General features: G+C 56.3%; 91 protein-coding genes and 1 riboswitch (1 of these 92 running past the window's edge). Of the genes, 34 read left to right on the top strand and 57 right to left on the bottom strand.

The genetic code is table 11. The annotated features are described in order from the left end of the window. Positions 1-2,835 carry the 5' portion of a DNA polymerase I gene (gene polA / locus C5Y96_RS00885; protein ID WP_233198687.1) on the bottom strand. It extends 21 nt beyond the left edge of the window, so 2,835 of the gene's 2,856 nt are visible here — the first part of the coding sequence; it begins with the start codon at positions 2,833-2,835; the stop codon falls past the left edge of the window. Between the two features lie 498 nt (positions 2,836-3,333). Between polA and C5Y96_RS00880 the strand changes: the two genes are divergently transcribed. Then, positions 3,334-4,734, top strand: a complete 1,401-nt coding sequence (locus C5Y96_RS00880) for a hypothetical protein (RefSeq protein ID WP_105349666.1) — start codon at positions 3,334-3,336, stop codon at positions 4,732-4,734. Positions 4,735-5,125: 391 nt separating this feature from the next. Here the strand turns inward: C5Y96_RS00880 and C5Y96_RS00875 are convergent, their stop codons facing one another. The 6 genes from C5Y96_RS00875 to clpX form a co-directional block, all read right to left on the bottom strand. Then, positions 5,126-5,602 (bottom strand): hypothetical protein, encoded by a 477-nt coding sequence (locus tag C5Y96_RS00875; protein WP_105349665.1) that lies wholly within the window; start codon positions 5,600-5,602, stop codon positions 5,126-5,128. Between the two features lie 12 nt (positions 5,603-5,614). Next, a complete protein-coding gene (locus C5Y96_RS00870; protein ID WP_158261023.1) occupies positions 5,615-7,231 on the bottom strand; it encodes a HEAT repeat domain-containing protein in 1,617 nt (538 codons plus the stop codon). A gap of 278 nt (positions 7,232-7,509) precedes the next feature. After that, complete coding sequence (locus C5Y96_RS00865) at positions 7,510-8,832, bottom strand: alkaline phosphatase family protein (protein WP_105349663.1); 1,323 nt, start codon at positions 8,830-8,832, stop codon at positions 7,510-7,512. A gap of 147 nt (positions 8,833-8,979) precedes the next feature. After that, a complete protein-coding gene (locus tag C5Y96_RS00860; protein WP_105349662.1) occupies positions 8,980-9,813 on the bottom strand; it encodes a sugar phosphate isomerase/epimerase family protein in 834 nt (277 codons plus the stop codon). A gap of 107 nt (positions 9,814-9,920) precedes the next feature. Next, positions 9,921-10,931 (bottom strand): UbiA family prenyltransferase, encoded by a 1,011-nt coding sequence (locus C5Y96_RS00855; RefSeq protein WP_105349661.1) that lies wholly within the window; start codon positions 10,929-10,931, stop codon positions 9,921-9,923. Positions 10,932-11,135: 204 nt separating this feature from the next. Further along, on the bottom strand, positions 11,136-12,425 hold the full coding sequence (gene clpX, locus C5Y96_RS00850) for an ATP-dependent Clp protease ATP-binding subunit ClpX (RefSeq protein WP_105349660.1): 1,290 nt from the start codon (positions 12,423-12,425) through the stop codon (positions 11,136-11,138). A gap of 891 nt (positions 12,426-13,316) precedes the next feature. On the opposite strand from clpX, the gene C5Y96_RS00840 reads away from it, so the two are divergent. The 7 genes from C5Y96_RS00840 to C5Y96_RS00810 all read left to right on the top strand — a co-directional run bounded on the left by C5Y96_RS00840 (position 13,317) and on the right by C5Y96_RS00810 (position 22,904). Then, a complete protein-coding gene (locus tag C5Y96_RS00840) occupies positions 13,317-13,961 on the top strand; it encodes a bifunctional 4-hydroxy-2-oxoglutarate aldolase/2-dehydro-3-deoxy-phosphogluconate aldolase (RefSeq protein WP_105349658.1) in 645 nt (214 codons plus the stop codon). Between the two features lie 119 nt (positions 13,962-14,080). Beyond that, the gene (locus C5Y96_RS00835) at positions 14,081-14,998 is read left to right on the top strand and encodes a DUF1559 domain-containing protein (RefSeq protein ID WP_158261022.1); all 918 of its coding nucleotides are present in this window, start codon (positions 14,081-14,083) and stop codon (positions 14,996-14,998) included. 152 nt (positions 14,999-15,150) lie between these two features. Beyond that, positions 15,151-16,905 (top strand): hypothetical protein, encoded by a 1,755-nt coding sequence (locus tag C5Y96_RS00830; RefSeq protein WP_105349656.1) that lies wholly within the window; start codon positions 15,151-15,153, stop codon positions 16,903-16,905. Positions 16,906-16,947: 42 nt separating this feature from the next. Beyond that, a complete protein-coding gene (gene holA / locus C5Y96_RS00825) occupies positions 16,948-18,048 on the top strand; it encodes a DNA polymerase III subunit delta (protein WP_105349655.1) in 1,101 nt (366 codons plus the stop codon). A gap of 169 nt (positions 18,049-18,217) precedes the next feature. Further along, entirely contained in the window at positions 18,218-20,062 is a 1,845-nt protein-coding gene (locus C5Y96_RS00820) for a hypothetical protein (RefSeq protein ID WP_105349654.1), read from the top strand. Between the two features lie 10 nt (positions 20,063-20,072). Further along, a complete protein-coding gene (solA, locus tag C5Y96_RS00815; RefSeq protein ID WP_105349653.1) occupies positions 20,073-21,200 on the top strand; it encodes an N-methyl-L-tryptophan oxidase in 1,128 nt (375 codons plus the stop codon). A gap of 114 nt (positions 21,201-21,314) precedes the next feature. Continuing rightward, the gene (locus C5Y96_RS00810) at positions 21,315-22,904 is read left to right on the top strand and encodes a Wzz/FepE/Etk N-terminal domain-containing protein (RefSeq protein WP_158261021.1); all 1,590 of its coding nucleotides are present in this window, start codon (positions 21,315-21,317) and stop codon (positions 22,902-22,904) included. A gap of 15 nt (positions 22,905-22,919) precedes the next feature. Here the strand turns inward: C5Y96_RS00810 and C5Y96_RS00805 are convergent, their stop codons facing one another. After that, a complete protein-coding gene (locus C5Y96_RS00805; protein WP_105349651.1) occupies positions 22,920-23,918 on the bottom strand; it encodes a ThuA domain-containing protein in 999 nt (332 codons plus the stop codon). A gap of 159 nt (positions 23,919-24,077) precedes the next feature. Here C5Y96_RS00805 and C5Y96_RS00800 point away from each other — a divergent pair, with 159 nt between their 5' ends. Further along, positions 24,078-26,525 (top strand): PVC-type heme-binding CxxCH protein, encoded by a 2,448-nt coding sequence (locus C5Y96_RS00800; protein ID WP_146115464.1) that lies wholly within the window; start codon positions 24,078-24,080, stop codon positions 26,523-26,525. 48 nt (positions 26,526-26,573) lie between these two features. On the opposite strand, the gene C5Y96_RS00795 is transcribed toward C5Y96_RS00800, so the two are convergent. The 3 genes from C5Y96_RS00795 to tpx all read right to left on the bottom strand — a co-directional run bounded on the left by C5Y96_RS00795 (position 26,574) and on the right by tpx (position 30,363). Then, positions 26,574-27,983: an undecaprenyl-phosphate glucose phosphotransferase gene (locus C5Y96_RS00795; RefSeq protein WP_105349649.1), complete on the bottom strand. Its 1,410-nt coding sequence runs from the start codon at positions 27,981-27,983 to the stop codon at positions 26,574-26,576. Positions 27,984-28,238: 255 nt separating this feature from the next. After that, positions 28,239-29,750 carry a hypothetical protein gene (locus C5Y96_RS00790; RefSeq protein WP_105349648.1) on the bottom strand — a complete coding sequence of 504 codons (1,512 nt, stop codon included), beginning with the start codon at positions 29,748-29,750 and terminating at the stop codon, positions 28,239-28,241. A gap of 91 nt (positions 29,751-29,841) precedes the next feature. Further along, on the bottom strand, positions 29,842-30,363 hold the full coding sequence (tpx, locus tag C5Y96_RS00785) for a thiol peroxidase (RefSeq protein WP_105349647.1): 522 nt from the start codon (positions 30,361-30,363) through the stop codon (positions 29,842-29,844). On the opposite strand from tpx, the gene C5Y96_RS27200 reads away from it, so the two are divergent. Continuing rightward, a complete protein-coding gene (locus tag C5Y96_RS27200) occupies positions 30,362-30,535 on the top strand; it encodes a hypothetical protein (protein ID WP_158261020.1) in 174 nt (57 codons plus the stop codon). The two genes, tpx and C5Y96_RS27200, sit on opposite strands and share 2 nt — an antisense overlap. Before the next feature lie 89 nt (positions 30,536-30,624). Here C5Y96_RS27200 and C5Y96_RS00780 read toward each other — a convergent pair whose 3' ends face one another. The 7 genes from C5Y96_RS00780 to C5Y96_RS00750 all read right to left on the bottom strand — a co-directional run bounded on the left by C5Y96_RS00780 (position 30,625) and on the right by C5Y96_RS00750 (position 37,829). Continuing rightward, complete coding sequence (locus C5Y96_RS00780) at positions 30,625-30,843, bottom strand: BON domain-containing protein (RefSeq protein WP_233198685.1); 219 nt, start codon at positions 30,841-30,843, stop codon at positions 30,625-30,627. A gap of 261 nt (positions 30,844-31,104) precedes the next feature. Continuing rightward, positions 31,105-31,308, bottom strand: a complete 204-nt coding sequence (locus C5Y96_RS00775; RefSeq protein ID WP_105349645.1) for a hypothetical protein — start codon at positions 31,306-31,308, stop codon at positions 31,105-31,107. Between the two features lie 16 nt (positions 31,309-31,324). Then, positions 31,325-31,540 (bottom strand): hypothetical protein, encoded by a 216-nt coding sequence (locus tag C5Y96_RS00770; protein ID WP_105349644.1) that lies wholly within the window; start codon positions 31,538-31,540, stop codon positions 31,325-31,327. 181 nt (positions 31,541-31,721) lie between these two features. Continuing rightward, the gene (gene alaS, locus C5Y96_RS00765; RefSeq protein ID WP_105349643.1) at positions 31,722-34,538 is read right to left on the bottom strand and encodes an alanine--tRNA ligase; all 2,817 of its coding nucleotides are present in this window, start codon (positions 34,536-34,538) and stop codon (positions 31,722-31,724) included. Between the two features lie 397 nt (positions 34,539-34,935). Beyond that, complete coding sequence (gene recA / locus C5Y96_RS00760; protein ID WP_105349675.1) at positions 34,936-36,042, bottom strand: recombinase RecA; 1,107 nt, start codon at positions 36,040-36,042, stop codon at positions 34,936-34,938. Positions 36,043-36,340: 298 nt separating this feature from the next. Next, a complete protein-coding gene (gene thpR / locus C5Y96_RS00755; RefSeq protein WP_105349642.1) occupies positions 36,341-36,913 on the bottom strand; it encodes an RNA 2',3'-cyclic phosphodiesterase in 573 nt (190 codons plus the stop codon). A gap of 13 nt (positions 36,914-36,926) precedes the next feature. Next, a complete protein-coding gene (locus C5Y96_RS00750; RefSeq protein ID WP_105349641.1) occupies positions 36,927-37,829 on the bottom strand; it encodes a PfkB family carbohydrate kinase in 903 nt (300 codons plus the stop codon). Between the two features lie 234 nt (positions 37,830-38,063). Between C5Y96_RS00750 and C5Y96_RS00745 the strand changes: the two genes are divergently transcribed. The 3 genes from C5Y96_RS00745 (at position 38,064) to C5Y96_RS00735 (ending at position 42,556) form a co-directional block, all read left to right on the top strand. Further along, on the top strand, positions 38,064-41,015 hold the full coding sequence (locus C5Y96_RS00745) for a hypothetical protein (protein WP_105349640.1): 2,952 nt from the start codon (positions 38,064-38,066) through the stop codon (positions 41,013-41,015). A 148-nt stretch (positions 41,016-41,163) separates the two neighbouring features. Then, entirely contained in the window at positions 41,164-42,042 is an 879-nt protein-coding gene (locus C5Y96_RS00740; RefSeq protein ID WP_105349639.1) for a DUF1559 domain-containing protein, read from the top strand. A 55-nt stretch (positions 42,043-42,097) separates the two neighbouring features. Further along, positions 42,098-42,556, top strand: a complete 459-nt coding sequence (locus tag C5Y96_RS00735; RefSeq protein WP_105349638.1) for a hypothetical protein — start codon at positions 42,098-42,100, stop codon at positions 42,554-42,556. A gap of 2 nt (positions 42,557-42,558) precedes the next feature. On the opposite strand, the gene C5Y96_RS00730 is transcribed toward C5Y96_RS00735, so the two are convergent. Next, positions 42,559-43,506 carry an isoaspartyl peptidase/L-asparaginase gene (locus C5Y96_RS00730; RefSeq protein ID WP_105349637.1) on the bottom strand — a complete coding sequence of 316 codons (948 nt, stop codon included), beginning with the start codon at positions 43,504-43,506 and terminating at the stop codon, positions 42,559-42,561. 298 nt (positions 43,507-43,804) lie between these two features. Here C5Y96_RS00730 and C5Y96_RS00725 point away from each other — a divergent pair, with 298 nt between their 5' ends. Then, positions 43,805-44,593 carry a hypothetical protein gene (locus C5Y96_RS00725; RefSeq protein ID WP_105349636.1) on the top strand — a complete coding sequence of 263 codons (789 nt, stop codon included), beginning with the start codon at positions 43,805-43,807 and terminating at the stop codon, positions 44,591-44,593. A gap of 3 nt (positions 44,594-44,596) precedes the next feature. Here C5Y96_RS00725 and C5Y96_RS00720 read toward each other — a convergent pair whose 3' ends face one another. The 4 genes from C5Y96_RS00720 to C5Y96_RS00705 all read right to left on the bottom strand — a co-directional run bounded on the left by C5Y96_RS00720 (position 44,597) and on the right by C5Y96_RS00705 (position 50,323). Further along, a complete protein-coding gene (locus C5Y96_RS00720; protein WP_105349635.1) occupies positions 44,597-45,820 on the bottom strand; it encodes a class I SAM-dependent rRNA methyltransferase in 1,224 nt (407 codons plus the stop codon). Positions 45,821-45,827: 7 nt separating this feature from the next. Continuing rightward, positions 45,828-47,420, bottom strand: a complete 1,593-nt coding sequence (gene gltX / locus C5Y96_RS00715) for a glutamate--tRNA ligase (protein WP_105349634.1) — start codon at positions 47,418-47,420, stop codon at positions 45,828-45,830. 133 nt (positions 47,421-47,553) lie between these two features. Next, positions 47,554-49,230 (bottom strand): hypothetical protein, encoded by a 1,677-nt coding sequence (locus tag C5Y96_RS00710; RefSeq protein WP_105349633.1) that lies wholly within the window; start codon positions 49,228-49,230, stop codon positions 47,554-47,556. A gap of 232 nt (positions 49,231-49,462) precedes the next feature. Then, on the bottom strand, positions 49,463-50,323 hold the full coding sequence (locus tag C5Y96_RS00705) for a fumarylacetoacetate hydrolase family protein (RefSeq protein ID WP_105349632.1): 861 nt from the start codon (positions 50,321-50,323) through the stop codon (positions 49,463-49,465). Between the two features lie 266 nt (positions 50,324-50,589). Between C5Y96_RS00705 and C5Y96_RS00700 the strand changes: the two genes are divergently transcribed. Beyond that, positions 50,590-52,833 carry a diguanylate cyclase domain-containing protein gene (locus C5Y96_RS00700; RefSeq protein WP_158261019.1) on the top strand — a complete coding sequence of 748 codons (2,244 nt, stop codon included), beginning with the start codon at positions 50,590-50,592 and terminating at the stop codon, positions 52,831-52,833. A 108-nt stretch (positions 52,834-52,941) separates the two neighbouring features. On the opposite strand, the gene C5Y96_RS00695 is transcribed toward C5Y96_RS00700, so the two are convergent. Continuing rightward, entirely contained in the window at positions 52,942-54,543 is a 1,602-nt protein-coding gene (locus C5Y96_RS00695) for a glycine--tRNA ligase (RefSeq protein ID WP_105349674.1), read from the bottom strand. Between the two features lie 187 nt (positions 54,544-54,730). On the opposite strand from C5Y96_RS00695, the gene C5Y96_RS00690 reads away from it, so the two are divergent. Further along, positions 54,731-55,564: a hypothetical protein gene (locus C5Y96_RS00690; protein WP_105349630.1), complete on the top strand. Its 834-nt coding sequence runs from the start codon at positions 54,731-54,733 to the stop codon at positions 55,562-55,564. After that, on the top strand, positions 55,561-56,358 hold the full coding sequence (locus tag C5Y96_RS00685; protein WP_105349629.1) for a hypothetical protein: 798 nt from the start codon (positions 55,561-55,563) through the stop codon (positions 56,356-56,358). Before C5Y96_RS00690 ends, C5Y96_RS00685 begins: the two co-directional genes overlap by 4 nt. Here the strand turns inward: C5Y96_RS00685 and C5Y96_RS00680 are convergent. From C5Y96_RS00680 to C5Y96_RS00665, 4 genes are all read right to left on the bottom strand, one after another. Continuing rightward, positions 56,355-57,746, bottom strand: coding sequence for an alkaline phosphatase PhoX (locus tag C5Y96_RS00680; RefSeq protein WP_105349628.1), 1,392 nt, complete (start codon positions 57,744-57,746; stop codon positions 56,355-56,357). The genes C5Y96_RS00685 and C5Y96_RS00680 overlap by 4 nt on opposite strands. A gap of 113 nt (positions 57,747-57,859) precedes the next feature. Continuing rightward, positions 57,860-58,183: a quaternary ammonium compound efflux SMR transporter SugE gene (sugE, locus tag C5Y96_RS00675; protein WP_105349627.1), complete on the bottom strand. Its 324-nt coding sequence runs from the start codon at positions 58,181-58,183 to the stop codon at positions 57,860-57,862. 38 nt (positions 58,184-58,221) lie between these two features. Beyond that, positions 58,222-58,289, bottom strand: a riboswitch (guanidine-III (ykkC-III) riboswitch). 101 nt (positions 58,290-58,390) lie between these two features. Next, positions 58,391-59,359, bottom strand: a complete 969-nt coding sequence (locus C5Y96_RS00670; RefSeq protein ID WP_105349626.1) for a UDP-glucuronic acid decarboxylase family protein — start codon at positions 59,357-59,359, stop codon at positions 58,391-58,393. A gap of 42 nt (positions 59,360-59,401) precedes the next feature. Then, positions 59,402-60,727, bottom strand: a complete 1,326-nt coding sequence (locus C5Y96_RS00665) for a UDP-glucose dehydrogenase family protein (RefSeq protein WP_105349625.1) — start codon at positions 60,725-60,727, stop codon at positions 59,402-59,404. Between the two features lie 239 nt (positions 60,728-60,966). On the opposite strand from C5Y96_RS00665, the gene C5Y96_RS00660 reads away from it, so the two are divergent. Then, positions 60,967-62,322, top strand: a complete 1,356-nt coding sequence (locus tag C5Y96_RS00660) for a sugar porter family MFS transporter (protein ID WP_105349624.1) — start codon at positions 60,967-60,969, stop codon at positions 62,320-62,322. Here C5Y96_RS00660 and C5Y96_RS00655 read toward each other — a convergent pair. After that, entirely contained in the window at positions 62,316-63,026 is a 711-nt protein-coding gene (locus tag C5Y96_RS00655; protein ID WP_105349623.1) for an MBL fold metallo-hydrolase, read from the bottom strand. The two genes, C5Y96_RS00660 and C5Y96_RS00655, sit on opposite strands and share 7 nt — an antisense overlap. Positions 63,027-63,169: 143 nt before the next feature. Between C5Y96_RS00655 and C5Y96_RS00650 the strand changes: the two genes are divergently transcribed. After that, a complete protein-coding gene (locus C5Y96_RS00650; RefSeq protein WP_105349622.1) occupies positions 63,170-64,135 on the top strand; it encodes an epimerase in 966 nt (321 codons plus the stop codon). A gap of 147 nt (positions 64,136-64,282) precedes the next feature. Further along, complete coding sequence (locus C5Y96_RS00645) at positions 64,283-65,776, top strand: sulfatase (RefSeq protein ID WP_199188600.1); 1,494 nt, start codon at positions 64,283-64,285, stop codon at positions 65,774-65,776. Positions 65,777-65,782: 6 nt separating this feature from the next. On the opposite strand, the gene C5Y96_RS00640 is transcribed toward C5Y96_RS00645, so the two are convergent. Both C5Y96_RS00640 and C5Y96_RS00635 read right to left on the bottom strand, forming a co-directional pair. Continuing rightward, positions 65,783-68,266 (bottom strand): LamG domain-containing protein, encoded by a 2,484-nt coding sequence (locus tag C5Y96_RS00640; RefSeq protein WP_158261018.1) that lies wholly within the window; start codon positions 68,264-68,266, stop codon positions 65,783-65,785. Between the two features lie 233 nt (positions 68,267-68,499). Next, the gene (locus C5Y96_RS00635; RefSeq protein ID WP_105349619.1) at positions 68,500-69,015 is read right to left on the bottom strand and encodes a DinB family protein; all 516 of its coding nucleotides are present in this window, start codon (positions 69,013-69,015) and stop codon (positions 68,500-68,502) included. A 500-nt stretch (positions 69,016-69,515) separates the two neighbouring features. Here C5Y96_RS00635 and C5Y96_RS00630 point away from each other — a divergent pair, with 500 nt between their 5' ends. Next, the gene (locus C5Y96_RS00630; RefSeq protein ID WP_105349673.1) at positions 69,516-71,069 is read left to right on the top strand and encodes a DEAD/DEAH box helicase; all 1,554 of its coding nucleotides are present in this window, start codon (positions 69,516-69,518) and stop codon (positions 71,067-71,069) included. 91 nt (positions 71,070-71,160) lie between these two features. Here the strand turns inward: C5Y96_RS00630 and C5Y96_RS00625 are convergent, their stop codons facing one another. Further along, a complete protein-coding gene (locus C5Y96_RS00625; protein WP_105349618.1) occupies positions 71,161-72,900 on the bottom strand; it encodes a hypothetical protein in 1,740 nt (579 codons plus the stop codon). Continuing rightward, a complete protein-coding gene (locus C5Y96_RS00620; RefSeq protein ID WP_146115463.1) occupies positions 72,897-73,637 on the bottom strand; it encodes an ATP-binding cassette domain-containing protein in 741 nt (246 codons plus the stop codon). Before C5Y96_RS00620 ends, C5Y96_RS00625 begins: the two co-directional genes overlap by 4 nt. A gap of 158 nt (positions 73,638-73,795) precedes the next feature. Here C5Y96_RS00620 and C5Y96_RS00615 point away from each other — a divergent pair, with 158 nt between their 5' ends. Continuing rightward, on the top strand, positions 73,796-74,842 hold the full coding sequence (locus C5Y96_RS00615) for a hypothetical protein (RefSeq protein ID WP_146115462.1): 1,047 nt from the start codon (positions 73,796-73,798) through the stop codon (positions 74,840-74,842). Here the strand turns inward: C5Y96_RS00615 and C5Y96_RS00610 are convergent. The 7 genes from C5Y96_RS00610 to C5Y96_RS00580 form a co-directional block, all read right to left on the bottom strand. Continuing rightward, complete coding sequence (locus tag C5Y96_RS00610) at positions 74,824-75,531, bottom strand: tetratricopeptide repeat protein (RefSeq protein ID WP_105349615.1); 708 nt, start codon at positions 75,529-75,531, stop codon at positions 74,824-74,826. The genes C5Y96_RS00615 and C5Y96_RS00610 overlap by 19 nt on opposite strands. A gap of 72 nt (positions 75,532-75,603) precedes the next feature. Further along, a complete protein-coding gene (locus C5Y96_RS00605; RefSeq protein ID WP_105349614.1) occupies positions 75,604-76,860 on the bottom strand; it encodes a DUF6348 family protein in 1,257 nt (418 codons plus the stop codon). Between the two features lie 34 nt (positions 76,861-76,894). Further along, on the bottom strand, positions 76,895-77,353 hold the full coding sequence (locus C5Y96_RS00600) for a dual specificity protein phosphatase family protein (RefSeq protein WP_105349613.1): 459 nt from the start codon (positions 77,351-77,353) through the stop codon (positions 76,895-76,897). Between the two features lie 117 nt (positions 77,354-77,470). Continuing rightward, a complete protein-coding gene (locus C5Y96_RS00595) occupies positions 77,471-78,334 on the bottom strand; it encodes a DUF2314 domain-containing protein (RefSeq protein ID WP_233198680.1) in 864 nt (287 codons plus the stop codon). A gap of 172 nt (positions 78,335-78,506) precedes the next feature. Further along, positions 78,507-80,213 (bottom strand): hypothetical protein, encoded by a 1,707-nt coding sequence (locus C5Y96_RS27560; RefSeq protein WP_199188599.1) that lies wholly within the window; start codon positions 80,211-80,213, stop codon positions 78,507-78,509. Positions 80,214-80,250: 37 nt separating this feature from the next. Then, a complete protein-coding gene (locus tag C5Y96_RS00585; protein ID WP_105349612.1) occupies positions 80,251-81,201 on the bottom strand; it encodes an SgcJ/EcaC family oxidoreductase in 951 nt (316 codons plus the stop codon). A 146-nt stretch (positions 81,202-81,347) separates the two neighbouring features. Next, a complete protein-coding gene (locus C5Y96_RS00580) occupies positions 81,348-81,629 on the bottom strand; it encodes a hypothetical protein (protein ID WP_105349611.1) in 282 nt (93 codons plus the stop codon). Between the two features lie 353 nt (positions 81,630-81,982). Here C5Y96_RS00580 and C5Y96_RS00575 point away from each other — a divergent pair, with 353 nt between their 5' ends. Beyond that, entirely contained in the window at positions 81,983-82,756 is a 774-nt protein-coding gene (locus C5Y96_RS00575; protein ID WP_105349610.1) for a methyltransferase domain-containing protein, read from the top strand. 77 nt (positions 82,757-82,833) lie between these two features. On the opposite strand, the gene C5Y96_RS00570 is transcribed toward C5Y96_RS00575, so the two are convergent. Next, the gene (locus C5Y96_RS00570; protein ID WP_105349609.1) at positions 82,834-84,261 is read right to left on the bottom strand and encodes a DUF1501 domain-containing protein; all 1,428 of its coding nucleotides are present in this window, start codon (positions 84,259-84,261) and stop codon (positions 82,834-82,836) included. A 15-nt stretch (positions 84,262-84,276) separates the two neighbouring features. Beyond that, positions 84,277-87,312 carry a PSD1 and planctomycete cytochrome C domain-containing protein gene (locus tag C5Y96_RS00565; RefSeq protein WP_105349608.1) on the bottom strand — a complete coding sequence of 1,012 codons (3,036 nt, stop codon included), beginning with the start codon at positions 87,310-87,312 and terminating at the stop codon, positions 84,277-84,279. 234 nt (positions 87,313-87,546) lie between these two features. Here C5Y96_RS00565 and C5Y96_RS00560 point away from each other — a divergent pair, with 234 nt between their 5' ends. The 4 genes from C5Y96_RS00560 (at position 87,547) to C5Y96_RS00545 (ending at position 90,999) form a co-directional block, all read left to right on the top strand. Then, on the top strand, positions 87,547-88,089 hold the full coding sequence (locus C5Y96_RS00560) for a hypothetical protein (RefSeq protein ID WP_105349607.1): 543 nt from the start codon (positions 87,547-87,549) through the stop codon (positions 88,087-88,089). Between the two features lie 192 nt (positions 88,090-88,281). Next, complete coding sequence (locus C5Y96_RS00555) at positions 88,282-89,058, top strand: hypothetical protein (RefSeq protein WP_146115461.1); 777 nt, start codon at positions 88,282-88,284, stop codon at positions 89,056-89,058. A 24-nt stretch (positions 89,059-89,082) separates the two neighbouring features. Beyond that, positions 89,083-90,309 (top strand): ABC transporter permease, encoded by a 1,227-nt coding sequence (locus C5Y96_RS00550; protein ID WP_105349605.1) that lies wholly within the window; start codon positions 89,083-89,085, stop codon positions 90,307-90,309. 3 nt (positions 90,310-90,312) lie between these two features. After that, entirely contained in the window at positions 90,313-90,999 is a 687-nt protein-coding gene (locus C5Y96_RS00545) for an ABC transporter ATP-binding protein (RefSeq protein ID WP_105349604.1), read from the top strand. Positions 91,000-91,160: 161 nt separating this feature from the next. Here C5Y96_RS00545 and C5Y96_RS00540 read toward each other — a convergent pair whose 3' ends face one another. Further along, complete coding sequence (locus C5Y96_RS00540) at positions 91,161-92,537, bottom strand: hypothetical protein (protein WP_105349603.1); 1,377 nt, start codon at positions 92,535-92,537, stop codon at positions 91,161-91,163. Positions 92,538-92,799: 262 nt separating this feature from the next. On the opposite strand from C5Y96_RS00540, the gene C5Y96_RS00535 reads away from it, so the two are divergent. Beyond that, the gene (locus C5Y96_RS00535) at positions 92,800-94,086 is read left to right on the top strand and encodes a hypothetical protein (protein WP_105349602.1); all 1,287 of its coding nucleotides are present in this window, start codon (positions 92,800-92,802) and stop codon (positions 94,084-94,086) included. Here C5Y96_RS00535 and C5Y96_RS00530 read toward each other — a convergent pair. From C5Y96_RS00530 to C5Y96_RS00515, 4 genes are all read right to left on the bottom strand, one after another. Continuing rightward, a complete protein-coding gene (locus tag C5Y96_RS00530; RefSeq protein ID WP_105349601.1) occupies positions 94,070-94,603 on the bottom strand; it encodes a DUF3916 domain-containing protein in 534 nt (177 codons plus the stop codon). The two genes, C5Y96_RS00535 and C5Y96_RS00530, sit on opposite strands and share 17 nt — an antisense overlap. Before the next feature lie 65 nt (positions 94,604-94,668). Next, positions 94,669-95,478 carry a glycerophosphodiester phosphodiesterase gene (locus C5Y96_RS00525; protein WP_105349600.1) on the bottom strand — a complete coding sequence of 270 codons (810 nt, stop codon included), beginning with the start codon at positions 95,476-95,478 and terminating at the stop codon, positions 94,669-94,671. Between the two features lie 145 nt (positions 95,479-95,623). Next, positions 95,624-97,162, bottom strand: a complete 1,539-nt coding sequence (locus C5Y96_RS00520; RefSeq protein WP_199188601.1) for an arylsulfatase — start codon at positions 97,160-97,162, stop codon at positions 95,624-95,626. A 217-nt stretch (positions 97,163-97,379) separates the two neighbouring features. After that, entirely contained in the window at positions 97,380-97,880 is a 501-nt protein-coding gene (locus C5Y96_RS00515) for an SMI1/KNR4 family protein (protein WP_105349598.1), read from the bottom strand. A gap of 257 nt (positions 97,881-98,137) precedes the next feature. Between C5Y96_RS00515 and C5Y96_RS00510 the strand changes: the two genes are divergently transcribed. Continuing rightward, positions 98,138-98,494 carry an ArsR/SmtB family transcription factor gene (locus C5Y96_RS00510; protein ID WP_105349597.1) on the top strand — a complete coding sequence of 119 codons (357 nt, stop codon included), beginning with the start codon at positions 98,138-98,140 and terminating at the stop codon, positions 98,492-98,494. Then, entirely contained in the window at positions 98,491-100,221 is a 1,731-nt protein-coding gene (locus tag C5Y96_RS00505; RefSeq protein ID WP_105349596.1) for a SulP family inorganic anion transporter, read from the top strand. The genes C5Y96_RS00510 and C5Y96_RS00505 overlap by 4 nt, the downstream gene beginning before the upstream one ends. Here the strand turns inward: C5Y96_RS00505 and C5Y96_RS00500 are convergent. The 3 genes from C5Y96_RS00500 to C5Y96_RS00485 all read right to left on the bottom strand — a co-directional run bounded on the left by C5Y96_RS00500 (position 100,197) and on the right by C5Y96_RS00485 (position 104,870). Then, positions 100,197-102,083 carry a heavy metal translocating P-type ATPase gene (locus C5Y96_RS00500; RefSeq protein WP_199188597.1) on the bottom strand — a complete coding sequence of 629 codons (1,887 nt, stop codon included), beginning with the start codon at positions 102,081-102,083 and terminating at the stop codon, positions 100,197-100,199. The genes C5Y96_RS00505 and C5Y96_RS00500 overlap by 25 nt on opposite strands. Positions 102,084-102,241: 158 nt before the next feature. Then, on the bottom strand, positions 102,242-103,021 hold the full coding sequence (locus C5Y96_RS00495) for a hypothetical protein (protein ID WP_146115460.1): 780 nt from the start codon (positions 103,019-103,021) through the stop codon (positions 102,242-102,244). A 532-nt stretch (positions 103,022-103,553) separates the two neighbouring features. Then, positions 103,554-104,870: a hypothetical protein gene (locus tag C5Y96_RS00485; protein WP_105349593.1), complete on the bottom strand. Its 1,317-nt coding sequence runs from the start codon at positions 104,868-104,870 to the stop codon at positions 103,554-103,556. Positions 104,871-105,406: 536 nt separating this feature from the next. Here C5Y96_RS00485 and C5Y96_RS00480 point away from each other — a divergent pair. Continuing rightward, positions 105,407-106,858 carry a Gfo/Idh/MocA family protein gene (locus tag C5Y96_RS00480; RefSeq protein ID WP_105349592.1) on the top strand — a complete coding sequence of 484 codons (1,452 nt, stop codon included), beginning with the start codon at positions 105,407-105,409 and terminating at the stop codon, positions 106,856-106,858. A 119-nt stretch (positions 106,859-106,977) separates the two neighbouring features. Here the strand turns inward: C5Y96_RS00480 and C5Y96_RS00475 are convergent, their stop codons facing one another. Then, a complete protein-coding gene (locus C5Y96_RS00475; protein ID WP_105349591.1) occupies positions 106,978-108,111 on the bottom strand; it encodes a glycosyltransferase in 1,134 nt (377 codons plus the stop codon). 30 nt (positions 108,112-108,141) lie between these two features. Then, on the bottom strand, positions 108,142-108,975 hold the full coding sequence (locus C5Y96_RS00470; protein WP_105349590.1) for a hypothetical protein: 834 nt from the start codon (positions 108,973-108,975) through the stop codon (positions 108,142-108,144). A 154-nt stretch (positions 108,976-109,129) separates the two neighbouring features. Here C5Y96_RS00470 and lpxA point away from each other — a divergent pair, with 154 nt between their 5' ends. The 3 genes from lpxA to lepB all read left to right on the top strand — a co-directional run bounded on the left by lpxA (position 109,130) and on the right by lepB (position 111,983). Beyond that, complete coding sequence (lpxA, locus tag C5Y96_RS00465) at positions 109,130-109,936, top strand: acyl-ACP--UDP-N-acetylglucosamine O-acyltransferase (protein WP_158261017.1); 807 nt, start codon at positions 109,130-109,132, stop codon at positions 109,934-109,936. Between the two features lie 142 nt (positions 109,937-110,078). Then, positions 110,079-111,146, top strand: coding sequence for a radical SAM/SPASM domain-containing protein (locus C5Y96_RS00460; protein WP_105349588.1), 1,068 nt, complete (start codon positions 110,079-110,081; stop codon positions 111,144-111,146). Between the two features lie 216 nt (positions 111,147-111,362). Beyond that, a complete protein-coding gene (gene lepB, locus C5Y96_RS00455) occupies positions 111,363-111,983 on the top strand; it encodes a signal peptidase I (RefSeq protein ID WP_105349587.1) in 621 nt (206 codons plus the stop codon). A gap of 49 nt (positions 111,984-112,032) precedes the next feature. On the opposite strand, the gene C5Y96_RS00450 is transcribed toward lepB, so the two are convergent. The 5 genes from C5Y96_RS00450 to C5Y96_RS27660 form a co-directional block, all read right to left on the bottom strand. Beyond that, complete coding sequence (locus tag C5Y96_RS00450) at positions 112,033-112,590, bottom strand: GrpB family protein (protein WP_105349586.1); 558 nt, start codon at positions 112,588-112,590, stop codon at positions 112,033-112,035. A gap of 213 nt (positions 112,591-112,803) precedes the next feature. Then, positions 112,804-113,685 carry an ion transporter gene (locus C5Y96_RS00445; protein ID WP_105349585.1) on the bottom strand — a complete coding sequence of 294 codons (882 nt, stop codon included), beginning with the start codon at positions 113,683-113,685 and terminating at the stop codon, positions 112,804-112,806. Positions 113,686-114,091: 406 nt separating this feature from the next. After that, positions 114,092-114,511 (bottom strand): hypothetical protein, encoded by a 420-nt coding sequence (locus C5Y96_RS00440; protein ID WP_146115459.1) that lies wholly within the window; start codon positions 114,509-114,511, stop codon positions 114,092-114,094. 226 nt (positions 114,512-114,737) lie between these two features. After that, positions 114,738-115,067, bottom strand: a complete 330-nt coding sequence (locus C5Y96_RS00435) for a hypothetical protein (RefSeq protein ID WP_105349583.1) — start codon at positions 115,065-115,067, stop codon at positions 114,738-114,740. After that, a partial coding sequence (locus C5Y96_RS27660; RefSeq protein ID WP_214609065.1) for a hypothetical protein occupies positions 115,028-115,343 on the bottom strand: 316 nt, incomplete at its 5' end. The genes C5Y96_RS27660 and C5Y96_RS00435, both read right to left, overlap by 40 nt.

The raw sequence follows: 115,343 nt of genomic DNA, 5'->3' as shown, positions 1-115,343 counted from the left end.
TTCGCACTCGGCCCAGTTGTGCCCCGACTCGACATCCACCACCAGCGGAACGTCCAACTCTATGGCCCCCGTCATTTCCGGCAGCATCAACTGCACCAAAGATGGCACTTCTTCCAGGGGTGCTTCAAAAACCAGTTCGTCGTGGATCTGCAGCAGCAGTTTCGACTGCAAATCGGCAGCGGCCAGCTTCTTGTGCACGCGAATCATGGCCAGCTTAATGATATCGGCGGCCGAACCTTGGATGACCGTATTCACGGCGGTTCGTTCCGGCATCAACAACTGCCGAGCCATTCGGTCACGCTTCTGCGGGCTGCGGACGCCGTCGATCTTGCGACGACGACCCAGAATCGTTTTCACATATCCATCCTTGTAGCACTGCTGCAAGGTGTTTTCCATGAAGTCGTCGACGCCGGGGTATTTGCGGAAGTAGGCATCGATGAAACCGAACGCTTCGTCCTTCTCGATATCCAGGCTCTTGGCCAGGCCGAACGCGCTTTGTCCGTAGACGATACCGAAGTTGATCGCCTTGGCGCTGCGGCGTTCGTTGGAGGTCACTTCATCCAGCGGAATGCCGTACACCTCGGAAGCGACCTTGGCGTGGATGTCTTGATTGTTCTGATACGCCTCGCGCAGGGCGGCATCCCTTGAGTAATGCGCCAGCACACGGAGTTCGATCTGCGAATAGTCGGCACAGACCAGCACCCAGCCATCGCAACTGGCCTGGAACGCCGAACGGATTTCCTTCCCTTCCTTGGTGCGGATAGGAATGTTCTGCAGGTTCGGTTCGTTCGAGCTCAAGCGACCTGTCGCCGCGACCACCTGGTTGAACGACGTGTGCACCAGATTCGTCTTCGGACAAATCATGTTCGGCAGCGCGTCGATGTAAGTGTTCTTCAGCTTGGCGTACTGCCGGAAGTCGATGATGCGCTGTGGCAGCGGGTCTTGCTTGGCCAATTGCTCGAGCACTTCAGCATCGGTCGAAGCACCGGTCTTCGTCTTCTTGATGACCGGCAGCTTGCGTTTCTCGAAGAGGATCTCGGCCAACTGCTTGGGAGAAGCAATATTGAATGGCTGCTCGGCGATCTCGTAGATCTCTTTCTCAAGCGCATAAAGACGCTGGCCATATTCGTCGCTCAAGTTCTTCAGCCGCTCGGTGTCGATGCGGATGCCGTTGAACTCCATCTCGACCAGCACATCGACCAGCGGAACTTCGACGTCGTCGAACAGATCGGTCAGCCCTTCTTCTTCCAGACGCTCGCCCAGAATTTCGTACAGCCGCAGCGGAATGTCGGCATCTTCGCAGGCATAGTACGAGACCTTTTCGAGCGGCACCTCGCTCATCAAAATCTGCTTCTTGCCGGTCCCGATCAACTCGGTGATCTTCACCGTTTCGTGCTGCAAATAGCGGCGGGACAGTTCGTCGAGGCCGTGCGAGCGGGCCCCGGCTTCCAGCAGGTAATGGGCGATCATCGTATCGAAGTCGACGCCAGCCAGTTCGACCCCCACGCCGCGGAAGACGATCTCGTCGTACTTCAGGTTCTGACCGAGCTTCTTGATGTTGGCATCTTCCAGCACCGGCCGCAGCAGTTCGATCACTTCAGCCAGCGGCAGGCTCGGATCTTCCTCAGGCGTTTGAATCGGAATATACCGCGCGGTGCCAGGTTTCCAGCACACCGAGATACCCACCAGGTCGGCCCAGCGAGGGCTGGTATGGGTGGTTTCAGTATCGATCGAGATGCGTTTCTGTTGGCGGAGAACTTCGACCAGTTCTTTCAGCTGCTCGATCGTGGTGATCGGCTGATAGTCGAGTGCCGATGCCTCGAGTGCGCTCGTTTCCGTTTGACCCGATTCGCTGGTGGCTAACGACTGAAGCTGTTTGGCCAGCGAGCGGAATCCCCATTCGTCGCACAGTTCTTCGCAGGCCTGACCATTGACCGGTGTTACAACGTACTTGTCCCATTCCCAGGTAAGCGGGACATCGTCGCGCAGACGGACCAGTTCTTTACTGATCATCGCCAACTCGCGGCCGTTGGTGATGTTCTCCTTGCGTTTCTTGCCTGAGATCTTATCGACGTTGTCGAGCACCGCTTCCAAGGTGCCGAACTCGTTGAGCAGATCTTTGGCGATCTTCGGACCAATGAGAGGAATGCCGGGGACATTGTCGACCGAGTCGCCGACCATCGCCTGGAAGTCGACGACTTGCTCGGGACGTACGCCCCAATCTTCCAGCAGGGACTCGGCCGTGTAGAAGGCATCCTTCCGCACGTTGAACAGACGTACGTTGTCGGTGATCAGCTGGCGGCAATCTTTGTCGGTGGTGACCAGCGTGGCGCGGCCCCCCTTCTCTTGGACGACCTTGGCGGCGGCGGCCAGGACGTCGTCGGCTTCGTAACCTTCGTAGGCCAGCACCGGAATGGTCATTGCTTCCAGCAGCCGTCGAATGCCGGCGATCTGCGAAGGAAGCTCGTCCGGCATTTCATCGCGATTGGCTTTGTACTGGTCGTACAGATCGTTGCGGAAGGTCGGCCCCGAGAGGTCGAACGCACAGATCAAATAGTCAGGCTTCTTCTTTTCCAGCAGAAAGACCATATCCCGCGCGAAGCCATAAATGGCTGCCACCGGTTGGCCAGCCGGACCGGTCATGGGTGGGATCGCGTGGAAGACCTGAAAGATCAACGAATGGGAGTCGACGATCCAGACCTCTTTCCCTTGCAGGTCGTTGGGATCGCCTGAGACCGGCGGGGCGGCCTGGGGCTGGGGATTTTTTTCCGAAATTTCCTGCGTGTCGCTCGTGTCGAAACTTAGCGACGTTTGCCGCGTGCGATTATTCATCATGCCAACTGCGTTAGGGGGAAGCCGTGAGCGGCTATGAACCGCGATCCTGCACGTAGATTATTGTGCAGCAACGAGTTACGAACAAGAAGCCACCCCCAAACACCCATTTTCTAAGGTTTTCGTAGATTCATCACCACCGCCTAAAGGAACGTTGCCTAAAAACAGCATGTTGCCGCAAGTCAACATTTCCATAAATCCTTTGTCATACAACGACTTACGACAATTCCATTTTATTGACTTCTGCCCAGGTCGCGTGTACACTTACGGTGCTGGCAAAGCTTTGACCAGCCAACCACTCATCCCAATCGCTAATCCATCCCTCGGTTCACATATCCTTAACACGAGACCCAGGCGGGGCTTTCGTCGTCGGTTGTTGTTGTGATTCCTACCAACGGCTGGATTGGCATTTGCCCTCGCTTTGACTAATTTAGGCAAACTAGGGAGACTGTAGTTCCGCAACCTGTCTCCTTTACTTGTCCCCTCAGGAGAGTTTCGCTCATGGCAGCCCGCGACAATCAAGGTCTTCAAATCGCCGTGATCCTTATGGTCATGATGGTGGTCGGTTTGGGTATCACGACCGGCGTGTTCTATAACGCAAATCTGAAAGCCCAGACGGACGCCAAGGATGCTAACACCCGCGCTCAGTCTGAGTCGTCCAAGTCGCGCGAATACCTGCTGGAACGCAACCGTCTGAAGGTCATGATCGGTCACACCGATGAAACGACCATGGAAGAGATTGAGACACAGTTTGCCAACGACGTGGCCTCGTTCGTCGCCGACGAAAACGGGACCCCGGCCGACGTTCAGGCGGTGAACTACCGCAAGATCCCGGTCGAACTGCGTAACAAGTACGCCACGCTCGAACAACAGCTCGCCACGCGAACCGCTGAAGTCAACACACTGACGGCCGAACGCGATTCGATTCGCGCCACGACGACCGCTGCGATTGATAAAGCGAAAGCTGAAAAGGACGCGGCCGAAGCCAAGCTCCAGAAGCTGACCGCCGACTACCAGGCCGAACGCCAGTCGCTGCAAGACGATCAGAAGAAGGTGCTCGCTTCCAAGCAAGGAATCGAAGGACAGGTCGCCCAGGTGACCGCGAAGTTCGCCGCGGATAAGAAGGTCATGGAAAAACAGATCAAAGACTTGGAAATCCTGGTCGCTGGTCTGAACAAAGTGAAGCAGGACCTGGAACCGCAGATCACCGACCGTCCCGATGGCAAGATCGTTTGGTCGAACCAGCGTGAACAAACCGTGTGGATCAACCTCGGTTCGCAAGATCTGCTCCGTCCGCAGATGACCTTCAGCGTTTTCCCGGTTGGTCAGGAAAACCTGGCCGGTGCCAAGTCGAAGGGTTCGATCGAAGTCACCAAGATTCACGACGGTCACCAGGCCGAAGCACGTATCACCAGCTTTGACGTTTCCAACCCGATCATGCCGGGCGACACCATCTTCACCGCAACCTGGACTCCAGGACATCCAGAGAAGTTCGCCATCGTCGGTTACATCGACATCGACGGCGACGACAAAGACGACACCGATGACCTGCGTCAGATCATCGAAACCTCCGGTGGCGTGGTTGCTGCTTATGTTGACGACACCGGTAGCATCAAGGGTGCTATTACTCCGGACATTCGCTACCTGATTCTCGGTAAGCGTCCGACGGATAAGACCTCCGAAGGTAGCCTGACTTCTTACTCGCAAATGAGCGAAGCTGCCCGCGGTAACGGTATCCAGGCCATCCGTGTCGACCAGTTCCTGGACTGGGCCGGCTACGTCGGAGCGGAAGAACTGGTCCGCCTGAACGCCGCCTCGAAGCTGGAAGAGTTGGAAGCTGCCGCCGAAAAAGAAAAGGCCGGTTTCCAGAAGCGACGCCCCGCCGGCAACAGCGCTTTCTAACGAGTTGCCTACTAAGATTGGGCCCAAGCCAACGAATAAAAGCCGAGATTGATCTCTCGGCTTTTTTCATGCGCGAATATAACGGCCCCCATGCCAGAGATCCGGGTACCACGCCCAAGTCTGCTTGGGCGTGTGACGAGGGGACAGGATTTAAGGGGGCATGTTATGCCTAGTCGTAGGGTGGCTACGGCTTCTTAGACGATAGCCACCTGGGAAGCGGGCTCCCATTCGCCAAGAAAGATGGCTATCCGCCGAAGACGTCGGTAGCCATCCTACGAAGGCTTCGGCCTGGGCACGATGTCCATCCATTCAACCGGATACCACGCCCAAGTCCGCTTGGGCGTGTGACGGGGGAACATGATATGGAGGGCGGCGGCGGACGAGAGATTGACTAGCCGATCGAGGCTTCCTGGTGGACGCTGTTGTCGGCGGCGATGGCTTGTTTCCAAAGATGGTAGCCGAAGAACTCTTCGCCGAGCTTGGCCAGTTGGCTGTGCAGGTCGTGAAACTTTTCCAGTTTCATGGCCGAAACGAGCAGGCTCGGATCGCAGAACATGCTGGCCGGATGCGTTAGTTGCAACTCGCGGCCAATCTTCTTGAGTAGCGATGCGTCTTTACTGCTGAGTTCGTGCTTCTTGCATAGCTCGCCGAACAACCGCTGAGGGTTGTCGACGTTCCAGGCGGCTTCACTTTCCTGCCAACGCGAGAGGGTCCAAACCAGCGAAGCGATCACCAGAACTACCAATGCCAGAATGATAAAGTGTGGAAGATTGAAGTGGGCATTCTCGGCGCGGAAGTGCTCGCCCATCGCAGAGAAGCCTGCCGGAGGCTGATCGGCCAGAATCACGAATTGCCACAGGAATGCCATCGTTCTTCGCTCCTAGGTCGCAACCTCTTCGCTGGCGATCGACGTATCGATCGACGGCACGGCCACTTTATTCCCATTGATGCGACGCAGACTGGCCTCGGCGTTCTCGCGAACGCGAACGTTGCGGTCGAGCATAGCTTGACGAAGTGCCGTCACCGATGCCGACGAAGGACATCGCCCCAGCAGCCGGGCCGCTTCGGCACGTAAGAAATGATCTTCGTGCTGCAAAGCTTTGATCAGGTCGGCTTCCATATCGAGGTGGTTATCCATCACCTCGATGATCTTCAGTGCCCGCAGACGCCGATAGCTGGCGTCGTCGACCATCTCGTTGGCCAACAGACGCTGCGTGTTCACGTCGATGCCGCGCACCAGGCGGCCGGTGTTCTTTTGAGCGTCAGGGCTCATCTTGTCGAACGCCGACAGGAAACGCGGGAAATTGAATTCGGCCAGCGAATTGCGAACAGTATCTTGCACGACCAGTTGCGGACTATCCAGGTGCTGCAGTAGCAGCTTGATCGCGCCGGGAATGCCGCGTGGTCGAAGTTGTCGCAAGGCTTCGGCCCGCACGCCGGCGTTCGGATCGCTGACGGCATCGAGGATCAGTTCGTTGGTCTGAGGATCGACGTAGCTGGCCAGTTCTTCCAAAGCAGCCAGGCGTCCACTGGAGTGCTGCGAACTGGCCATCAATAGCAGCAGTTCATACAGCCGGTCGGTGCCAATCGAAGTACACATGGCCATGTGCACGGCGGCGGCCTGCTGCAAGCCATTGAGCTTTTCGAGCACGTTACGGTGCTCTTCCGCCCAGGCCACCTTGGTCAGCTTGGACAGGTTGCGGCGGATGGTGTCGTTCATATTACCTTGCAGGCGTGCGGTCAGTTCCGACATGAACGCCGGATCGTGCCGCAGGCCGACAATGTTGAGCACCGGAACGCTCGGGTGCATATCGGTCAGCGAACTGAGCACCAGGTCGATGATTTCCGGACGCGAGCTATGCCGCAGGAAACGAATGATGGCCGTGTGCGCCGGGTGCTTGGTGTTGTTCCAGGCTTCGCGGAGCAGTTGATTTTCGCGAGTCACCAACACCAGGAACGATTCCAGGATGGCAACCGACTCGTGCTGCTGGTAGTGGCTGATGCAATCGCCGAGCGAATCGATCGCGCGGTTGCGAACGGCCTCGTGGCCGACCTTCTTATCGCCGGTGCGTAGATCCTTGCGGAGACTGGCCGCCAGGTGGACGAGCGTGTTTCCGGCAGAGTCTCGGTAGGAATGACCCGAATCGCGCACGATCAACGCGAGTGCGGGGATGAGTTCGTACTCGGGAACCTGGTTCAGAACTTCGAGCCCCAGGGCGAATTGTTCGTGGTCGCTCGATTGGATCAGCTCACGCACGGCGATCTCGAGCGAGATCCCGGACAACTCGATCCAAGTGCGTTGGACCGGGGTGAATTTTCGCCAACGCTGCACGAGTGCCCGCTGTGCGACGGCATGCCGCTGATGCAGAAGTGCCGAAAGAGCCCCTTCGCGGACCTCGGAATAGGGCGAGTCCAGCGCATTTACCAACACCGGAACAGCCGCATGGTTGTCCGTGTTGGCAAATAGCTGAAATGTCTTTTCGATTCCGGAGGGCACGCTACGATTCCCGCTGCATGTCTGACTGGTTCCGATCATCAACGATCGAAACTGGGGCGCTGAGAGCTTAGCTCTCTAGAGGAAATCTAGTTTTCCCCTCTGGTATGAGCCGTGAGAAACCGCATGAAATCGAATTCACCCCAAACGGCGGGCCATACAATCGCTACAGACGTCACCCCAGACAGCCTCTGTTGGGGGAGTCGACAGGGCAAAACGATAGCGACTCACCCCCAATAGGCGGCAATCTACGAATGAAACCGTAATGGCTGACTTGCGCGTTAGATATTGAACTGGCGGAGCACCAGATCGCACACGTCGGTATCGGCTATTGGCGTCTCGGGATAGACCCCTTTCTGGTTGGAAAGGAGGACGCCTCGCTGGGCTTCGGTCAGGGCCGGGGCACCGTGAGAGCCTTTGACGAGGGTCGCATCGAGCGGGATCGACTTGGTGGCCATGTCGACGTGCAGTTCAACCGGGTCGTAGCCAGGCTTGCGATGGATGTCGACCGTGCGAGCAAACTTGGGGGCGTTGGCGTCGTCCAGCCAGTAGTAGTAGGCCTGCCAACTGTTGGCGGTCGAAACGAGCACGACGTCGCCGCTTCGCTCGTGATTGAGGAAGTACTTCTCGCGATCTTCGCCGGCCAGAACCTCGGCAATGCCTTCCTGCCCCTGGAACAGTTTGACCACCTTGTCGATCGTGGCCTGATCGCGATCTTTGACGTAGATGTGCGACAGCTGGTGATCGGCAACGGCAAACGCATCGCTGCCGGGGAAGTCAATCGTTTCCCCTTCGTCGCCGGTGTTGATCTTCACCAGGCCAGCTTCACGCAGCACGCGGTTGGGATAGGTGACGTGATCGACCGGAACAATCGTGTATTCGCTGGCGACCAGGATCAGTACGTCGTCGCCGTAAGCTTCTTTCATCCCGGCGAACAGTTCCCCCAGGACGACATCGAGTTCGGCGACGGCTTTCATGGCCGGCTCGCTATCGGGACCGAGCTTTTGGGCCTGATAGTCGAGGTGAGGAAGGTAGATATAGAAGAAGTTCGGCTTGTGCTTCTTGGCGGTCAGTACGGCCGTGTCCGAGATCCACTTGGTGGAAGGAATCGACGCGAGAGGGCCCCAGAAGAACTTGAGCGGGAAGTGACCGTACTCGCTGAGCAAGTCTCCGTAGTATTCGGTTGGTCGCGTGTAGCACCACAGCGATTCACTGCCGTCGGGGTTGTGCACCGGGGCCGGCATGCAGACGTAATCGGCACTGCAGCGTTTGCTGAGCATGGGGAACCACACGGCCGAGGTGAGGGACGAATCGTGCTGCTTGAGGATGTCCCAGATCTGCGGGCGAGCGATTGCTTCGTTGCCCATGGTCCACAGTTCGACCTTCCCCTTCTCACGGTCGTACCAGCCATTGGCCACCACCCCATGATCGACCGGCAGCATGCCAGTCATGATGTTTGTTTCCACGCACAAAGTCACCGCGGGAAAGCTCGGCACCAGCGTGGCTTTGTCACCAGCCTGGGTCAGTGCCGTGAGATTGGGCATGTGGGCAACGTCGGAGGCTCGCAATCCGGGGATGGAAAGAAGGACAACGTTGTCGGCCATGGGGGTGCTCGCTTGGTAAGGGGCAAAGGTCAGGAGTCAATTCGCAATCAAGCCACTCTAACCCGAGATCCCACGCGAGAAAACCGGGGCACAACGTCTTGTCCCCTCTCCCCGCCGGGGCAAGGGGACATGAATTCTTCGCTAGCGCTAGAGCAGCGGCTTTAAGAATTCGTACGACCGCTTGGCCATGTTGGGGCCGTCGTGGCTGTGCCGGCTGAGTTCGACGTTCACGCAGCCTTGGTAGTCGATTTCTTTCAGAGCTTTGAAAATCGGCGGGAAGTCGATCTCCCCTTCCCCGAACGGCAGGTGCTCGTGCACGCCGGCGTTCATGTCTTCCAGGTGAATGTTGACGATGCGGTCGGCGTAGCGGCGGATGTAATCGGCGATGGGCGTTTCGCCTTGGCAGTGGAGGTGGCCGATGTCGAGCGTCAGTTGAAAGTTGGGGGCATCGATCCGCTGCTGAAGTTCGTCGAACTTCTCCATCGTATCGATCAGCATGCCAGGCTCCGGCTCGAAGCCGATCGTTACGTCGCGCTGAGCGGCGTAGTCGAGCACCGGTTCGAGCGACGCGACCAGGCGGTCCATGGCGACGTCGTACGAAACGTCGTCCAGCAGACGGCCTGACCAGACCGAAACGCAATCGCTCTTCAGCGTTTGAGCCGTATCGATGCAGTGCCGCATGAACTCGTAGCGGAGGTCACGGCCTTTGGGTTCAGGGCTGATGAAGGTTGGCTCGTGCTTGCGGCGTGGATCCAACAGGAAGCGGGCACCCGTTTCGACCACCGAACGCATCTTGGCTTCTTCGAGCGTTTTGGCCAGCAGATCGACCTGCCGCGTTGCCAGGTAGGTGTTACCAAACGGCGTAAGGGTCAAATGGTCGATCGTCAGGGCAATCGCACGGTAGCCAATCTCTGCCAGGATTTCCACGGCATCGAACGGGTCGTGATGCGCGAGTCCATTCGTGTTGTAACCTAGGATCATTCCTGACTAACCCTTCGACCTGACGATGTCGATGACTGGTTTGTAATTCTTCGCAATCCAGGCTGGCCAACCTGGAGCGGAGTGCCGCTGCCACGCTCGAAATTTCATTATGTCGAATACATCCAGCGGCGAAGCCCCATCATGGGAAACAACAGGGCGACAATCAGCACCGACCAAATCGTTCCGCATACCGCTAGGGTAATCGCTGCGTCGTAAAAAATCAGCGACAAGATCGCCTGTTTGATGCTTAATTGGACGTTTCGCGGCTCTGGATAGCAGACCGCGATGACGACTCGACGAGCCAGTGCCAGGCTCAATAATACCAAAATCCCCCACAGCCCGAACGACTTCGACGGACCGATATCGACGATCGATGGCTGAAACCTGGGCAAAAATCCGAGCATCGCGATGCCTGCCAGCATCAAAAAAGCCCCCAGGCCGAGCATGGCCCGGCTGCTGACCACCGCTTCGGTGCGGGCAAACCACGTGACACCAACGATGTACAGGCCAATACCGCCAGCGAAGATCAACTGTCCGGCATCAAAGCTCAAAAGCTGCCAGCTTTCGGCTAGCGGCAGTTCTTTCGAGAGGCTCATGCCCAGCAGGATGTTGAAAAACCGGCACGCTCCCATCAGCCATGGGGCCAAGGCCGTGCGTTTCAGGACCGCATCGTAAGCGACCACGCAGACAGAAAGACAGGCCGCAACGGCACCGCCTCGCCAGGGAATTGCGGCGTAGTCGACATACACATAGCCGCCCAAAAGTGCCACCAAGGTACCCACGACCAACATCGAGAAACCGGCGAGCATGGCCGTTTGCGCGGAAACCGCCCCCGAAGGAATCGGGCGATCGGGACGATCGACGGCGTCGATGTCGCGGTCGTAGTAGTCGTTGAGAATCATCCCGGCCGAGTAGATCAAGCTGGAAGCTAACACCAGGCACACGAAGATGACCGGGGCATTCATGTTGGCGACCCCCTGGTTGGCAAACGCCGACACAATGAAGAAGCCAGCGAAGATATCGGCCCACGCGGTAAACAGGTTCGGCAGCCGGCACAACTTGCCAAACGCAAGCCAGGCTGGGTCAACCGGCGTTTCGGGAGTCGTCGAATCGTCCAAGGGGCGTCTCGTGAAAGCTTTTAATGCGCGAGGGGATAAGGACCGTGATTGTACGATTCAAGGCAGAAATCGTCGAGAACGCCCCAGTCCCTCTCGCTGAAAACAGAACACTTAAAACGGAAAACTAGTGACAAAAAAACCCCCGCGTCGGGCGATTGACGCGGGGGTACTTAGAAAAGGAGGGGGTTTTCAGGAGACAATTACCTAGGCACTTTTCGTTTCGGGCATTTTGAAAAGCTTCTCTCGACCTTCGACGATCTCTCGCGTGATCGAGTAGTTGGAGCCAGGCTCTTGTTCGGGCAAATCGAACATGATGTCGAGCATCACCGATTCGATGATCGAGCGAAGACCACGAGCACCCGTTCCCTTGGCCAGGGCACGCTGAGCAATGGCTTCGATCGCTTCTTCGGTAAACTCGAGTTCGGCGTTTTCCATCTCGAAGAGGGTCTGGTACTGCTTGACCAGAGCGTTCTTCGGTTCGGTGATCACCTTCTTCAGACCGTTCAGATCGAGCGGTTCGAGCGAGGCAACCATCGGCAGACGACCGACCAGTTCCGGAATCAGGCCGAATTCCAGAATGTCGTCGCTGGTCACGTTTCGCATCAGTTCGGCCGAGTCGGCATCCGACTTGAAGCCGGAAGCTTGACCGAAACCGATGCTCTTGCGACCCATGCGGCGACGGACGATGTCTTCGATGCCGACGAACGTACCACCACAGATGAACAGGATGTTGCTCGTGTCGATCTGGATGTACTGCTGCTCGGGATGCTTACGGCCACCTTGAGGTGGAACGTTGGCAACGGTTCCTTCGAGCATCTTCAGCAGGGCCTGCTGGACACCTTCACCGGAAACGTCGCGGGTAATCGAAACGTTGTTCGACGTCTTACCGATCTTGTCGATTTCGTCGATGTACAAGATACCGCGCTGGGCAGCTTCGACGTCGAAGTCGGCGGCGTGCAGCAGCTTCAAGAGAAGGTTCTCGACGTCTTCACCAACGTAACCGGCTTCGGTCAGCGTGGTGGCGTCGCCGATGGCAAACGGCACGTTCAGGATACGAGCGAGCGTACGAGCCATCAGCGTTTTACCGCTACCGGTCGGACCGGCCAGCAGGATGTTCGACTTTTCGATCTCGATATCGGAACCTTCGTGACCGACAACCAATCGTTTGTAGTGATTGTGCACGGCGACCGACAGCACCTTCTTCGCACCATCCTGGCCAATAACGTATTCGTTAAGGCTGTTCATGATTTCGCGAGGGCTGGGGATCTTGTTGAACAGCTTGTTGCCGGAACCACGGCGACGATTCTCTTTCTCAAGAATCTCTTTGCACAGATCGATGCATTCGCCGCAAATGTATACGTTGTTGTAAACGTCGCCAGGACCTTCGACCAAAGGACCTACTTCGCGGTAGTTACGACGACAGAACGAGCAAAATGCATTTTTCTTGTTGGTGCTATTGTGGCGAGTTCCACCAACATCATTTCCTGCGGGCATGAATTAACTCCTTTCGGCTTCGCTTGGAACAGCTTACCTGGCAGCAGGCTTGGGGACCTTGAGGCAATTCTCTTGATGCTTGTGCCGGCCAGGGCTGTTGTTATTTCCACGTGCTGCTCGACTGGCCATAGCTGGTGAAAGCCGTTTGGCCTGGGGGCATCCTTGTCCGCAAAGAGTTCGAGCCGTATTCTTCAGCCGCAGTAGTCGCTATCCAACGAATGGCAACGTCCTACGCTGATACCGCTTCGCATGGGCGAAGAGAGAATCACGCAAGTGATCCTCATTGGTTGGCCTCCCAGGCACCACACCTCGCAATACGAAACGATGTTTTGGTTTGTGCGATTGTGTTTCGCAAAACCGGACAAATAATCCCTAATCCGCCTTGCTGGCATCTTCGGTAAAGACGATCTCTGTCTCTTCCGAAACTGTTGCAGGCTCTTGGATTCGGGCTCTCATGTCCGTTGTTATTTTTCGGAATTCCTCGTCCGATAGCTCACCCCGTGAATGCATTTCGCGGAACTTTGATAGCATCGTCCCGGGGTTGTGTTGGTCCTCGTCCGAGTATTCGCGCCATTTTCTCAGAAGGTGAAACGTTAGTGCCAATCCTAGGATGCATGCGGCTAATAGGAATACTGCGAATGCTAACTGCAGATATTGATTTTCCATCGCTTCCCAGGAAGTACTAACTCGTCATTGCCGACCCATGCCGTAAACATACCGGTAGCGCGGGCAGGCCTTCAAACCCCTATTATTTCCATAAACGGTAACCTCGTCCAATCATTCGCCCGGATTGCCCAGGCCCGATCAGCAAATTGACAAGGCCAGCCGCCGGCAGCTAGGCTAACCCTACTCGTATCTTCTTACTTGAAGACCATTTAGGGCGATCTGATTATGTCACGCGAAGAAACCATTCAAAAAATCTCGTCCACGGGAATTGTCGCCGTCATCCGGGCAGACAATGGGGAAATCTTGGCCGACGTGACTCAGGCCCTGGTCGACGGAGGTGTGACGGCTATTGAAGTCACCTTTACCGTCCCCAAAGCGCACAAGGTATTAGAGTATGTCGCCGACCGCTTTGGCGATCAGATTCAACTGGGGGCCGGCACCGTGCTCGACGCCGAAACGGCTCGTATCGCGATCTTGGCCGGGGCCGAGTTTATTGTGTCGCCGATTGTCGACCTGCCGACCATCGAGATCAGCCATCGCTACGACAAAGCCATGATGGCCGGCGCACTCACCCCAACGGAAGTAGTCAAAGCCTGGCAGGCCGGATCGGACGTGGTGAAGATCTTCCCATCCGACCTGACCGGCCCCAGTTATCTGAAATCGCTCAAGGGTCCCCTGCCCCAGGTTCGCATGATGCCCACCGGCGGCGTGAATCTGGATACGGCCGAGGAGTTCCTGAAAGCGGGTGCGTGTGCATTGGGTGTTGGGGGCTCGCTGGTCGAGAAGTCGGCCATTGATAGCGGCAACATGGACCGCATTCGTGACCTGGCCAGGCAGTATGTCGAGATCGTCCAACGATTCCGAGCGTAATAGTTGTTCCCTGCCTGGGGTACCGATACGATGAACTAAGACGCTACGATCCTGACTCATCTTGCTACCGCGCAGAGCTCATGCCTATCTCGTTCGATTGCCCTCATTGCGGGACCCATATGAAGGTCCTTGATCGCTATGCCGGCCAAACCGGGCCGTGTGCCGTATGCGCGAAGACCATCACCATACCTGGCGACCCCATGGCAACTGCCGACATGGGGCATTCGCGAGTCGGTACCCGCCGCTCGGCGGAAGATAACAGCGGCGTCGCCCTGGGGACACTGATTGGGATTCTGGGTGGTTCGATCGCCTGCTTCTCGGTCATCTTTCTGGCGATGGTGTTGATCTTCCGGGTAGCGATTCCGGCCGCCAACCAGATGCGAACAGACAGTTTGAATCGGGCTTCGCTGGCGAAGATCGAGCGGATCGTCCAGGCCCTCAACGCGTACCACGACCAGCACGGGTCGTATCCGCCGGCCTACTTCACCGACGACAAGGGAAAGCCAACCCACTCGTGGCGGGTGATGATTCTGCCGCAACTGGATCGAAACGATCTGTACCAGCAGTATAACTTCGACGAACCGTGGAATTCGCCAGCGAACGTTGAGGTGACTACCCGCATGCCGGATGTTTACCGCAGCGAGATCGACAACTCGCCAGGCTCTACGTCGACCAACTTCGCCGCTGTTGTGGGTAAGCGGACAATGTTTCCGCACGAGAAGTCAACGACTCGGTCTCAGGCCATCGACGATCACGACACCATATTGATGGTGGTCGAAATCCATGGCCTGGGCTTCGACTGGACCGATCCGGCCGAGAACTACGACGTGGACAGCCCGCAAGGGACGATGGTGATCGACAACAACCGGTATTCGACCACTGGAAACAAATCGATGCTGACCGGCAATATGGGCGTGATGAGCGAGGACACCTACCACGTCGACGAGAACACCTCGATCACCCTTCTGCAGAGCATGGCCACACGCAGTGGCAGCGAAGACATCGGCTACGAAATGGACCTGCTCGAGCAGCCGTGAACGTTACGTATTAAGTGACTGGTACGAGCCGTACGACCGGCAAAGCTTGCCAGCCTTCGCTGACGCGTATCATACGAGCGACCCTATCAAGCGGACGACTCAACGACCGATAGACTGTGTTGTCGTGTCCTCTATCGTTTAAAGGGTCGTTCATGGTTGCCAAATCACGCTTGCTCGCTGCCACGGCTGGCGTACTAGCATCGATGCTGGCACTCGGCCCAGCGGTGCTATCAGCGCAGAACCAGCGACCCGCTGGCGAAACGTCCCCCGATGGAGGACCTGTGCTGACTCGGCAGATGGAGTTTGGCATTCCTTACCAGGTTGATGCCCCCGGTTCGACACCGGAAGTGCAACTAATGGTCTCGAATGATCGCGGCGCGAACTGGGTCGGCTATCACCGCCAGTCTTCGCAGCAGAACCGGTTCGTCTTCCAGGCCAAGGCCGACGGCGAGTATTGGTTCGCGATTCGCACGTTCGATGCCAGCGGTCGTCCCACCGAAACCAATGGTTACTTCCGGCCTGAACTGAAAGTCGCCATCGACACGCAAACACCGCAGGTCTCGCTTAAGGCGCAAGCACTCGAAAGTGGCGAAGTGATCGCCCAGTGGACGATCCACGACCCAGCGATCGACCCCGAGCAGATCCAGCTTAGCTATCAGTCGTCGCTGCAGTCCCCCTTCCAGCCGGTGCAGGTCGATGCTTCCAAAGCGTATCAAGCCGACGGCGTGATTGCGGGCGAAACGCGATTCTTTCCGATTGCCACCGACCGTGTCATGCAAATCCGCCTGGACGCTTACGACAAAGCGGGCAACGTCGGTTTTGCCCAGCAGTCGGTTTCCGTCCCGCTGGTTGCCCAGAAGCCATCGTGGAACGGTGTGCCCCGGCCAGCCCCAGGCCAGGCCGGGCCTGCCCAGGGGTCGCTTGCCGGTGGTAACATCCCGGTCGATCCGTTCCAACAACGCCGAATCGAGATGCCAGAGCCGCCCAAGCAAGCGGTGCCGTGGCCGACCGACAATGTCATGCCCCAGCCAGAAGCGCAGGTACAAAACAATCCGATGCAGCCAGCTCCTGGGGCAATGCCCTCGCAGTCGATGGCCGGAATGAGTGCTCCGCCGCTGCCGCAGAACGTCGACGATCGGTTCAAGCCGGCCAGTATGAAGATGGAACCACCCGTCGCTTCGTCCAGCCAGCCTGAACGCCCCACCGTCCGGGCGAACTCGACCGTCGGTCTTCCACCCGGCGTGACTCCGCAGGCGATCAACCATAAAGGGTTCGCGCTGAACTACGGCGTCGACACGGTCGGCCCTTCCGGCATCGGTCAGATCGAACTGTGGGTGACCCGCGATGGTGGCGAAACGTGGGAACCAGGCGGCACTGATCCCGATCGCCAAAGCCCATTTGATGTCGAAGTGCAGGCCGAAGGGATTTACGGTTTCCGCATTGTCGTCGAAGGGGGGAACGGCCTGACCGGGCGACGTCCTCAACCTGGCGACCTGGCCGATATTTGGGTGAGCGTCGACCTGACTCAGCCGATCGCAACGATCACCAACGTAGTGTATGGTGAAGGCCCGCACGTTGGGCACCTGGACATCAGCTGGAACGCCACCGACAACGACCTGGCCGATCGCCCTGTTTCGCTGTACTACGCATCGTCGGCCGACGGCCCCTGGAAGCCAATCGCCGAAGAGATTGCCAACTCAGGCAAGTACATCTGGAAGATCACCCCGGAAGTGCCGGCTGATATCTTCCTGAAAGCAACCGCCAGGGACCGCTCTGGCAATGTCGGCGAATTCGTCCTGAAGCGAGCGATCGCCAACGACGGCCTCGTTCCACGAGCCCAAATTCGCTCGCTGGCCCCAATTTCCGGCCAGAACGACCAGGCAGCCATGCCGTTTACGATTCGATAGCCGCCGGTAGTCAAATGGCCCGGCACCGGGTAACTTGGTGCCATGGCAAATACGGTTCACGCATTTGATTTTCTCGACTCGGACGCGGCGTCCATTCCTTCGGTTTGCATTGTCTTCGGCCGCGATGCCTTCCTGCGCGGGCTGGCGACCGAAAAGATCCGTCAGGCGGTGCTCGGCGATGACAACGATGTCCCCTACGGCAAACTGGCCGGCAACATGGTGACGTGGGTCGATGTGGCCGACGAGGTCTCGACCGTCAGTTTGTTTGGCAGTTCCGGCAGGCGCTTAGCGATTGTCGAAGATGCCGATCCGTTCGTGACTCGCTATCGCGACGAGCTGGAAGGGTTTCTCGAAAAGAAACGCCCTGGCGGGGTCCTTGTGCTGCAGGTCGAGAAGTGGGCGGCCAACACGCGGCTTTACAAAAAGTGCAACGAGGTCGGTCTGCAGGTTCAATGCAATCCGCCTGAGCAGAAGTCCGGCAAGAAGACCTCGCTCGACATGGACGCCCTGAGCAAGTGGTTTGTCCGCCGCGCGAAAGAGGAGCACGATGCCAAACTGAATGTGGGTGCCGCGCACCTGCTGGTGGAACTGCTAGGTACGGAGTTAGGACTGATCGATCAAGAGATCGCACGGCTCTCGCTGTTCGTGGACATTCACGAAGCAATCAACGAGGACCTCGTACGCGAACAGGTTCATGGTGGCCAGTTGCAAGAGATCTGGCACCTGGTCGATGCCGCCGTGGAAGGTAAGACTGCCGAAGCATTGAACCAACTCGATCGACTCTTTCAAGCAGGCGAAAAGCCCCAGAAGCTGTACGGCCAGATTGCCTGGAGCCTCCGCCGTTTCGCAGCCGCCACACGCATCTATCAACGAGCACGCCGTCGCGGTGATGCCGTCAGTCTACGTGATGCCCTCAAAGAAGCTGGTTTCCCGAACTGGCCTAAGGCGCTCGAAGAAGCCCAGCGGCGGCTGTTAGCCCTCGGTCAGATCCGCGGTGGTCGTCTCTATCGGCAACTGCTGGAGCTCGATATGTCGCTCAAAGGAAGCCACTCGCAAGAGGCCCGCGGGCGGCTGGCTTTGGAGAAGCTGATCGTTTCGTTCTCGAAAGCGATGGATCCACCTAGAGCGACCGCTCAGCGCTAAGTCCCCTCTCCCCTGCGGGGGCGAGTGAACAAGAGGGTGGTCGCTAGCACGCATCAAGATTCCCCTCTCGGTATCTCTTGCTTCAATCTTGAGGTTTTCCTACTATCCGCCGACCGTTTCTTGGAAGAAGGCCTGCGCCCGCGCGCGCCATCAACGGAAGCCTGAGCGAATGATGTCGAAGATTATCCTCCCGAGTGTTGTCTCCCTGACCGTCCTCCTGACTGGCTGCATGAGCGGCTGGAATCGTAGCGTGCAGGATCCGAGTTCGCTCAACTCTTATCTCAATCAGCAAGCCGTCTCGTCGAAACCGGCGGCGAAGCATTCGACCATGCCAGAAACGGAAAAGCCCAAACAGCACGAGTTGGCCAGGTCGGAAAGCAGCGACGTGGCCTTCGGCAAGAAGCTGGCAGCTCGTATGGCAGAGCTAGAGCAACAACAAGCGACTGCGGCCCCGGAATCCAAGACTTACGTTGCCCGCGTAGAAGCGTTATCGCTCCCGATTGAAGACAAGAAGCAAATCCTCAGCGAGTTCGCTTCGGCCAGCGATGCCCAGTGGGAAGAACTGCTCTCGAAGCTGGAACCGGTCTTCGGTCCTAAGCCGCAAGCAGTCGTGAAGAAGGAAGACACCAGCAAAGCGGACATGCTCGACCAGTACGCCAACAATCTGGTGCAGCGACACCTGAAAACACCTGACGCCAGTGATGCGGCCAACGAACAGCCCAAGCGGTTGCCGTCCCCCAACATGAACGAAGACACGTCGCACCTGGCTCAGGTCGATCCTTCCGGCTACCCCCGCACGATCGATCTCGACCGCGGCAAGACTTCGCCCGAAGCGCTGGCAACTGCGCCGCCGCAAGAGAAGATCCGCCGAGACACGGGCGTTCAGCTGGCCGCCTATGTGCCGGAGATGGATGCCCATTCGGAAGGTCTCTACCCGGAAGACGTTCAGGCCGCCGCCATCGCGGACATGAAACGGAACCCGCAGAATCTGCCAGACAAGACAGCCGGCCCCAAACCAAAGGCCGTCCCGCTATCGCAGGAAGAAGAAGCGGTCAGCCAGCTCACGCGTGTCGAATACCGCGCGATGCAAATCCTGTGGCAGCGGAGCCAACTTTCGTTGGAAGCGTTGTACAAAGAGTACAAAGCACAGTTCGCCTCCGAGCAGTCGAAGACTTCGCCTGATCCAAGCATCTTGAGCCTGGATGAAATGCACGCGATTCTCTTCGACTTGAAGGGACGCGGCTGGGTCGCGGATACTCGCCGCGGCAATACGGTTGTTTACTGGGCGGCCCGTAACCAAGAGGAGTCCGACGCCGGCAGTTGGGAAAAGCTGATCGACGACACCATTCAAAAGCTGGAACGCGTAGCCACCGATACGCGGGCCTCGGAAGAAGAACGCACCATCGCTCAGCTACGTCTGCGAATGCTATACCTGATTGCCAATCGCAAGTCCGACGCGATGGAAAAGGTCGACGGCCTGACCTCCGAAGAGCAAGAGGTGTGGAGCAACACACTGTTCGGCCTGGCCGATTATATGAAGGTAGAGGACATTCCGGTCGAACGTCGCCACACGCTGGCGTTGGGTTCGTTCCGCCGTGCGATGTCGCACCTGGAAGCGGCCAGCCCGCTGGAACTGCGGAACCTGGAATTCATTCAAAGCGTCGACAGCTTCGGTCAATTCAAGCCGTTCCCTTCGCACGACTTCCAACCGAAGCAAGAAGTGCTGCTGTACGTCGAGATCGAGAACTTCACCAGCCGCGACAACGGCGGCAAGTTTGAAACGACTCTGCAAAGCAACTACGAGATCTACGATCAATCGGGTCGCCGGATCGATGCCCGTCAGTTCCCGGAAGTCAAAGACAGTTGCCGCGTGCGTCGCCGCGACTTCTACGTGCCGTACCGGCTGTACATGCCTGAGAATATCCCGGCAGGCACCTATCGGCTAGAATTGACGGTCCGTGATTCGGCCGCCGACAAGTTCGGCCAGGCCTCGATTGAGTTCCAGATTAAGTAGGACGATTCCCATGCTCACGTGCGACGTTGCTGTTGTTGGGACCGGCGGCGTCGGCAGCGCGGCGGTCGCGTACCTGGCTAGGGCCGGGGCCAATGTGATCGGTCTGGATCGCTACTCTCCGCCGCACAACCACGGCAGTTCGCACGGCCAGACGCGTGTTATTCGCATGGCCTACTTCGAACACCCCGACTACGTCCCGCTGCTGCGTCATGCGTACCGCGAGTGGCACGATCTCGAGCAAACCACGGGACGAAAGCTCTACTTCCCAACCGGCGTGCTGCAGATCGGACCGGAAGCAGGCGAAGTGATTGCCGGGACGCTGCGTAGTGCCCAGCAGCATCAATTGGCGATCCAGCGCTACGCATTCGATGACATCACCCGCGAATTCCCCGGCGTCGTACCACCAGAGGCTTGCGTCGGCATCCTGGAACGTGACGCCGGCTACCTGCTGGTGGCCGAGTGCATTTCCGCTTACCTCGACCAGGCCCGGCAGCACGGGGCGATCCTAAAGAACGATACGCCGATTAAGTCTTGGACGCGAAACGAAGATACGTTCGAGCTGCAAACCGCAGATGAAGTCATTCACGCGAAGCAGTTGGTCATCTGCGGCGGGGCGTGGGCGACACAGCTTTTGGCTGATCTGAATGTCCCGATGACGATTCTGCGGAAGCATCTATACTGGTACGCCAATGATGCTGCGGCTTACACGCAGGCATCGTCGTTTCCAGTCTTTTTGATCGAGACGCTTGGTGGCATTTACTATGGCTTCCCTCAGATCGACCGCCAAGGGGTGAAGCTGGCTCGGCACGATGGGGGCGAACCGATTGCCTCGGCGCAGCAGCAGTCGCAGCAGGAAGACGCGGCCGATCGCGCGTCGGTTGAAACGTTCACCAGAAATCACCTTCCGCTGCTTTCGCAAGACCTGGTTCATCACGAGGCGTGCATGTACACGGTTACGCCAGACCAGCACTTTCTCGTTGGCACGCACCCCGAGCACGACGGCCTGCACTTCGTGGCTGGCCTGTCGGGGCATGGCTTCAAGTTCGCTTCGGCCCTGGGGCAGATTCTGTGCGACCTGGCCATGACGGGGCAGACGAGCGTGCCGATCGACTTTCTTTCTCCGCGCCGATTCTTCTAAATCGCGATGCCTGCACGTAACGGCAACCTAGAGTTGGATACGCGTTTCGCTGCGCACCTGCGCACGCGCCGGACAATCGTTACAACCGCTGCAATCCGCCGATCGGAAGTCGCCATGAGCCAGCTTCAGCTACCCCCGCAAGTTCAGCAGTACACCAGTCTCCTCTGCCAACAGTGGAAGCTATGGGTGCCGGTGGCGTTCGGCTGTTTTCTGTTGGCGGCAACTTACTCGCTGGTGAAGCCAGACCAGTGGCAAGCAACTCAGTCGGTCTTACTACGTGATGAAGCCGCCGGCCAACTGAGCGGTCAGGGGCGTTTCGATAGTATCGATACGATGAAAGCCGCTCAGGAAATGGTGGTGGAAGTGGCCCGCAATCAAGCGGTGCTGGAAGCCACGCTCAAAGAAGTCGGGCGTCCCGCTGGCAGCCACTCAAAGGGGGAATGGCCCGCGCTTGCCGATGTTGAGTCGCTGCGCAAGAACGTGAAGGTTAGCCCGCCCAACGGCGCGGAGTTTGGCACCACGGAAGTGCTGCATCTATCGGTCGACGCCGACAATCGCGAGCGAGCCATTCTGTTGGCATCGACGCTTTGCCAGCAGATGGACATCGCTTTGAAGAACATCCGTAACCGCCGCGCCGACAGCGTGATCGCGGAACTTGAAAACGCCGAGCTCTTGGCTCAGCAGGAATTGGCCCGAGCAACCGAAGTATTGAAGGCCCAGGAAACCAAGGTCGGCAGCGACCTGGGTGAACTGCGGAGCCTGAACGATGCCCAGTCGGGCGACGGTAATCTTCGCAATGCCTGGAACCAGATCAAGCAGCAGATTCGCGACGGCGAAGCCGAACTGGTCAAGCTGGACGAACAGCTCAACATCTTGAAGTCCGCCCAGAACGACCCTGACAACCTGATCGCCACCCCGAATCAGTTGCTCGAAAGCCAGCCATCGCTACGCCGTTTGAAGGACGGCCTGGTCGATGCGCAGCTTCGCACTTCGCAGTTGATGGGCAAGATGAGCAAGTCGCACCCACAAGTTCAATCGGCGATCGCGGCCGAGGAAGAAGTGCGTAACAAGCTAAAGGGAGAGCTGGAGATTGCCGTCCGTGGTGTTCAAGCGGATCTGCAGTTGCAGCGATCGCGTTTGAATTCGATCAACAGCCAGGAAGCAGGCGTTCGCGAGCGTCTCGATTCGCTGGCTTCCATTCGTGCCGGTTACGCCAACCTGGTTGCCGACGTTGATAAGTGTACCCTCGTCCTGCGAACAGCCCACGAACAACTAGCCGATGCCAAGGCCAACAAACGCGCTTCTGAAACTTCCAGCCTGATCACCCGCATCGATCAGCCAACCACCGGTGAATACCCGCTGGGCCCCGGCAAGACGGTTATCGCTGGCGCTGGCTTGCTGGGTGGCCTGATACTGGGTGTGGGATTGGTGGTTCTACTGACGCCCATGCCAGGGAGCCAAGGTCGTCGTTGGACCGATCGCCTGTGGGGTCGCCGCTCGACCGATACGTCTGCCACACCAAGTGCTGGCGATCGCCGAGCCGTTCCACGAATGGCCGAGCAGCCTCCGGTCAACCCGGATGCCCCAGGCCGCGGACGCCGCGCGACTGATCAAGCTCCGCCGGCAACCTATCCAGAAGTCGATCGTCGTGGTGGCTCAGACCGCCGCGGAACGGCCGCGCCCGGAGATCGGCGCGGCCAGTAGACTGCGAACAAGCTTCTACTTCCCTTGGAAGTCGGCTGGCTTCAAACCCTTCTTGAAGCTGTTGAAACCGTAGAAGCTTGGATCGTATTCGCCCACGATGCTGACATCGAGATCTGGCGTGATCTTGTCTTCCAGACCCACCAGATCAAACGCGGCGTTGACGATGATGCGGCGACCGTCTTCGTTCAAATAGTCGATCGCGCTGCCGAATGTGCTGCACACCGATGTCCCTTGCTTGCCACCTTCCAGCTGATATGGCATCGTCCAGACGATGGGCATCATTGGATCGTTCTTCTTGCCTTCGACAGGCTTGTCTTCCGGTTTCATCCCTTTCAGCACCGAACCGTAAACCAGCACGGTGGCGTCTTCCGGCAGATTGCGAACGCCGTACACGTCGGTCGGTCCCCACACGTCATCGACACCGCGAAGGATTGGATTGTCTTTCGCTGCTTCGTTAATCACACCGCGGGTGCTTTCCCCTTTGTGCTGACCATGGTGGCTGATCCACGTTTCGCCGAGAACCTGCTTACCGAAACCCCCTTTATTGTTGAAGCTATAAGCATGGAACTTAGCGTCCTTGGGAATGTTGAACGCATGGGTCGCCGTGCGGATACCGATGATCGGCTTGCCGGCTTTCAGATAGTCGTCGATGACCTGCATGTCGGCATCCGGCAGGTTGCGAAAGCGGGTCATGATGATGCACAGATCGGCCGACTTCAGCTTGTCGATGCCAGGGATGTTCTTCTGGTTGTTTGGATCGACCGTACCGTCTTCGGGGTTGATCGAAAATAGCACGGTACAATCGAAGCCGTGATGCTTCGACAAGATACCGGCCAGCATCGGCAGGGCTTCTTCCGAGCGATACTCTTCGTCGCCACTAATCATCACGATGTGCTTCCCTTTGCCGGGACCATCGCCCCCCTTGTACGTAAGCATGGTGTCATCAGCGGAAACCACAGACAGTGGCGTCACCACCAGGGCAACTAGCGTCAGCCAGAGAATATTGATTTTCATGGAGAATTCCTGAAGGGGTGAATCGGGAGGTGGGAAGTCGTGAATCAGTTCGGTTATAATCGAAATCGATCCACATTTCACCGCTCTCGCCCGATCAATTCCCACGAATTTATCGCGGTACCGCCTCCCTTCCCCAACGCTTCTCCCGAAGGTTTCACCATGCCAGGATATCGGTCCCTTGTACTGAGTCTGTTTTTATTACTGGGAATTGCGGATATTCTTTGCGCCGACCCACCGAAGGTGCTCGATCCACGTCTCCAGTTGGAACTGATCGCCGAACAGCCAGACATTGTCACACCGATCGGCATCACGTTCGACCAAAGTGGGGCGTTGCTGGTGATCGAGTCGCACACGCATCATCGTCAGCCTGACTACCAAGGCCCGCCGAAAGATCGCATCCGCCGCTTTGCCGATACCAACGGCGACGGCAAGTTCGATACGTGGAGCACCTTCTACGAAGGAACTGAGGCCACGATGAGCATCCTTTCCGCGAAGGATGGTTCGATCTACGTGGCCACGCGAATGGAAGTGTTTCGTCTGCTCGATACCAACGGAGATCATGTCGCCGACAAACGCGAAGAGATTGCCCACCTGGAAACGGCCGGACGTTACCCACACAACGGCCTGGCTGGTTTGACCATTGGACCTGATGGCCTGCTCTACTTTGGGCTGGGTGAAAACCTGGGCGAACCCTACGCCCTGATCGGCAGCGACGGCACCAAGCTTTCCGGCGGAGGCGAAGGGGGAACCATCTATCACTGCAATCTCGACGGCAGCGATCTGCAGTTGATGGCGACCGGTGTGTGGAATCCGTTCGGGATGATCTTCGATCCGACTGGCCGTCTGTATATGGTCGATAACGATCCTGACAGCCGCCCACCGTGCCGGCTGCTGCATATCGTACCGGGCGGTGACTATGGCTATCAGTTCCGTTACGGCCGAACGGGCGTACATCCACTGCAGGCTTGGAATGGGGAACTGCCTGGTACGCTGCCGATGGTGGCCGCGACCGGCGAAGCCCCTAGCGGCGTGATCTGGTATCACGGCGAACTATGGGGAACCAGTTGGGGCGATCATCGTATCGAGACCTTTCGCTTGGGCAATAATGGTGCCAGTGTCCAGGCCACGTTCCAAACGGTCGTGCAAGGGGATCACAACTTCCGCCCGGTCGATTTCGCGATCGCCCCGGACGGATCGCTTTACTTCACCGACTGGGTCGACCGCAGCTACCCGGTGCATGGCAAAGGGCGCATCTGGCGTTTGAGCTGGAAGCAGGAGCCTGCCATCAGCAAGGCATTACCCCTTTCGACCGCGGAAGAGGAAGCCGCCCAACTGCGAAAGTCCCCGACCCTGGCAGCCCTTGAGTACGACGATCCTTTCCTGCACCAGGCCGCCGTCTATGGTTTCGCCACGCGTGGCGTCGACATGCCACTGGAAATCTGGCAAGAGCTACCCACTGGTGCTCAGCGTCTCGGAATTCTGGAAGCGTATCGCTGGTCCTGCGATACCCAGCAGTCCGAGACCCCCTGGCAACTGCTTCGCGCGGCCCTGGAAGATCAGGACGATCGCGTTCGCATTTATGCCATGCGGTGGATCTCTGACACGCAGGCCCAAGATTTTCTACCACAGTTGAAAGAGCGGCTTAAGTCGCACACGCCGACCGTTCGCGAGTTTCCTGTTTTGCTGAGCACGCTCTCGTGGCTTGAATCTGGCAGCGTCGGTGGACGAAACGAGATCTTAGAGCAACAGACGCTGGCCAACATCATCCGCGACGAGAACCAATCGGCCGCATTGCGAACGTTGGCCCTCAAGCTGATCGATCCACGCAGCAAGCAGCTCTCCGACGAAACGCTTCAGGCATTGAGCGACTTCCAGGACAACGATTTGGCCCGTCAGGCACTGCAAGTACTGTATCTTCGCGGTGGCGAGTCGGGAGAGAAAGTGGCAACCGCTATCGCCTTGGATACTACGCGTGATCCACAACTTCGCGCGATGGCCATCGTCGGACTTTCCGATCATGCCGACGTGCATCAAGACACTCTCAAGAAGCTGGCAGCCGACGTCAACCCGATCGTTAGCCGTGAAGCTAAGCGAACGCTTCGCACCGACACGATCGCCGATCCGATCCCTGCCCATCAGCATGAGCAGTGGCTGGCAGCTATCCAAGGGCAAGCAGACATCGAGGCCGGTCGCCGTACGTTTCTTTCTTCCAAGGGAGGCTACTGCATTCGCTGCCACAAGTACGACGGAAGCGGGGCGGATGTCGGCCCCGACCTGACCTACATCGGCCAGCGAATGACGGCACAGCGGCTGTTGGAATCGATCTTACAGCCAAGCCAGGAGATCGCCCCGATGTATGTCCCCAAAGTGCTCTTAACGGACGATGGGCGGCTGCATATAGGCTACCCGATTACCGACCCCAGCGTGAACGAGAAGCGGCTGTTCGTCGATACGGCCGGCAAGCGTTTTGAACTCGATCCCGAAGCGATCGAAGAAGAACGCGACTCCGAGAAGTCGATCATGCCGGAAGGATTTCAGCAGGTACTCTCGCCTGAAGAGATGCGCGATCTAGTTGGGTTTCTGATGGCGACAAGTAACGCGAAGTAATTCCCTTTTGTCCCCTCTCCCTTGGGAAGGGCGAGGGGACAGGAATTCTTAGTACGCGTTCTTTCTGCCTAGCACGACCCAGACGGTCTCGAACAAGATTCGCAGGTCGAGCCAGATGCTCCAGGTGCGGATGTATTCGTGATCGCATTGCACGCGGCGTTCCATCTTTTCGACGGTATCGGTTTCACCCCGCCAGCCACGTACCTGGGCCAGGCCGGTGATGCCAGGCTTCACCTTATGCCGCAGCATGTAGTGATGGATCAGCTTGCGGTATTGTTCGTTGTGTGCCGAAGCATGTGGCCGCGGGCCGACCAGCGACATCGTTCCACTGAGCACATTGAACAGCTGCGGCAATTCATCGACCGACGACTTCCGCAGAAATCCGCCGATGGGGGTTAGTCGGCTGTCGTTCTTCTGAGCTTGTTTGACGTTGGGGCCATCTTCGCAGACGGTCATGCTGCGGAACTTCCAGACCAGAATCTCTTGCCCGTCCAGGCCGTAGCGTCGCTGCCGGAAGAAGACTGGCCCCTTAGAGGTCAGCTTCACCGCCAGGGCAACCAGCGCCATCGGGATCGCGAGCACCAACAGGGCCAGAGAAGCGAGGACGATATCGCTGACACGCTTCAAGACACCATCGACACCTAGCAGCGGGTTCTCATAAACGCTGACCACCGGAAGGCCACGAATGTCGGACCAGCGCGAGTGCAGGATCTCGAACACGAAGAAGTCGGGCACAATATAAACCGAAGCGGTCGTGTCCCCTAAATGATTCAGCACGTTACGAATACGCGACTCGGCACGCATGGGGAACGTGATGTAAATGCGCTGCACTTCGCCACGCTTGGCCGCTTCGACCAGGTCGTGCAGGTTCCCCACGCATGTCCCCAGGCTTGCGGGAATTTGCGGCAGACGTTCACTGGGGCGGTCGTCGTAAAAACCAGCGACACGCATTCCCAGGTCAGGCGTGTCTTTGATGTTCTCGGCCAGTTGAATACTCAGTTCGTTCACGCCGACGATTGCCACTCCATGTTGATTCATTCCGTTGGCAAGCATCCAGCGCAGCACCGCACGGATGATCATTCGCGAAACGGTAAGCAGCAGCGGCGTGGTCAAAAACCACGATACGAGCGTGTAGCGGTCAAAGGGGTGATCGTAGCGGAAGACGGTCGCCAGCAAGACAAGCATCGCCAGTGAAACGGCCCAGGTCATCGCCCCGCACCAGATTTCGCGCTCGGTTGAAACACCTCGCCAATTGCGGTACACGCCGGTGAACTCGGCCACCACATAGAAAATTGCCAGAGCCGCGGCCACTGCCATGTGATGATCGACGGTGGGAAATCCACCGGCCCCCATGACGGCCAGGATCATCCCCACGATGATCGCCGCAGCGTCCGCTACGCGGTAGAGCCCATCGAGGAGAGTCGATTTGTGCTGAATCTGACGGAGTGGATTACTCATGACCGTTGCCTGACTTGGTGGCACATACGCCCCTGAAATTCGAATTCAGGCAAATATAGGTCAGCCCCCTCAGCCGAGGAGAGAAAGAGAATCGGGGGGCTAAGATCTGGCTAGACTGGTGTCGCGGCTGTAACGATTGCGCCGATTATTCAATCCTGTCCCCTCGCCGTTCACGAGACAGCAAGGGAAGCTGGTACCAGGTTCGCCCCTTCACCCTAGCCCTCTCCTCGCTGGAAAGTGGGCACATGAGTGGAGTTAGAGATCGACGGCTTCGCTTAAGTCGATTTCAATTTCAGGCGCGGCCGGGTCTTGCTGATCCCCTGGTACAGCGTTGGGATCTTCGGCCGCTTCCTGGGCTCGTTTGAGTAGCCGCTTGAACAGGCCTTCGCGGGGAGCGTCCTCTTCTTCGGTTGTATTATCGGCTTTGTTGTTTCGCCCGCGAGGGTTCGTCTCGCGTCGCTCACGCATCTGATCGAACATTCCCCCTTCGCGATTGACGTTTTCCAGAAGCGAGCCAGCTAGATCGAGAATGCCATCGACGTCGACTTCGCCATTCTCCCCTTCAAGGTTAAGCTGGAGGTCGTCATTTTTCAGGATGTCACGTAGCGTCGATTCGGCAGTGGCCATCAACGACTGACCGAGCCGATCTTTATCGATGATCGGTTTGTCGAGCGTGCCGACGATGGGAATTTCGATCGTCTTACCACGCAGTGCCGAAAGGATTGGGCGAGGAAGTTCCCCTTCCTTGAGCTCTTCGACCGGATCGAGCGGCATAGGAATTTCCGCGATCAGGTTGAGGGACTTATCGAGCCCGACAAAGCCGCGCGTCCGTACACGCAGGTTGCCGATGCCGAAGTCGAGACCTTCATGATAGACCTGCTTGTCGGCCAGTTCGAAGTTGATCGTGCAGTCGGTAAACACTTCGACCGACGGCCCGAGCCCGAGGAACTCGCTGATCTTCTTCACCATAGGGGACTTCCCGGTGAGTTGAGCTTTGTGAATCGTCATTTGCCCCTTCCCAACCGAGTTTTGTCGATCGGCCAGGGGGACGCGAATGTCAGATAAGGAAAGCGAGATCTCGCCGTCGACCTGCGTGGCACCGGTGACAATCGGGGCGACGAACTTCAGCATGTCGTCGCACATCTCTTTGGTCATCTGCTGGCGATCCATCAAGGTCGCCTGAGGAATGAGGATCGATGGCCCTTCCTCTTCCGTTCGGCCAGGTCGCAGCTGCGCGAGGAAACCGATCCTCTCGAATCCCCAGGGCTCGCCACCCCCTGGCTTCTTGACCTGCACGGTGGCATCGATCACCTGGACGTCGATCGTACGCTGCAGGGCCGATTCGACTTGGGCTTGATCCAGCGAAGGGGCATCGCCGACACCATCGTTGACCAGATCAGCCTGTTCGCTGGGGAGTTCGATGACGATCAGCGGCTGCTCTATCGTCAAATTCCCCAACTGCCGCGGCTTGGTGATCAACTGAAAGAGGGTGACATCGTTGGCGATCCTTGGGACGCCAACGTTGTACTTCCCTTCGTTCTGCTGAATGCGCAGGTTCTGGATTTCCGTCGGATGAAACCAGCCTACCGAAACCGAGCCGACCGAGACGGCGACTTCTTTCCCATTGAACAAATGGTTAAGCAAAAAGCTACGCACCGGGCCGACGCCGATGATCATCGGAGCCGCGAGCACCAAGACGATGAGCATCGCCACCGCGCCGCCGACAAGCCCAAGCAGCTTGCCCCAATGCTTTTTCAGAAAATTCATGGCGTGACATCCAGAGAGTTTGGCCCAGCCCGCCGATCGAGCCGCGTCCCCTCGCCTGCAATGCGAGCGAGGGGACTGGCGATTGGTTGCCTTACAGGGCCGAATTCAACGCCGCCAAGGCAGCATCGTAGTTAGGTTCTTCGGTCACTTCCTTGCACGTTTCAGCATAGACGACCTTGCCATCCTTATCGAGCACAAACGTGCCGCGGGCCAGCAGTTTCAGCTCGTCGATCAGCATGCCGTAGTTGTTACCGAAGCTACGATCCTGGTAGTCGCTGTACTGCTTGATGTTTTCGATCCCTTCAGCACCGCAGAAACGGTTCTGAGCGAACGGCAAGTCCAGGCTGATCGTCAGGGCGTTGATCTTATCCCCCAGGTCGCCCAGTTTTTCGTTGAACTTCTTGGTCTGCGTTTGGCAAACACCGGTGTCCAGCGAAGGGACAACGCTCATGATGGTAGGCTTGCCTTTGACATCGGCGACGGTGATGGCCGTCAAACCGGCTGGACCGAAGGCGTGCAGCTTGAAGTCAGGAGCGTCCTGACCAACCTTCACTTCTTCGCCGACCAGGGTCATTGGGTTGCCTTTGAACGTAATCGCTGCGGGGCGGCTCATGGAACTTCCTCTTCAATTGAATGTTGCCGGTGGCAAGATTGGTTTGCAAACAAAAACGCATTGTGACGCGCCGCCGGGGGTGTTTGAAGAGGGCGTCGCCTGTAAGGCGAGTTTTCAGTTTGAAGTGTTCAGTTTTCAGGAAGAAATGGCTGGGAATGCGCGTTCGAAATGAAAAATGCCACCTGGTTTTCACCTGGCGGCATTTCACTTTATAGGAATGGATCGTTGGAGGTTGATCTTCGTCCGAAGGGTGCGGACCGATTAACGCCAATCGACTTCCAGTTGATTTTCGACTTCATGCACGCCGTCCAACCGGCGAACGGTTTCCTGGGCCATTTGCTTTTGGAAATAGCTAACGACGCGACCCTTCAACACGACGCGACCTTCGCTGTCTTCGACTTGAAGATGTCGACCAGGAAAGTGCGGGCTGGCGGAAAGGGCCTGGTGAACGTTACTGGCCACGGCGGTCATAGTTTGCATCACGGGTGCCTCACGAATAGCTGAGATCGGGGGAAATTCGCAGTGAAGTGCTATCACTGCTATCGGAAATTCCCTAAGGCAAACCTCAACGGATTTTCCGCCCACAATGCCAAGCTGGCAGAAACGCTGCGGGTTGGTGCGGTTGTAGCGATTGCCGGTACACCTGGTCCCCTCGCCCCGGCGGGGAGAGGGTTAGGGTGAGGGGCGAAGCAGGTACTCGCATTGGACGATGTCAACCAAGGTCTTCGGCACATAGCCAACCTACGATTCGGATTTAAACAGCCGTGACCAAAGGACGAGCAAGGCCAGCCAAAGAAAGATGGCAACAAGCCCGATGCCTAGAAAGACGGCTAGCCCGACGATGCCTGAGAGCCCAGTCATCTTCGATACCACGAACGCCACAAGCACCGGCGGAAGCATCCACACGAGGATGTAGACGGAATCGAGCCAATAGGGACGGTTCATATCCTTGGCCGCTCGTTCAAATTACAGAAAGCAGGTTGTGATCCCGAAGCAGTTGAACGATCGCCTCGACATCCTCGGCGCGGCAATTGGCGTGAAAACCATAACCCCCACGTGGATGCTTCATCAGTGGTGAGGTCAACCGAAAAGGTGAGTAGCGAAATGCGGCCTCGATGGCAGCCTTCTCGTCCTGCCCATCGTCAGGCGGTTGATCCCAGATCAAGCGCAAGTACATAGGCAAACTCCTTCGACATGAAAGTCATCTACTGACCCCATCCCCAAGACGGCAATCCGCCAAAGAGCCACCCTACGATTCGATCTGATGCAGGGCAGCGAGTCAATGATTAGGTCCCTGGTACCCAGTTTCCCCCTTCACCCTAGCCCTCTCTCCGAAGGGGCGAGTTGGGTTCATCAGCCTAAGCAAACAACGTCTTCGCCAGCTCTTCGGCCTTGGCCATCGCGGCTGGAATCTGCTCGGCGTCTTTACCACCGGCCTGAGCCATATCCGGGCGACCGCCGCCGGAACCGCCGACGATGGCGGCTGGCTCTTTGACCCAGTCGCCTGCCTTCTTGCCGCTATCGGTGAGGGACTTGCTGAGGCCGGCAACGATGGTGACCTTACCTTCTTCGGCAGCTGCGAACAGCATGACGGCCGAGGATTCGGTGCTCTTGCGGATCTGGTCGATCAGTTGCCGCATCAGGTTGGCATTGGCACCTGGGACATCGGCAACGACGACACTGGTGTTGCCGACCGTGGTGGCCTTGGCCAGCAGGTCATCGCCTGAAAGCGTGCCCGATTTTTCACGTTCGGTCAGCTGATGCTTCAGCTTGTCGACTTCATGGTACAGGGTTGCGACACGCTCAGCCGACTCGAACAGCGGGCTATTGAGTAGACGGGCCGATTCCTTCAGCATCTCTTTGCGGTGATAGTAATCGACGGCCTTGCCACTATATGGCTTAATTGCGGCAGGAGCTTCCGGGGCTTTACCGCTGCCGTTGACCGCCTTCTTCAAGTCACGCACGTAGCCAGTCAGACTGCGAACGGCTTCGGGAATGTTGGGCACGTCACACTTGAGCGTCTTGGCCATCGCATCGAGCGAGTGGTCGACCTTTTCGCGATACTCCTTCGCCTTGTCGCCGGTCAACGCGATGATACGGCGGACACCTGCGGAGACGCTTTCTTCGCTAATGACCTCGAACGCTTCGACCTGTTTGGTATCGGTCAGGTGCGTACCGCCGCACAGTTCGCGGCTGAAGTCACCCATGGTGACCATACGGACCGGGTCGGGGTACTTTTCACCGAACAGCATCATCGCGCCCAGTTCGCGGGCCTTGGCCAGGGGAACCGTTTCCCATTTGACCGTGCCGCCGTCGACCACCTTCGCGTTCACATCGGATTCGATAGTGGTCAGCTGATCGAGGGCGATCGGCTCCATGTTGGTGAAGTCGAACCGGAGGAGGTCGTCTTCCACCTTCGAGCCTTGCTGTTGGGCGTGCGAACCGAGCGTCTTCTGCAACGCGTGATGCAGAATGTGCGTAGCGGAGTGTGCCCGCTTGATAGCCGCGCGGCGCGTGGTGTCGACCTGAGCCTTGGCGGTGGTGTCGGTCGAGATCGTCCCTTTCGCCAGGTAACCTTCGTGCAGGAACAGATCGCTGTCCTTTTGCGTGTCGGTGACGATAAACTCGAAATCGTCCGAGTAAATGCGTCCCTTGTCGCCGACCTGACCGCCGGACTCGCCGTAAAACGGAGTCTTGTCGAGCACGACGACCAGCTTGTGCTCTGGACCGGTGGTGCTGAAGTCGTCAACCAGTTGCGACTCACCGTCTCCTTCAGCCGCGGTCACAATGCCTTTGATGGTGACATCGGTGGTTTCGTTGTCGTAGCCGACAAATTCGGTCGAACGAACCGAGTTCTTGAGGGACTCGATCGGACCGGTTTCGAACAGCTTCACTTGCTCGCCGCCGGAACGCTCGCCGAATTCTTCCATCGCTTTCTTGTAGCCGACCCAGTCAAACGTGAAGCCATGCTCGATGGCAACCTGTTCAAACAGTTCCGGTGGGAAGCCGAACGTCTGGTACAGTTCAGCGGCTTCGTCGCCGTTGACGACGGTGCGGTTGGCGGAACGCATGCCGGAGAAGATCTTTTCACTGCGGGCAATGCCGTCGTCCAGCGAGTGGAGGAAGTTTTCTTCTTCACTCTTGATCACGTTCTTCACTCGTGTGACCGAGTCTTGCAGATCCGGGTACGGCGTCTTCATCATCTCGACGATTTTGTCGACCAACTGATAAGCGAACGGCTGGTGCATGCCCATCTGGTGACCGTCGAGCACAGCCCGGCGAAGCAGGCGGCGGATAACGTACTTCTCTTTATTGGCACCAGGGTAAACGTTCTCGTGAACGGCCATGGTGCACGCGCGAATGTGATCGGTGATACGACGCAGGCGGCGGCCGTTATCGGAAGCCGGGTCGTACTTCACGCCGCAGATCTCGCTGGCGGCTTCCACGATCGGACGCAGGATGTCGATGTGGTAGTTGGTGGTGACGCCTTGCAGGGTAGCCGCGGTGCGTTCGAGCCCCATACCGGTGTCGATATTCTTGCTTGGTAGTGGTTCGAGGTTATTCGGCGGATCCCCTACGCGATTGAACTGCGTGAAGACGAGATTCCAGATCTCGACCTTCTTGCCGTCGGCCGGGGTGAAGTAGATTTCGCTGCACGGACCGCAAACGCCGTCGGGACCTTGGCTGGGGGCGCTGGCTGGCCAGAAGTTTTCGTCTTCGTCCAGGCGTTCGATTCGGCTGAAAGGCAGGCCGATCTTTTCGTGCCAGATGTTAGCTGCTTCGTCGTCGTCTTTGTAGACGGTGACGCTCAGCTGATCGGGATTGATCGCGAGCCATTTCTTATCGGTCAGAAATTCCCAAGCCCAGTGGATCGCTTCTTCTTTGAAGTAGTCGCCGAAGCTGAAGTTGCCCAGCATCTCGAAGAAGGTGTGGTGATAGGCGGTACGGCCGACGTTGTCGATGTCGCCGGTGCGCAGACACTTCTGGCAGGTGGTGGCCTTGGTGAAGTCGAGCTTCACGCGACCGAGAAAGTGATCCTTAAATTGGTTCATCCCGGCAGGGGTGAACAGAACCGAGGGGTCCCAAGTGGGAACCAGAACGTCGCTCGGGCAACGCGTGTGTCCTTTGGTCTCGAAAAAGCTGAGGTACTTTTCGCGTAGTTCGTCGGTTTTCATTGGGAAACTAGTTTTCAGTGTTCAGTTTTCAGTGTTCAGCAGATGGCCGGAGCTACCGCATCTTCCCCAATCGTTGGGACACAAGCCCTTCATCATAAGTTCTTTGCCAATTTGGGCAAAGGTGACTGATTTGGTGAGAAATATGGGTCATTCAAGAACCCAAACAAGGCCGGCTGCCCCCTGTGCATGGGACAGCCGACCTCGGAACCCTGTTTGGGAAATGGAACGTGCACGAGTAAGGCAAATCCCAGGGGGGACAGAGATCTGCCAGGATCCTGCTTGGGTGCGGCATGGTCCCCAGAACGAACCGTACCGCGGTGGTTGATCAAACGGAGAGGACTTGTGCGATCCCGGGGGGAAAGGACCGTCACTGAACGTACCCGGGAGGGCGGGACGCTTACAAATCGCCATCCGATGGCATTTCGCCGTCGTCTTCGGGGCCGGAAACCGGGCCGATGGCTGGTTCGACCGAGGCCATCACCTTTTCCTTGATTTCGGCGGTGATCTCGGGGTTTTCGACCAGGAACATCCGGGCCTTCTCCTTACCCTGGCCAAGTTGCATGTCGCCGTAGCGGAACCAGGCACCACTGCGGGCCACGATCTTGTGGTTGATCCCCAGGTCGAGGACGTCCCCTTCGTAGCTGATGCCATCTTTGTGCATCATATCGAACTCGGCGATACGGAACGGCGGAGCGACCTTGTTCTTGACGATCTTCGTGCGGACACGTTGGCCCACCACTTCTTCCCCGTCTTTCAGTTGACCGATGCGGCGAACATCGACACGGCAGGACGAGTAAAACTTCAACGCACGACCGCCTGGGGTGGTTTCGGGGCTACCGAACATCACACCCACCTTTTCGCGGATCTGGTTAATGAAGATCACGCAGGTTTTCGACTTGGCGATGGCACCGGTCAGCTTTCGCATCGACTGGCTCATCAGACGGGCCTGAAGACCGACGTGCGAGTCACCGATTTCGCCGTTGAGTTCCGCCTTGGGAACGAGGGCAGCCACCGAGTCGACGACGATAATGTCGACCGCGTTCGATTTGACCAGCATCTCGGTGATTTGCATCGCCTCTTCACCACTGGAAGGCTGGCTCACCAGTAGCGTTTCCAGTTGCACACCGAGCTTCTTGGCCCAACTGGGATCGAGGGCGTGTTCGGCGTCGACGAATGCCGCGATCCCGCCAGACTTTTGTGCCTCGGCTACGCAGTGCAGGGCAAGTGTGGTTTTACCACTCGACTCCGGACCGAACATTTCGATGATTCGGCCACGCGGAATTCCTTTGCCACCCAGGGCCATGTCAAGCGAAAGCGATCCCGTCGAGATCCCTTCGATCGGCTTTTGATTGGTACCCAGGGGCATGATAGCCCCCTCGCCGAACGACTTTTCGATCTGCGCGAGAGTCGTTTTGAGGGTGGTGTTCCCGGCAAACACGTCCTTTTTGGCTTCCGCCCCCTTAGGAGCGACGTCCTTCCCGGACGACTTCTTCTTGGCTGCCATTTTACCGTTGCTCTTGGTTGCGACCGTGACCATTTCTCAGGGCTCCTTTATGGGGAAAGACTGCAGGCACTGCAAGCGGCCTGAATGTCTAACTGCACAGATGAACAGTGTACAAATTTGCATCGACATTGCAAACTCGTTTCTGCGTTGTTTCTGAAATTAATGATCGGTGAGGGGTAGGACACGTTAGGTCCAACGCCGGAAAAGAATTTCCAGAAAGCGAAAGAAAGACCGCAACGCCTTACTACAAAAGGCCTTACAAAACAAAACAGAATAGCCCATGCCACCGGCGAGACACTTAACCGAGTTGACCGCGGCCAATCAACGTGTACTTCGGGCCAGTGCGATCGAGTTTGCTGGCAAAGATGCAAACTTCTTTCACGTGGCACTCCCCCATCGGCAAATCGGCGTTTTCTGCCAGCAATACCTTCAGGTCGTCGACCTTACGGCTGAAGCGCTTCAGACGGCCAAGCGTAAGATGGGGGTGATACTTCTTACGAGAATCTGGCGGGAAACCAATGTCGGCCAGGCGCTCGGTCAGGTCTTCCTGCAGGTCAATCAGCTGCTGGGCACCCGCATTAGCCCCAACCCATAACGTGCGGGGATTATCGATATCGGGGAATGCCCCTGTGCCGTGCATCTCCAATTCGAAGGCCGCGTGATTGGCTGCGACCTCGATCGTTTTACGAGAGATATCAACCACGTCCTGGCTGGTAACGTCCCCCAGGAAATTGGTGGTGATGTGCAGGTTCTCGGACTCGACCCATTTCACGTCCGCCTCGGCGGCCGAGAGCTTCTTGATCAGCTTCTCGGCTCGGCGACGAACATCGGACGAAATACGGACTGCCAGAAAACAGCGAGTCGCTTCCATGAAGCAGAAAGCCTTAGAAGGTCAGCATCTGACGGTATTGGGCGAAACGGCCGTCGATTTCGTCGCGGCTGGCACCCTTCAAACGATCCATGCTGAAGTCTTCGACAATCAAGCTGGCGACGACGGTGCCGTAGGCCATAGCTTCTTTGAGCGTCTTCGGGTCGAAGTCGTTCTTTTCGGCCAGGTACCCCATCATGCCGCCGGCGAAGCTGTCGCCAGCCCCTGTCGGATCGACCACGTGTGGCGTTGGGAAAGCCGGCATGACGTACGTTTCGCTTTCCGAGAAGAACATTGCACCATGTTCCCCCTTCTTCAACACGACGAACTTCGGCCCCATTTCCAGGACCTTTTGACCTGCTTTGACCAGGTTCTCTTCCTGAGTCAGTAACTTGGCTTCGCTGTCGTTCAGCACCAGACCATCGATACGGCCGAGCAGCTTCTTGAGCTCGTCCCGTTCGATTTCGATCCACAGGTCCATTGTGTCGGCGACCACCAGACGTGGACCGGTCATCTGCTCGAGGACCTTCAGCTGCGTCGATGGCGCGCCGTTGGCCAGAAACACGAACGGGCAGCGCGTCGCGTCTTCGGTAAGAGTCGGGCTGAAGTTTTCCAGCACGTTCAAATGCACTTCCAGCGTGTCACGATCGTTCATGTTGTCGTGATACTTGCCGGTCCAGCGGAAGGTCTTGCCCCCCTTTTCGACTTCAATGCCGCTGGTATCAATACCGCGATCGGCGAAAAGCTGGGTGTGCTCTTCCTGCCAGTCTTCCCCCACAACACCGACCATGCGAACGCCACTGAAAAAGCTGGCGGCATAGGAAAAGTGGGTTGCCGATCCGCCAATGATGTTTTCGCGAACCTCGGTAGGTGTGTGAATGGAATCGATGGCGATGGATCCGACGACCAAAAGTGACATGGGGGCGTCTTTCGTTTTAGCGTTTGCAGGGGAAAATCGTTTTCAACCGGTGCGATGCCAGACCAGACGATGGGAAGTTCCCCCAGTCTGGACCATAATGGACTTCGCAAAACGCCTCATTATCAGGGAATTCGCTTCGGCTGCAACGTACCGCATGAAACCAAATCGGCATTGTGGTCATTTTCTTGTGGCGTCTTGGTACCCCTCATTTTCGCTTGATTGCCCCGAAAGGTCGTGAAATTGCCTTTTCGCTCTGCCCTGCTCTGCCTGCTGATTTCTGCCTGGTCGATTAGCTCCACCACCTATGGTGACGAAGAAAAGCGGTTTGTGGCTCTGCTGGAAGATGGCCGAGTGGTCGAAGACGACGTGCTGCGCAATTGGTACTCCGGCAACGCGATGCCGCAACTGGCTGGGCAAAGCCTAATCAACGGGGGCAATCCCATGCGGTGGATAATGGATCGCTCGCTGGGACCGGCGGAGATCCCCAACGCCTATATCGAGCTATTCTCCGGCGATCGCATCCCGGGGCACCCTGATGCCTACGTGGCCGAGGGGGTCGAATACCAGACCGACATACCAGAACACTTTCTGATCACGCCCAGCTTTCCCTTTCGGCGATCGTCGAACACGCGTTACCGCTCAGACATCCGCGTACGCCGCGACTTTGTGCGGAAGATCGTGTGGGAACAGATGCCGGTACTGATCGATCGCTTTGTCCCGGCGACGGTCTTTCTCAAGAATGGGCGCGAGATCACCTTCCGCGCCATTCGCTTTTCGGAAGCAGGCATCCACCTGCTCGTCGAACGCGAGCGGATGTCGTTCGGCTTTCATGAAATCGCCGAATTGCACCTGGAAACCGAATCGACCTGGGACAGCCATTTGCGGGAACTCGCCATCCTTTTTCCCAGCGGCAAAGTCGATCCGGCCGATCAGCAGCGACTGGTGCAATGGGAGACGTCGGACGGCCTGGTGGCGACCACCAGCGTGCAGCGTATCGATGCCGACTCACGCGGCGACAATAACAATTCCGATCGCTGGGTGCATGGCATCCAGCCGGCGTGGTCGCTCGATCCGATCTGGGTCGAATGCCGTTCGACCTGGTTGCGAAGAAGCTGGGCGTTCGACGAAATGCCGTTGTTTCGCTTGCCCTATCACGAGAGCCGCGACGGGGCGATGTTCTCGCGTAATGGTTTTCCGGCACGCGTCAATCGAGGGGTACTCGCCGGTACGGCCAAGTCAGGCGATCGTATCAGCGGGTGGAGTTTGGGGGTGATGGCCCCCAGCCGCCTAAGCTTTGAATTACCGCCACTTGCCACGGGGTTTCGCACGACGCTGGGGATCGATCAAGCCGCGCATGACCGTGGTTGTATTCGCGGACGCGTGCTGGTCTCGTGGGAGAGTTCCCCCAAGTTTGAATCGGAATTGATGGTCGGCTCCGAGAAAACGGCCGACGCCGGCAACATCCGTTGGGATAGCGTACCGCGCGATGGGCAACTGATCCTGGAAGTCGACATGGCCCATCAAGGACGTCCCGAAGGAGCCGACCCGTTCGACATTCGCGATATGGCCAACTGGATCGAGCCCCGTATCCAGCTCGATCGAGAGAAGCTGCGTCAAGCGATCGACGAGCGAACGCCGGCTACAATCCTGGCCTGGAGCGGATGGAATGTCGCGTCTGATCTCAATAAGCTGCGATTTCAAACGACACGTCGCCGGGTGGAATACACGTACGAGTCCCCCTCGTGGCGAACAACCGTCGTGGCCAAGGACGAGCCGCTGCGACTGACGATGACCAAGAAGCTTGCTCCGGAAGTTTCTTACCTGGAAATCAATACGGCCAAGTTCGATGGGGGTGACGAGCCGAACATCGAAGTTCGTATCAACGACATTCCGGTCTTTGCCGAGTCGATGAAGAACGTCAACACTCACGACCATGTCAACACACCAGCTCCGTTCCTGGTTGACCTGACCCCCTTCGCTGGGCACGAGGTCGACCTCGAAATCTCGCAGACGCCAGGCCCAGACAACATCACCGTCGACTGGCGAGGGATCCACTTTTTGTCACAGCCCTCATTCCTGATGCCGGTGCTGGATGCTCCAACCGAACAACAGGTTGAAGGACTGCTAACGATCGATGGGCAACCGGCCGATGCGCATTGGAGAAATGACATCCGCCTGGTCAGCCGACCGGCCCTGGAAATCCAGGATGGACCGTGGGTGCAGATCGCCAGCTTTGATCGTCCGATCGAAATTCGCGAGCGGCCACTGCCTGGACAGTATCGGCAACTGCGTTTCACCTTCCAAAAGCAGGGCGAAGGCTACGTACAGATTCGACTGCTTCACGATGGGGATAACGAGTCGCCGGCTATTTATTCGGTGGGAACCACCAAGGCCGAAAAAGGGGTGATCGAACTCGACCCGAAGAAGATCAAGGAAAATGATTGGCACCAGGTCGGGCCTGATATCTTCTCCAACTTCCGCGATCTCGACATCACAGGTATCGCGATTCAATCGATCGGAGAGGGCAAGTCGACGTGGGATCATTTCGTATTTTCCAGCAGTGCCTGGCATTACGAGCGAATGGTGTCGATTTCACCTATCAACAACAACTGGGACGATTGGCAGAAGAGATCGGAAGACCTGCTTCAATGGCTGCCCAAAGCAACTGTCCAGGTTCACCGCGAAGGAAAGACTGTTCGCCCGGCCATCATGATCGACCAGGGGCAAGGCATCTTTGCGATGCTGGGGGACGACGACTGGAAACGGGACCAGCAGGTTGAAATCGTGCGAGATGACGGCAAGAAGTTCACGGCCAAGTGCCTGGGGATCGACCAGGAATCGCACCTGGGCCTGCTGCGGATTGAGAATATTGAACAGGATGGCCAGTGGTCGCAAGTTAATCTGGCCGGCGGAGATCGGCTTGATCCGCAGTTCGCTTATATGCTGATTCAACAAGATGAAGTGCCCAAACAGCTTGCCTGGGACATCTGCCGACCGATCAATTACACAAAGAGAGTTGAGATCCTTTCCAAACCCCAATCGATCGACTTGCCAATCGGTGCCATTGCAATCGACCGAAACCAACAGATTGCCGGATTTGTACGCGGCATGTCCCCAAATGGGGAGCCTATTCTTACCATCGCCCATCCCCTCGCGCAGAACCGCTCCACCCTTCAGGGCAATTAACAAACTCATCTTCTCTAATTATATTTGCGGAATAATAATTTTTTAGAGATTCTCTCCCCTTTTCCGTTGAATTGCCGGAACGGTACCGTGCCCGGCGGTGTTACGAACTAATTCCTTTCTTTCTTCCTCCTCACTTCTCGGTGTCACCATGCGCAAGACCCATGCTTTCACGTTGGTTGAGTTGCTCGTCGTAATTGCCATCATCGGCGTATTGATTGCGTTGCTGTTACCGGCGGTCCAACAGGCCCGCGAGGCAGCGCGTCGCATGCAATGCACCAATGGCGAGAAGCAAATCATTCTCGCAATGCACAACTATGAATCGAGTTTCAAGGTGTTCCCCACCGGCCGTCTCGGTTGCGACGGCGCTTGCAGCCCGACCAACGGACCTGGTACCAGCGGTTTCGTGCTGCTGCTTCCGTTCCTGGAAGAAAACAACCTGTACGAACTGTTTGCTCCGTACGGCCCCGACAGCAACTTCCCCGGCAATCTGCCGACATCGACTCTCTCGATTCGTCCCGCTGCATTCGTTTGCCCCAGCAGCACCATGCCGGAAACCGTGAACTCGGGCAGTAAAGACTGGGCGACCAGTTCCTACGCGCTTGTCTCGGGGCACTACGGTCCTTCGCAGGGGATCGGCTCGAAAGTGAAGTGGGAAAACTCCGGCATGTTCGTCTACCGCGATTCGTTTGGCGTTCAAGACGCCGTCGACGGTCTGTCCAATGTGATGTTTGTCGGCGAAGTGATTGATGGTCACCTATCCAACCACATCAATCGTTGGACGACGGCAGGCCGTCACCTGGACTCGCTGCGTTCGACGGAAAACCCCGTGAATACGCCTCCAGGCCAAGGCGTCACCACTTCTCCTTATGGCGAAGCACTCAACGGTGCGTTTGGCAGCCGACACCCAGGTGGGGGTAACTTCGCGTTTGGAGATGGCTCGGTTCATTTCATCCCTGAAACGATAAACCTGACCACCTACAAATTGCTGGGTCAGCGAGCTTCCGGCCAACCCAAAACGATCAACTAGACCAGGCACTCGTCTGAGCGTTTACTTGAACATCCCACCTATCAGAGATTGCCCCATGTCGAGATACTTTTTGATCAGCGCAGCATTGGCTGCGCTGATTCTTACTGGTTGTGGTGATGGCCGCCCTTCGCGGGTAAAGACTTCGGGCCAGGTTCTTCTGAACGGACAACCATTGACCTTCAAGGGAGATGGCTTCGTGCAAGTCGTTCCTGCCGATAACCGACCAGCCACCGGAAAGATCAATCCCAGCGATGGGACCTTCACACTCACTACATTTGAAGACGGGGATGGAGTGGTTCGCGGCGAGCACAAAGTTGCCGTATGGGCGAATGCGTTGGGGCCCGGCGGACAAGCAGTCAATCTGCTTCCCAGGGAATACGCCGATACGGCGACCAGCGGCCTGACAATCGTCGTTGACGAGGCAACCGATTCCCTTAAGATCGAACTGGAAGGAAAGTTGCGTACCGCGCCAGACAGCGCTAACGCACTGCGAGGGGACGCTTCCGGCTTTTAACGCTAGTTGCTGGGGAACATCGCCTCGCAAGCTTCCAGACGCGAACCGGACTGGTCTGTAACGGCAACCTTCCAATCTCCTCGTAGGCAAACACCGGCATGCGTTCCATCTTTGGCCAGAAGGTATAGCTGCAGGTTGAAGTTGGGACGCCCCAGCGGGTCTAATTCAAATGGCGGAGCATGCCGTGCTGCGTGCTCGAGGGTTGCCATGCCAGCTTCCTTGGGTGACATACCCTGCCCCATCAAGTGCACTGCCATAAAGCTGCTGCAGTTGAGCAGGTTCGCTTCGCCATGCCCAATGCTTCCGCAAGTGCCGTGTTCATCGTCAACATACAGTCCTGCACCGAAAATGGGTGAGTCTCCGACGCGTCCTTTGGTTTTGAAGCAGTGCCCGCTGGTCGAAGTCACGCAGGCCAGATGCCCCTGCTGGTCTTGCCCCGCCACGTGGACTGTCCCTGCAGGATGGCGATAGTAATAGGTTAAGATCTTCATAAGCTCCTCGGTTTCTTCATCCTTCGGAGCGGGTAGCCACTCTTTATTGGCCTGATAGGTCCTCTTCCACAGTCGCCACAGTTTGCGTGCATTCTCAGTCAGCAGATCTTCGGTCGGAAAGCCACATGCCCGAGCAAACGCATCGGCACCTTCTCCTTGCAGCATTACGCGGCGAGATTCGCGCATAAGCCGCAGTGCCACCTTAGAAACGTGCCGAACCCCAGTAAGGCCGATAATCGAACCACCGCGATGCGATCGCCCATCCATCACGGCCGCATCGAGGGTGACGTGCCCCTGTTCGTCGGGAAGCCCTCCGTAACCGACCGTCAGTTCTTCCGGGTCATCCTCGACCAGGGTCACCCCTTCGACACAGGCATCGATCACCGGGCAATGGGCTTCTAGCTGCTGCCAGGCTCGTTGGGTGGCTTCCAATCCGTTGTGCGAGGCAATCACTTTCATGGTTTTTTGTTACTACCGGGGCGGTATAATTGACGGACTCGAAATAAAATGCGACCGAGTGGCTTTACGCCACTTTTCGCAAATGTAATCAGATATCGATGCAGGGCATCTTACCAGATGTTCTGCCGGCTGACGTTCTGCAAGGCGGTGGTTTGCGGGGACAGTCAACCTGCGAGCGAAATACGAGAACGTTCGGTAATTTTGTCATACCCTGGAATCGAAATTGAGATCGCCATGCGTTTTCTTTCCTGAAGGCGTTTTGTCCGATCGCCGATCGCCTTGCCCCATCAAAGCACTCATGACCAATTCATTTGACGATAGCGACTCGCCCGCCCACTTGCGATTCAATCACGGCCCAGAATTGCCGTCTCGTCAGGCACGATGGCTGCGTGGTATCGGCGGTACCGTCATGGGCCTTTCGCTGGCCGTTGCGTTTGCTCCTCTCTTTTTCACCGCGGACGTATCCTCGACCGAGATCACCACTTACCTGTTGTGCCTGGCCACGGTTCTGGTTTTAGATGTGTCGCTCGCGGCGATCATCGTCACCTGGCGCAGCGTCGCCTGTAGCCGCCTGGGAGAGTGGCAATTCACGGTCGATGGGTTTCAATCCTCGCATTACCGTAACTTGCTACTGGGTGGTGGAATGCACACCTTGTCGCTGTTTGTGTTGTGGATTCCCTTGCTGATGAAAGAAAAGCCCGCCGTACCGCTCAACGGGTTTCTACCGTTCATTGCGATGGCCGGATTTGGCGCACTGGCCAGTGTGCCATGGCTGGTCCAGTTCTTTCTGCATGTCAAAGGTCACGACCTGGAAGTCCACGAAGAAGGCATGATGATTGGCGGCTTCTACCCGTGCCGGTGGAATCGCATTCTCAGCTACACCATCTGGGACGATGCCGCATCGTTGATTGTCTTCGATATCCGCGGAAGAGGCCCGGTGGAAGTCTTCATGGCCCCGTCCGATCGGAAGATTCTGGTGGAAGAGCTACGACGCCACGTCGGCCCACCCAATCGCGAAGGGCGCTCGGACGATCTGCCCGATGACGATCGCAACGGGCAATTTGGCAACCTGTCGGTGTTTCGATAACGCCTAGCCGACGCTGGCGATGAAACACTTCAGGTATTCATTTTCCAGGCAGGTTGCGCTGACCGGATGATCCGGGGCCGCCCCGCGCTGTTCGAGCAGACGCAGATCGCGTCCCGTCTTCTGCGATACGCCCAGCAGCATCATCAGAAACTCATCGCGGTTCACGTTGCCACTGCAACTGCAGGTCACCAGAATGCCCCCTGGCCGCAGCAGTTGCGTGGCATGGCGATTGATGTGGAAGTAGGCCCGCAAGGCTTCGTCGATCGTGCGACGAGACTTGGTGAACTTGGGTGGGTCGAGAATGATCGCGTCGTACTGATCGCCAGCATCGACGCGAGCCTTTAAGTAATCGAAGCAATCGGCCTTCTCGAACGAAACATTGCTGAGTTGGTTGCGTTCGGCATTGCGCTGCGCCGCGGAAACAGCCGGGCCGCTCCCATCGACCCCGTGCACCGAGGACGCACCGCCATGCCTGGCGGCATTCATGGCAAAGCCGCCGCTGTAGCAGAACATATCCAGCACTTTGGCATTGGGTGGCAAGTAGCTAGCCGCCACGCGCCGGTTGTCGCGTTGGTCGAGGTAAAATCCGGTCTTTTGCCCTTCCGAAAGATCGACCTCGAAACGCAGATCGTTCTCGATGATCTCAATAGGTTCGCTGGGAAGTTCGCCGGCAAGCAGGGCCGGTTCTACTTCCAACCCTTCCAGCTTCAAGATGCCAGCTTCCCCGCGGAGGGAGATGCTTTTGGGCTGAAGCAGGTCACCCAGCATCGCCGCGATGCTTTCGATGCGTCGGAACATCCCCAACGAGGTCACCTGAATCATCAGATGCCCGGCGAAGTTTTCGACGATCAAACCACTGAGCCCGTCGGCTTCGCTGTACACGAGGCGGCACCCTGCGTTGTCTCGCAGCAGCCCCATTTCGCGTCGCATCAGAATGGCTCGTTCCAGGCGGCTGCGCCAGAAATCATCCCCTAGCGGTTGCTCCTGGTCCCACGAGTACAACCGCACGCGCAAGTGGCTGTTGCGATTGATCAGGCCGTAAGCGATGAAGCGGTCTTTCTCGCTGTGAAGTTGGACCACATCTCCATCTTTCACCTTGCCGATCACTTTATCGATGCCGCTATCGCGGACCCACGGATGCCGTCCAAAGAACGGCTGGGCCTTGCGAGGGCGGAGCTTCACAATCGGAATGGAGGACGCAGGTGCATCGCTTGCTTCGTTGGACATTCAGGGACTATTCAGAATCAGGTGGAAATTTTTCCTGGGCTAAATGCAACGTCGCATCCATACGCTTCAGACACGACTCTTTGCCCAAAATGGCCAGGCAATCAAACATGCCAGGGCCAACCGTTTTGCCAGTTACGCTCAGACGGACGCCATGAATAATGTCGCCAATCTTGACGTCGGCCTCGTCGATGAACGCGTGCATCTCTTTGTCGAGATGTTCGACCGTCCAATCCTCGACGGCGGAAAGATGATTGCGGAAGGTTGCCAGGATGGCCTGCGATTCAGGGCTGGAGAGTCGCTTCTGGAAGCCCTTCTCGTCCATCTCCATCTTGTCGTCGGCCACATAGAAGTAGTCGGCATAAGATAGGATATCCCCCATCACCTTCAGACGATCACCACAGGCGGCGACAATCTTTTCAAGTTTCTCTTTCTCGCCGGGAGCATCTGGATCGGCAACCAGGCCTGCTTTCACCAGGAACGGCATCATCCCGGTGGCTTTCTCTTCGACCGAAAGCTTTTGTAGATGACGATCCTGGAAAGCCCACAACTTCTTCGCATCGAAGCTGGCCGGGGCCTTCGTCACGCGTTCCAGGCTGAAGTGCTGGATCATTTCGTCGACGGTAAAGTCTTCGGTCTTGTCATCCAGCGACCAACCCAGCAGAACCAGGTAATTCAAGATTGCCGATGGCAGGTAGCCGGTTAGTTCGTAGAAGTCGACGATCACCGGGTTGAACGTTTCGGCCGACATCTCAACACCCATCCGATGGGCGATATCTTGGCCGTGTTCGTTGATCCGGCTGAAGTCGGGGTTCTTCAAATACTTGTCAAGCTTGCGTTTGCTCAGCTTGTTCTTGCTGCCTGGCTCGGCCACGTACGGCAGGTGAGCATAGACCGGCAATTCGTAACCCAGCGACTGGGCGATGAAGATCTGTCTCGGCGTATTGGGGAGGTGCTCTTCGGCTCGAATCACGTGCGAGATCTGCAGGTCGTGGTCGTCGACCACGCTGGCCAGGTGATACAAGCACGAGCGATCGCTCCGCTGGATCACGTGATCGTTTTCCTTGGCCCACTCGAACGAGACATCGCCACGAACGGCATCGGTAAACTCGCAGTTGCCTTCACGCGGCATCTTCAGGCGAACGACGAAGCTACGCCCTTCGGCCTCGAAACTAGCTCGTTCCTCAGGCGTGGTGGCCATCCACTTGCGGCTGTACTGGAACGGCTTTTTCTCGAACGTGGCCTGATCCCGCTCGGCGTTGATTTCTTCCGGGGTCGAGTAGTCGTAATAGGCAAAACCGCTTTCAATCAGCTTTTGGGCGGCGGCCTTGTATTTGTCGGATCGCTGCGACTGATAATAAGGCTCGTGTGGGCCGCCGACTTCGGGGCCTTCGTCCCAATCGATTCCCAGCCAACGAAACCCCTCGAGGATCGGCTGCAAAGCTTCGTCGACGTTGCGTTGTTGATCAGTATCGTCGATCCGCAGAATGAACTGGCCACCATGCTTGCGAGCAAATAGCCAGTTAAAGAGCGCGGAGCGAACACCACCGATGTGCAAATAACCGGTCGGACTGGGGGCAAAGCGAGTACGAACTGGTGCCATGATGATGAGGGCTTATGCCATGCTGGAGGAACCGAACAAGGGCAGCGTCTCCCCCTTGATAGGAGGGAAACGCCCGGAACGATCCCTAAGCTTAGACGCTGGCGGCAAAGCCCGTCAAAGGGGCTGCGATGATTTAGGCCGCAGACCGGCGTTTTAACTTCTTCAATCGCCGCCGCTCGGCCTTGCTGAGCAGGTGATCCGGCTTGGCTTCCAGTCGCAAGATTTCCTCGTCTTCATCCGAATTATCCGAGTAGCCGTCGTCATCCTGAGAGTACTTGCCGGTGATGGTCGGCCCCTGGTTGGCGGCTGGTCGCTCCTGGGGAGCCGGCTGCGACTTGGGACGTGTTTTGACCCGTGGGGTCATCGTGGTGCGTTCTTCTCCAGCCGAGGCCGCTTCGTCCTGGTCGGCTTCGTCGGAAGACTTCTTGCCCCAAGAGAACCATGATCGCTTTGGCTTCTCTGCGGCATCCTCGTCCTTGACTGTCGATGCGGCGATCTTCGGCTTGGGCGGAGCCTTGGCTGGCTGCTCGGCCGGCTCATCTTCCGTATTCTTCTTGCCGAAAGAGAACCACCCACGCCATGGCTGTTGCTCTGTTAATTCTCCCTCGTCAGTCGATTTAGCGACAGGCTTCGCTGGCTTCTTCACCGGCTTAGCTGGTTCCTCATCCGTCTCTCCCGACTTCGTCTTACCGAACGAGAACCACCCGCGGCGTGGCTTTTCGTCTGTTGTTTCTTCCTCGTCAGTCGACTTGGCGGCAGGCTTCGTAGGCTTTCTTACCGGCTTGGTGTTTTCCTCTTCGGTCTCTTCCGACTTCTTCTTGCCAAACGAGAACCATCCGCGGCGTGGCTTGGCTTCTTCTTCGTCTTCGTCGGTCGCCTGCTGTGCGGTCGGTTTAACGGCGGGCTTCTTCGCCACGGCACCCGTACGGCGACTCGATTTCTGCGGTTTGGTTTCGTCCGCATCGTCCTCTTCCACGCGGCGAATGCGACGCGAGATGAGCCCTTGGGCGTCTAGCCATACAAATCGCGAATACTGAACAAGCGTCGCCAGCAGCAGCCCCACGCCAAGAAGCTGGGCTGCGTGTAGCGCGAGACCAATCGGCACACTGCTGGGCAGCAAGAGCAAGTCCATTTGCAGGGCCATGCCGGTGAACAGCAGTGCTGCGCTGATCACTCCGACCACGATGGTACCGACGCTTTCGCGAACTTCGATCAGTGCCCGGAGGGTCATTGAACCGTAGGCAACACACCACACGACAATCCACCAGCCATCGGTTTGGCCAAGCAAGCGAACCCGTGTGACGGCTTCCAGACCGCGGGCGACATCCGTGCGGAAGTTCAGCATGCAGTCTAAGCTGGCAAACAGCAGCAGCCCGGCAAACCACAACCAGCAGCGGTAACGGCCGCGGTAGTCGTCCAAACGATGACGTCGAATTCGATATGTCAGAAAAGCCAGCAAAGCACCGACAAAGAGGGAGCCAGCCGAAAGATACGTTCCCAGGCTATCGACGCGGGTCAGATCGGCCCAGCGGACGATGTTCGCGCCGTAGTGATGCATGGCTAGCAGTACGGCCACACAAAGCACGATAGCGGCATAAATGAGCGTGACGTGGACAAGATATACCGGCACTATGTCGACAATACGAATCCTTCGCTCGTCGATGGCAGTCTTCGAGTAAGTCCGTGCCGAACGACAAACGACGTCATCGACCGTGTTCGATGTAGACTGGTTGCCTGAATCGCTGGCGCGATCGTCCATGAGGGCCCGGCGACGACGCTCGTCGCGCAGACCATTCCGCCTGAATTGCATGCTCACATCCATCCCTGGTGAAACAAATGACCACGTCCCTGTGGCATTTAATCATCCTACACATGTCATTTCGGCAATCGAACGAAGCGTCCTGAATGATTGCTGGCCACTATTTAGCCAGCAAACAAGAGTCGCTTATCGCATCGCGTAAAACGCGTAAAGTCAGGCAAATATGCTGGCAAGGCTAGCGGTGGGCAACCTTCTTCGAGGTAGCCTTGCTGGCATGTCGAACTTATTTACCGTCGATCACCGGATTGGTCAGGACGCCAAGCTTTTCGATCTCGACTTCGACCTGGTCGCCTGCTTTTAAGAAGACCGGTGGGTTCCTCGCCATGCCGACGCCAGGGGGTGTGCCGGTGTAAATCAAGTCACCAGGCATCAGGGTACAGACCTGGGAAAGGTAAGAGATCAAAAAGTCGATGCGGAAAATCAACTGGCTGGTGGACGAGTCTTGCATTGTTTCGCCGTTGAGCCGGCACTGAATCCGAAGATTGTGCGGATCTTCGATCTCGTCCGCGGTAACCAGTTCCGGCCCCAGGGGAGCGAAGCTATCGAACGACTTGCCAAGCAGCCACTGCTTGCCAGGCTTCCCTTTTTGCCAATCACGAGCGGATACATCATGACCGACGGCATAGCCGGCCACGTGGCTCATAGCATCTTCACGGGAAATATTCTTACCGGCACGCCCCATCACGACGACCAGTTCGGCTTCGTAGTCGACCTCCTTGCTGACCGCAGGAAGTTCGATCGGCTGCCCATCGGCACGCAGGCACGTGGGGAATTTATTGAAGACCACGGGTTCGTCACCCACGGTCGCTCCGGTTTCGGCAGCATGGTCGGCGTAATTCAAACCAATGCACAGGATCTTTTGCGGTTCGACCACCGGGGGAAGCAGTCGCAGCCTGGCAGGATCGATCAGTCGCCCTTCTTCCGCGGCTTCCAGAATTGCATCGTGATGCATCGATAGCATCGGAAGCAAATGCTTCATTTGGGTTGGTAACAGTGGGTCGGCCTGATGCAAGTCGACATAGCCATCGCCACGGGCCACGGCGGTGCGCGGGCCGGTATCACTTAGGTAGCTGATCAGTCGCATATCTGTCGACAACTTTCCTGAGAAACAATCCCAACAATTGGTAAAACTGGATAACCGTCAAAACTCAACTTATCGCAATTACCGGCTACCGGCAACGAGATGCTTCCCCCTTCCGGCATCAGATAATACGAATGGAAGCTATTGTTTTAAAAGATTCTTTGCTTCTTGGTTGGGGGGAATTTGCTGCTCTACCGATTTCGACGTACCTTTCAGCGCTAACCTTCCAACAACACACAAGCGCGGTAAGCGATGGGCAGCTGCACCTAATGGCCATGGAACCTCCTACCAACTCAGGTTCATTCGAATCTGCAGACAAAGTACTTGGCGCTTCGGACGACCCGATTCACGCTATTTCGAACCTGATTGCTTGGGCCGATGAGCCGCTACAAGAGACCGTCGACGAAGAATTTGGCGAAGCTGACAATCAACTCATTCAAGTCAGTTTGGGAATCGCATCCGGGCTATTCTATTCACTGCAGGCAAAACACTTTCCAACGGCTTCTCACTCGCTGCGTGTGGCCAAGCTTTGTTCGCAGTGGGCCGCTACCCTGGACCTGGAAGCCTATCAGCGCGACCAACTGGAAGTTGCCGCTCTACTGCACGACATCGGCAAGATGGGCGTACCAGACTACGTACTGGCTTGCCCAGGTAAGTTGGCCGCTGAAGAACAGCAATTGATGGAACGAAGCCAAGACATTGGCCTCGAAATTCTTTCGGCTTGCTGCGACGGCGAAGAGATTGTCGACCTGATTCGCTACAACTATGCCTGGTTCAACGGCTCCAAAGGCAAGTACGACGTCAAGGGAAAAGACATCCCGATCGAAGCACGCATGCTGGCTATCGTCGATGCGTTCGACTCGATGACCGTCGACCAGATCTTCCGCCGTGCTCGCTCGAAAGAACGAGCCTACGCCGAACTGACCTCCTACGCCGGTACCCAGTTCGATCCAGAGCTGGTCACTAACTTTTGCGAAATGATGTCGCATCCGCTGCCAAGCAGCAGCCAATCGACGCGTAACTGGCTCAAGGTCCTTTCCCCCGAACATGCCAACAAACATTGGCGTGTGAACCAGTATGGTGCCAATCCATCGAAATTACGATCGCTGGCAGCGTTCCAGGAAAGCCTCGTTCGCCACATTCACGACGCGGTCGTTTTTATCGACATCAACCAACAGATTCTGGGTTGGAACCAGGCCGCCGAACGTCTCACCGGTTTGACGCGTGACGCCGTCGAAGGGCACCGCTGGACCTCCGAACTGCTTGGCCTGGCCGATCATCAAGGTCGCAAGTTCACCAACGAAACTGACCCGGTTCGCGTTGCCATTGCGGCTGGCACTCAGGGGATGCATCGTCTTTCGATCCGCAACGCCAGCGGAAACTTCGTCACCGTTACGGCCCATATCGTTCCGGTGGTTGGCGAAGACGGTAAAAGCCTCGGCACTACCATTCAAATGCACGACACCTCTGGTGTTGAGTCGCTGGAAGAACAAATTCAATCGCTGCATTACAGAGCGACCCGCGATCCGCTTACCGGCCTGGTCAATCGAGCCGAAATGGATCGTGGCCTGGTCGACATGGTCGAGCGTCACGCGACGGCAGGTCGATCGTGCAGCGTGATCATTTGCGATATCGACTTCTTCAAGAAGATCAACGACACCTACGGACATCAGGCCGGGGACGAAGCGTTGATCTCGTTCGCGAACCAGTTGCAGTCGCATGCTCGCTCGGCGGACATCTGTGCTCGCTATGGCGGCGAAGAGTTCGTGATCCTTTGCCCTAGCTGCGATAACGAAGAAGCCGCGATGCTGGCGGAAAAGATCCGCAGCGCCGTAGCCGCGACACCTCAACCGGCACTGGGGGGCAAGAACATGTCTGCCAGCTTCGGCGTTACCGAGATTCAACGCGGCGACACAGCCGATTCGATCTTGAACCGAGCCGACCGAGCCTTGCTGCAATCGAAAGAGATGGGGCGTAACATCGTCACTCAAATCGGCAGCGGGTTGAAAGAGCCTGCCATCGGCGATCGACGCAGCTGGATCGCTCGCATGTTTGCGCCGGTCGAACCAGAAGTGCTCCTCAAGCGTGCCATGAAGACGAAGGTTCCCCTGAACCTGGCCGCTGAGAAGATCCGAGGCTTTGTGGCCGATCACCGCGCCGAAGTGCTGAGCGTGAACGAAGAAGCGATCAAAATCATGGTCGATGGCGAATCGTTGCCGCTGCAGCGTCGCGTGGCCGACCGAGCCGTACCACTGATCATCGAACTGAGATTCAGCCCTATCGTCGGCGAGAATGGCGCACAGCATACCAAGGTCCAGATTTCGATCGCCCCGCGTCGTAATCGCGACCGGCGCAAACGAGACGCGATTGAACGAGCCCGGCATCTGCTGATGAGCTTGCAGTCGTATATGGTGGCCTACGAGTTCGTCGACACCACTGTTGCTACAGAAGAAGAAATCCCAACCTGGTGGAACAAGCTATGGGGCAAGCCGCGTAAGGGGGAATCGCGTTAATCAAGACGCGACGCAGACCGAACTGCTGCTTTCGCGTCTCATCTTGTTCATGAAACCCTCACCCTAGCCCTCTCCCATCAAGGGAGAGGGGACATGAGTAGGGCTTGCTTAGCTGATCAGCTTTCGCAGTTCACCGCTCAGGTCATCCGCTTTGACACGCCATTGTTCGAGCGAATCGCGATGGCGGATAGTGACCGTTTGATCCTGCATGCTTTCGCCGTCGACGGTGATGCAGAACGGTGTACCGGCTTCGTCCTGTCGACGATAGCGACGCCCGACGGCACCCTTTTCGTCGTAGAAGACGTTCCATTCTTTTTTCAATGCTCGGTAGATGTCCTGTGCCATCTCCGGCATGCCGTCCTTCTTCACTAGCGGGAAGATGGCCGCTTTGATCGGAGCAATCCGCGGATGTAGCTTCATCACCGTTCGCGTCTGCATGTTGCCCTTTTCGTCCGGAGCTTCGTCTTCCGTAAAGGCTTCGCACAAGAAGGCGAGCGTCGCGCGGTCGGCACCAGCCGATGGCTCGACGACGTGCGGCACAAAGCGTTCGCCGGTGATATCATCGCGATACGACAAGTCCTTGCCGCTACCACGATGCTTCGGCTTCCCTTCGGCGTTCAGTTCGACGGTCATGGGGTTGGTGCTTGGATCGAGCTTCCCTTCCATGTGGCTTCGCAGGTCGAAGTCACCTCGGTGGGCAATCCCTTCCAACTCGCCATACTCCCCTTCCGGCAGGAACGGGAAGGCATATTCGATATCGGCCGTACCGATCGAGTAGTGGGCCAGTTCTTCAGCGTGGTGCTCGCGGAGAATCAGTTTGCCCGCGTCCAGCCCCATGTCCTTGTACCACTGGAAACGACGTTCGCGCCAGTAGCGGTACCAGTCTTGCGACGAGTCTGGATGGCAGAAGAACTCGATTTCCATTTGCTCGAATTCACGCGAGCGAAACGTGAAATTACGCGGAGTAATTTCGTTGCGGAAGCTCTTACCCACCTGGGCAATACCAAAGGGAACACGCACGCGGCTGCTATCGACGACGTTCTTGAAGTTCACGAAGATCCCCTGGGCCGTTTCCGGACGCAGGAAGGCCGTGTCGGCTTCGCCACCCAAGGCACCGATCGTCGTCTTGAACATCAAATTGAATTCACGCGGAGGCGTGAGCGAGCCGAGGCTCTTGGCATCGGGGCCGAGGACCTGCTCGAAGTCGTCGACCGTCGTCAGCGAGACGAGCGGACCATCCCACTTCAGTTCATCCGCATTCTTGGATCGCATGCCGAAGAACTTGAGTGCCTGACGTTCGATGTCGGCTTCCGGGGATTCGGAGTCGCTACCAGCGGTGGCAAAGATCTTCTTACCCTTCGCTTCGACCCAACGACCTTGAATCTGATCGTGGCGATAACGCTTTTTCGACTCTTTACAGTCGACCATGTAATCGTGGAATAGGTCATAGTGACCGCTGCACTTCCAGACTTGGGGGTGCATGATGATCGTACAGTCGAGACCGGTCATTTCGTACGCGGCCGGGGCACCAGGAAGTTGGGCCAGGTCGTCGTGACCGGTGACCATGTCGCGCCACCAGGCATCCTTGATGTTTCGTTTCAGTTCGACGCCGAGCGGGCCGTAGTCCCAAAATCCATTGATTCCTCCATAGATTTCGGATGACTGAAACATGAAGCCTCGCCGTTTGCACAACGAGACGAGCTTTTCCATTTCCATGGCGTCGATTCTGCTTGAAGTGAGTGGTTTGCGTAAGTCGTTAACAGGTAAACGTCTAAGTGTACCTCAGGGGTCCCAGCGGCGTCTACGTGGGTCGACAGCAAGCAATTGGCTCGATTGCTTGCATGGTTTGCCCTAGAATTCGGACAACTACCGCAGGAAAAGGTTCCCTTACGCTATCATGCCTGAAGATTCCATCAACCCGTTTCAATCGCCGCAAGCGACACCGGACGAGCCGCCGACGGTGGTTTCTGCCGTTGCGGACGAAGAGTGGCCATTCGAGGCCACCGAGCTAGCGGTAATCGAAGAAATCGAACCTCCCTTGGGTCGACCGCTGTTGCCTGGACGTCCGTGGGGTTGGGTCCTTTCTTATTTGCTGTTGTGCCTGGTCGGGTTGTACGGGCTTTGGATTGGGGTAATGTTTCTCGTCGCGTGGCTCTCCGGCGATGCCCAGGCCCTGGCCGACCTCACGATGCAGCATGTCCCGACCATGTTGTTTGTGGTCTTGCCGACGGTTCTGTTTCTGCTGACGATCACCCGGCACTACTTTCAACCGGACGTCACTACCATGCGCCGCTTGGCGAAGTTAATTCGGCGACGCGAATCAAACGCAATCCCGTCGTTGAATTCCCCCAACTGCCAATTCGTGGCGATCGTACCGCGCGAGCGTTGGCAGCTTTCCGAATGGGAACTGACGCAGGAATTCGCCATCCTGCACGTCAATCCTTATGAGTCGCGCATCTTGCTCGAGGGAGCCGAACATCGTTTCTGGATTCCCTCGCAGGCTGTGCTCAAGTGCGGGGTCGACTTTTTCACGAAGGCCAATAAGCAGATCTGGGTTGTGTGCCTGGTGATTCAGACAAACGATGGCCCTCGGGAGGTTTGCTTACGGATCGGCAACGTCGACGGCTTCTGGCAATCGAATGGGCAACGAAAGTCGGCTGCCGAAAAGCATTGGGGGCGCATTATGCTTTTGAAGCAAGCGAAAGCCAAATCAGCGGGAACTTCGACATGACGACCGAACCGACCAACCCGTTCGCTTCTCCACAGGCCGATATTACCACGACCGGTCGACCCGAAGTCGACCAGGCGTACCCCATGACGGCGACGGCCCCGGCGTTGATTGAAGACGTACCCGAACCGCATCACCGGACAGTACGCACGTTTAAGATGCGTTTCTTACTAGGGCTACCCAACGTGGTGATCCCGATCACACTGGGGATTTTGTTCTATGGCATGGCCGCATTCGGGCCAGCCTGGCTCGACCTGGGAGGCAATGCGTCGCTTGCGCTCCTAATTGGCTCGATGGCCACCTTTTTCACGTTGATCTACGTACTCACCAACGCGTTCCGCCAAGACTACTGGTGGGAAATGTTCATGCGCCGACAAATTGCTAGCCGCCCTGCCCCTTGGATCTCGCTGTCCGCGCATCCATCTGAGTTCGTCACCTTAACGTCAACGCAGCCGAAATCGATGGCATCGTTTCAATTGGGCTCGAACGAGGCCGAGATTATCGACATCGGCCTGATTCAGCTAGATAAGACCGAAGGAGTGATGGTGCTGGAATGCGACAACCGCCGGTATCGCATTCCACGCAATTCCCTTCTGGCGTGCGACGTGCAGCAAATCAAGCTACAGTCACCCTGGACCCCCGTGGTGATGATCGCTTGCCAGACGGACGAAGGTCCCCACGAGTTTTGCATCATGCCGGCTGACGACCATCCCTGGCTCGAATTCGCTGGGCGTTACCGCAAGCGACAAGCGGAACGGCTCGCCCAGGAAATCTACGAGTTGCCAAGGACGCGTTAGACCAGCACGTCTTGCCACGGTCCGGTAATCGCAAAGGTGATACCAGGCGTCTGGATATTGGCGAACAGCCACTTGCCGTCTGGGCTGAATGTTGAACCGGCCCATTCCTTATCGACGAACGATCCGCGAAGACCGTTGTGCTCGCCGTTGAGGACGACGTTGTTCTCGGCAAAGGTGTTCAGCCGACCATCTTTACTCAACGTCAGCATTCGCTGTGGCAACGGATCCTCCCCTTCGTAGTCATTATCTTCGCAAAGAATCAGACCACCCTGAGGGCTCACGCACAGGTTGTCAGGCATGTTCAGCACGCGTTTGTTACGCGATTCGTACAGCAGCGTGACCGTTTGCTGCTGGGGATCAAACTGCCAGATCTGCCCTGCCTTGGCGGCACCGCCGTCGGTGGCATCGAAGTAAATCAGGTCGTTGCCATACCAGCATCCTTCAAGTCGGGAGAATGCCGAGCCACCCTGTTTTTGACCCTGCTCGAAGACCGAGTCAACTTTCGCGTCGGGGCTCGTCTTTTCCAGAGCTGGGTTCGCGATGCGATGCCACTTCACAGGGAACGACGAACCATCTGGGAAGCCACCTCGCAGGTCCGGTTGTCCCACGACTTCGGCAATTTCCAGCACACCACCTTCGGCCAATTTGCCAGGGGTTGTGGGACGGAAACGATAGAAACCGGAGCTTCCTTGATCTTCAGTCAGATAGACGTAGCCGGTCTTGCGATCGATGGCGACAGCTTCGTGCACGAAGCGTCCCATTTCTTTGATCGGTTTTGCCGTCGCCGTACCGTCAGCGGGCACTTCAAAGACCCAGCCATGATCCTTTTCGTAGTGAGACAACTCGTTCCCATCCGCAGGACCGTAGGTGGTCTCTTCACAGGTCAACCAACTGGCCCATGGTGTCACGCCACCGGCACAGTTGCGAACGGTGCCAGAGATGGCTCCGTAACTGGTTAGCCATTGGCCGCGTTTCATGTCGAACTCAAGCTGAGTACAGCCACCGGTGGCCATTTTATCGAAGGGGGCACCATGCTTGAAATTGAACGCGGGACCAGGGTTACTCAGCTCATGATTCCGCGTTAGCAGCAGCTTGTTACCCTTCTTGCCGACAACGCCCATGCCATCGTGGGCGGCTGGGGTCGACTGGCCATCGGCCATTTCGTCGCCTGTCCAACCGTACGAGACATAGCGAAACCCTTCCGGCAGCTTCAACAGCGGCAGACCGGTTGCTTCGTCCTTGACTGGAATCAGGGGAGTCGATTGCCGAGCTGCTTCTCCGAGAGCCGTTCGCTGACCGAACGTCGAGAGGGCACCGCCGATGGCGAATGACCCCAGAACAGAAAACGTATCGCTCAGAAACTCGCGCCGCGATTTAGATTCCGACATAACTATATGCCCAAGAAGGGATTACTTAGAAACACCAATGCCAAGAGGCAAGGTACCCAAGCGGCCGACAAGCTGACAAGCGTCTTCATGAACTCTTAACAAACGATACAGCTTTACGCGGCTGCCGTACTGAATTTCAGCCCCAAAATGGCTATTGCCAGCAATAGCATAAAGAACAAGCGGAATGGCGAGACAGGCTCGTTGAGAACAACCATACCTAGAATGGCAGTTCCCGCCGCACCAATCCCGACCCAAACGGCATAGGCCGTACCAATCGGCAAGTCGCGAACCGCAACGGAAAGCAGGTACATGCTGCCTGCCAAGGCAACCACGGTTATGGAACTGGGCCAAAAGCGAGTAAAGCCTTCGGTGTACTTGAGACCGACCGCCCAAACGACTTCAAGAAGACCTGCTGCCAATAGAATCCACCAAGCCATGATAAGCTCCTTAGCTGACGACACGAGGTTAGTTACTTCGTGCGTCGTCTTATCCTGACCGGGTACGGCGCGTCTCGTCCGGGGCTGATTGCGTAGCCAACGCTTGCCAAATTATTCGTGAAGATCTCCCCGACAGCAAGGTCGGCTTACCGTAAGCAACCTCTTCTCCCCTTTACCGCGTCCTTGGATGAAAGAGCATCGAAGGATCTAAAAATTCGGCGTGGGGGGGCGATATTGCGAGAGCTGGATCGACTTAAACCAGTCGATGGTTTGCTTGAGACCTTCTTCTAACTGGGTGGTCGGTTCCCAGGCGAGGTGCTTACGGGCCAACGTGATGTCGGGCTGACGCTGCTTGGGGTCGTCGGCAGGGAGGTCGGTGTAGATGATCTCCGACTTCGATCCGGTCAGCTTCACCACCAATTCGGCCAATTGGCGGATCGAGAACTCTTTGGGATTGCCGATGTTGATCGGGCCTACCTGATCGCTGGCCATCAGCTTGAGGATGCCACTTACCAGGTCATCACGGTAGCAAAACGAACGCGTCTGCGAACCGTCGCCGTAGATGGTGATTGGCTCGCCGGTGAACGCCTGACGGATGAAGTTCGAGATGACGCGGCCATCGTAGGGATGCATTCGCGGCCCATACGTATTGAAGATACGTACGATGCGAACCTGAACGCCGTTCATGCGATGGTAGTCCATGCACAGGGTCTCGCCGGCTCGCTTTCCTTCGTCGTAACATGCCCGGATACCCAGGGTGTTCACACTACCGCGATAAGTTTCAGGCTGCGGATGGACTTCAGGATCGCCATAGATTTCCGACGTCGACGCATACAAGTACTTCGCGCGGCAACGCTTGGCCATCCCCAGCAAGTTGATCGAACCCATGACCGACGTTTTCATCGTCTTGATCGGATTGAACTGGTAATGCCCAGGAGCCGCCGGACAAGCCATGTTGTAGATCTCGTCCACCTCCAACCACAGCGGGTGGATAATATCGTGGCGAATGACTTCGAAGTTCGGCTCTGACAACAGATGGACGATGTTCGACTTCTGGCTGGTGAAGAAGTTATCGACACAGATCACGTCGTGTCCCTCTGCGACCAGTTCTTCACAGATTCGCGATCCTAAAAAGCCGGCCCCGCCGGCCACCAAAATGCGTTTGATCTGAGACATAGAATTCAGATAGCTCTCTGTAGGAAAGTCCCAATCCGCAGGTTAGGTTTTGGAAACATCGACCGAACGACGTCCCACCGAGAAGTACGTGAATCCATGCTTTTCCATGGTTCCCAGGTCGAACAGGTTACGTCCGTCGAAGATCGTCGGCGTCGTCATCTTCGCTTTGAGCTTCTTGAAGTCTGGCGTACGGTATTCGTTCCACTCGGTATTGATGGCCAAACAATCAGCACCGTCGATGGCTTCCATTTCGCTCTTGCAGTACTTTTGGATCTTGTCTCCGAACTGTGCCTCAACGTTTTCCATCGCTTCAGGATCGTGAACGTGGATAATTGCTCCCTTTTCGACCAGGTAATTCAGCAGTTCCAAAGCAGGCGCTTCGCGAATGTCGTCGGTCTTCGGTTTGAAGGCGAGCCCCCAGACACCAAACGTTTTGCCAGCAACGTCACCACCGTAAAACGCATCGATCTTGCGAACCAGCGATGCCCGCTGATGTACGTTGACTTCATCGACAGCTCGCATGATCTTCGGCTGCAGTTCAAGCGTTTCGGCCAGCGAAGCCAACGCGCGAACGTCTTTCGGAAAACAGCTTCCGCCATAGCCCAGGCCGGGGAAGAGAAACTGAAAACCAATGCGTTGATCGTGCCCCATACCGATTCGCACGTCGTTGATATCGGCACCGACTTTTTCGCTGAGGTTAGCGATCTCGTTGATGAAACTGATCTTGGTGGCCAGCAATGCGTTAGCGGCGTACTTCGTCAGTTCCGAGCTTTCAGGGCTCATAAACAGGATCGGCTTTCCGGTGCGTACGAGCGGGGCATGCAGCGTCTGGAGCAATTCCTCGGCCGCCTTGTTCCGCACGCCGCAAACGACGCGGTCTGGATACATGAAGTCGGAGATGGCCGAGCCTTCTTTTAGGAACTCAGGATTGCTGGCCACGTTGACTTCGCGTCCGCAGAGCTTCTGCAGCATGTCGAACACCTTGCCGTTGGTGCCCACCGGGACGGTGCTCTTCACGACCACCAACGCGTCTTCTCGCAGATGGGGTGCAATCCCTTCGACCACTTTCCAAACGGCAGAAAGATCGGCAGCCCCGCTATCGGACTGCGGCGTACCGACGGCGATATAAACGATATCGGCATCCGGGATCACTTCCGCGGCGTTGGTCGTGAATTGAAGTCGACCTTCTTCATGATTTCGCAGAACCAGTTCTGACAAGCCTGGCTCATAGATTGGAATGATGCCCTTTTTCAGACCTTCGACTTTTGCCTGATTGACATCGATACACGTGACTTCATTACCCAAATCCGAGAAACAGGTCCCGGTAACCAGACCAACGTAGCCCGTGCCTATGACTGCTAGCTTCATCTAAAACTCTTCCTGCCAGGAAATCGACCATGAAGACAATCGAATTAGTGTAAACCCAGTTTGTAAAGGATAACAGGTGAAGAGCACTTGCGCGACCATACCTAACGGGTCAATTCAGGGGCATCTGGGGAAGAAAACCCTTTTTTAAACGGCTTGAGTGTGGGAGAATCTTGCGGACTTATCCGACAAGACGCAATCCAGCCCCAATCCTGTTTACCTAATCTTCCCCAATCCTTGAAATGCTTCATCGAATTATCTTCTGGTCGGTAACGGCCTCCCTGGCAGGTTTTCTATTTGGTTTCGACACGGTCGTTATCTCTGGTGCGGAAAAGACTATCCAGCAGTTATGGGGGCTGAAGGACTTTCAGCATGGCTTGGCCATGAGTGCCGCTTTGTGGGGGACTGTCATTGGGTCGCTGGTCGGCTTCTGGCCAACCGATCACTTCGGCCGCCAGAAGACGCTGGTATCGATCGGAATCCTTTACCTGGTGTCGGCGGTGTGGTCGGCACTTGCCAATGATCCCTACTCATTCATGCTTGCTCGGTTTATTGGTGGCCTGGGCGTGGGGATCTCGACCGTGACCTCGCCGCTGTATATCTCGGAAATCTCGCCGCCGCAAAATCGAGGCAAACTGGCAGGCATGTTTCAGTTCAATATCGTGTTTGGGATTCTTATCGCTTTCCTCTCGAACGCGTTGATCGCCCAGTGGTTTGCCGAGACGGTAGCTGAAGGGGAAGTCAATAACGCCTGGCGATGGATGCTAGGGGTCGAAGCGGTTCCGGCACTCATCTACTCCTTCTTCTGCTTCTTTCTGCCTGAGAGCCCTCGCTGGTTGATCGCTCGCCAAGGAGAACGTGAAAAGGGGATTGAGATCCTGCGTCAGATCATGCCGGAAGACTCCCCAGGTCACGTGGAAGCCGTCGCCGACGAGATCGAGATCACCGCGCAGCAGACAGCCGCTGCCGGCAGTATCTGGCAAGCGAAACTACAAATTCCGATGATGATGGCTTTTCTAATAGCCTTCTTCAATCAGCTCTCAGGCATTAACGCGGTGCTATACTTTGCCCCGAGAATCTTCGAGATGACAGGCCTTGGCGAAGAAGCTGCCTTGCTGACGTCGGTCGGTATTGGTGTGGCCAACCTGATTTTCACATTCGTGGGCCTGGCGCTAATCGATCACTTGGGACGTCGCACGTTGATGATTATTGGCTCGATCGGATACATCGTCTCGCTGGGGCTCTGTTCGTGGGCGTTTCATAGCGAGAACTTCTCGATCGTACCTCCCTGCATCTTTGCATTCATCGCGGCTCATGCCGTCGGCCAAGGGGCCGTCATCTGGGTCTTTATTTCCGAGATCTTCCCGAATCGCTATCGAGCCGGCGGTCAGACGCTGGGTAGCTTCACACACTGGTTCTTCGCTGCCACGCTGACGCTTGTATTCCCTTACATGGTAAATGCCTTGGCCCCGGCGATCGTGTTTGGCATTTTCTGTGGAATGATGGTGCTGCAACTGATTTGGGTATTGCTCAAGATGCCGGAGACGAAAGGGGTTCCGCTGGAAGAAATCGAGCGGCAATTGGGCATGCATCAATGATCGCCCGAGCGAGATAACACAATGCGCTCGTGCAGTCTTTCAAGTCGCCGCAGGTGCTCTTCCGGCGTTGCCAGGCTGCCATGGCTGGGAAGTACCCCGCGGGGATTCATCGCCAAAGCCGTCTCTATGCTGCGAACGTTCTGCTGGGAATCGTTGTTGAAGATATCAAGCGGCAGCCGGGCCTGATCGCGGTAGCTGACAAACAGGTCCCCCGTGAACAGGATCCCCTGCTCTTCCCACCAAAACCCCATGTGCCCCGCCGTATGCCCCGGCAAGTGTATGGCCTGTATACCGGAAGAGATATCGAGACGATCTCTATCATCGAGCCACCGATCAGGCTCGAACTTGTGATACGCCAGCATCACACGTCCAACCGCTTCGAGCCAGCCTGTGACACGCGAATTACCCGAATACTTCGGGCGGCCTGCGTAGTGATCGGCATCTAATCTGGGTGCCGCGATCCAGGCCCCGTACGCCTTGGCCAGATGGGCTACGTTCAAGATATGATCTAAATGCCCATGGGTAACCACGATGCCGCGGACGGGCTTATTCTGCCAGCCTTCTCGCCGGAGTGCGCCTTGCAGTAATCGCCAGCCTCCTATGAAGCCGCCATCGATGACGTAAAGACCTTGGTCATCTTGCAGTACGAAGAAGTTATGCCCCGGGGCACGGACTTCCAAGATTCCAGGATGAACGATAGGCATGGCGGTTCGATTGATTAAACGCGTGAGTGATACTACAGAATAAATCGCCAGCTCTTGCCAGGTAAGCCACCCTTCAAGTTGCCTCGTTCGATTGGATGCGGTTACCTTGCTGAAATGGAAGCATCGTCGAAAGGCCCCCGTCCGTGACCACCACCCCCAACCCTCGCCGAATCGTCATCGCTGGCGGAAGCGGCTTCCTGGGTATCTCGCTCGCGCATTTTCTGCACGAAAACAATTTCCACGTGACCTTACTTTCGCGTAGTGCCCCCAAGTGCGATGGACCGTGGAAGCACGTAGCTTGGGACGGACGCACGCTTGGTAATTGGAAAGCCTGCCTGGATGGTGCGACCGGCATGGTTAACCTGGCAGGTCGGACGGTTGACTGCATCAAAACGCCAGACCACCAAGACGAAATCCTCCGCTCGCGCGTCGAGTCGACCAGAGTGCTTGGTCTGGCAGTACGAGCGATTGATCAGCCGCCGCCCGTGTGGGTGCAGATGGGCACCGCCCACATTTACGGCGACCCGCCCGAAGCGAGCTGCACGGAAGACTCCTCATTAGGCGTGGGGCTGGCACCATGGGTAGGTAAGGCTTGGGAAGAAGAGTTTGAGCGTGCGCGACTTGATTCGCAGCGTGGGGTCGTGCTGCGAACCAGCTTTGTAATCGGATGCAACCGCGGTGCCGGTGGCGGGGCTCTCGATCGCTTGAGCCTTTTGACTCGATTGGGACTGGGGGGGCGTATTGGTTCCGGCAAGCAAGGTTTCAGTTGGATTCACGAACTCGATCTGAATCGCCTGTTCGAGCAATCACTGACGCAGGACAGCATGCGGGGCATCTACATTGCCTCGGCTCCCAACCCGGTCTCGCAAGTGGAATTCATGCGAGCGCTGCGCGAAGCGTTAGGCGTACGCTTTGGTTTGCCGGCGTTTGCCTGGATGGTACGCCTGGGGGCCCCATTGCTGCTGCGAACCGATCCGGACCTGGCTCTCTATGGTCGTTACGTCCGTTCAGCGCGACTTCAAGACGAAGGGTTTACGTTTCAGTTTCCGGAAGTCGGACCGGCCCTGGAGAACATTGCCCAAGCAGCCAGACATACATTGCGCCAATAGACTTCTTTTGAGATAGTTTAAATAAACGACCTCAAGCGTTACTCATATGTGGCCAAGTCGGTTGCATGTCTTCATGCCCCCACTACCATAGAAAGTACGCTTCGCCTCCACGCCTATTCCACCTACCTGAAGATGTGGCCTGCTCTCGTGAGAATATTATCGACCGTTGCCCTATTGGGTGTTCTCTCCTTTGCCTCACTGACAAATGCGGCAGATAAACGTCCCAACATTGTCTTCTTTCTGGTCGACGAGATGGGATGGCAAGACACGTCCCTCCCCTTCCATACCGAAGCGACTGCGCTCAACGGCAAATACCAGACACCTAATATGGAGAAGCTGGCTGAGCAGGGAACCAAGTTCACCCAAGCCTATGCCTGCGCGATTTGCTCTCCGACTCGAATTAGCTGGATGACTGGACAGAACGCAGCACGTCATCGCGTGACCTGCTGGACCTTGCGGAAGGATGCTTCTCCTTCAGGCAAGCATCCTAAGCTGAGCGAACCAGCATGGAACCTGAACGGCCTGAGCCCTGCCCCGGGCATCGACAAAACCGTTCAAGCGACGACACTGCCAATGCTTCTGCAAGATGCCGGCTATCATACCATTCATGTCGGCAAGGCTCACTTCGGCGCGGCAGGCACTCCGGGAGAGAACCCACAGAACGTCGGTTTCGACGTCAATATTGCCGGGCACGCAGCCGGTGGGCCAGGTAGCTACTGGGGAAAAAAGAACTTCAGCGCCAAGTGGCGCAACGGCAGCCCTATTTGGGATGTGCCTGGTTTGGATAAGTACCACGGCCAAGATATCTTTCTGACCGAAGCATTGACGCTGGAAGCCAATCAAGAGATCGACAAAGCAGTTGCTTCTGAGAAACCATTCTTTCTCTACATGGCTCACTATGCGGTTCATGCTCCGTGGGAAAAGGACGATCGATACTACGAGAAATATAACGAAGCAGGGCTGCCAGGGATCGGCCAGACCTTAGCTTCGATGCTCGAAGGCATGGACAAATCGCTCGGCGATATCCAGGCCAACCTGAAACGACATGGCATTGAAGACAACACGATCATCATCTTCATGTCCGATAATGGTGCTCCTAAGAATGTCCCACGCAACCTTCCTTTGCGCGGACATAAAATCACGCCCTACGAAGGAGGAACGCGTGTGCCGATGATCGTGAAATGGCCAGGAGTAACGCAGCCCAATTCAACGTCCAGCGGTTATGTGATCATCGAAGATCTATTCCCTACCTTCCTGGAGATGGCCGGCACTTCCGATCGACCTTCGAGCGATGGCATCAGCATTGTGCCCCAACTGCGAGATCCGCAGCTTTCGCATCACGACCGACCGATCTATTGGCATTATCCAAACACCTACGACCAGCCTCCTTACAGCTCGATTCGCCTGGGAGACTGGAAGCTGATCTACCATCACGCTTCGCAGACTTCCGAGTTATTTAATCTTCAAGACGACCTGAGCGAGAAACACAACCTTGCCCAAGAGAATACCGTTAAAGCAAAGGAACTCGCTGGCAAGTTGGGTGATTACTTGCGAAGCGTCAATGCCCAGATGCCGATCGTCAAGTCGACTGGCCATCCCGTGCCATGGCCAGACCAGGCAGAGAGTGTCGCCGCGAAGTAACGCATGCTATTGTATTTCGGTCCAGCGGAGTATTCGTACTCCCTGGGCCTCGGAACCGGCGGATAAGGCCTGGATCTCCGCAGCACACAATGCACGGCTATAGATACGTACGTCGTCGACGCGGCCATCTAGGTAGTGCCCTGAAGGACTGTAAACGCCTTCACCGATCTTGAAGGAAGAACTGCTGCTACCATACCCAACGCTACCGGTCGAGCTACCTCCCACGTCTACGAGAGCTCCATTCACATAAACGGAAAGGGTACTCCCGTCTCCCACTGCGGCAACATGCACCCATCGACCTGCAGACAGTGTTCCGGAAACGTACAACGAACCCCCGTTCGCCGTCCATACATGGATTTGCCCATCGCCCCCATTGATGCCAAACTCGATCACGTCGTTTTGACCGAAGAACGATCGATTCGCGGACAACGAGTCGAAATAGATCCAGCCGGCCACGGTGAACTGTTTCAAACCGTTAAGCAGGCTCTTGCCGCTGGTGACGTATTGCGTCGAGCCATCGAGCTCGATGGCGGTTCCCAACTCGGTTGAATTCGGTCCGCCAACGGCAAGTGTCGGTGAATTGATATACGTGGCATGATTGCTAGCCAGGGACGAATCGTAAGCGATCGATCCGCTCGTTTCATCGAGTTCGTAATGAGCGATCACCCCGGCAAGCTCCAAAATCTCAGATGTCAGGATCTTGCGGTTATAGATCCGGAAGTCACGCATCGAGCCTTGCCAATATTCGGAAGATCCTGTGCGTGTCCCGAAGGTAAGCCGATTGGCAGACTGCGCTGTCAAGTTACTGGCTGAAACGCCACTCTTGTTAAGCTCGCCATCGATGTAGATTGCATAGCTTTCATCGTCCGTATCGTATATGGCGACAAAGTGATACCACTTCGCCCCAACCAATGGTTCGGAAAAAAAGCCGGTTGAATTGGCATCGCCTGTAATGTCACAGAACATGACGCCGTCGGTTGACTGGCGCATTTCGTAGTCACCACCGACGCCCCACAAGCGCTGATGCGACGCGGCAGGATTCGCACTCTGAAACCAAAACGCGATTGTTCCTTCCGAAGGAGGCGTGAAGTTGGAATTGGTCCTCGCGTTGTCGCCTGAACCGTCGAAAGCAAGGATTGGATTGCCGGCGCAATCAGTCCCCCAGGTTGCTCCATTGATGGTCGCATTGTTGCCGAAGGCAGTACTATCGGCCGCGACACTCCCACTTCCCTCATTGAACTTCCAATGCCCTACAAGGCCATACAATTCCGCTATCTCTTGCGCATCGAGTTCGTAGTTGTAGATTCGCAGATCGTCGATCGTCCCGTCGAACCGTTCCGTCGAGCCAGTCCGTGTCCCCAGCGAAAGGTAATTGGCCCCTTGGTCAACCAGGTTGTAAGAACCGGTTTTATGCAGTTGGCCATCAATGTAGATCTCATAAGTATCATCCACCGTGTCGTAGACGCCAACGATGTGATACCAATGGTTGATCAAATTAAAGTTACTGCTGGTTGAGAATCCGCTGGTCGTCCCTGATGCACCCAGATCGAAGCCAACCCGGCCATTCGAACCAATGTAAATTTCCCAGTTGTCGGACACTCCGAGAATTCGTTCGGTCCCACTGACGGCGTCGTCTCGCTTCATCCAGAAAGCAACCGTGCCACGCACTGGCGGATCGAATGTTGCGTTGGAGCGAGCATTGTTCGATCCGCTGAAATCGAGGGCACCATCCCGAGGCCCCGACGTCCAAGTCGGTGTGCCCGTTTGAAACGAGCCGTGTCGATTGTTGCCCGATGCGTCGCTGATAGTTGTTCCCGAGCTTTCGTCGAGTCGCCAGTGAAGTAGCAACTGCTCGTCAGTCTGAGCCGCGAAGATCAACGCTTGCTGAACGATATATTGCCCGGTACTGTTCAACGACGACCATTGAAAACTATTTCCACCAAATGGCAAGCGAACACGTCGACCGGCAGCGGTCGAGTTGCTGATAAGCGTATTGGCCAATGCCGCCCCTTTCTCCAGTGTCGCCACCGTGACCGCGCCGCTTGAGCTTGTCCGACCAACAACAACCAACCCAGGAGCCAGGTTGCCGCCCATCTGGGTGAGAGGCTGGGTTGAAGATACGATCGTAACGTTATAGCCGCCATCAATCACATAGATCTGCGTCGCCGAGCGTTCACTACCAACGGTATCGGAAAACCCAAATTCATCGTCGAGATGCGTCTCTTCATTGACCACACCGTACGGTGCCAGACGGAGCTTGGTACCAAGCGTTGAGCTATCGACCTCTTCCGAGACATAGGCCAGATCCGCGGTCGCAAACGTGTTGTTGAATGTCGTTTGCGACGCCCCTGACCAGATCGTGGTCACCGAATAACCCCATGACTGAAAGGACGAACGGCGCGCAGATTCTTCCCCCGTCAAACTGCCATCGTTGGCGGTCACCAGCAAGAGATTCTGCTGAGCAAACAGTGACGGCGCAGCGATACTCATCACTACGACACACGTAGTACAAGTAATCCATCTCGACCAACATGGACGAGCCATCATCGGGACCTTCTCCAAGTTCACATGCCATCAAAGCAGAACACAAGGTCCTCAAAGATAGGTCAGCCCTAGCGGGTTTCAAATCGTCAGAACCGGCATAACCGGAACCCGGTTTGGAATTAACATCGACGCCCAATAGCGCCGGCGCGACAACGATCGTTCCCCTTAGAAAGAAATACCTACGACCGCCAGCCACTGCCAAACCAGGGCGTATCGACCTGGTAATCCATCCGTAGCCGCATGATCAGCTGGGCTGCATGGTGTTGGATATGGCGAATGTTGTAAACGTGAAGTTCGGCCCGGCTGAATGTCTTGGGGGGAAACGCGCAGGCGGCAGCCAAGTCGTCGGCCGTCTCCTCCGCTATAGTTTCCCTGGCTTTCGTCCGGCTAAATTGCAGGTAGTCGAGAAGTGACTCCTTGGTGTAACGTTGCACCTGGACGCGGGGCTCCATCTCTTCATAGTCGGCAAAGAAGTCGGCATGCTGCTGGTGGTAGGCCTGCTGCTGGAGGTCTTCGGGACACTTACCCAGGTAATAGTCGGTGAAGAACAGCGTATGAAAGACGGCCTGATCGAAGGTCATGTTGACCACTTTCCCTTGCCAGGCCGCGTCGGGGCTGCTGACAATGCAGTGATTCAGAGTGCAGAGCGCGGCTTCATATTGCTGGTTCAGCACGTTGTTCCACAGATCGTTCATATCCTTTTCCCTGTCGGTAAAGTCTTGTCAGTTAACCACTTGACTCATCCTAGCACCATCCGTCGCGTCAGCCCACAATTGGGTTCGATTTGCCCCTTTCTGCTCCATTGTCGCGGAAACCCGCCTATTCTTTAGTGCGCTCAGCGAGTATATTTATGCCAAACAAGGTGTGAGACTTAGCGGCCTTTTGGCTGTTCAAGTTCATTCGATTCGATTAAAAGCGGTCACCTGGACCGAGATGCTGCGAACGTTTTGCCATCTCACTTGCTCATCCCAGGTTGCTCGTTCTCTCGACCGCGACTGATTATCTTGCCCCTTACGGCCACTCCACGCAAACCAAACTTGTGCGTGACGATTCATTTGCCACGTAAGGCAAAACCAGCTGGCCGACAATTTGGCATCGCCCCGTAAACCATTTGGGGCGGACAGTTCGCGCGTCCCGGTAGATAGAGGACTCTCTACCGATGGTCTGCGAACGTCCTTCGAAAGCATTGATTGATATGAAGTTTACCGACGTCGCGCTAGCCGAACCATTTCAGCGTTCCCTGAAGAAGCTGAAATACGAAACGGCCTCGCCGATTCAAGCAGAAGCGATTCCCGTTATTCTGGACGGCAAAGACCTGATCGGTTGTGCCCAAACCGGAACCGGCAAGACCGCCGCTTTTGCGCTTCCCATGTTGAACCGTCTTCTGGAGACGCTCCCTCCCCGCGAGCAGCCGACCGAACGCGTTCGCGGCAAGCGGGTACCCCATAACAAGTTCCAAGGGCCCCCACGCCCAATCCGTGGCCTCATTCTGGCACCCACCCGCGAGCTGGCTGCCCAGATTGGCGAGAGCCTGAAGAAGTATGGTGGTGCCACGGCCCTGAAGCATACCGTCGTGTTCGGTGGCGTCTCGCAGAACCCGCAGGTACGTGATCTTCGCTGGGGTGTCGATACCCTGGTTGCCACCCCAGGCCGCTTGCTCGACCTGATGAACCAAGGGCACATCAACCTCTCGCAGCTGGAAATCCTGTGCTTCGACGAAGCCGACCAGATGCTGGACATGGGCTTCCTGCCGGCGCTGAAGAAGATTGTTGCGGCCTGCCCAGACGAGCGTCAAACGGTGATGTTCTCGGCAACCATGCCGCCAGAAATTCGCGAGCTGGCCGAGAAGTGGCTGACAAATCCGGTCTCGGTTCAGGTTGCCCCCGTCGCAGCTCCAGCCGAGCGTATTTCGCAGTCGGTCCATTTTGTCGACAAACGCAAGAAAGCCGATCTGCTTTCACGTTATCTACAGAACACTCCGCGTAGCCGTACGCTCGTCTTTGTTCGCACCAAGCACGACTGCGATAAGATCGTCAAGTTGTTGGAGAGAGACGGCCTGCGTGCCGCCGCAATCCATAGCAACAAGAGCCAAAGCGTCCGCAGCCGCACGCTTGCTCAGTTCAAGAGCAACCGACCTCCGGTTCTCGTAGCGACTGATATCGCCGCACGTGGTCTGGACGTGAATGACGTTTCGCACGTGGTGAACTTCGATCTTCCAGAAACGCCGGAGACGTACGTCCACCGAATCGGTCGTACCGCGCGTGCTGGGGCCGAAGGGGTTGCTGTTTCGTTCTGTGCCGGCGGCGAACGTCGCCTGCTTAAGCAGATCGAACGCCTGACACGTATCTCGATTCCGATCGAACCAACCATCGAAGGCTTTGAAACGAGCGAGCCGATCGTGCACGACGAGCCACCACGCCGTGGCGGGTCGCGCGGCCGTGGCCCTCGCAGCGGCGGTCCTCGAAGTGGTGGCCCACGCAGCAGCGGTGAGTCGTACGGCAACAATGGCCCGCGCAAGTTCGGCAGCAAGCCAGGCAAGAAGCCGCGTCGTTTTGGCTCGAAGCCGACGACCAACAATCAAAGCCGCGACAACCAAGGCAGCGGTGATGATCGACCGGCTGACAAGAAGCCAGCCGCGGCAGGCCCCTTCGGCAACAAGAAGAAGCCCAAACGCATCGGCAGCAAGCCAGCAACCGGCTTTGGCCAGAAGCAAAAGCAACGTCGCCGTCCGGCAAGTGCCAAAGGCTAAGCCTGCTCGTTAGCAAACCATCAAAAAGAAAACCGCCTGAGCGAGGACTCGCTGCAGGCGGTTTTTGTTTTGGCCGCTCCCCCAGAACGATCTACTCTTTCGACGTTCCGTCTGCCAGCCAAGGTGTAAACAACCACACGCGTGTCGCGATGAAAAACAAAAGCAGCGAGCTACCATGGGCTGCCAGCTGACGCCATGCCACGGGATAGCTTCCCGGGTAGTCAGGTATCGCAGCCAACATGATCACTACCAGCACTCCGAATGCCAGCCCCATCACTAGTAGCGAGAGCCCAGCTGCTAAGAGATCTTCCATTTCGCGATAGATGACTTGCTGAGTAATGATTGCGGCGACCAGAGTTCGCAGGGCGAAGGCCGCGGAAAGGACTAGCCCAAGCGCCGACAGCGGTAAGATTGGGTCACCCTGATTAACGATGATCGGAATGATCAACATTGGCAGAGTGCATAAGACTGTCAGGGGAATGCGAATCAAGCCCCTGAATTGCAACCGTTTCCAAAGCCCCCACGGCGACAGAGGCTGTTCCTCCAGCGGAGAGCGACATGCCAGATCATGATTATGGAGACCACATATTTCCAGGGTCCCCACCATGATTCCAATCGCGATATAAACAAGCAGCAGTTCGCTGCGTACGAGCTGTTGATTCGGCTCACCTAGGCTCGTGATAACCATATGAACGAAGTAAGCTACGCCCTGCGAAACAAGACCGCAAATGGCCATCGTTACGACTAGCATTCGCGCCAGTCGAATCCAAGCCGGTAAGAGCCACTCGCGCCAGCTAGCTGGCACACCACTTAATCGGTTGCGAAAATCCGCTGAAATATCAGTAAGTGATATTTCACTTCTCCGCTTCGAATCCTTGACATCGTCTGGATTGGGATAGCTTCGTTTGAGGACCAGGCGACGGTGCTTCCAGGTTTTTACCTGGTGACGTGCAACAAGACCTCCAACCAATAACACGCACCATGTACCGATCAGCAGACTAGCATGTCTCCAGTTCCCATACCCAATTTGCCGTGCTTGATCGTTAAGCCAACCGGTGGGGCCCAACCAAGCCAGGTACTTCGCATACAATATGTTTTCAGGGAGAAGGCAAAAGAGAAAAGCTAACAGGCAAAACATCAGGCCGACAAAGATGCTGATATCTTTGACACTTTTATTTTCTGTAAGAATGCCCAATCGCCCCAGCCAGAGACTTACCCACTGAGCCGACCAAAACAAAATCGTCCCCGTCATGCCGGTTGCGATCATGCCAGAGACATACGACGGTAGATCGAGCGGAATTAGAGCCGCGGCGATCCACGACAGCAAGATAGTTCCCCCGGCAAACATACGAATGACGCCTACTTGAACGCGTCGATGGCCCCTGAACATCACTCGTTTGAAGTCACGACTTTCATCGGATCCGTCGCGGAACGAAATCCCCATGGGGATCAAGGCCAACAGAGCCGCAAACTGCATGACCGCTAATCGGTAGAAGCCAACATGCGCCTGGTCATCAATTGAAAGCGGCTCGCTCGCTGGTGAATCGTGGAATACAGCCCATGCGAAGCAGCCGCACATGTAAAGAATTCCGACCGCCAAAGCGAGGCAGGCGATTGCTCCAAAACCGAGGAACAACCATTCCGGTACCAGAATATCGAATAATCGCCAGAGTACTTGAAGGATACGCCGTACCAACCGTTGTAACCGCCGCCACGGTTCCCAAAAGTAAAACGTATCCGGCTTGTTTCGTGCCAGCCATCGAACGTACCGCGATTGCAGTCGCTGCTTGACGCGTCGGTCGAGCGTCTCTTCCTGGGGCTTGTCGGTCATTGAGGGCCCAGACCTTGCAACACGGCTTGCAGTGACGGAGGTGTTTCCTTGGCCGTCGGCAAAGTCTCTGGCGTGGCACTCCATTCCAGGCTACCTTCATGTAGCACCAGTGCCCAGTCGGCCAGGCGGCGTGCGTGCTCCGGCCATTGGCTACTGAAGAGTACAATCCCGCCTGCCGCGGCATGCTGGGCCATTTGCTCTTCCAGAATTCGCAGGCCGCTGGCATCGAGTCCGGCCGAGAATGGTTCGTCCAATAGCCACACATGCGGTGCGGTGACGAACAAGCCGATCATGGCGATCTTGTAGGCCTGCCCTTTCGACATCTCGCCCGGGCGAGACTTGTATACCGAGATAACGTCAAGCTTCTCGAACCAATCGGCCACTTCGTTTTCGATACCAGGTCGATCGGCCTGGTAGTTGTCGATCGTATCACACAGGTCTTGTACGGAAGCCCCATTTTCACGCTTAGTGGGCCCAGTGGCATCATCCAACAGCATCGCCTGACGTCGCAGATGAATGGCCGTTGGACGCATGGGAGACTCGTCCACCAGAATGCGTCCTTCACTCACCGGTAGCCACCCGGCCAAAAGACGCAGCAGCGTCGACTTCCCTGCCCCGTTCGCTCCCAGCACGCCACAGATGGTGCCTGGGGAAATGGTCGCATTCATGCCGCGCAATGCCCATTTGCCGCGAAAGTTTCGACCCGTGTTTTCAAAATGAATGGTGGGACTACTCAACGAAAACCCTTTCAATGAATCGCCACATCGTAAGATCTATTCGCTCGCGAGTCGAGAATATTGGTTCGCAGGGGCGAGTAACAATTTGATATCGAGATTCCTCCTTGCTCGATAAAATGCATGAAGCTCCATATCATGTTCCCTTTCGCGGTGTTCCCTTGTCTGAAACGCCTTATCTCCGCCTGATCCAAGCGGCCTCGCAGGTCGTATTTGATGATGACTATTACGACCTGATCGATAGCGACGACATCGAAACACTTCGCCGCGAGGTAGAACATAACCAGGAAGCACTCGCGCTGGCCCGAACTCACCTCGGGCCCAACTGCCGCATTCACTTGGTATACGAGGCCAATTTTTTCGCCGACAACAGCCCGAACATGCAGCGTCTGCGCGACCTGGCCAGGGCATTTGCGATTGAGGGGCGTCTCGCCGGTTTCGAGAAACGCTGGGCAGATGTCGCATCCATTGGTCTCGACCTTCTCGACTTAGCAGGAGCAACCGGTCGCGGAGGGCTTTTGTGCGATCACATGGTTGGATGGGCAATCTCTGGCAGCGGCATCGACTTGCTTCGACAGTGGCGAAGCGAATACGACGAAGCCACGCTTTCCCACTTGCTGGTACGCATTGCTCAACTGGAATCAGAACGCGATGACTGGAATGAGGTACTCCAGCGGGATCAACACTGGGAGGAGACGGTTCAATACCCTGAAGAACCGATCGATCCGTCCACCTACGAACTTCCCGAAGAAGAGGCAAAAAAGATGTCTCAGGAAGAGATCTCGCAATACTACGAGTTAGTTGAGATGGTTATTGAGATGGCTAACTACCAATCGAAGTTGCCTTACTCGGAACGTTCGAACAGCTACACCGAACTCGAAAACCGCACTGTGGCGCAGTATCGGCTGATGACCCTCGACACGGCGATTCGTAAATACCGATGGATGACCGGAAGTTATCCTCGGCAACTTGCCGAACTGATTCCAGGTGCCTTGCCGGCACTTCCGCCTGATCCATTCACGGGAACGGACTTTATCTATCGCCCCCAGTGGCAAGGAATTTTTCGCCGCTCGATTCAGAGCTTTCTGCTCTACAGTCCTGGACCACGCCAGATCGATCACGGTGGCAGCTTCGGCCCTTACCCGCTTGTTGCTGCTGGCGAGGCCGACTTGTGCTTGGATGAGTTCGATTATTTTCCGGATGATTGATCTTCGTCCGGCTCATCGGCACCCGCCTCATCGGGCGCTGGCGTCTCGTTGGCGATGGCCTTAAACGAGTCGATCCGTTCCTTGATCAACTCAGGGTGATCGTATCCTCGGACGATAGCCTTCTTCAACTCGCGATCGGCGTCTTCAAAGCGGCCTACGGTGGCATAGGCAAATGCCAGATTCGAGTGCGCGACAGCCAATGAGTCGTCCAACTCGACTCCCTTCTCCAGATGAACGACCGCCTTTTCGTATTCTTCCTGGTGGATATAGAGAGCCCCCAGGCTGACGTGAAGCTCGGCATAATTGGGCTCGATCTCCAAGGCCTTGTTGTACATCTTTTCCGCCTCATCGAACTCACCCAGCAACCGGCAGACTACTCCCTTGTTCACATACGCCATGTGATTCTTCGGGTTCTCCTTGATCGCCATGTTGTGGTACTTGATCGACTCCTCGTACTCATCCAGCTCGTTGTAGCAGTTGCCGATCATTGTCAGCACTTCACTTTTGTTGTAATTAATCAACGGCTTCTTGAGAGCATCCTCGAAGTAAGGAATGGCCTCGGCGTAGTTACCCTCGTCGTAATAGACGGCCCCATCTTCGACCAGCGCGTCTCCGCTCTTCTGGATGTCGCAGCCAGCAAGAAAGAAGATCGCGATAAGACATACCGCGGCAGAAGTGAGTTTTGTCATGACAATCGATCTAAGAGAAAGGAGCGGTCAATCCGAATCGTTGCCATCGATTTTAGTCTTGTTGCGTTGGCTCTACCAGAACTTCCACCACGGCTTCTTACTCGCCGGCCTGACAGCTTTCGACATATTGAAGACCATTTCAACCGCCTTATCCATCGTTGCCTGCGAAACTCCCCGCTCTGGCACCACGCTTGGAAAAAGCCGCATGCCACTAAGATCGTCGGCATTGGCCCCTGATTCCAGGGCATTGAGGATCGCATTCGATTCAGCGTTGTACAGCATCAGCGGTTGCCATTTCTCTTTGGGCAGCGTCTCCCAAATCTTGACCCCGATCGCCCGGGCACGCGAGTAAGCCGGCAACCCCATCAAAGGAACGTCCGTTTCGATCGTCCCATCGCGACGAGCTCGTACGATGGTCGGCGAGTACGTGATGCCGGTGTTCTCGAAGTAAAGTCGTCCGAACGCAATGGTCGAAAGAGACTCGACCTCATGAACAAGATCGGCGTCAAACCCTTGCTTGACCATCGTCTCCATGAGCGCATCGATGTCTTCGTAGTCGGTAAAATGTTCGGCAAAATAATGGATGGTGCGTTCCAGTTCCTTGCGGTGCTCGATTTCCGCCGAGTTCCGAGGAAACTCGAACACGGCGAATCGCGTCACGTAGCCGAATTCTGGTCCCTGCACACCGGCCGGCCAATTGTTGTCGTGGTGAGAGACCTCGTGCCCGTCGATTTCCAACTCCCGTTTCCATCCCTCTTTTCCGTGCGAGAGGATGGTCGCCTTGACCAGGTGCACCCGTCGTGGAGCCGCCGATTCGGCCGCGTAGCGAAACCACGGCTTGCTGTCGTCGAGCTTCCCATGAATCGATTCATCCTCGATCCCCCGCGATAGAGATGGCCCGACAAATGCTCGCAGTCCCGGCAGGCCGTAGTCGCCCGGTGCATACCCATGCGAGAAGTCACCATCCTGTACACCGGCCTGACAGGTCATGCAAACAGGCTTGTTGTCGAGAAAAGATTTGATTGGCCCCGCCACGCAGGTAATCCAGAGCCCGGCCGCTTCGCGCAGCGCCTGGTCGCGTTCGTCCCCCATCCCGACGACACACGCATCCAGGACTTCGTCGTCATACTCGTGTAGCGTGGCAAACACATGGCAATGCGCCATCTCGCGCCGCCCTTGCTCCCCTTCGTAAATCTCACCAGTCAGCGTGATACGTCCATCGAACAATTTCAACTGGCCATCAAACAACTGTGTCCAGCCCCCCAGTTCGCCACCGTGCGCAACGATTCCTTCTTCGATGTACTCAAGCAGTTGATGTTCTTCGGTCACGGGTAAAAGCGTCCTGGCATGATGGGTTTAAGAGTCATTCGATCGAAATCTGATTAACGATCCCAGTTTGCTCGAATGCCGATACTTCATCATTAATCTCGTCGTAGTAGTCAGAGAGCTTTAGATGAGCATGGGCCGTTCGCCATTTCTGAAAACAGTTTTCCATCTCCGGATCGCCTAGGATACGAGCAGCTTCACGAATCAGTAGTTGATTCGGTATGTGACGCTTGGCATTCAGCATTCCCATAGCTAACGTCGAACCGAAGGACTGGCAAGACAGAACATACGCCAAAGCAACGCTGCGACTTTGTCCCGCCCGACACGTAACCAGCAGTCTCTCAGCATCTTTGGCGAACGCGATTGCCTGATCGATATGCTGCGAGGTAACCTCCTTCTGTCCGACAATCGGTTTTTCGATGTCGTCGAAACGCAGTACAAGGTGGCGGCGCGAGTTCTCTTTGACAAACTGGTTTAGCCCTGCCTCACTACCCAATCAGCAATGACATCCCATCGACCAACCTCCCGTGCCAATAAGTCAGACGCGGCCAGGTAGCTTGCTGCCCGGATTTCCTGCAAATGCTCATTCCTTCTTTACGGCTGAAAGTCGCGACTAAGCTCCACCAGTTTCTTCCAATCGCTTCATCACCTTCTTCCACCCCAGCGACTTGGCCAACATGTACGGCGTCATACCGTTTTCGGCTGGCCGCTTGGGATCGGCACCGTTTATCAAACAAACATCGACGCCATCAAAAGAGCCTGCCAAGGCCAACTGATGCAGGAAGGTAAACCCTTTGTCGTCCGGTTCGTTGAGCATCTCGGGGCTGCCTGACAAGGCTTCCTCGAAGGAGGGACGCATGTTGACCGACATGGGGTGCTCGTGATTGGCAACCTTGGCGTAGTCCTGCTGCTCCTCTTTGGCGGCACCTCCGAATAGCTTGCTGAAGAAGCCTTGCTTGGGGGCTTCCTCGCCGATGTAACCTGGCGGTACGAGGTTGACGACGCCCACCTGGCCGAAATCAAATCCCCAGGCATTGTCGTGCGCACGGCGTTCGCCAGCCGGCATACGTGACCGCATCAGGTCGATCGTAAAACCACCGTAAACTTTACCGAACACTACGTACATCCAATCGCAGATCTGCTTGCCAGGCACCTTCACCTGGTCCCCTTCCTTCACCGACTTCAGGGAGTGGGGCGAATTGATCAATGTGCCGCTGAGGTACTTTCCGTCGTAATCGACATCCATCAGCCACATGTGCTCTTTTTCAAGCTCACTGGGATCGTCGGTGCGAAATTCGGGAGGGTCTTCGAAGGTCGCTTTCACCGCGGCAATTTCCAACCCGGGAATGATTCGGCGGCGTTCCCACGACAACTCGCGCCAAAAGTACTTGAAGGTTTGCCGCGCTTTTTCGGCGGCTGCTACCATTTCGGGGTCGTTGGCTGGCGTTAAGATGGCGGTCGATTCTTGATCGGACATGGTCGACTGGCCTCGTCGAAAAGAAGAGAGAGAGAAGAGGGAATACGCCCAGTTTATCGAAGCCACTCGCCAGTGCCAACTTATTTATGCTATGCCCAACAAAGCTTCTTCGAACGAAACATGCCCACGCAAGCGTGGGCATGTCATTAGTTTATGCTGAAGAAACTTTTCCTTAGAAAGGCAATCCTTCTCCGGAAGCGTTATTGGAAGCATCCCCGCTGTCGTCCTTCTTGGCGTCTTTCGGCGGGTCCATGCGAATCAGCAAGTAGTGCTTGGTGCTGGCCGTACCAAAGTGGACCAGAACCGGCACTTCGTTCTTGGTCAGGTTATAAATCCCGGTCTCGAAGACCGTCGACGAATTATCACCTACCGTGAACGCACAGCGCTGCGTCTGCTTGTCGACTTTCCCTTGCACCAGGTACGACTTGTCGGTCGACGTGTTGTAGTACGATCCACTGATGATCCCATTATGGTCGACGGCCAGTTGGATTACCCGCGTGGGCTTAGGGTCTTCTTCGCTGGTCGAAATCGCGAAGGTCCCCAGCGGCAGGAACTGGTCGCCCTGGCTGTTATCACCCTGCGTGTTGTCCTGCTGGCTGTTCGATTGCGTGTCGGTAGGCTGCACCGTTGCCAGGTCCATCGCCGACTGAGCGTACTGCTCTTGTGTGCCGACATCTTGACCGTTGACATAGACAGAATTGTCTTGATATACGACGTTGCCGCCGTCACCGTAGTCGTAATAAATAGGTGACCCCCAACCGTAATAGGGGAACCACGAAGTCATACGGCCCCAAGTAGCACCGCCCCACCAATACCACCAGTCGTGATTGTGCCAATCATGTTGGTAGTACCACGGCCGGAGGTTGGGATGATCGTGGCTCCACCAATCACTACCAGGGCGATTCCAATTGAAATGGTTCTCGATATTCTGCGTGATTTCAGGATGATTGACACTCCACCAATTGCCGCCGATGTGGTTATCGTGGATGTTCTGGAACTTATTGCCGTTGTTCTGAAAGTTCTGCAGCTTGTTATCCAGGTTCGGATGGTCTTTGCCCCAAAAATCGCTCCCGGGCTTCGGACCGTCACCACCAAGCCACTTCTCGATCTGATTGCTGGCGTTGGGATGGTTCTGACTAAACGCACCACCACCGACCAGCCCCGAGCCTTTCGCCTTGTCGGCCCATTGATCTAGCTTCGCGGCACGGTCAGGATTGTTGTCCAACCAACTGCTGAGCTTGTTGGCTCCGGCACTGCCAGGTCCGACAATATTACTTAGCTGATCACGAACTTTGCTAGAAGCATCGGGGGGGAAACTCGAGCGAATTCCGCCATCTGCCTGGGGGCCACCCTGCAGGCCAAGAAAACTTTGTAATTGCCCTGACGACGGTCTTCCGCCGTTGGGCAGTTGCGAACTGAACGAAGGAAAGCCAGCGTGACTTTCCCCAATACCGGCCAGACCGTCCCCAGAATGCAGTGACGATGGGTTCAGCGTCCCAGGGAAACGCCCCGCGACACCAGAAGGAAGGTTTAAGTTGCTTTGCGGCAAGTGCATACCCGAGGGAAGATGAGCCCCGCCGAAGTCTCCTCCGCCAAAGCCACCGGCTCCTAAACCACCGCCACCAAAGTTACCGCCTCCAAAGCCGCCAGCACCTAACCCCCCACCGCCGAAGTTGCCTCCGAGTCCGGCACCACCTGCGCCCCCTGGATGAAAACCTCCACCGGCCATGACTCCGCCGCCATGAAAGCCGCCACTGAGACCTCCCATTCCACCTCCATGGAATCCACCACCACCATGAAAGCCAACGGCGTAGGTTGATACCGGAAAGAGGACTGCCGCTACAACCGCCCAGCACCAGGTCAATATATTTCGCTGCATGGATAAGTTCCCTTATGTTCTTTATGTGCGTGTGGCTCTAGTTGCCGTAACGGGTCAGTTTGTCCGGACCAGTTCCCGGCAGGGCCTGACCGTCGACTTCCATGTTCACCAGGCTCAGCTTCAGCTCGTTGTTCGAGACGCGCTCGATGACCTGGCTATACGAAGCACGGCGACCGTCCACCAGCTTCACCACCATCGGACAACGCCAGGTCGTTGGGCTGGTTTGCTCGAAGGTTCCTTCGCCGAAGCTTCCGTCGCCGTCAAATTGCCAGCAGCGGATAACGTTATGTTCGCTGTCCCAGCCGATGATCTGCATGCCAGACTGACTGAAACCTTGGGGAGAATTGATTTGATAATGGCGAGTCAGAAAGCTACCTCCTTGGATGTAGCCGACCTGGTTGGAGACCGTTGATTTTTCATTGCCGTCTACCCAAGTACCGACCAACCAGTCCAACTGATGCAGCGGGCTAGGCGCGTTCGCGGCGGCGGCAGGCACATCCGCTTCTTCGACTTCGCTAATCAGCCATTGGTTGCCATGCTTGGTCAAAAGAGCCGACAAGCGCGAGAACGAAACGGACTTGTCGCTATGTAGCACCTGGGTCGAGCACTTCACACTGACGACATTCGGGGCAACCTCGCGAAGCGAATTCAACGTAACGGCCAACTTGGCCTGGGGATCTGCTTGAAAGAGGGCCTCATAGGCCGCCAGAATTGCGGCTCGCCCCTTCAAGCTGTCGGCCAGGGCGGTCTGGCGATGGACCGCATCTTCCTGCCAGGCATTGGCGACCGCTTTGGCATCGTGCTGATTGAATGCCGCTTCAAACGCGCCAAAAAAAGCTTTCAGGTCTTTCTCGACCGGGCTGCTTGTCGCCTCGGTCGATTGAGCCTGAACCGTTGCGCCTACGAGCAACATGATTGAGCATGCCAGCAAACCATAGCCGACCTTACCGGCAATATGGCATCCGCCCGGCGAAGAAAAACACTTCATCCGACGTCCCCTGTTCTCACATGAATTGAATTTACCCTAGAAAAGGTGTTTCTACCCATAATTATAGGTGGTGTCTTTTCGGGGTCGCAACAAAAGCAGCCAAAGAAACAGGTGAGAACGGGGAATTCACCTGAGTTTTACACCCTTTACATGGGTACCAGGTACTCCATGATCGCTTTAATGCGAACTGTAACCTTAACCTTGCTGATGATTTGAAACGGTTTTCCTTTCTGAGTGTAGATAGTCGCCATGCCGGCGTTCCCCATCGGAAGTGACTTGGCCGGCTCTTCGTCATCTAAGGTAATCTTCACCGCGATGAATCCAATGACAGCACGAATCGCCAGGTTCGCAGGCTTCGGCTTGATCTTCATCTTGATACAAAAGAGCCAAATCCCAGCTACCGATAAAACCACAAACAAAGCGATCATCGTGGGCCAGACATTTGGTTGAGGCGAGTGGTCTTAAGCAGATGGATTCTTCAGAGACGCAAGTTCGACTTGAAGTTGGGCGACTTGCTTTTACTATCTTCGATTTCCCCATTCACAGCGGGAGTCGAGTCGCTAAGACCGAGGCAATATCCATAATTCCCATTCCCTATAGGCAAACGGAATGCATTGATTTGGATGAATTGTGTCTTCAGTCTAGCAATTCTAGATTCGTCCGTTACTGATATTCCCGACGATGGATTTCGTCTTGACTCGAACGATGATATCTTCATTAAGATCAAACATAGTCGATAAATTCCCGCGAACTTCCTGCCTTACCTCTTGAGTATCACACCATGACAACGAAGGATTTCGGCGCGATCGAAACGGACTACGCGTTTTTCATGTCGCATGCCACCGAGGCCAAAAGTGATGTCGAGGAATATGCCCGCAAGCTGGAAGGCTTTGCCGAGGGACGATCAAACATTCATCTGTTCGACTTTGGCTGCGGAACCGGAGAGTTCAGCCGGCAACTACTGGAAACCCTGGCCTGGCCAAAAGAATCGCTGTACCTGACCCTCTTTGAGCCCGTCGATCACCAGCAAGAGATTGCTGCCAAACGATTATCACGCTTTAGCGATCACGCGATTGCGAGCCTAGGCGAAGCCTCGTTCGACCAGCGACCGACCTTCGACGTCATCGTTTCCAATCACGTGTTGTACTACGCTGAAAACCTGGGCCAGACCATCACGCAGCTCTTGGAACGCCTGGACAGCGAAGGAAAAATGCTGCTCGCGCTAGCTGGCCACGAGAATGCGCTAATCAAGCTCTGGAAAGTAGGTTTTGATCTGCTCAACCAGCCGATTCCTTATTTCGTAGCCGAAGATGTCGAAGCGGTACTCGCTACCCACGATGTCTGCGTGAGCAAGTCTCCATCGAACTATCAACTTCGCTTTCCCGATAACGAAGAGAATCGCTGGAAGATCCTGCGTTTCCTTTTCGGCGACTATCTACGACAGATTCCGCGGAAAGAGATCCTTCAGCAATTCGACCAATACGTGCAAGAAGATCAAATCGAGATCAACACGTTCAGCGAGCACTTCATCGTGCAACTTAACCCTAGAGCGTGAGAGTTGTAGCGTTTCTGGCGTAGACGCAGCCAGCCAGAACGCTACAGATCGAATGGAGCCGCTCTAATGGCTAGGGGCTAAACAAAAAGCTTTTCGACCGGATGATGTTCTTCGACGCCGGTCAGCTTAAAGTTCAGTCCTCGATGTCGGAACGTCAGCTTTGTGTGATCGATCCCCAGACACTTCAGGATGGTTGCCTGGACATCATGCACATGTACCTTGTCTTCAACGACGTTAAACCCGAGTTCGTCCGTCTGCCCGAGTGAAAAACCCGGCTTGATTCCGCCGCCGGCAAACCACATGGTAAACGCTTGCGGATGATGATCGCGTCCTTGGCTTCGGCCCAGGGCCGCACTTGCTTCGACCATTGGCGTACGACCGAACTCACCTCCCCAAACAATCAGCGTATCATCCAGCATTCCGCGGCGGCGAAGATCTTCGACTAGTGCCGCACAGGCCTGATCGGTTTGCTTGGCCTGTCCGCGAATGCCTCCTTCGACATTGCTATGATGGTCCCAACCGGCGTGGTAAACCTGCACGAAACGAACACCTCGTTCGGCCAGTCGGCGAGCCATCAGGCAGTTCGTTGCAAAATCATTTTTCGGATCGAGCGGATTCGCTCCGTATAGTTCGAGCGTTTCCTCGGTCTCTTGCGAAAAGTCCATCAGTTCCGGGGCACGCGACTGCATCCGAAAGGCCATTTCATACGCTTCCATCCGAGTGCGAATCTCAGGATCGCCAGTTTCTTCCAGTTGCTTGCTATTCAGTCGATGGATCAAGTCAAGCGAATCATGCTGCGCCTTTTGGTCGTACCCCGGCGGATTGGAAACGTGCAGTATCGGCTGTCCATGTCCTCGAAACGGTACGCCTTGATGGACAGAAGGAAGGAAACCGGCATTCCACATCGCGGCCCCGCCGCTCAAGCTACCGCCACTCTTTAGCACGACGAATGAGGGCAAGTCATCCGCTTCACTTCCCAGGCCATAACTGAGCCACGAACCCATGCTCGGACGGCCCGGCACTCCGTTACCGGTATTGCAAAACAGCTGAGCGGGCGAGTGGTTGAAATGGTCGGTATGCACCGAACGCACGATCGAGATGTGATCGACCACCTTGGCCAGCCCTGGCAGCACTTCCGAAATTTCCGCACCACATTGGCCATGTTTGGCAAACTTGAATCGCGGACCCAACACGGCCGCATCAGGCTGAATAAACGCATAACGCTGACCATCGATCACCGACGGAGGTATCGGTTTCCCTTCCATCTCGGCCAGCTTTGGCTTGTAGTCGAACAGTTCTAACTGGCTTGGAGCACCGGCCATAAACAGGTAGATCACCCGCTTGGCCTTGGCCGGAAAGTGGGTTGACTTGGGCGTAAAGGGGCCCGTACCCTCGGCCACCGCTTCACTCGACTGAGCCAATAGCGACGCCAGAGCAATCTTACCGATGCCGACTCCGCAGTTGCGGAAGAAATGCCGTCGCGTTTGTTCTTGTAGCCAGTTCATAGGGCGTATGTTTTCTTAAGGTTTCGTAACGGCTTCATCCAGGTTCATCAGCGAGCGAGCCACCATGACCCATGCTGCTTGCTCAGGGGTACTCGACTTGTCCGAGCAAATCTCCTGAACGTTGATTTCGCCACTTTGTAGTCGAGCAAGCTGTTGGTTTCGATAGCTGAGGATCGCTTTCATCTCATCTTGCCCAGGGGGCCGCGTCACCAATCGTCGGAAGATGTTCTCGGCGATCGCTTCCGGCGTAGCAGCTTCGTGCCGCGCGGCCGCCGCCAACGCCTGAGCGAGTTCGATGTACATGGCATCATTCAATAGCGTTAACGCCTGCAGCGGCGTGTTGCTGCGATCTCGCTGGGCCGTGCATACTTCACCACTGGGTGCATCAAACACGGCAAACGCAGCGAAGGGGGTCGTTCGTTTGCTGAACGTATAGATCGATCGCCGATACCTGTCCTTTCCGGTCGATGGCTTCCATTTGAAATCGCCGTACGCCAGCGAGGTCACGCTCTCTGGCTGCGGCGGGTAAACGCCAGGGCCATACATTTTGTCCGAGAAACTACCGCTGGCCATCAGCATGATGTCTCGGACGATCTCGGCATCAACACGGAACCGAGGCCCCCTCGCGAGCAGTCGATTGGCAGGATCGTTGGCCCGCTGTTCCTGCGAAGCGTCCGCCGTCTGGCGATAGGTTGCACTGAGCACCATCTGGCGATGCAGGTCTTTCATCGACCAACCGTTCTCCATCAGCGAGCAGGCCAGGTAGTCGAGTAGCTGGGGGTGCGACGGTGGATCCGACTGCGTGCCAAAGTCTCCGCTACTTTCTGCGAGCCCTCGCCCAAACAGGGCCTGCCAGGCTCGGTTCACAACCACGCGGGCCGTCAAAGGATTCTCGTTGCCGACCAACCACCGCGCCAGTTCCAACCGATTGGTTGGACCGGGGGAAGCATCGTCACCGAGAAACTCCGGCACACGCGGTGTGACGGCTTCTTTCGGACTCAAGTATTCACCACGGTGATGCAGAAACGTCGGGCGTGGGTTGTCTCTGGGGCGTTCTTCCATCACGAGTGTCATCGGAAACGCTGGTAGCTTCTTGCGTAGGGCATCGATCGGCTTGCGCGCGTCGACCAGTTCCGGAGCAATCGAAAGATAGTAGTGACGGATCTGCTCTTGCTGCTCAGTGGTAAGCTCTTCCGACGTTTTGGCCAGCAGCGATTCCACTTCAACAGGCATCACTTTGGCCACGACCGGGCGATCGACCGAGGCCGCGGAGACACGGAAGCGACCAACGCTCGCCGCGAAGTGTCGTTCGAAGAGGAGTTCTACCGTCAGCTCGCCCGCCGTGGTGATCGGCTGCGGCAAGTTAACGACCAACTGATGCGACTCCCCTTCTCGCTCGGCAGTCGACCAGCCTGTCGAACCATTCCCGTCCAGGACGTTCGCCGCGTCGGCACTGCCACTGCCAATACTGATCTTTCCGTAGCTATGCGAGGCACCATCCAGCTTGACCGGTTGACCGCCGAACTGGGCCGACAGTTCGCTGAGAAAGAAGTCCCCTTCGCGCCCTTCGTAGTAGGCACGCCCTGGGCCGCCGGCAGGCAAACGCGGATCGGCCATCACCTCAAGCCGCAGCGCGGTCACGGGCAACTGGCTCGCATCGATCGAGTACGTCACGGTAAATACGTCACGCTTGGTAATATCGCCGCTGGACAGAATGGAGTGATCCGGCAGCGACTCGAGCTTCGGCAAATTGCTTTCCAGCTTAGTGGCGGCAAGCGTCTTCCATGGCGTGGCGTCCTTTTGGGCAGTGTCCAACCACTGGGAACGCTTGGCCTGGAGATTCGCTTGCCGACGTTCTCCTTCGTTCCCTTCTCCTTCCGCCGGTGGGAATTGACCAGCAAGTTCTGCCGTCAACCGCTTGATCTGCGCGTTGATTTCTTCACGACGTTTGACAATATCAGCCGACTTGATGCGAAAATCTGGCTCGTCGGCATTATTCATCAGGGCCATGAACGAGTAGTAATCGGTATGCGTGATCGGATCGTACTTGTGCGTATGGCACTGGGCACATCCGACCGTCAGTCCCAGCCAGACTGTCCCAGTGGTGGCCACGCGGTCGACCATCGCGTAGAAGCGATATTCGAGCGGATCGATTCCCCCTTCTTCGTTCAGCATCGTGTTGCGGTGAAAGCCGGTCGCAATCTTCTGGCTTTCTGTCGCATCCGGCAGCATGTCGCCAGCGATTTGCTCGATGGTGAATTGATCGAACGGCATGTCTTCGTTGATCGCACGAATGACCCAGTCTCGGTAGGGCCAGATCGAACGGGGACGATCTTTCTCGTAGCCGTTGGTATCGGAGTAGCGAGCCAGGTCCAACCAATCGCGGGCCCAACGTTCGCCGTAATGCGGCGAAGCCAACAAGCGATCGACCAGTTTCTCGTATGCTTCAGGGTCTTGATCGTTGACGAATGTGTCGGCCTCGGCTGGTGTGGGTGGCAAGCCAATCAAGTCTAAGTACACGCGGCGAACGAGCGCGTACTTATCCGCTTCCGCCGACGGCTCTAAACCTTCCTTTTCCAGCCGTGCCAACACAAACCGATCGATGTCGCTACGCGGCCAGCTTGTGTCGGCAACCTCTGGCACGGGCGGCTTCTGCGGAGGGACGAATGCCCAGTGCTCGGCGTAAGCGGCTCCCTCTTTGATCCACTGGCGAAACTTCTCTTTCTGCTCGGCCGTCAGGGTATCGTTCGTATGCGGAGGGGGCATCTGCAGGTCGGGGTCATCCGACAAGATACGCTCGATGAGCAAGCTCTCGTCCGGCGCATTGGGGACAATCGCACCATAATCGATCGCGGCGTCTCGCTCATCCAATCGCAAGTCGGCCTCGCGGTGCGATTCATCGGGGCCGTGACAGGCAAAGCACCGCGCAGCAAAGATCGGACGAATATCTCGATTGAAATCGATTGAAGACTGAGCCACTACTTCACGGCCATCGAGACCAACAGCCGCAAGCAGAGTCAGAAGAGGGAAAAGAGCTCGACGAAGCGACATTGCGCATTCCAGGGAAGCTAAGGAACGGTGGGAGGGTTCATCAATTATACCCCTTGATGCCCGATTTGCCAAACATGCACGAAAATCGAGCGACTTCGATCAGTTGCGACAAAATTGAGTGACTTTTCGCCTGATCTGCGTGGCCAACATTATTCCCATTTTGACAGACGAACGCCCGCCGACAGAGCGAATGGGGCGATCTTGGACTCTTCTCACGATTGTTGGAGAAACCGTTTGAGTCTGTACTACCGGCGGGACGAATATAGCGAAGACGGAAATTTTACCGATCGCGTGGGATTTGAAGCGATGCCTCGACGGGCGACAGCAATGATGGCAGTTCTGGCGGTGGTCATTCACTGCGTGCTCGGCTGTTGCGCTCGTTGCTTGAACGCTTCTGTCCATCACGACCACAGCGATCCCTGCCAGGCAAACTGCATTTGCTGCGATCATCACCACCACGATGCTGGCATCGAGTTTTGCTGCCAACCGGCTAGCAACTCAATCGAAACCGAGTTTTCTTCTGAAGCCGCTCCTCAGCCTGATCATGAATGCCTCGGCTGCGGTACCGCCAAGTGTGCGTTTATCTTAAGCGAATCGGCCTGCGATGGCCTGACCGATGCCCTATTGCTGCCGGCAGAACTCTGCTGGTCGGCCATGGAGTACCCTTCGATCGATTGCGATCTCCAGCAGTATCCGCCCAGATTTTCTGAGCGGACAACACGGCACATTACACCCAAACTGCGCCTCCACCTCTCCCTGGCGGTCCTTACGCTTTAGTGGCGCATTTGCTGGCGCGATTGCTGCTTCGGCGTGATCGTCAGCGACCTATCTTTTCGACGATTCCCAGAACAACCTGGTGATGCTTCTGCCTGGCGGCTGACTCATCACAAGTCGATTGATAACGAAACGCCCAGAGCCTCGGTTCTGGCACCGTTTCCTTCATACAACCATTCATCCGAAAGGATTCTGATGAAAATCATTACGCATATAGCGATCGCGCTGGCCTGTCTACTTACCCTGCCTAGTATCAGCTTCGCCCAGGCCGATGCCAACGCGACGCTTCAGCAGGCCCAACAAGCTGGCCAATTTACGTTCATCGTCTTCTACAAAGACAACTCACCGCAAACCCAGAAGATGCTGCAGATCGTGCAGCAGTCTCTGACAGGCCAATCGGAGCATGCGACGCTGACCACCGCCAGCCTGGCAACGGCTCAAGGGCAGGCACTCGCCGAACAGTTTCAGGTCAGCCGGGCACCAATGCCCATGACCGTGGCGGTCGCACCCAATGGAGCCATCACCGGGCTGTTCCCGCGTCAGGTCGCCAAGGCCAACATCGACGCTGCCATCGTTCCGCCGGTCATGATGCAGTGCATGAAAGAACTGCAAGACCAGAAACTGGTATTTGTCTGTTTAACCAAATCGGAACAGGCGGCCGTGCCGGCTGGCGTTCGAGCGCTGCAGCTCGATCCGATGTTCAAGGACCGTATGTCCCTGATTGGCTTGAACGTGGAAGACACGTCCGAAGCTCGGCTCATGCAGCAACTGAAGGTTGATGCCGATCTGATTCAAGGTCCATATGTCGCGTTGATTGCTCCTCCGGGGGTTCTCGTCGGTCACTTCTCAGCCACGTCAACGGCCGACCAGATTGCCGCTGCTATTCACAAGGCCGGCAAGTGCTGCGACGACCCGAACTGCAAGCACGCCGGCAACGCCCAGGCATCGCAGTCCAATTCAACTCGCCGCTAAGCCACTTACCAATAGGGAAGCAAGATGAATCTTCGTTCCATCATCTGGCACGAGTTGAAGTCGCGCCCGGCCGGGGTGGCCTTCAACAGCCTGACCATCTTTCTGGGAGTCGCCGCGTTGGTGGCGATTCGCCATGTCACGGTCCATTCGGAAGAAGCCGTGTCAAAGCAACTGATCAATCTTGGTGCCAACATCCTGGTCCTTCCCAAAGAGGCCACGCTCCAAGACTACTATGCCGCCGATCAAAACGGCGGAACGCTGCCGGAAGAATATGTCGCCGAAATCTTCCTCGCCGGTTTATCTGGTGTTGAACAAGTTTCGCCGCGGCTAAACGTCTCGACCGAACTCAGCGGCCACCCGGTCGCGGTCACCGGTATTCTGCCGCAGTCGGAAGTCGATTCACTGGCAGCCTGGCAAGCGACGACGATGTTCATGAATACCACCAGCTCCGGCTGCTGCACGAAGGCCAACGTCGCCACGAGCGATGATCTGAAAGCCCCCGAGGCATTGATCAAATACCGGGCGATTCAAAACCTCGATAAGAAGGCGCTCGTGTTGGGTTCTGATATCGCTTTGAAGTTGAACTGCAAGGTCAATGACCGGCTGAACCTGCAAGGGGAAAAGTTCACCGTGATCGGCGTTCTACCGACGACCGGTACCGTGGACGACGGACGCGTGTTCGCCCACTTGCATTCGGTCCAACGACTGTGGGAGAAGGACTCGACCTGCAATGCGATTGAGATTGTCGGCTGCTGCGAAGACGCAGCGGGCAGCCTGGTACCTCAGCTAAAGGAACTTCTGCCGGACGCCAAGATCGTAACGATCTCGCAAGTGGTCGAAACACAGGTCGGCGTCAACTCGCTAATGGCCAAGACCTCGTGGATCGTGCTGGCCGTGATGATCGTCGTCGGCGGGGCAGGCCTGGCCGGTTCGATCGCCTCGAACGTCCGCGAACGCCGCCGCGAGATCGGTACGCTGATGGCACTCGGAGCAACGCCAGGTTTCATCCAAAAGCTGTTCCTCGGCAAGGCGTTCATTTTAGGGCTATGTGCCGGCAGCATTGGCTGCCTGGTCGGCGTAGTAGCCGCGGTCATCGCCGGCCCCGTCTGGGCAGGCGTCGCCATCATGCCGCTCGTAGGGACGTCGCTCCTTTCCATCGTTGCAGCCACGTTGGTGGCGTTGGTGGCCGCGTGGTGGCCAGCTCAGGGAGCGGCCCATCTCGATCCTTGCATCTGTTTTCGGGAGGTATAACCCATGATTCAACTTGAAGCAATCCGCAAGGATTACAACCGACGTGGACACGCAGTGACCGCGTTTCAGTGTGAAACTCAGCGAATCGACGATGGCGAGTACATCGCCATCGTCGGCCCGAGCGGAAGCGGCAAGACAACACTGCTTTCGATGCTTGGGGGAATGCTGTCTCCCACGACGGGCCGCGTGCTGGTCGACGGTATCTCGCTGTACGAACATTCGGTCGCCGAGCGTTCGGCTATTCGCGGTCAGAAGATGGGCTTTGTCTTTCAAAGCTTCAACCTGATCCCGTACCTGACCGCAATGCAAAACGTGCAGATCCCTCTCAGCTTCTCGAAGATACCGGCTGCTCAGCAGCAAGAACGTGCCACCGAGATGCTGATCCACTTGGGTCTGGCCGAACGCCTGCATCACAGGCCGTCGGAATTGAGCGTCGGACAGCAGCAGCGCGTCGCGCTTGCGCGAACGCTGGTGAACGATCCGCAGATCATTCTGGCTGACGAGCCGACCGGCAACCTCGACCCGACAAGCCGCGAAGTCGTGCTGGAAACGTTCGATCAGTGCCACCAGCAAGGACGAACGCTGATCGTGGTAACACACGATCCAAGCGTCGCGAAGCGAGCCACCCGGCGGCTAACGCTCGTCGATGGAATGCTCGTTGCGGAAGGGGCAATGAAAGCTGCAGCGTGATCGAACGCCCTGTCTAAGCTCGGGCAATGAATCCCATGTGCGAACCGATAACAAACCGGCGGCTATCTCAAAGTGGTCATCTGCCAACCGCCGGTTTGTTGGAATTGCAAGTCGAAAGCATGAGCGATCATCGTTCTTGTCATGATTGAAGCAGACTCGCCTTACTTCTCTTGCCGCTTCTGGGAAGTTGTGTCTGCATTGGAATCGTATTCGACCGAAATGTTAAAACGCTGAAACGCTTCTTGCCCGCCTGCTTTTGTTGAGATGATCACCTGCTGTACTCCATTTGCCGGTCTCGCTTTGGGGGTCCAATCAACCCGACCATCAGGCGATACCTTTAATCCGTCTGGTACGGACACGGCTTTGAAGTTGACCCGATCGCTGCTCGAGAGGACGTCGATCTGATAAGAATAAGGTTCGCCTACCAAAGCCGTACGTGGCGGCAGCGAAACGATATGTAGATAGTCGTCCCCCGACTCTTCCAATAGTTGCTTCAAATTGGCACCGATCAGCAGCACCTCCTTCTGATTCGCCGGCAAACTGAAAAGGGTGTTGGCCGTCGGCAACCATCGTACACGCGGGGCAAACTGCCAATGCCCCAGGTCCGTTCGTCGAACCCCATCGACCACTTGTCCTACGCTCTTGACCAGGGCAATCTTTTGCAGCGTTCCACTGGCACAGATCCAGACATCCGCGTCTTTCTGCCCCTCGATCGGCTGGACAGCGAGAAAGAAGTTGGGATCGTCGCAGGGTAGTAATACGAGATCCTTGAGATGGTCCGTCGCCAGTGGCTTCATGTCGGCATCGAACAGTTCAGAGCCATCGCGAAAATACATCGTGGCGTTGGCATTGGGTCTCATGTAACGGCCACCGTAGCTGTAGCCATCGGTCGACTTTGTAATCTTCGTGCGGGCACCATCAAGCTTCATCGCTGCGTATTGTTGCCCCGAAATACCGGGAATCCATCCCACAATCGTTTGGCCATCGCCGGAAGCGGTAATCTCATATCCCCAGTCGCCATACATACCGCCGGTGAGCATATCTCCTTCAAACGTCAGCGGCTTAAACGTTTTGATATCGAATAATTCCACCGGACCGCGTGTATGGCAGACAAGTGGCCCCTGCGACGCACTTCCCATGGCGATTCTCTGGGGATGAAAGTTGATCGGCGCGGGAAAACTCTTCTTGCGTTTAAGCGTGGCGATGTTGTAGCGGTGAAAGAGTCCCTGGCTCGGTACTAGCACAATCAACTGGTCGAGCCCGCCGGCCAGCATCAGGTCCTCTCCCGGGGCGTCGATTGTGTGGATAATACCCCCTGCTACGACATCCAAAAGAGCCAACTTCCCTGCCTCTTTCAAATGCAGCACGATATACCGCCCTGCCCCACCAGTAGCCATACTGACCCAGGGAGACACAAGCTCGATTGTGCGTCGCTGGCCGGTCGCAAGTGGCTTCGCAGCTTCGACGACATCCACTGCCGCGGAAGCCGCCGCGAGCACGCCTGCTACCGCCAATACGCGAAGAAATAAGTAAAGCATCGCCAGTATCCTCAATGGTTCCGAGACATCGTCCGGGCCTCATTTTCATCACTGGAAAAGGGGCGTGCAAGCGCGACGTATCGGCTGCTCGCAATCCGTTCGAGAAACCTCCCCTTTTTGCTACGGCATTCCCCCCTCTTTCCTTTGTAGAAAAGAGAATAGGAGGTCAAACTGAAACCCGCGGATGGCAGCTAGGCGGTACGACTCGGATCTGAAATACTATTTCCAAATACCGCAATCTCTTGGGGTTTAGGAAACGAGTATGAAGACTGTCTGGTTGCCGATTTTGTCTGTGCTTCTTTTCGTAAACGGCCTGCTGGCGGAAACCCCTCCGGCCACGGTCGACGAGGCTGCCAAGGCCATCGATTTCTCCAAGTTCAAGCTGGTCAATCCGGTTGAAGACAGCACGACGTCGTGCATCGCGTCGCAGTCGTACCGTGCCAAGGGGGATGTCGACCAGGTCACCAATGAGATCTCCAAGCAACTGACGGCCGCTGGCTTCAAGCAGGCCGAAGGAGCAACGATTACGCCTGCCTATGCCTCGGCTGTCTTTCTGAAGGATGGCTTTTCCGTCTCGCTTTCGATCTTTCCTTCCGGCGACAACCAGTCTGTCCAGGTAGCCCTGCGGAATCATGGGAACGTCAACCTGGAAAAGATCGTGGCCAGTGACAAGCTGCAAAAGACGTACGCCTTACCAGGCTCGGTGATGTACACGACCAAGCTTTCCCCAGAAGATGCCCGGAAATTGATTCGCCAGGAACTCGAATCGCAAAAGTGGGAATGGTTCGGCGATACGACGGTATCGTTTTTTATGCGTCAGAATGCCGTTCGCTTGCAGGTGATGGTCAACCAGTCCCCTGCCCAGCCAGGGACAACTGCGATTCAAATATCGAGCGAACAGCTCTCGACCGAGCTGCCAATCCCCTCAAAAGCGACGATGATCCAGTACGCTGACATCAACGGCGGGATGATCATGGACAGCACGCAATCGACCCCGGAACTGGTTGCCGACCTTCGCCAGCGTTTCGAGAAGCTAAAGTGGAAAAGCACGACCGACAACCTTGTGAAGGTCGGCATTCACGATCACCTCATTTTCCGCAACAACAAAGAAGAACTCGCCGACTGCGAATTCTTCGAGTTCGACGGCAAGTCGCGGTGCAAGATTTCGTATCAGACCAAAGAGCAAGTCGATCGCGAGAACGCCTTGGCCAAGAAGGCCGCGATGGATGCGGAAGCCAAATCGAAAGCAGCCGCCGAGATCAAGAAGGTAACCATCAGCCCCATCGCGGGCGCGAAGGTTAAAAGCAAGAATCAAATTAGTATCCAAACCAAGAGTGGTGGAGCCGCTGCTATCCTGAAAGCGTGGCTGGACAATATGAAAGCCGACGGCTGGAAGCTGGAATCGACCGTCGACACGCCCCAGGTGGCTGAACTGTCGCTCGAAAAGGACGGAGTCAAGCTGAGTATCACCCTGGTAGACCCCGGCTTTATCCCTGGTGAAATCGAGATTCGAGCGGATAAGAATTGCGAGATTATCCCAGGACGTTGACGGGCAGGTGATGTCCTAGGATGTACTGCTTTCCACGAAACTCATAGCCATCTTCCTCATCTCGAATGATCTCATCGTACTCGATGAACGTGTACCGACTGAGATCAAAGCCGTTCATGAAGCATGGGGCCGATGGCGACTCCACTCGGTCCCATGTTTGCCACACGTTTTGGCGATGAATGAATGATTGAAAGTATTCATGACTGAAGAAGGTACAATATTCCGAAGCGAACCCATCTGGCAGCGATGTAATGACGCACGAGATGTATTGAGGATCTTGATTCTCTAACCACTCGATACCATAGGCAAACCAGGCCTTCAGCCATCGATTCGCAATCTTCCGACGCCCAAGTAATGCCTTCTGGTATATCGGAATCTTCCAGTTGTAGTATTCGCATCCCAAGTCATCTGGTTCCAAGCGATGTTGCGTAATTCGCTGCAGCCGCGTATGGAACTCGCGCAATCGACGCCCTTGGCCGCGGAACTTTTTCTTGGGATGAAGGTCTAGTCTGCGCATGGGACCGATTCACCTGAGGTGGGAAACGCCCCTCCCAGGACTTCCATTACCCTCTTCAACTCAGGCTACTCTAACTTCTCTTTAATCCCCTGAATCACCGTCGGAATGTCGGTGCAGTGGACGTCGGCACCCAGGCCGCGTGTCAGCAGGTAGTCTTCCCCGGCGCGGCCTGGCCAGCAGTTGACGCCGATGCCGTTTTTATGTGCCTCTTCGACGTCCGCGCGAGACGTCCCCTTCAGCTGGCAGGCAATCCGGTCGGCCCCAAGCTGCTTGGCTCGCTCGATGAATTCGGTCGAGCATGGCTTGCTGGCGATCAGCGACATCGGGGCCTTCGGATCCAGAGCCTCGACCGCTTTCAAGGGTCGTTCGTCAAACGACGAATAGACATAGGTCGAACCTTCCGCCTTGCGGGCCTCGGCAGCGGAGTAAAGCTTCTTGCAGTAGTCGTCGATCACTTCATCAGGGTAAAGCTTTTTATTGCTGATCTTCATTTCCCATTCGATGTAGACGCCTGGCTTATCGGCGAAGTATGCCAACAGTTCGTCCAGAAAGAGCATCTTCTGCCCCTTCTTGGTGGCAACGCCTTTCAGTTCGGCTGCCGTCATGTGTTCGACGGGCCCGGTCGCGTTGTGGGTTCGATCGAGCGTGTCGTCGTGCAGAATCACCAGGACGCCATCCTTGGTCATGCGGACGTCGGTTTCGAAGCCGCGAATCCCGCGCTCGTAGCAGGCGCGAAATCCTTCCATCGTGTTCTCTTCAAATTCATACGCACCACCCCGGTGGGCCAGAATCACCGGCCCTGCTGCCAACACGCGGTTCGTTCCAGTCAACACAAGCAGCAACAACAATCCAAACGTCATCAAACGAAGGCGCATCAAAACATTCCTATCGATATCTGCCCTGCAAGAGCGAGGGCTTAAGGCGGGTAAACAAAAAAATAGGCGTCCCGCCAAGAGTGACAGGACGCCCATTAGCATAGCATTTCTTAGTTAGCAAAGTAATGAGCTTTCGCTCACCTGCTTACTTGCCAGGTGCTGGCGGGGAACTGAGCGCCTCCAGAGCATCGCCGACGGTGAAGCTGGCTGGCTTTTGACGCGGAGGATACTCCTTAAACGTTTCAAGCACGCGGGCAACTTCCTGCTGAACCGGAACCAGCACGTAGGCGCGGCGATACCACCAGTCGTTGTAGTTCATCCCTTCGTCTCCACGCTCGCCTGGATCGATCTTCAGGTCGAAGAAGATTGGCGCTCGGAGGGTCGTAAACGGATTACGCCAAACATCGATACCGGTCGCTTCCTGGATCATGAAGTGAGCCTTGATGCGCTTACCGCGAACTGCCAGCAGGTCGCCGTCGTCGCTGAAGTACATGAAGCCCTTACGCGCACTTTCGTCGGTCTTGCCGGCCAGGTAGTCGCTCTGGTCGAAGCCATCGAGGTGAACCTTGTACGTCTTGTCGCCAGCCTTGTGCCCCTTGAGCAGCTTGTCTTTGATGGCAGGATCACCGGCAGCGGCCAACAGCGTTGGCAGCCAGTCTTCGCCAGCAACGAGATCTTGGAACACAGTCCCTGGCTTAACCGTACCGGGCCAGCGAATCACAGCAGGCACGCGCCAACCACCGTCCCAGTTAGTGTTCTTCTCGCCTCGGAAAGGCGTTGTACCGGCATCCGGGTACAGGCAGACCATCGGGCCGTTGTCGGTCGTGTAGACGACAATTGTGTTATCAGCGATACCGAGTTCGTCGACGTAGTCCAACAATTGACCGATGACGGCATCGTGCCCCACCATGCCGTCGGCGTAAAAGCCCAGGCCCGTCTTGCCAGCGTACTTGTCACTGACGTGGGTGAAGTTGTGCATTCGCGTCGTGTTAAACCAGCAAAAGAACGGCTTATCGGCCTTGGTCGAACGTTCCAGGAAGTCCTTGGCAACTCCCAGCACCTCTTCGTCGATGGTTTCCATACGCTTCTTGGTAAGTGGGCCGGTATCTTCAATCTTGCCGTCCGCCGTACTATGGATCACACCGCGTGGACCATACTTCTTCTTGAATTCAGGGTTCTTGGGATAATCTTCGTTCTCTGGTTCTTCTTCAGCATTGAGGTGGTACAGGTTGCCGAAGAACTCGTCGAACCCGTGGTTGGTCGGCAGAAACTCATCCTTGTCGCCAAGGTGATTCTTACCAAACTGGCCCGTTGTATAACCAAGCGGTTTGAGCAGTTCCGCAATGGTTGGATCCTCTGGCTGCAAACCAAGGTCGGCACCCGGCAGACCCACCTTCGACATGCCGGTGCGAAAGGGCATCTGGCCGGTGATGAAAGCCGATCGCCCGGCCGTACAGCTTTGCTGAGCGTAATAGCAGGTGAACTTGCCACCTTCTTTGGCCAAGCGGTCAATATTTGGGGTCTCGTAACCCATCAGGCCGCCGTTGAAGGTGCTGATGTTCCAATAACCGACGTCGTCTCCAAAGATGATCAAGATATTCGGCTTGTCGGCGGCACGGGCATTCTGCCCGATCGCCAAACAACAAAGGGCAGCAAAAGCGAGCAACAACTTCCTGGTTTGCATCATGGTGTCCTCCACATAAAAGACTGCAAGACGAGAGGGGCGAAGCAACCATAGCGGCAAACATCAATACGGTTCCGCTATGAACCGTTTTTTGTAGTCGTTACATAGTGCGCCTACAAATTAATTTAACGCGACCTAAGCAAGAAACGCAGAGAAGGTGCATCACCCATCCAAACCCGGTCATCCGACGAGTCTTTAAACTCTCTCAGAAAACCGCTTAAACCGTGATCCGATTGGCAAGCCACCCCTCGATAAACTCAGATAGCGAACCAGCCAACAGGACGAGGTAACCTTCCATCGAATACCAGGCCACAACCGGGCAATCTGGCACCTCGCTGGGCGAAACGGGACAGCCAAATAGAATTCCATCCGTACCGGCCGACGCAAAGAACAACGTATCTCCAATGCCCAGCTCGGCGTGGTCTTGCATGGCACTCTCGCGAGCGTGCAGGTTTTCTTTCCGCATCATCTCGATCGGCCAGATCAGCCATAGGCTCTCGAAGAACACTTGCCCATCGACCGAAAGCAAATCCATCACCCCGTCCGACTCCAGCAACAACGATCGTAAATCCGCCGGCAACGAGACCTTCAGACACGCTTCCGCTTCTTCAATCTCACCAACAGCGCACGGCGGATAGAATGCTGGCTTGCTGCTGGTCCCCTCGGCATCCACCCGGGAACCATACGCACGCAGGATAACTTCTCGCCACGTATCCATTGAAAACTCCTGTCGCAAACCGCAGCTCTTCGATTCTCGTACGGGAACGTGGGATTCGAGTGAACGCAGATCGTCCCCATCTGTCAATCTACTACGAATCCAACCAATGCCGAAACTGTCATCCCATTCTGGCCTGGCTCGCCGCGGACCAAGCCTGTCCGGCAGCGCACCGCTTGACGTAATCCGGCCCCCTTCTATATTCGATAATTAGAATATTGCAATGCATTAAACCATTTGGGATTGAGTAAGGGCACGTGATGCTGGACACGATGCGGCAGTTCAAAGCAGGTATCTTTCAGGCACTCGGGCACCCTACCCGGGTCGCCATCGTCGAACTGCTCAGCCAGGAAGAGATGTCGGTGGGGCAGTTGTGCGAGCAGGTTGGTGTCGAGCAGGCCAACGCCTCTCAGCACCTGACTGTCTTGCGCAATAAGTACATCGTTGACAACCGCAAGGAAGGCAACCAAATCTTCTACCGGCTTCGCGATCCCTTGCTGGGCGAGGTACTTGAAAAGATGCGGGAATACTTCTTCGCACACCTGGAAGAAGCGACCGAAATGCTGCGTGTCGAAAAGCGAGAAGCCAAGAAGAGCAAGCAGGAGACCAGGCGATGAAACCGGGCAGGATGCCAAAGTTGGTCGAGACCTTACGTGGCTATAACCTCAAAACGTTCCTCAACGACTTGATCGCCGGGCTGACGGTCGGGCTCGTGGCCTTACCGCTGGCGATGGCCTTCGCCATCTCGTCCGGCGTACCGCCGCAAGCCGGTTTGTATACCGCAGTCGTAGCCGGGTTCCTCATCTCAGCACTTGGAGGTTCCAAGACACAAATCGGTGGTCCGACCGGGGCATTCGTCGTCATCGTATTCGGCATCGTCGCCCAGCACGGGCTGAACGGCCTGCTCGTCTGTACCGTCATGGCAGGCATTATGCTCGTGCTGCTGGGGCTGACGGGCCTCGGTACGGCGATTCAATTCATCCCGCGCCCCGTGGTCATTGGGTTCACCAACGGAATCGCCGTCCTTATCGCCAGCACGCAGATTAAAGACTTCTTCGGGCTACAGATCGAGCACGTCCCTGGCGAATTCGTAGGCCGGATGCACGCCATCGTGACGCACTTCCATACCATTTCCGCAACGTCCACCGTGCTGGCCGTCGGGGCGCTGGCCGTGGTGATCGTATGCATGACGTACTTCAAAAAGATTCCCGGCTCCATCGTCGCCATGCTGCTGGGAACCATCGTCGTAGCGTTGGGTTTGTCGGTTGAAACCATCGGTACCCGGTTTGGCGGCATCCCCAGTGGCCTGCCTCCGATCACTGTGCCGCAGTTCGACCTGGCCATGATTCCGGCCCTGCTCTCCCCTGCACTGACGGTTGCCCTGCTGGGGGCTATCGAGTCGCTGATGTCTGCCGTCGTGGCCGACCGGATGAGTGGCGATAAACACAATCCGAACGTAGAACTGGTCGCCCAAGGGATCGCGAACATTGCAGTCCCGTTTGTCGGGGGTATTCCCGCAACGGGTGCCATTGCCCGCACGGCGACCAACATCCGCTCCGGAGCCAAGACCCCCGTGGCAGGCATGATCCATGCGCTGACACTGCTCGCGGTGCTGCTGTTTGCCGCCCCGCTGGCCCGCTACATCCCGCTGGCCGTATTGTCGGCGATTTTGCTGGTCGTGGCTTACAACATGGGCGAGTGGCGCGAAATCCCCAAGCTATTGAAGATGTCGTGGGCCACCATCGCCGTCTGGGCGACGACGTTCACGTTGACCGTCTTCGCCGACCTGACAATAGCCGTGCAGGTCGGAATCGTCCTCGCCGCATTGCTATTCATCCGAAAGGTAGCCATGACCACGACCATCGAGAACGTGACGAAGGATTACGTTGAGGACGGACGAATGCATGCCTTGCAGGATAAGCTCATCCCCGATTTCGTCACCATCATCCGCATCCACGGCCCGTTCCTGTTCGGAACAACTGAGAAGTTGTTGGCCATTGCCGATCAGATGGAAAACCTTAGACCGGTCGTCATCCTGCGGCTACGCAACATGACCGCCATCGATGCGACGGGCCTACTTGCCCTCGAGGACTTCGCCGACAAGCTCCGCGCCGCCAACCGCCAACTGATCCTCTGCGGAGCCAGGCCTCAGCCAGCCAAGCTGATGCAGCAAGCCGAACTGCAACGCCACTTAGGCAAAGAAAACATCTGCCCCCACATCACCGCCGCACTTGAGCGAGCCCAAGCCCTGCAAGCGAAGCCCGTCGATACCAGTCCACTTGCAGCACCAGATGGAACTACCGCCGGTCTGCCAGAATCTCACTCGGGCAGTTGCTCTCCATAGTCGGACAACTCCCCTTGCGGCCAGGCGGCACGCAGTGCGTTGAGTACCGCGAGAATGTCAATGAACTCTTGCGAGATTGCTCCTGCCACCGGTGGCAGGTACCCCATCGCAGCGAGAAGCATGCCGGCCAAGCTGAGAACCATGCCTCCGACCGCACTTTGAAGAGCGATCCGTCGCATCCGACGACCAATATGCATCAGATCATCAACACGCCCCAAGGTGTTGTCCATCAGCACGGCACCGGCCGCTTCGGTCGTCACTTCACTTCGCTGCCCCATGGCCAACCCCACCGTGGCGGCAACCATCGCTGGTGCGTCGTTGATCCCGTCTCCCACGTATACGGTTGGGGCGCGAGCCGTTTCCTCGCGAACGATGGCCAGTTTCTCTTCTGGACTCTTGCCGGCGTGCAACTCGGTAATGCCGACGCGCTGTCCTAAGTACTCCACTTCGGAAAAGCGGTCGCCAGAAAGCAGCATCACCTTCTCGAATCCATGCTTTGGAGCCAGGTGCCCGACGAAGGCAGCACCTTCACGGCGCGGCTCATCTCGAAACCGGTAAGTGGCCGCGTATTTCCCATCGATCACGACGACACACTCGAGGCCACCCGTCGAAGGCGGAACATCTATTCGCAAGTCCGGCTGCGCGAGCATCAACTTCTTCGCACTGGTAACCTGAATCTGGCGATTGTCGACGGTTCCCAGCAAACCTTCCCCGGGACGCTCCTGCACGCTGTCCGCCGGCAGAAGCGTAAGTTGCGATGACTCAGCGGCCTTGATAATCGCGGTCGAAAGAGGATGCTTCGAGTACTTCTCAAGGCTCGCACTCAGTCGCAAAACTTCCTCAGGCGGAAACCCCGGATCGACATGCTGCTCAACCAACTTCGGTTCACCATAAGTGAGCGTTCCCGTTTTATCGAAAATCATCGTGCGACAACGATCGATTCGTTCCAGGACGGCCGGATCGCGAATGATAATGCTATGCCGGGCAGCCAGAGAAATCGAACCGATAATGGCAACCGGAATGGCAATCAACAAAGGGCACGGCGTAGCAATCACCAGCACAGCCAGAAATCGAACGACTTCACCGCTGAGAAACCAAGCCACCAGGGCAATCGCCACGGCAAGTGGCGTGTAATAGGCCCCCAGCAAATCACCGAGCCTGCGTAGCTGGGGACGCTGCTGTTGCGACTGCTGCATGACTTCCATGATGCGGGCATAGCGAGAATCGCTCGGCAGTCGAACCGAACGGATACTCAACGCCGCTTCCCCGTTGATGGCTCCGGAAAGCACGTCGGAACCGACCGATTTCGACACACGGTAGGGTTCCCCGGTCAGATAGGCCTCGTCCATGCTGCCATGTCCATCGATCACAACTCCGTCGACCGGACAGATATCGTGGGGAAACACAACCAGGACATCATCGATTTGGATTTCCTGAATGGGGATGTCGCTGATTCCCGACTCCGTCTGCTTGTGGGCAATCGATGGCATGCGACGGGCCAACGCATCGAGTACCGATGACGCTTTCCGAACCGCGAACGCTTCCAAGGCTTCGCCCCCTGAAAGCATCAAAACCACAAGTGTTCCGGCGAGATACTCACCTAATAGAACAGACGTGACAATCGAAATACCTGCCAGCAAATCCGAGCCGAATTGTCCCCGCACAAGCCGAATCGTAAGTTCAGCAACGAGTGGACCTCCACCGACTCCCAGCGAGGCCCACAGAAACCACCGAGCCGTTGATTCTTCCGCTCCCCAAGCAAATCGAAGAAGCAAATAGAGGGTAATCGAAACGACCGTAAAAATCGCGATCGCCAGATGTCGTCGATCCCACCACCGTGAAAGATTAAGCATGTTGCCCATCGCGAGATCCAATCGAACATCACTAGCGGACGAGTCTGCCAATGATCGTTGCCACGTAGATGAATTTTCTAGTCACACTCGCCAAGTTTCTTTCTAACTCGACTCAAGAGGATTGAACAGGCGGGCAGGTTCCAGCTTCCAGAGCACCCGACCGCATGCTATTCCACTTCCCCATCGCGGAGGCGCTGTTGCACTTCGTCGTCGGTAATCACCTTTCCGATGGTTAACTTTCCCATGGGCTTGTCATCCTCATCAACCAGTTCGAATTGAGTGGCCGTTCGGTCCTCTTCAAGATAGGTCACCAGCCAGTAGGGAGGATTAACATCCGTATAGGGCCAGAATTCCTCGGGAAACTCGTCATGGATGATTCCGTCAGCGGTGACCGCCGACGAACGAATTTTCCCGCCTCCTGTATTGAGAAATAGCTCATGTTCATTCTTCGTCTGCAAAATCCAAATCGCGTTCCCCTCGAAGAGCTCAAAGCCATCAAACGTAGCAAGGCAACGATAACCGTTGGCATCGACCTCCTTCATCGCTGCCGGCAACAATCCCTTCAAATACTTGAGTTGTCGATTCAGTGGACCATACTTCCGGTCGAGATAGTTTTCGGTAGCCAGTTTGGCGGCAGCAACGACTGCTTCGAGGTCATCGCACCCTTCAAACGTGGAACCGTTGACCATCAAGCGATCGGCAAACACTAAGAGGTGCCCCTTCTCAATTCCCCCAACACTCACTCCCCATCCCTTGTGCTTCCCTAGCGTCTTCATCAAGTCTGTCAGCCACTCAACGGACCAGCCCTCAGGCTCGTAGACCTCCATGTTGTGATAGCGATCGTCGTTATATTGATCGTCGACTACCCAATAACGCTTCTGATCGGCTCTCGACTCAGGCCCTGTTTCTCCATGCTCTTGAGTTGTCGCTAAGATCGCCAGTCGCACTTTCCAGAATTCCTCGAAAGGCGTTTCGCCCTTGGGATTTGGATTTGGCACGTACGAGGAATCGTAGTATGCGACCGGCACGCTCATGGGTTCTTTACTCAGATTGTTAGAAGTCGATTCGTTGGAATGTTTCTTTTCCCTGCAACCCAGGGTTGTAGCAGTGATCGAGAGTAAAAGTAATGTGGCAGCAATTCTCAACATTTCACCTACATGTACTTTGATCCAATGAAGTTAACCAGCAGGCACCACGGCACGTCCTCCCATCGAATCGCGTTCCTGAAGTGCACTACGGCAGACTTCAACCGTAGTAGGTAGTGTGTCCGAAAGTGCCGAAATTTCACCTGTAGAAATGAATGTAACGTCCAGTTCCATTCATTAAAAAGGAAATGGATGTCATCCAACCAGTTCGTGAATGACATCCATTCTATATCTGTGGCGAGAATCCTAGGAAGGCTTACAAGCCGAGTGCGATCCCTTCCCATGGCCGTGCGATTTTGCAACGGCCAAGGGAATACCGCCCGACGATAGATCACTACATCCCTGGCGTCTTGCTGTGGGCGTTCTGCGGGAAGTCGAAAGTCAGCACGAGGGGTTCGCTGCCGGTGTTTTCGATTTCCACGCCGCCGCCCGAAAGCGCTGCCTGGGTGATGAAGCCGATCTCGGAGTAGAGCTCGCCGAGAACCATATTCTGGTTATAGTTCACGTCGAGCTTGCCAACACGACCACTTCCGCCGTTGGTATGGAACATCGCGGGGCTCTCAGGCTTGAAATTCGTCTTGGCACCAGGTTCCAAGATGAGCCGCAGAATCGAGCACTTCTGTTCGCCGAGCAGTTCGCCATAGACGATCCACTTGGCGTCGACACCGTTGTCGCTGAATTCTTCCGACTTGATCGCCGGACGCGAATTCTTCAAGACAAAGTCAGGGTCCTGGTTCGCTTCGAAGTCGAACTGCTCTACCAGGTAGTCCCAGTCGCCGTGCTTCGACTTTGGATAGTCTTGTTCGCGGCAAGCGTAGAACGCGGCTTCGGCACTGATACGCCCGTCGAGCGTAACGTCTTCGGCCAGGAAGTGCTCGTCCATCGTGACGTGCAGCTCGTGCGTGCACAGGTCGGTGGGTGAATGCAGAACACCGTTCGGCATCACGAAGCCGTCATCCAGTTTCATCATGGTGTGCGGTGCCAGGTGGCGAATGCCGTTGTACTCGCCCTGCCCGTATCGCTTCATGCAAGCCAAGAACTGGTCTTTGGTCACGAACGGATACAGCCCCATCGCGGTGGTATGATAGTGCGAAGGGCTGACACCGGGGTTGTCGTACGAATTGATGTCGTAGACTTCCCACTTCTTCCAGTGCAGGTGGTCTGGAATCGGATTCAGGTTGTCGAACTTCTTCGACACGATCGGCCATGTCGGATCGCCGAACATCGCTTTCGCAAAAGCGGTGATCTTTTCCCCCATGACGGTCTCGGGATTGGCCGCGATCAAATCCTGGAGCGAGATAAACTGTCCATCCGCCGTAAGGACGTGTGCTTCCCCTTCGCGAAATGGTTTCTTGCCGGTACGGGTGTCGATGACGCCGGTCACGATCGGCACGGTGCAGCACATCCAGATTTCATCGAGACCGGTACCACCCATGTAGTCTGGATAGTACGACTTCTCTTCCAGACGAAGACGCTTGCCTGGGCTACAAAACGTGCGGCCTGCATAGCGGTGCAGAAGTTGGAACACGCCGCCGTTCTTGTTAAGACAATCGTCTAGAACCGCAGCGACGCCGTCGCTGGTTCCGTCGATCACGTTTTGTTGAGGGTACTCGTGCAGTTTATCTGCGAGAATTGAGGTCGAAGGAGCCATGAACAGTTTTCCTCTAAGGACCGAAAAGCGTCTCTGTTTCCAAAAACTCGGGAGAGACGAGTTAGGTTGTCATCTTGGCTGTACGTAACCAGGCGGGCGTACAAATGTAGGAGCCAACGTTATATCAAAATGAGGGGTGCAAGGGGAATCAGGGCCGGAGTGAATCACGGAAACGGCACCCACGAACTGACAGGCTTTCCCCGGCGATTTTCAAGGTGGTTAATGACATCTGGCAGCAAGCGTGCCCCCCATGCGGTCGTTTTCTTCCACAATGGTGTCCGAAACCGACAAGGCGGTGTCGTATAATTCATAATCGAGCAAACCGTATCCGCCCAAAAAAACTCGTCCCTGTTTGCCAGCCAACCCCAGGCTGTTTAGAGACATCCCTCTAGAATTCGTGTTACACTCTGACATAAGAGGGAATACGTGCCGAAATGGAGTCCCCACCCGGCATGGTTTCCCAGCTCATCCCGATCGCCTGGGGTTCGTGACTGCTTGCAAACGAAACCCCTTCACCTACCAGAAAGGCAACCCCCATGACCTCGATCAACCGATCCATATCGCGTCGTAGCTTTCTGCACACCGGCCTTGCCGCCGGCGTCTGGCTTGGCACCTCATCTAGCCTCACCTTTGCTGCCAACGCGAACGATGAGATCGGCGTGGGCCTGATCGGCTGCGGCGGTCGTGGCGGCGAGTTGATGAAGTATTTCATGAACATCGACGGCGTGAAGATGGCAGGGTTCTACGATCCCGATCCAGGGCGAGCCAACGCGGCGAAGAAGGCCTCGAAGTCGGAAGGTAAAGTTCACGCCAGTCTCGACGACCTGCTGGCCGATGATTCGGTCGACGCCGTGATCATCGCCACGTGTAACCATTGGCATTGCCTCGCTGCTATTCGGGCGATGGAAGCCGGCAAGGATGTCTATGTCGAGAAGCCCCTTTCGCACAGTCAGTGGGAAGGCGAGCAGACCGTTGCCGCCGCGCGCAAGTACAACCGAATTTGCCAGATGGGAACCCAGCAGCGTTCCGACCCCATGCAGGCCGAGATCAAAAAATTCCTGCACGAAGACAAGGTACTCGGCGAAATCCAGTCAGCTCGGGTCAATCGATACGGACAACGAGGTCCGATCGGCAAACGCACCGAGCCGTTGGTGATCGATTCCAAGATCGACTACAACATGTGGCTCGGCCCAGCGCAGGACGTGCCCATCTATCGCAACAACCTGCATTACGACTGGCACTGGGACTGGAACACCGGCTCCGGCGAGATGGGCAACTGGGGCGTGCACGTGCTGGACGATGTCCGCAACAACATCTTCCTGGACAAGGTCACCCTGCCTCAGCGGATCATCGGTGGCGGCGGACGCGTAGCCTGGAACGATGCCGGCCAGACCCCCAACGTCCACTTTGTGTATTTCGATACCGGCTCGATTCCGGTTGTCATTGGCCTGAGCAACCTGAAGTTACTTGGCTCGGCTAAGCCACCTGGACCTGGTAGCGGCTACATCGCGTACTGCGAAGGGGGGCGTCTGGAAGGCCAACGTGGCAAGGCGGTTGCCTTCGACAAAGACGGCAAAGAAATCAAGTCGTTCAAAGGAAGCGGCGGCAATGAACTGCATCAGCAGAATTTCATTAACGCCGTGCGTTCGCGCGATGCCTCGTCGCTCAACACCGAGGTGCAAGTCGGCAACGATACGACCGGCTGGTGCAATCTCGCCAACATTGCCTTCCGGGCAGGCGACACCTTCAGCTATGCTGCGGCGAAAGAAGTCAGTGGCGATGGCGGCATCTGGAATAGCTTGCTGGAAGAAACCGACAAGCACCTCCAGTCGCACAACATCAAGATCGAAAGCTCGGAGATCAAACTCAGCCCGATGCTGACGGTCGATGTCGAAAGCGGACAGTTCGTCGGCGACGCTGCCGATCAGGCCAACGTCTTCCTCAAACGCGAGTACCGCAAGGGATTCGAAGTCCCCAACCTCAGTTAGGGACCGGCCTGATAACCAGCCCAAAGTAAAAGAGTTCGTCGCGTACCTACGCAGCGAGCTCTTTTTATTTCTAAGCCTGAGAAACTAGAACACTCGATCCGGCAGCAAACGGCAAAAACTTAGGCCGCTCTTGCATCGTTCGACTTGCTTTCCTTGCGTTGCAATCGTGCCAATTTGCGGGTCATCCACGACTTGGCATTCCGAACGAATTGCGACGTCGCACCTTTTGGACGAGGCTGAACAACGTGACGCGTCACGTGCCACCACTCCGCCATCTTTCCCATGGCGCGAAGTTCGTCGAGATAGTCCCCTCGGTCGCTTGTTAAGTGCTGCTGAATGACTTCCTCGTAAATTTCCAGCAGTTGATCGTAGATCGCATCGGTGCTGTTATTCTCGCGAATGTACGCACACACCTTGGCGGCGTCCTCGGCATCGTATCGTTGAATTTGTTGAACCAGGCGCTGTTCGGTTACCGGAAACGACATGGCTCGCCGTCCCCATTGGTTCAAATGAGCGACTTCGTCCGAGGTCACGAGGAAACTCATTCCGAACACATCGCAGTAGATGACAGCGCATCCTACGGCCAGTGCCTCCCGGGCACACCGGCCTTTGGCGAAAACCAGATCGTATTCCGGCAGACGTTTGTGGGGTTCGTCGCATACGGCTCCAAAATGCTGGCCAACGGCATCGAGTTCGATTCCCAGCTGATCACACGCACGTTGAATGGGCTGGATCGATTCGCGATTGCCATAGCTGCTGAAGATGATCGCCTTGCGCGGCTTCGCCGGCAAAGGGCAGCGACGTTGAAACAGTTGCAGGTCGACCGGGTTGGTCAAAATGGTGACTTGGCTCCGGTCGATTCCCTCGGCCAAAACCAATCGGTCGGCACAGGTTTGATCCACTGCCAGGTAACGCCCAATGCGAGGCAGCTTCGGAGGCGTATCATGCCAGGCATCAAAATCGTGACAAACAAAGATGCCAGGCGTCGTGGGGAAATACAGCATGGCCGCTAACGTCTGCAGCGTATGGTGACCATGAATGATGTCAGGCGTTTCACTTATCTTGTCGAGCGTGGCCACGATAGGAACGGAATTCCGAGCCAGCTCTTTCGCCAGCGGACCTTGGTCGGGGCTATACACAATCGGCGAGTGGCCGCTGCGGATCAGCGCTCGCGCCAGATCATGGACATACATTTCTGTCCCTGACCGACCAATCATTTGCGTATTGGTGATGAGTATCTTAAGTCCGTTCATTCTCACCTACATGCCCTCGGTAATCCAAGCTTAACCGATCACCGACATCGAATCTTCCCTCAGCAGTTTCGCCGCTAGTGGGGCAAAGTGCTCGTGGAACGTAATCGCTTGCTGCGATCTGCCTGACGCTACCCGCAAATGCCCACGCTGATCGTAGGTCGCCCAATCACCGACCTTAGGTGGTTCACCAAAGGTTCGCGTCACCGAAGTCCAGCGATAATATTCCGTCTGATATTCCTTCTCTCCCCAGTCCTTCACGACACTCTGCAACTCATCGTTCACCCCTTGGGTAATGCCGCTGAAAAAACCGTTCATGTCCCCCAGAAACTGACGCTTGCAAGCAATCTCGTCGTCGGTCAGTCGCACGGCCGGCCAATCTTGAGTCTGGCGTTTCTGCCAAGGAACCGTTTGCAGTCCAATGCCATGCTCTGCCAGCGAAATGGGTGGGCTATCCGAAGGCTGACACTGCACCGCCGAGGTCACCAGCAACGGCACAAGATCGTGGGCCGAGTTGTACCACTCGAATGCGTCCGTAAAAACGATCCCAGGCTGAAGCGCCCCCAGCCAATCGGCAATCGCATCGCGCTGCGTCACAAACCAGTCGTCATCCTGGGCAAGATAACGCTCGTAGATTTCCGATTCCGAAATGGAACCGAACGTAACCGTTCCTCGAAAGCCAATCGCCGCTAGTTTTTCCCGAAACGCGTCTGCAAACCCATCCCCACCAAAGATACCTGGCGAAAGATAATACAGATTCGGTTGCAGTCGCAGCACTGCCGCAAAGGTAAACCATTCGTGAGCCGGATGCGCGAAGACCATCCCCGTGGGGCGTCCGGAAGGTGCTAGCAGATTTTCACCATCCATGCTTTCCCTGCCTTTGCCGCGTACCAATGATTTGCCTGCCGAAACATCCTTAAACTCAGGTTGACCTTTATAAGCATTTTGAGGGATAAGAAACAGAGACATATTCCGTAGCAATTCATCCCGATAACGCCTGATGCCCCTTACCCACGACCCCATGATTAGCCCCTTGGCGCAAATCGCAGACGACGTCGTCATCGGCGAAGGCTGTCGCATTGCCCCAGGCGTCGTCGTTGGCTCTGCCACCAAGCTGGCCGATGGCGTCAAGCTGGAACAAGGCGTCCGACTGGGCGAGAACAACGAGCTTGGTGTCGGCACGGTAATCAAGTCCGGCACGCAGATTGGCAGCGACAATCAAATCGCTGAATACTGCATCGTGGGGGGCGATCCCTTGATCGCAAAACCAACCGCATCGCAGGGCCGACTTTGCATTGGCGATCGGAACGTCATCCGAGAGTTCGCCACCATCCAGGTCGGCACAGGCATTGATGGTGTTACCTGCATCGGTAACGACAACTTCATCATGCCCAACGTCCAGATCGGTCACGACTCGCGTATCGGCAACCAGACCACGCTCACCAACAAGTCCTCGCTGTGCGGACACGTGACGATCGAAGACCAGGCAGTCCTGGGACTGGGGGTCACCATCCACCAGCGCTGCAGGATCGGCCGCCTGGCGATGGTCGGCGCGACAGCCTACGTCTCGCGCGATGTGATGCCCTTCGTCCTGGTCGACGGCCGCAGCGGCAGCATTGTCGGCCTGAACAAAGTCGGCCTCCGCCGACGCGGCATCTCCCAAGCGGTGATCTCAGAACTCAAAAGCGCCTACCGAGTCTTCTTTCGCCAATCGCTCTTACGCGAAGAAATCATCGCCCACCTAAAAAAACACCCCTGCCCCGAAGTCCAGGAGATGCTCTCGTTCCTGATGACTAGTAGCCGGGGTATCGAGCAGGCACGGAAGTAACTGGCGATCCAAGATCCGCCAATGCCAAATAGCCCCTAGGTACCAAATGCTTGCATGGATCTTATATGTCTGGGATTATAAGATTCATAAACAAGATCGCGGATGGTAGACTCCGTCGATCGCTTTTCTTGGGAGTAGTCGGATGCATACAAGCTTTGGTCTCACGCTGGTCGTGAATCACGCGTGCAATCTGCGCTGCTCGTATTGCTACACCGGCGAGAAGATCCGGCGTCCTCTGCCGCTGCAGATGGGATGCAAGGCCATCGACCGGGCAATTCGTTCCCTGCGGCCTGAGGGGGCGCTCGAATTGTCGTTCTTCGGTGGCGAGCCACTGATCGAAGCGGAGTTGGTGCTCGACCTGGTGAACTACGCTCGCTCCACTGCCAGCCGTCAGGGTGTCCGCTTGGCGCTAAGCATGACGACCAACGGAACGATTGACTCGCCTGCGGCATGGTCGGTCATGACACTGCCGGAACTCGAATTGGCAATCAGCCATGACGGGTTGCCAGGCGTACATGATGGGCAACGCGCTACGGTCGACGGCCTGCCCAGTTCGGCTCGAGTCCAAAATACAATGACGCGGTTGATCGATGCCGGAAGAGAATTCCGTGTCGTGATGGTGGTCCAGCCATTTAATGTTGATACACTGCCCGATGGCATGGAGTATCTAAACTCACTTGGCGTGCGACGATTCGATCCGTCACTCAATCTTTGGACAACCTGGAACCAGTCTGACGGCGAACGTTTGAAGGTATCGATTCGCCGTGCCGCAGATTTCTGGGGAGAGCGACTGCCTGAATGCAGCGTAAGCTGGTTCGATGAAAAGACCGCACGAGCGACAGGAATTCCCATAACGAAAACGGCAAGGTGCGGTTTTGGCCACGGCGAGATCGCGGTAACGCCGGCGGGAAATCTTTATCCGTGTGAACGCCTGGTTGGTGCTGACGAGCCTGATAATCCGATGCGTCTACCAGGCAACGTGTTGGATGGCGATGACTTCCTTACGGCTGCGTCACTTCCCGATATATGGTCGGATGATTGCGCCCCATGTAATCTGAGATCACTATGTAATACCAAAATCTGTCGCTGCAGCAATTACATCCGGACAGGCGATGTAAACCGCCCCGATGGACTTCTCTGTTTGCTGGATCAAGCTTGCTACCAGGAAACCATCCGCGTCCTGGAGTCGCGATTCCTCTCCTCGAACTAAGGTGCCCTATGGACGAACCTCCCAAACCCGACGAATCGTTGGCAGATGTACCGCCGACCCCTGTCACTGCGCCACCAACGCATACGCCCAGCAATTTTGGTATGAACGGGTTAGTACTGGCGGCGGCGAGCGTAGGAGCAGTTTTTCTCATCGGGGGAACGATGACTCCGTGCGTGGGAGCGACACGTTCCGCCAAATTACAGTGGCAAGAGCGAAATGCACAAATCGAACAAGCCGAACACGATGCCAGAGCCAGAGAATCCCAGCAAGAGTAACGCACCGCTTCGCAGTCGCCTTGCTTCAATTGTTCGCGGATGCCCACGCTGGATCGAGCGCGGCTTGGCCGTGTTCGGGGCGATAGTCGCTATCTACTGGCTAACCATGGACCTCTCCGTCGTCATTTCCCCCTCGATGCAACCGACTCTCATGGGAACCGACCCCGACAACGGCGATCGCGTGATCACCGAGAAAGTAACTCGTTGGTATCGTTCGCCGCGCCGCTGGGAAGTCATCACATTCATTAACGATTCCGGCGATAAGTTAATGAAACGTGTCGCAGGTCTTCCAGGCGAAAACATTCAAATGCTTCCCGATGGCGAATTACTCATTGATGGCCAGCCGGTCGAATGCCCCGAGTCGCTCGACCTCAAATACTTGAGATTCGGCAATTTAATGGAAGGCAAGCCAGTCTCGTGCGGTGATGGTTATTATGTCCTGGGGGACGATCTCAAAGATTCCGACGACAGCCGTTTCAACGGCCCGGTACCTGCCCATAGAATCATGGGCCGCGCCTGGCTGATTGTCTGGCCGATGTCGCGTGTGGGCTGGGTGCACTAACCTACGATGGAATGGCCCTAGACAACGAGACTGCGTGCTACGCAGATCCCTAATCTGCTTGCCACCCACTCTGCGTGGCCCACTCGCTTGCCGCGTAATAGACCGTATCCATGTACGGGTCTTTGATCGCGTAGTAGGCGTCTTCATCGTGGGGAAACTTCCGAGCTAGTTCCTTTTTAATCTGGGCATACGCGTCACAAATGGCCGGGTGGGCCACGAGATAGTCCCTGAAAAGGAGCGCGTAGCGTTGATTGAGCCGACCTATCTCGCGCACATGAACATGAACAGGCCGCTCCCCTGGCCCCTGCTTAAAGAACATCTTACTGAGTTCAGGCGAGTCCGGGGCAACACCCACCAGCAGGTCGTGGGTGATCTTGGGCCGATGAACGAAGCCGCACGACTGCATCCACTGTGGCAAGCCCCCCAGGCTAAGATCCGCGACCGTTACCTGAATATCGATAACGTCCTTCGCCGCCAGCCCAGGCACCGAGGTCGACCCGATATGATCGACCCTCACAGCCGTGTCCGATAACACCGCTTTCAACCGCTCGGCCAGCTGAAGAAACTCTGTCGGCCACTGGGGGTTGGGGTCAACGATTTCGATCATGGTCTGTTGTCCCTATCACCAGAAGAAGAAACGGCGTTAAGTTTCATTGCTTGTATCAGGGATTGCTCTCTCCGGTCTTCCGGCAACGTGGCCGTGGCGAAGTTAGGGGCACGGTTCGATTGGGCTGCGTTCGCAACTCGGAACGATGCTTATATGAATGCAGCGTCCCAGCTTGTTGGCACTGCCCACAAGCACGACCTGGGGGCGTGCGATTCAAAGCATGGTTCCGCAATACTTGCAGTACTGGGCATCTTTGTCGTGCCCTTCGGCCATGCAGTTTTCGCAGACTCTTACTGTGATATTTTTCTTAGCGGCCTGGGCGAATTCCGCCGAAACAATCCCCGTCGGCACAATAATCATGCAGTAGCCCAACAGCATCATGCACGCCGCGAGTGCTTTGCCCACCGCGGTTACCGGCGAGACATCACCATAACCGACCGTGGTCATCGTGACGACCGCCCAGTACATGCTCTCAGGAATCGAGTCGAATCCACTGGACGTCGCTTCCCCGCTGTCGTCCATTCGACCTCCTTCAATCAGGTGCATCGCCGAACCGACAATGACCACTGAAATTACCACAAACGACAGAAACACGGCCACCTTGGCCCGGGCCGCCCAAATCGCATTGCGCAACGCTTCGGCTTCAGAAAGCATGTGGGCCAGCTTGAAGATTCGGAATGCCCGCAATAGGCGAAGTGCCCGGATCGTCGTCAGCCGCTGCGTTCCGGCACCGGAAGTAATCGGAAGAGCGATCAGATAAGTCGGCAAAATGGCCAGCAGATCAACAATGCCGTAGAAACTGAACACGTACCGGAGCGGACGGCGGGCACAAGCGATCCGCACAGCATACTCCACCGTGAATAGAATCGTGAAAAACCACTCGGCTCGAACCAACAGAGCCCCATGCCGCAGCCGGATCGACTCAACACTCTCCAGCATCACGACCAGCACGCTAAGGAAGATCGCAATGAGCAGCAAAACATCAAATAAGACACCGGCCGGGGAATCGGCTTCGAAAACAACTTCATAAACTCGCTGCCGCCACGAGCGATCGTCTTCTGGCAGGCGGCTCTCGACGTTGGTTCCCAATTCCATTCCCCCTAAGACCTGATCCCACCTCCTCGATTTCCCCAGGAGCGAGAAACTCAGGCCGCATAATCGAGAATCTAAGTTACTCAGGCTTGAATGCCGGCCGTGATCAACTCGTCGGCCCCGTGGCACGGTCAAGTCCCCAGATGCTCGACTTCTCAACGTGTGGCACAACGGCCGTCAGCAGTGCGAATGACCGATTGACTCAGCCTAACATAATAGAAGCGTCTAGCGATTTGAATTTAGAACCCGTTTGTCAGCATGCGAAAACGTGAGCCTCAACGGCTTCCCCCGTCTCTCCCCCATCATTCTGGCCGGAAACTATATCGGCTGGGTGCACCATCCAGCCATAAAACTTCCGCGTTCCACAGGAAGAAAATATGATCGCCAGCGCCACTCTATCGTTGGCACTTTACCATGCTGCAAACGCAAAAAGTGCCACAAGCATACTGAATGCAATGGCCAGCATGGCTGCGGTGCTGCCACACCCACTACCAGTTGTGACTATCGGTAAGTCGGCCACATTCCACGTAAAGTCCGGGTCCAACGAACCATCGTTTAGGTATGTTTTCAGAATCTTTATAGCAGCTGCGCGATCGACGCGACCTGCCGGCTGCTGTGCGGCAGGCTTTTTGAGATCGAGATAGAGAACGAGTGCCGAGCCGCCGGTAACCGTTTCTTGTACGGCATGCTTCGCGTCTTGAAAGACAGCGACCCCCAGAATGCTCTTTTTCTCAAACAGACGTTCAAGATCCGCTTCCGTAGCCGGATCAATCTTCTCTTCACCAACTTCGATGTAGGCCATGCCGTTGTAACTCAACTTTACTGGCAAACGTGTGATTCTCCGAATCGAACGCCCTGAGGATACCAGAAGTCCTCCGCACATCAATCTCACGCTAGGTGGTACCGGCCAGCGATGCTACCTCCGTATGCCACTAGCGTCCTGCCAGTACCAATCAGATCCCAGGCTGCCAATTAGATCCTGTCCTAACTTATAGATACCCCATACCAGCGGGCATCTACAAGCTTACCCAACCAGGCAAATTGTCCTCGGCTTGCTATCCGGTTTCGATCAAGTCGAGAGCTGCAATAAAACTGGCCAAGTCCTCCAACCAACGCTCTTGGCTTCGATTGACGCGGCTGAAGTAAAGTTCAATCGGTCGCCCCCGCACCCCGCACGCGTAGCTTTCGTCTAGGTCGATATTCTCGCCCACCCCATCGAAACCAGGAAAGTCGAGCAAGATGGCAGGGCTATTGTCGAATCGACGAATCTCCCAGACCGCCGCGCCCGGCACATCAAGCGTTTCGGAACTGCGTCGATGTTCGACAACCTTCCATCCGCGTTGAACTAGCTGGCCGTAGAGGTCTTGAAGATGAGATTGGGACATGATTCATCTTGGTACATAACGACGGAGGTAACGGTGCTGCCGTCAAAACTCGAATGTTTCCAAACCCGCGTAATCGGCGGTTCCCTTTCACCGCATTTTTTTGCCGCTTTTACAGGCAAGTCGGCAAGCGAGGACGGCTGAGTGCCACGCAACGCTGGTAACAATTTCTCCCGGCGCAAAAAATAAGTCTTGATGCGGAAGGCGGTTGGGCCTTCAATGCTCGTCGCCAAACCAACAATACTTCCAAGAAGGAACTTGGAATGTCGCATCAAGACA

Origin of the sequence: Blastopirellula marina, assembly GCF_002967715.1 — a bacterium.
Classification (GTDB): domain Bacteria; phylum Planctomycetota; class Planctomycetia; order Pirellulales; family Pirellulaceae; genus Bremerella; species Bremerella marina_B.
Note: the sequence above shows the minus strand (reverse complement) of the source record. Positions and strands in the feature narration are given on the sequence as shown.

What these genes read in the sequence shown, in the direction of transcription:
- C5Y96_RS00635 (WP_105349619.1), bottom strand. Translation starts at nt 69,015, where the DNA reads ATGAACGATCTGTGGAACAACGTGCTGAACCAGCAATATGAAGCCGCG.
- C5Y96_RS00435 (WP_105349583.1), bottom strand. Translation starts at nt 115,067, where the DNA reads ATGTCCCAATCTCATCTTCAAGACCTCTACGGCCAGCTAGTTCAACGC.
- C5Y96_RS00510 (WP_105349597.1), top strand. Translation starts at nt 98,138, where the DNA reads ATGCTGGACACGATGCGGCAGTTCAAAGCAGGTATCTTTCAGGCACTC.
- C5Y96_RS00485 (WP_105349593.1), bottom strand. Translation starts at nt 104,870, where the DNA reads ATGGCTCCTTCGACCTCAATTCTCGCAGATAAACTGCACGAGTACCCT.
- gltX (WP_105349634.1), bottom strand. Translation starts at nt 47,420, where the DNA reads ATGGCACCAGTTCGTACTCGCTTTGCCCCCAGTCCGACCGGTTATTTG.
- C5Y96_RS00575 (WP_105349610.1), top strand. Translation starts at nt 81,983, where the DNA reads ATGACAACGAAGGATTTCGGCGCGATCGAAACGGACTACGCGTTTTTC.
- clpX (WP_105349660.1), bottom strand. Translation starts at nt 12,425, where the DNA reads ATGCCCGCAGGAAATGATGTTGGTGGAACTCGCCACAATAGCACCAAC.
- holA (WP_105349655.1), top strand. Translation starts at nt 16,948, where the DNA reads ATGGCAAATACGGTTCACGCATTTGATTTTCTCGACTCGGACGCGGCG.
- C5Y96_RS00860 (WP_105349662.1), bottom strand. Translation starts at nt 9,813, where the DNA reads ATGATCCTAGGTTACAACACGAATGGACTCGCGCATCACGACCCGTTC.
- C5Y96_RS00540 (WP_105349603.1), bottom strand. Translation starts at nt 92,537, where the DNA reads ATGCTTTACTTATTTCTTCGCGTATTGGCGGTAGCAGGCGTGCTCGCG.
- recA (WP_105349675.1), bottom strand. Translation starts at nt 36,042, where the DNA reads ATGGCAGCCAAGAAGAAGTCGTCCGGGAAGGACGTCGCTCCTAAGGGG.
- C5Y96_RS00450 (WP_105349586.1), bottom strand. Translation starts at nt 112,590, where the DNA reads ATGATCGAAATCGTTGACCCCAACCCCCAGTGGCCGACAGAGTTTCTT.
- C5Y96_RS00710 (WP_105349633.1), bottom strand. Translation starts at nt 49,230, where the DNA reads ATGCAATTCAGGCGGAATGGTCTGCGCGACGAGCGTCGTCGCCGGGCC.
- C5Y96_RS00655 (WP_105349623.1), bottom strand. Translation starts at nt 63,026, where the DNA reads ATGCCTATCGTTCATCCTGGAATCTTGGAAGTCCGTGCCCCGGGGCAT.
- C5Y96_RS00640 (WP_158261018.1), bottom strand. Translation starts at nt 68,266, where the DNA reads ATGAGTATCGCTGCGCCGTCACTGTTTGCTCAGCAGAATCTCTTGCTG.
- C5Y96_RS00820 (WP_105349654.1), top strand. Translation starts at nt 18,218, where the DNA reads ATGATGTCGAAGATTATCCTCCCGAGTGTTGTCTCCCTGACCGTCCTC.
- C5Y96_RS00735 (WP_105349638.1), top strand. Translation starts at nt 42,098, where the DNA reads ATGTCGAGATACTTTTTGATCAGCGCAGCATTGGCTGCGCTGATTCTT.
- C5Y96_RS00695 (WP_105349674.1), bottom strand. Translation starts at nt 54,543, where the DNA reads ATGGAAAAGCTCGTCTCGTTGTGCAAACGGCGAGGCTTCATGTTTCAG.
- C5Y96_RS00830 (WP_105349656.1), top strand. Translation starts at nt 15,151, where the DNA reads ATGGTTGCCAAATCACGCTTGCTCGCTGCCACGGCTGGCGTACTAGCA.
- C5Y96_RS00880 (WP_105349666.1), top strand. Translation starts at nt 3,334, where the DNA reads ATGGCAGCCCGCGACAATCAAGGTCTTCAAATCGCCGTGATCCTTATG.
- lpxA (WP_158261017.1), top strand. Translation starts at nt 109,130, where the DNA reads ATGATTAGCCCCTTGGCGCAAATCGCAGACGACGTCGTCATCGGCGAA.
- C5Y96_RS00810 (WP_158261021.1), top strand. Translation starts at nt 21,315, where the DNA reads ATGAGCCAGCTTCAGCTACCCCCGCAAGTTCAGCAGTACACCAGTCTC.
- C5Y96_RS00475 (WP_105349591.1), bottom strand. Translation starts at nt 108,111, where the DNA reads ATGAACGGACTTAAGATACTCATCACCAATACGCAAATGATTGGTCGG.
- C5Y96_RS00835 (WP_158261022.1), top strand. Translation starts at nt 14,081, where the DNA reads ATGAAGGTCCTTGATCGCTATGCCGGCCAAACCGGGCCGTGTGCCGTA.
- C5Y96_RS00730 (WP_105349637.1), bottom strand. Translation starts at nt 43,506, where the DNA reads ATGAAAGTGATTGCCTCGCACAACGGATTGGAAGCCACCCAACGAGCC.
- C5Y96_RS00750 (WP_105349641.1), bottom strand. Translation starts at nt 37,829, where the DNA reads ATGTCACTTTTGGTCGTCGGATCCATCGCCATCGATTCCATTCACACA.
- C5Y96_RS27560 (WP_199188599.1), bottom strand. Translation starts at nt 80,213, where the DNA reads ATGCAGCGAAATATATTGACCTGGTGCTGGGCGGTTGTAGCGGCAGTC.
- C5Y96_RS00770 (WP_105349644.1), bottom strand. Translation starts at nt 31,540, where the DNA reads ATGTACTTGCGCTTGATCTGGGATCAACCGCCTGACGATGGGCAGGAC.
- C5Y96_RS00535 (WP_105349602.1), top strand. Translation starts at nt 92,800, where the DNA reads ATGAAGACTGTCTGGTTGCCGATTTTGTCTGTGCTTCTTTTCGTAAAC.
- C5Y96_RS00460 (WP_105349588.1), top strand. Translation starts at nt 110,079, where the DNA reads ATGCATACAAGCTTTGGTCTCACGCTGGTCGTGAATCACGCGTGCAAT.
- C5Y96_RS00525 (WP_105349600.1), bottom strand. Translation starts at nt 95,478, where the DNA reads ATGCGCCTTCGTTTGATGACGTTTGGATTGTTGTTGCTGCTTGTGTTG.
- C5Y96_RS00610 (WP_105349615.1), bottom strand. Translation starts at nt 75,531, where the DNA reads ATGACAAAACTCACTTCTGCCGCGGTATGTCTTATCGCGATCTTCTTT.
- C5Y96_RS00500 (WP_199188597.1), bottom strand. Translation starts at nt 102,083, where the DNA reads ATGGGCAACATGCTTAATCTTTCACGGTGGTGGGATCGACGACATCTG.
- C5Y96_RS00665 (WP_105349625.1), bottom strand. Translation starts at nt 60,727, where the DNA reads ATGAAGCTAGCAGTCATAGGCACGGGCTACGTTGGTCTGGTTACCGGG.
- C5Y96_RS00795 (WP_105349649.1), bottom strand. Translation starts at nt 27,983, where the DNA reads ATGAGTAATCCACTCCGTCAGATTCAGCACAAATCGACTCTCCTCGAT.
- C5Y96_RS00740 (WP_105349639.1), top strand. Translation starts at nt 41,164, where the DNA reads ATGCGCAAGACCCATGCTTTCACGTTGGTTGAGTTGCTCGTCGTAATT.
- tpx (WP_105349647.1), bottom strand. Translation starts at nt 30,363, where the DNA reads ATGAGCCGCCCCGCAGCGATTACGTTCAAAGGCAACCCAATGACCCTG.
- C5Y96_RS00775 (WP_105349645.1), bottom strand. Translation starts at nt 31,308, where the DNA reads ATGAACCGTCCCTATTGGCTCGATTCCGTCTACATCCTCGTGTGGATG.
- C5Y96_RS00545 (WP_105349604.1), top strand. Translation starts at nt 90,313, where the DNA reads ATGATTCAACTTGAAGCAATCCGCAAGGATTACAACCGACGTGGACAC.
- C5Y96_RS00595 (WP_233198680.1), bottom strand. Translation starts at nt 78,334, where the DNA reads ATGTCCGATCAAGAATCGACCGCCATCTTAACGCCAGCCAACGACCCC.
- C5Y96_RS00865 (WP_105349663.1), bottom strand. Translation starts at nt 8,832, where the DNA reads ATGGCCGACAACGTTGTCCTTCTTTCCATCCCCGGATTGCGAGCCTCC.
- C5Y96_RS00685 (WP_105349629.1), top strand. Translation starts at nt 55,561, where the DNA reads ATGACGACCGAACCGACCAACCCGTTCGCTTCTCCACAGGCCGATATT.
- C5Y96_RS00565 (WP_105349608.1), bottom strand. Translation starts at nt 87,312, where the DNA reads ATGTCGCTTCGTCGAGCTCTTTTCCCTCTTCTGACTCTGCTTGCGGCT.
- C5Y96_RS00480 (WP_105349592.1), top strand. Translation starts at nt 105,407, where the DNA reads ATGACCTCGATCAACCGATCCATATCGCGTCGTAGCTTTCTGCACACC.
- C5Y96_RS00840 (WP_105349658.1), top strand. Translation starts at nt 13,317, where the DNA reads ATGTCACGCGAAGAAACCATTCAAAAAATCTCGTCCACGGGAATTGTC.
- C5Y96_RS00800 (WP_146115464.1), top strand. Translation starts at nt 24,078, where the DNA reads ATGCCAGGATATCGGTCCCTTGTACTGAGTCTGTTTTTATTACTGGGA.
- C5Y96_RS00585 (WP_105349612.1), bottom strand. Translation starts at nt 81,201, where the DNA reads ATGAAGTGTTTTTCTTCGCCGGGCGGATGCCATATTGCCGGTAAGGTC.
- thpR (WP_105349642.1), bottom strand. Translation starts at nt 36,913, where the DNA reads ATGGAAGCGACTCGCTGTTTTCTGGCAGTCCGTATTTCGTCCGATGTT.
- C5Y96_RS00515 (WP_105349598.1), bottom strand. Translation starts at nt 97,880, where the DNA reads ATGGATACGTGGCGAGAAGTTATCCTGCGTGCGTATGGTTCCCGGGTG.
- C5Y96_RS00670 (WP_105349626.1), bottom strand. Translation starts at nt 59,359, where the DNA reads ATGTCTCAGATCAAACGCATTTTGGTGGCCGGCGGGGCCGGCTTTTTA.
- C5Y96_RS00660 (WP_105349624.1), top strand. Translation starts at nt 60,967, where the DNA reads ATGCTTCATCGAATTATCTTCTGGTCGGTAACGGCCTCCCTGGCAGGT.
- C5Y96_RS00555 (WP_146115461.1), top strand. Translation starts at nt 88,282, where the DNA reads ATGAAAATCATTACGCATATAGCGATCGCGCTGGCCTGTCTACTTACC.
- C5Y96_RS27200 (WP_158261020.1), top strand. Translation starts at nt 30,362, where the DNA reads ATGGAACTTCCTCTTCAATTGAATGTTGCCGGTGGCAAGATTGGTTTG.
- C5Y96_RS00705 (WP_105349632.1), bottom strand. Translation starts at nt 50,323, where the DNA reads ATGCGACTGATCAGCTACCTAAGTGATACCGGCCCGCGCACCGCCGTG.
- C5Y96_RS00530 (WP_105349601.1), bottom strand. Translation starts at nt 94,603, where the DNA reads ATGCGCAGACTAGACCTTCATCCCAAGAAAAAGTTCCGCGGCCAAGGG.
- C5Y96_RS00630 (WP_105349673.1), top strand. Translation starts at nt 69,516, where the DNA reads ATGAAGTTTACCGACGTCGCGCTAGCCGAACCATTTCAGCGTTCCCTG.
- C5Y96_RS00780 (WP_233198685.1), bottom strand. Translation starts at nt 30,843, where the DNA reads ATGCAAACTATGACCGCCGTGGCCAGTAACGTTCACCAGGCCCTTTCC.
- lepB (WP_105349587.1), top strand. Translation starts at nt 111,363, where the DNA reads ATGCACAAATCGAACAAGCCGAACACGATGCCAGAGCCAGAGAATCCC.
- C5Y96_RS00690 (WP_105349630.1), top strand. Translation starts at nt 54,731, where the DNA reads ATGCCTGAAGATTCCATCAACCCGTTTCAATCGCCGCAAGCGACACCG.
- C5Y96_RS00625 (WP_105349618.1), bottom strand. Translation starts at nt 72,900, where the DNA reads ATGACCGACAAGCCCCAGGAAGAGACGCTCGACCGACGCGTCAAGCAG.
- C5Y96_RS00505 (WP_105349596.1), top strand. Translation starts at nt 98,491, where the DNA reads ATGAAACCGGGCAGGATGCCAAAGTTGGTCGAGACCTTACGTGGCTAT.
- C5Y96_RS00720 (WP_105349635.1), bottom strand. Translation starts at nt 45,820, where the DNA reads ATGTCCAACGAAGCAAGCGATGCACCTGCGTCCTCCATTCCGATTGTG.
- alaS (WP_105349643.1), bottom strand. Translation starts at nt 34,538, where the DNA reads ATGAAAACCGACGAACTACGCGAAAAGTACCTCAGCTTTTTCGAGACC.
- C5Y96_RS00725 (WP_105349636.1), top strand. Translation starts at nt 43,805, where the DNA reads ATGACCAATTCATTTGACGATAGCGACTCGCCCGCCCACTTGCGATTC.
- C5Y96_RS00790 (WP_105349648.1), bottom strand. Translation starts at nt 29,750, where the DNA reads ATGAATTTTCTGAAAAAGCATTGGGGCAAGCTGCTTGGGCTTGTCGGC.
- C5Y96_RS00875 (WP_105349665.1), bottom strand. Translation starts at nt 5,602, where the DNA reads ATGGCATTCCTGTGGCAATTCGTGATTCTGGCCGATCAGCCTCCGGCA.
- C5Y96_RS00470 (WP_105349590.1), bottom strand. Translation starts at nt 108,975, where the DNA reads ATGGATGGTGAAAATCTGCTAGCACCTTCCGGACGCCCCACGGGGATG.
- C5Y96_RS00445 (WP_105349585.1), bottom strand. Translation starts at nt 113,685, where the DNA reads ATGGAATTGGGAACCAACGTCGAGAGCCGCCTGCCAGAAGACGATCGC.
- C5Y96_RS00550 (WP_105349605.1), top strand. Translation starts at nt 89,083, where the DNA reads ATGAATCTTCGTTCCATCATCTGGCACGAGTTGAAGTCGCGCCCGGCC.
- solA (WP_105349653.1), top strand. Translation starts at nt 20,073, where the DNA reads ATGCTCACGTGCGACGTTGCTGTTGTTGGGACCGGCGGCGTCGGCAGC.
- C5Y96_RS00700 (WP_158261019.1), top strand. Translation starts at nt 50,590, where the DNA reads ATGGCCATGGAACCTCCTACCAACTCAGGTTCATTCGAATCTGCAGAC.
- sugE (WP_105349627.1), bottom strand. Translation starts at nt 58,183, where the DNA reads ATGGCTTGGTGGATTCTATTGGCAGCAGGTCTTCTTGAAGTCGTTTGG.
- C5Y96_RS00520 (WP_199188601.1), bottom strand. Translation starts at nt 97,162, where the DNA reads ATGCAAACCAGGAAGTTGTTGCTCGCTTTTGCTGCCCTTTGTTGTTTG.
- C5Y96_RS00805 (WP_105349651.1), bottom strand. Translation starts at nt 23,918, where the DNA reads ATGAAAATCAATATTCTCTGGCTGACGCTAGTTGCCCTGGTGGTGACG.
- C5Y96_RS00580 (WP_105349611.1), bottom strand. Translation starts at nt 81,629, where the DNA reads ATGATCGCTTTGTTTGTGGTTTTATCGGTAGCTGGGATTTGGCTCTTT.
- C5Y96_RS00680 (WP_105349628.1), bottom strand. Translation starts at nt 57,746, where the DNA reads ATGTCGGAATCTAAATCGCGGCGCGAGTTTCTGAGCGATACGTTTTCT.
- C5Y96_RS00570 (WP_105349609.1), bottom strand. Translation starts at nt 84,261, where the DNA reads ATGAACTGGCTACAAGAACAAACGCGACGGCATTTCTTCCGCAACTGC.